We start from the raw sequence: 115,343 nt of genomic DNA on the forward strand, positions 1-115,343 counted from the left end.
TGATGGTGTTTTTAGGCACTACCGTGCTGATTGGAGCCTCCATGCAAATGATGGCGGCCCCGCTAACCATGGCCTATGTGGGGGCGGCCAGTCAGGATAATCTGGCGGCCAAGGAGTTGGCCTATTCGGGCATGAGTGTGGTGGAAGCGGATTTGCAAAGCAAGTACAACACGGGGGTGGCCATCACCACCGCCTACACCTACCCCGTAACGGCCATGAGCATGCCCCAAAGCCCGGATGCTTTGGGGGGTGCCACGTCTACAGTGGGCAGTTATTCCGGGGCGCTGGCCTATGTAAACGGGCATACGGCGCTGGCCCAAGTCACCGCCACGGTGGGGGTTGGCACTTACACTTACAGCAAGCTGATTATGCTAACCCAAAGCATTTACCCGCTGGATAACGCCACCGGGGCCACGGTGGCTTACGGCCTTCGAAAACTCCGCAGCGCCTACGCAGGGTCCGCCATTCGGGTGCGGCGGGGTAGCGATAACACCGAGCAGGATATTGGCTTTGACAGCGCCGGGGCGCTGGACATGGCCGCCTTGCAGAATTTTCTGGATGGCAGCGCCACCTTCCCCAAACCGCTAGATACCGTGGGCAGCGCCGCTGCCGCCTACAGCCTGAGAAAACTACGCACTGCCTACACCGGCGCCGCCATTCGGGTGCAACGGGTAGCCGATGACGCCCTGCTGGACATTGGTTTTGACAGCAGCGGAAATCTGGATGTGGGCAGCCTGATGAACTTTGTGGGCACCGATACCGGAGTCATTAGGATTTGGTACGATCAAAGTGGCAACGCACGTAACGCTGTAACACCCAATGAATGGAATGCCCCCACCATTGTGAACGCGGGCGCTTTGGTGACTGCCAACGGACGCCCCTCCGCCACTTACGACGGGGTGAATGATTTTATAGGCGTTACTTTTAACATCAGCAATAATTTTTCCATTTTAACCGTGGCCCGACCCACTACCACCCACGAACTGGACGCCAGGGCAATTGCGGGTGTAACCGGCGCTGCGGGTCAGAAATATTTAATCTGGCCCCATTCAGGCAGAACACCGGATTCCGATGCGGGGATTTCTTTAGGGACCAATGGCAGCGCGGTTTATGAGCACAGCAGTGGCTATATGCCCCCCTTAAGCACCGCCCCGCTAACGCTGGGGGCCAACTTAATAATCAATTCCGTGGTGTATGTTAGCAAGCAGCCTTTTTTGTACATCAATTCACAATTAAGCGATGTCGGGCTGACCTCTCCCAAACCCAACGTTTATGCGGGTACTTATATAGGCGGTATCGGTGCTGCCTATGGACTTCATAGCGGGGAAATTTCGGAAGTGATTTTCTACCCCACCTCGTTATCCACCGCCGACCGGCTAGTCGTTGAAAATAATCAGGCCCGCTACTACCAGCTGACTTTAAGCGATGTGGGCTATAGCCTGCCGCTGGATTTAATTGGCACGGTGCCCCAACGGGCTTATGGCTTGCGTAAATTACGCACCGCTTACGCGGGCAGTGCCATTCGGGTACGAAGAAGCAGTGATAACGTTGAGGCCAATATTGGTTTTGATGCCAAAAACAACTTGAATTTGGCGACTTTAATGAATTTTTGTGGCACTGCCAGCTGCTTTGTAACCACCTGGTACGATCAAAGCACCACCGCCGATAACGCCATCATGGCCGACACCAGTTTACAGCCTCGCATTGTGAACGCCGGGGTGCTGGATACTCAAAAAGGGCGCCCCGCCCTTAAATTTAATAGCAGCGAGCTCACCTATACCGCCCTGTTGCCCCTGGATATCGCCATGGTATCCGGCCTGGCCGACTCTCAGGTCAGACCCCAAATCGCTTGGGGGGCAGGCTCAACCGAGCGAATTGCAGTGAGTAGCACGCAGTTTGTTTATCGAGGAGCCACAGGCAGTATCTTCACCAACAATACGGCTTTAAGCGGAACCAGTCAGGCTTCTGTCACTGTAAATTCAGGCACCAAGGCCGTTAACAGCTGGACCAATGGCCTACCCTCTTCCAGTGGCACTTTAATTGAAACCACCTTAGTGAACGTTAAAAACTTCGGGAATTATAACGGCAGCCGTTATACCGATTACCTATCGGAAGTGATTATGTTTACCGGCAATATTTCCACCACCGAGCGGCTAACACTGGAAAGTAACCAGATAAGTTACTACAACACCATTAGCGACGCTCCCAATACCGGGTTTGTAACCAAGTGGTACGATCAAAGCGGCAACGGGTATGATCTCAGTCAACCCACCACCCTGCAGCAGCCGGTCATTCGTATCGATAACACCACCAACCGGCCCGCCGTTTATTTTGATGGCATTCGCACTTATTTAACCAGTGCCAACACCCTTAGTATTACCAGCTCCCAGTTAACCGCCTTTGCGGTGGCCAACCTAACCAGTACTACCAACATCGCGGGCAGGGTGTTCGGTGGGCGCAACAATAGCACTTCTGATCATAACTCCAACAGTGCCGCAGTGTTTATGTTTTATTATCAAGCGATCAATCAACTGGGCGCTTTCCGAAATGGTGCATATAAATCCGTCAATAGTTTTACTTTGAATCAAACCTTTCAAGGCACTTCTATCTTTGATGGCGTTAACAATACCTTGCGAGTCAATGGGGCCGCTGGCAGCAGTGTGGCCAGTGCAGGCGCATTTAATATTAACCAGATTTGGGCAGGCGCATCACCACACGTCTCAACTAGCGATTACTGGACAGGCAGCATCAGCGAAATGATTGTGTACCCCAGCAACCCCAGCACCGCCCAAATACAAAGCATTGAGCAAGGGCAACGGGAGTTTTACGGAGCGCCCTAAGGCCAAAAGGGCCACAAGGGGTTGCACGGATGCGGGGTTAGTTTTTAAAAAAATAGCCAGCCAAACCCGATGGCATTTGGCAAAATAAACACCAATCAACCCCATTACCGCCGCACCCGCAAACGCTAAAATGCAGTGCAAAGCATTGGCATAATTACCCACCCTGGCAATAGGCATGGCGCTGTAAGGTGCTACCATTTTGGCATCAGGTGAACCGGTTCTGGCATGAGGGAATCGGGGAAATGAAACACGAACGGCAACAGGCCCAAGCCAGGTGGGGGAACGCCACCCGCCACAAGGGGAGCGATTTGCCATATTTTAAAACCAACACCGGAAGCCAGATTTACTACGAGCACCACGGGCGGCAGGGGCCTGCCGTTCTTCTGTTGCACGGGCTGGCCTCTTCCAGTCGCAGCTGGCGAAAACTAAGCAGGGCGCTGCAAGGAGATTATCAGGTTTATGCCCTTGATTTTCCGGGCCATGGTCAATCCGATCGCTGGGAACAGTACACATTTTATGGGCTGTCTGAATTAATTAAAGTATTCATGCGGGCTTGTGGCATTCCAAAGGCCACTTTGGTGGGGGTGTCGCTCAGTTGCTCGGTGGCGCTACTGTTTGCCATTCGCTATCCCCATAAAGTCAGTGGGCTGATACTGGCAGGGCCGCTGGGTGGGTACCTTCCAGCGGGCAATCCTTTCAGCTGGCCGGATCGGCTTGTTTTTAAAATACTGCCCATCGCACTTCAGCTCTCTGTTTTTCTATTGGGTCATCATGCCACCGCCTATTGGTTAAATACCTTTGGGGTCAAACGAAAACGCACCTTCAAATCACTGGAATCCATCCAAAGCCAGGTGGACATGAAAGCGGTGCGTCAGTTGCTGTGGCAAAGCGCAAACTCTCCTTACGTGGGGCATTTGCAGGCGGTGCGGGTGAATGTTTTGATTATCCTGGGCCAACAAGATCCCATGCCCCGACGCTTTGTGCGCTATATCCAAACCCATTTGCCCCATGTCCGCCTGATTGAGATACCAGACAGCCGCCATTTAATCGCCATGGAAAAGCCCACCGAATTCAATCGGCTGGTGCTTGATTTTTTGAGCCAAACCCTAAAAAAGCAGCCTGCAGCATCATTTTAAAGCGATGGCTAAATGAGCGATCCACCCGTTGAAGGATACCGTCCCTGTCAAAAAGATTTACGATCCAGAGACGGGTACATCTACATTTCAACATGCCATTATTTAGGATTTGGATCGTATGTTTGGTCATTTGCCCATCCGAAAATTTTTCTATGCCGCATCCATCCTCAGCGTGTTGGGGATAGAAGGCCTTGGCTACTTTTACCCCCTGGCACGGCTGGCCTATGTGGCAACCCTGCCGGTCATCGCCCTTGGCATTCGGGATGTGCTGCAAACCCGGCATGCCATTCAGCGCAACTTCCCGGTAATTGGCCACTTGCGCTTTTTAATGGAATCCATCCGCCCGGAAATTAACCAGTATTTTGTGGAATCCGATATGGATGGCACCCCCTTTAACCGAGTGAAGCGCTCCAATATTTATCAGCGGGCCAAAAAGGAGTTAAACACCACCCCGTTTGGCACCAAAAAAAATGTGTATGAAACCGGTTACGAGTGGATTAATCACTCCCTCAGCCCGCAAACCCCAAGCGCAGAGGTAACCCGCATTCAAGTGGGCGGCCCCGATTGCAAGCAACCCTACTGGGCTTCCCTTTTTAATATTTCAGCCATGAGTTATGGTTCCCTGAGCCGTAGCGCCATATTGGCCCTGAACAAAGGGGCAAAGGCCGGTGGCTTTGCCCACAACACCGGAGAAGGCGGCTTAAGCCCCTATCATCTGGAAGGGGGCGGGGATGTGATCTGGCAAATTGGCACCGGCTATTTTTGTTGCCGAAATATTGATGGCACCTTTTCGGAAGAATTGTTCGCTCAAAAATCCAATATTGAAACCGTTAAAATGATCGAAATCAAGTTGTCGCAAGGGGCTAAACCCGGCCATGGCGGCATTTTGCCCAAAGAAAAAATAACCCCGGAAATCGCCGAAATCCGACTGGTCAGCATGGATGAAGACGTGGTATCACCGCCTTCTCACAGCGCCTTTAGCACCCCTCGGGGTCTGGTGGAATTTATTGCCCGACTGCGGGAGCTGTCTAATGGAAAGCCCATTGGCATTAAACTTTGCCTGGGAGAAACCTATGAATTTCTGGCCATTTGCAAAGCCATGGTTGAAAGCAAAACTTACCCTGATTTTATTACCATTGATGGCGGGGAAGGCGGAACCGGCGCAGCGCCGCTGGAGTTCTCCGACTCTGTGGGGACGCCCTTAAACGACGCATTGGTTTTTATACACAATGCGCTGACTGGTTTTGCCATTCGGGACAAAATTCGCATTATTGTCAGTGGTAAAATCACCACCGGGTTTGACATGATTTCCAAAATCGCCATGGGGGCCGATATGTGCAATTCCGCCCGAGGAATGATGTTTGCGCTGGGATGCATTCAGGCCCTGCAATGTCACGCCAACACCTGCCCCACCGGAATCGCCACCCAAGACCCGGAACTCATCAAAGGGCTGGATGTGGAGCATAAATGGAAGCGGGTTCAAAATTTCCATGCCGCTACCTTGCATAGCTTTCTGGAGTTGCTGGGCGCGGCGGGCTTCACCAATCCGGGCGAGCTGAAACCCCATCACATTCAACGCAGAATCAGCAGCAGCGAAGTGCGGAATCTCGCCCAGTTGTACCCCTCTCTGGAATGGGGGGCGTTGCTTCAAAACCAGATACCGGCCGCTTTCTCTGAACCCATGAACCGGGCTTGCCCCAGCAGTTTTTCATCAATAACCGAAACCAAAAAAACGTTTATCCTGAATACCAACCTGAAGTTAATCCCGGACACCCACTAAAAAAACGCCTTGAAGAAAAGCGATTAAGGCGCATTCAGCATTTTTTGAAGTCGACCTTCCGCGTTTTGGAGCATTTTTGCCACCAATGCGGTTTCCGGCATGTTTTTCCAGTATTTTTTGGGCATTTGAGACAACATGGCCCTGGTTTTAATGCGGGCCGGGTTAAAGGTATGCTCATAATAGGTCAACCAATAGCCCTCCACCGAATCGCTTTCGGGATACAGTCCACTTGGGGGTGTCTCTGATAATTCGGATAAGGTCAAGGTATTTCTATCCCAATGGGCGCAGCGATACGGGGTTAAAATAGACCAGCGCATGTTTTTAAAACGGGTCTGAAAAAAAGGCAACGCCAATTCCAGCGAATAATGCTCTGGCTCATACCAGCTCACAAAGTGGGCCTCGCCTGCCTGCTCCACTTCCCGAAACCGTAAAAACGCCTTGATTTTGTAAGCGTCACGCTGAACCGCTTTGATCAGTTGATTGAAGTGCATCACGTCATCATCGGTTTGCAACTGCAGCAAATTTTTATTTTCAAACGCCAGACGCCACAACAGTTTGTACAACAAGCCATAACGATTGGGATCCCGGTGGCAGGCAGCAATGGCCGCCTGATTTAAAAACGCTTTGGGTACAAAAACCGGCGACGCTTCACCCGAATCAGAGCCGGGGGCCAACTCAAAATGACGGGGCGCAAACAAGCTGGGTGTTTCAGAGTCTCCAGCAGTCTTCCATGTCACTTGATGCGGGTGGATTTTGTCCTGTAGGCACTTTCGAGCCAAGCAGCGCCATTCCTCAAAACCCGGCAAGGCCTGAATCACTTGCAAGGCCATAGCTAAGCCCTGTCCTGAAACAAGTTTAACTGAACCGGCTTAATCAAACGCTCAGCCAGATTGTGCTGATCTAGCAAAAGGCGATGAGGCCGATAATCAGACACCAGAACAAACGGCTTGATTTTCTCCAAAGACACACGCAGTTTAACCAGATCCGCCCAGCCAACGGGATGATAGCGGCGAATGCCGAGGATTCGGTTCACCGATCGCACCCCAAGACCGGGCACTTTTAATAATAAATGCCGCTCCGCAGTGTTTAAATTTAAGGGAAAGAGATGCCGATTTTTTAAAGCCCACGCCAGTTTGGGATCAAAAGCAAGGCTCAACATGCCATCCCCATCGGTGCTATCCAGCAAATCGCTCAGGCTAAACTCGTAAAACCGCAACAACCAGTCCGCCTGATACAATCGATGCTCCCGAATCAAGGGGGCCGGTATCACCGGCAGCCTGTGGCTGGCATCCGGAATGGGGCTAAAGGCGGAATAATAAACCCGGCGCAACTGGTAACGACGATACAAGTTCACACTGGTGGTTAAAATACCTTGATCGTTGGTACTGTCCGCCCCAATGATCATTTGCGTACTTTGCCCCCCCGGTATGTAGCGTGGCATTTTAATTTCGGAGCGGCCTTCCAAAATTTTGGACTGAAAACGCCCCATGGCATTGGTGATTTCATGCAGCTTTTTTTCGGGGGCGTAAGTGTTTAAAGACTGCTGGGTGGGCATCTCTATATTAATGCTTAAACGATCGGCATACCATCCCGCCTGCGTTTGCAACTCTGGTGAGGCGTTGGGAATGGTTTTCAAGTGAATGTAGCCTTTAAACCCATGCACCTCACGCAGGGATTTCACAATGCGGATTAAAGCCTCCATGGTGTAATCCGGGGTTTGGATGATGCCAGAACTGAGGAAAAGCCCTTCGATGTAATTTCGCTTATAAAAATTCAGGGTTAAATCAATCACCTCCTGCTCGTTAAAGCGGGCCCGCTGCACATTGCTGGACACCCGGTTGATGCAGTAATGGCAATCATAAATACAATAGTTGGTCATTAAAATTTTCAGCAAAGACACACAGCGGCCATCCGGGGTAAAACTGTGACAAATACCCGTGCCTCCGGTGAGAGAGCCTATGCCATCGCCGCCTTTTTTAGCCTCTCGACGCCCCGCCGTGCCAGAAGCGCAGGAGGCGTCATATTTGGCGGCATCCGCTAATATTTCCAGCTTTTTTTGCAGGGGCTCCAACATGATTTGACTTTCAGGTTAATGGCATCCATTACTAAGCATTGAATCGAATTTTCATTCGATTGTCAAGCCTCATCCACAAAACCTTGCGCCGATCAACGTGGTGTCAGCTCAAAAAGCTGGGCCGCATTGCCTTCCCTTTAAAACACAGTCAAATTCAAATCAAAATTTTGATCCGTACAAAAAACAGGCTGCTTGATTAGAAATGATTGACTTCAATTAAAAACAGATTGCCCATTAACCTCATCAGCAAAAATTAATTGAAACAGCTCAGCTTCAAACAGCTTTCAGCAGAATTTACGGTTTTATGATTTTGAGACTGCGCACTTGTTGGCGAACAATCAATACACACACCCATTATTAGCGGCACAAAAAGGGTTAGAGCGAAGCGCCGGAACCCCATTGCTATCAATTACATTTTTATTAGCAGAGATTTGCAATGCCACAATGTCCGATATATTATTCAAGAGAAAACATCATGGAATGGCAGTGAGCGCTTGGAACGGAGCTTGGCAAAAAAATGACAGACACCCACTATTTGCCAACGCTTGCCCATCATGAAGAAAAGCAAAATCCTTCTTTAAAAAAATCAAACAAAAAAATAAAAAAACTGTTTGTCATTAATTCTAATCTGTACGTTCGGAATTATTTACAATCAAACGTTTTGAATCCCCTGGATGATGGCTCATTGTATTTTATAGCCAACCAAAGCATGGTGACCTTGACGGACAGCCTTGAAAGCCTTCCCAATTTTTTAGGTTTTTTTCATTACGATGAACCGCAGAATCAAAAAAATCTGTTATTTTCACTGGTTTTAATGAATCATCACCGGAAACGCTCCCGAACGTTTGATTTCAAGCTGGGCATACAACGCTATAAACTCAGTAAACTCTGGACCACCCGGAAAATAATACGCCGTAAAACGCACCAGCGATTATTCAAGCTGTTCAATCAATTTTTACCCAAAAAAATCGCCCATAGTATGGCCTTGCGAATCAGCAAGCCTCTGCGAATGGTTGGTTGTTTGGCAAGCCCAAAAACCAACCCGGCATTGAAACATCGATTCCTGGCTTTGCCCGTTCTGATTTCTTTTTATCGGTTCTGGTTTGAGCAAAGCACGCCGCCTAATGCGGCACTGGAAAAATTAATTAAAAACCTGAAGCCCGATCTGGTTCTTTTCCCATCCAACGCCATTAATCCTGTGGGAAATGATTTAACCCGACTACAGCGCAAGCACAATTTTAAAACCCTGTTTCTAATTGATAACTGGGATAATCTTTCCAGTAAATCCATTTTTATCAATCAGCCAGACTATCTCACCGTATGGGGCGAGCAAAGCAGGGAACACGCAACTAATATTCATGATATTCCCCCCGAGCGGGTATTTTTATTAGGTACGCCCCGATTTGATCATTATTTTGAAGCCATGAAGCACCCACTGGAAAGCCCTTATTCATGCCCTTACATCCTCTATGTGGGGTGCCAGATTCCCTTTGATGAATTGGGCAGTTTAAGTATTCTGGATGAATCGCTGGAAAATCTCTATCAACAAGGGCTGCTAAGCGAACCCCTTAAAATTGTTTATCGCCCTCACCCCTGGCGACTGCCCCGGAACTGCCCGGATCTACTGGACCCCAAGCGGTTTAAGCATGTCATTGTGGATGAGCAATTAAAGACACACTATTATCAGTACAATCACAAAAAAGATAAAAACATATTCCAGCCCGCCCTGGAATACTACCCCAGATTGCTGAAAAATGCGCAATTTGTGATCGGCCCTCTCACCACCATGTTGCTAGAGGCCAGCCTGTTTCAGAAGCGTGTTCTGGCCCTTGCCTATGATGATGGTATTCACTATACCAACCCCAAAAACGCATTGCGGCATTATCTCCATTTTGAAGGCATTACAGAACTACCCGCCATGACTTTTGCCCATACCCAGGATATGACCCGATCTCATTTTTCAGACCTCATTCTAAAAGAACAGCCCGTTGACTGGCTTTTACACAAACAGAAACTGGACTATTATCTTTTTCAGGATGAACAACCTTATGCAGAACGTCTTAAAACGCTGGTCCATCAAATTAGTGAGGCTTGGCCTGCTGAATGAAACGTATCGATTTTCAAAAACCAAACTCAAAAAAAGGCCACAGGGCATGAGTAAAACGCCCCCTAAAACAGTCCTTTTTTATAGTGTGAACACCCTGATGAACACCCCCAATTTTGCGGCGGAGCTTGAGATCATGGCCAAGCACCACGAGGCCGGAGACGAGGTGAAAGTTCTCCATTGCAAGGGAACTTTAAAATCCTGCCAAACCAACCATGATCATGCGCTCAGCACCTGTTTTCGATGTAAATCGCTTTTTGAGGATGGCATTCGTAAAATCGGGCTGCCCGCATCGGCGTTAATGACACTGCCTGGCACCCATGGTCCCACGCTTTATCTCCCCGAACACTTTGCCGATTTGGAAACCTTAAAAGCCTTTGCCATAGATGATGTTGATGTGGGGGCTTCCGTCTCTTCATCATTAATTTCCAAGGTTAAAAATCACAAACTGAATCCGGCCCATTACCAGTCGCTCATTCAAAGCAAACTGCGAATGGCGTTGCATGTGTATGAGGCGGTTAATCAGGTTCTGGATGACGTTCAGCCCGATTTGGTTTATTTTTTCAATGGCCGTCTGGCGGAATCCCGCCCAGTGTTGCGAAGCTGCCAAAAACGGAATATCGCCTGTTTTTCAATTGATCGGGCCGGAGAGTTTGGCAAATATAATCTGTTTGAAAATACCTTGCCGCATGATCTGGCCTTGAACAAGAAAAAAATGGCGGCCTTATGGCAGCAAGCCGATCTCAAAATAAGAAACGCGAAAGGCGCACAGTGGTTTGAGCATCGACGTCTGGGTAAAGATCAGGGAAAGCGATCTTTTACAAAAAATCAAACTCAAACCCTATTGCCAGAAGGCTTTGACCCCACCCTCCGCAATATCGCCATTTACAACTCCTCGGAATATGAGTATGCCACCATTAAAGGCTGGAAAATGCCCATTTACGCCGATCAGAATGACGCTATTCTAAAGCTGGCACAAAGCCTGCTGGAGACAGATCCCACTATTTTTCTGTGGGTGCGCGTTCATCCCAATTTAAGCAAGGGCACCAATGTACAAATGCAGGAACTCCGGCATTTGCAGGCGTTAAATCTGCCCAACCTGGGCATTATTTTCCCGGAAAGCCGGGTAGATAGCTACGCCTTGATGGACGCTTGCGAAAAAGTGATCAGTTTTAGTTCCACCATGGGCGTAGAGGCTGGATACTGGGGGAAACCATCCATTTTAATTGGCCATGCTTTTTATGAGGATTTAGGATGCTGCTATCAAACTCACAGTCATGAGGAAACGCTGGCCCTGATCCGGAATTCCGACTTGCCCAGCAAACCCCGAGAGGCGGCGATTCAATACGGGTATTATCAACATGCCAATGGCTATTCCTATAAACGCTTTGAACAAACCGGTTTCCACGAAGGCTTGCTGGATGGAAAGCCTTTACTATCGGCAGACAAAACGCCAGCAGGGTACCTGTATTTTAAAGCCTTAAAACGAATAGACCAATTACGCAGTCGAATCGCAAGCCTTTAGCCCAAAAAATAAAAAAGCAAGAGATAGAGGTTCAAAAAATCATAAAATCAATTGGCCATTGGCTTCAAACGTTTACCTGGCATCAGCAATGCTGACACTTTTTTCTGTCACAAAACTTTGAAGTGTGTGCCATCAAACCTTTTCCCTTAAAACGCACAGCAATGAAAAAGTACTTTTAAAGAATGTTTATGTTAGCTTAACTACTCGTATTGACTCTGGTTGAATGAGATCGGTTGATGTTTAAAGTTCGGGTTTCTACCTGAGTAACAAGGATTGCCACATGAAAAAAAGAGAGTTCGTCATTGGTTCTAAAGTCGTAAATGATGCCAGCGAGTGCTTTGTGATTGCCGAAGTCGGCCACAATCACCAGGGCAGCGTTGAAATGTGCAAGGAAATTTTTAAAGCCGCAAGAACCAGTGGGGCCAGTGCGGTCAAGCTTCAGAAGCGGGATAATAAAAGCCTTTATACCGCCAGTTTTTATGACACCCCCTACAATTCTGAAAACGCCTATGGGCCCACCTATGGTCTGCATCGCGAGGCACTGGAGTTTGGGGAAGCTGAATTTCGTGAGTTAAAACAGTACGCAGAAGAACTGGGGCTTGTCTTTTTTTCCACGGCCTTTGATTTTAAGAGCGCCGATTTTTTGGCCAATCTTGATATTCCTTGCTACAAACTGGCTTCCGGGGATATTACCAATATTCCCTTGCTACAGTATGTGGCTAAAATCGGAAAACCCATGATCATCAGCACCGGCGCTTCCACCATGGAAGATGTACAACGGGCTCATGACGCCATTATGCCCATTAACCCGCAACTGGCCATTTTGCAATGTACCGCCAGTTACCCTTGTGGCTTTGGTGAAATGGATTTGAACGTGATTAAAAGCTACCGGGACGCTTTTTTAGAGGCCACCATTGGTTTGTCCTCACACGATAACGGCATTGCCATGGCGGTAGCCGCTTATGTACTGGGCGCCCGTGTGATTGAAAAACATTTCACCCTCAATCGGGCCATGAAAGGCACCGATCACGCTTTTTCCCTGGAACCCCAAGGCATGAGCAAGATGGTTCGGGATTTAAGCCGGTTGCGCACAGCGTTGGGCAGTTCCGAAAAACAGATGTTTGATTCTGAAAAAGCGGCCCGTGGCAAAATGGGCAAGAAAATTGTGGCCGCTCGCCCTTTACCGGCTGGACATTTGCTTCAGGAAGGCGATTTGGCTTTTAAATCCCCCGGAGACGGACTGGCACCGTATTACGCCTTTGAACTCTACGGCAAAGTGCTAAAAACGTCGTTGCAGGAAGATGAAGAAGTTTATTTCGAGCATGTAGAAGCCAGATCCTCTGAGCTGGTGGCCGGATAGGTCATTTTTCCGACAAATCACAAGTCCCCGAAGGAGAGCCGACATGACCCTGTTGTCGTTACATAGCCCTGACCTGTCAGCCGCTAGCGTGGCGTTGGTGGTGTTCGATTTTGATGGCGTTTTTACCGACAATACCGTGTGGGTCACCGAAGACGGCAAGGAGTCTGTGCGGTGTTGGCGTAGCGATGGCTTAGGGCTGGAAAAGCTACGGTTGAGCGGATTGCCGGTGTGGGTACTCAGCACCGAAGTCAACCCAGCCGTAGCTCACCGCTGCAAAAAGCTGGGGCTGCCTGTGCAACATGGGCTGGCCAATAAACAGGAAGCCCTGATAGCGCTGACCCAAAAGCTGGGTGTGCCCTTGCTAAATACGGTTTATGTAGGCAACGACATTAATGACCGGGGATGTCTTGAAATAGCGGGCTTGCCCGTTGTGGTTCAGGACGCGCACCCGGATGTTCTGCCGCTGGCCAAATACCAAACGCAGCGAGCGGGGGGATTTGGCGCGGTTCGAGAGGTTTGCGACTGGTTGATGGCCAATCGGACGGAAGGCCCTGTCACTTTAGCATCCTGTCCGGTGGGGTCCTAAGCCATGAGCGAGGTATTGGCGCAGTTTCAACTAAAGGAAGAACTTGCGGTTGTCACGGGCGGTTTTGGCAAACTGGGCGCTATCTGGACCCAGACGCTACTGGAAGCGGGGGCTGTGGTGGCCGTTCTGGATCGACCCGGCGTGACGCCTTCCGGTTCGCAACAAGCCCTGCAAACCCGGTTTGGCGCTTCAATACTTCGCTTTTACGAGGCGGATGTGACCGATAAGGCGTCTCTCAAAAACGTTCGGGGGCAAATTGAATCGGATTTTAATCGTCTAGCAGGCATTCTGATCAACAACGCCGGAATCGATCAGCCCCCCCAGGCGGGAAAAACAGCCTACCTGCAAGACATCCCCGCCGAGGCGTTCGCCAGAGTTCTGGAGGTCAATATCACCGGGGCTTTTTTGTGTATGCAAGTGTTTGGGGGAGCCATGCTGAAGCGGGGTGGTGGGGCCATTGTGAATATCGGCTCTCTCTATGCCTCGGTGTCCCCGGATGCCCGGTTTTACGATCATTTGTCCAGTGATGCTGAGCCGCCCTTTATCAAGCCTCCGGCATACGGGGCTTCCAAAGCGGCGTTGGTGAATTTGACCCGGTACTTTGCCACCCATTGGGGCCCTCAGGGGATTCGAGTCAACGCCTTATCCCCCGGTGGGGTGGAAGGCGGACAGGATGCGGCCTTCCAACAAAAATTTAACCACCGTGTTCCGCTGGGGCGAATGGCCAACGCAGCAGATTTAAGCGGCCCCTTCCTGTTTTTGGCCAGCAAGGCCTCGCAGTATGTAACGGGCATTGAATTAAAAGTTGATGGAGGATTTACAGCATGGTAAGCAGCCAGGCGATGCCCATACTGCAGGATTTCAGTTTTGATTTCCCCAGACAGTGCCTGCATTGGATTCACAATGCTGAAGTGCCTTCGGAATTGTTGGTGGATAAATACAATCCCGCCTCTGGCTTGGTTCTTACCCAGCTGGCCCGTGGCAGCCGGGTGGAAGCAAACCTTGCCATTGAAGCCGCTGAACAGGCTTGGGAAAACTGGAGCCAAACCCCGGTCATTTCCCGAGCCAACCTGCTGCGGGAAGCCACTTTGCTCATGACAGATCGCCAGAACGAAATCGCTCAAATTATCGCGCTGGAAACAGGTCGTTCCCTCAAAGACGCCCTGGGCGAAGTAGGAGCGGCTATTGAGCAGGGCTTTTTTATGTCCGGTGAAGGGCGTCGATATTTTGGACGAACCACCACCAGCGCCATGCCCAATCGTTCGGCCATGACCCTGCGCCAGCCAGTTGGGGTTTGCGCCCTGATTGTGGCCGCCAATACCCCCATTGCCAACGTCACCTGGAAAGCGTTTCCGGCCCTTTTGTGTGGCAACACGGTGGTGATGAAAGCCTCCGAAGACACCCCGTATACCCCCGTATGGTTTGCCCGGATTTTAAAAGAAGTGGGTTTGCCAGCAGGCGTATTTAACGTGGTTCAAGGGCTGGGAGAAGAAGCGGGCGCCCCGCTGGTAGAAGATGAGCGGGTTGATTTGGTGAGCTTTACGGGCTCTGTAAGCGTGGGCCGATGGATTCAAAAAACAGCCGGAGAACGACTGGCCAAGGTGTGCCTGGAACTGGGCGGCAAAAACGCCATGGTGGTTTGTGAAGACGCAGATCTGGAAAATGCGGCCCAAATGGCGTTGCTGTCCGCCTTTTCCAATGCGGGGCAACGCTGCGCTTCGGGCAGTCGCATCGTGGTACTGGACAGCGTTTACGAGGCGTTTAAAACCCGTCTGCTTGAAAAAACCAAAGCCTTTCGCATGGGCGTATCCGAAAGCGATGACGCCGGCCCGGTGATTAACGAAGCCCAACTCAACCATATGCTACAAGCCGTGCAGCAGGCCAAGGCCGAAGGGGCCACCGTGTTAATTGGCGGAGAACGCATGCGGGATGAGGCCCATGGCGGGGGGTATTATATGGCCCCCACCATTTTGGAAAATGTATCCCCGGATGCGGCCATTTCCATGGAAGAACTGTTTGGGCCGATTACCACCCTGTACCGGGTGAGTAGCTTTGCGGAAGCCGTTGCCCTGAATAATCGCTCTAATATGGGTTTAACGGCCGCCATCCACACCGCCAACATGCACCGGGTGCAGCGATTTATTGAGTTAAGCCGCACCGGGGTGGTTTCCGTTAACGGCCCCACCTACGGCAGCGAACCGCACATGCCTTTTGGCGGTTTGAAAAATTCCGGCAACGGTTGGCGAGAGCCGGGACCTGAGGCGCTGGATGTGTATTCCGAGGTGAAAACCGTTTATATCAAATACGATCCCGCCCTAGTGTAAGTGTAAGAGGAGACAGGCATGCCACAGACCGTTTGCCAGCCGCTGGAATGTCTGGCCCTGATCCCGGCTCGGGGAGGCTCCAAGCGCATTCCCAATAAAAATATCAAGCCATTGGCAGGGCATCCTTTGTTTGCTTATACCATTGGGGCGGCGCTGGATTCGGGTGTTTTCAAGCGGGTGATTGTCTCCACCGAAAGCCCTGAAATTGCCGCTATCGCCAAACAGTACGGGGCAGAAGTCCCCTATCTTCGACCGGCTTTGCTGGCCAGCGATCAATCCCCCGATATTGAATGGATTCAGGAATTGCTCAGCCAATTGCAGGCGCAAGGCGAAGGCGCGCCCTGTTTTTCCATTCTGCGGCCGACCAGTCCCTTTCGCACCCCGCAAACCATTCGCCGGGCCTGGGAAGCCTTTACCGCCGATGGCCAGGCCGATTCACTGCGAGCGGTGGAACCCTGCAATGAGCATCCGGCCAAAATGTGGCAAATGGCAGGCAACCGCATCACCCCCGTGATCCGTAACCCCGATCCCACAGGCACTCCTTGGCACAGTACACCCTATCAGGCACTCCCCCCCATCTTTGTTCAAAATGCCAGCCTTGAAATCGCCTGGACACGGGTGGTGCTGGAAGAAGGCTCCATTGCGGGCCAAACCATTATGCCCTTTTTCAGCGAAGGCCACGAAGGCTTTGACATCAATCAGCCCAAAGACTGGGTGGTTGCTGAATACCTGCTGAGTCAACATCAAGTTTCACTGCCCAATGTAAGGATTTGCGTATGAACCCGCTGACCTATATTCCCGTTTCCGAAATTCGCCGAGTCCGGCAAGCACTGAGCCAGACTTCACCCCAAGAAGCCTGCGCCATTCTGAGCGACCTGTTTCGTATTAATACGCTTTACATGATTGCTCGTGCAGGGTCTGGACACATCGGCTCCAGCTTCAGTTGTCTGGATATTTTAACCTGGCTGTGGCAGCAGGAAATGAACGATCCCAACCAGCGGGCATCGGGGGATCTGTGCTTTTCTTCCAAGGGTCATGATGCGCCGGGACTGTATGCCCTGATGATCGGCATGGAAAAGCTGGATTCCAAATACCTGCATTTGCTGCGTCAACTGGGCGGACTGCCCGGACATCCCGATGTTAAAACCCCCTATATCGTCACCAACACAGGCTCTTTGGGCATGGGCATTTCCAAGGCACGAGGGATGGTGACTGCCGATCGGCTCAACGGCGTTAAACGCCAGATTTATGTGATTACCGGCGACGGCGAATTGCAAGAGGGTCAATTCTGGGAGTCTCTGCAACCCACCGCCAACGGCCACTTTTCCGAAATCACGGTGATTGTGGATCACAACAAAATTCAATCGGATTTATGGGTGAAAAACGTCAGTGATTTAGGCCATCTGGAAGAGAAACTGCGGGCCTTCAATTGGGAAGTGCGCCGGTGTGATGGCCACGATTTTGAGGCACTGGGGCAGGCCTTCTCCCATTTCAAAACCATTCAGGATCGCCCTCAAATTTTGATTGCGGACACCCTGAAAGGCAAAGGCGTTTCCTTTATGGAGCCTCATCAACTGGGCGAGTTCGACTTGTACGGGTTCCACAGCGGCGCTCCCAGCGTTTCCGACTACGAAAACGCATTGGCCGAATTGCTGCAACGGGTCAACCAGCGCCTGCAAGCAGCCCATATTGATGCCGTACAAGTAGAAACTGTGGAGCGTCCGGTGCGATTGGCCCCCCAGTCCCCTCAAAAACTGGTAAAGGCGTACGGGGAAGCGCTGGTTGAGCTGGCCCGCGAGAACCCTGATATTGTGGCTTTGGACGGGGATTTGATGCTGGATACGGGATTAATTCCGTTTAAAAACGAGTTTCCGCAACGGTTTGTGGAATGCGGCATCGCGGAACAAGATATGGTGTCCATGGCTGGAGGGCTGGCCTTACAGGGGAAAATTCCGGTGGTGCATTCCTTTGCTTGCTTCCTGTCCACCCGGCCCAACGAGCAAATTTACAACAACGCCACAGAGCATACCAAAATCATCTACGCCGGCTCACTGGCTGGCGTAGTGCCTTCCGGCCCCGGACACTCCCACCAGTCGGTGCGGGATATCTCCATTCTGGGATCGATTCCGGGACTGACCCTGATAGAGCCTGCCAACGAACAGGAATCAAAAATGAGCATTCGTTGGGCGGTGGCAGAAAACACCCACAGCACCTATATTCGTCTGGTTTCCATTCCGGTGGATACCAACTTTGAGTTGCCAGCGGATTACCGACTCACGCAAGGGCAGGGCGTGGCGTTGTGTGAAGGGAATGATGCCGTATTGTTTGCCTACGGCCCCGTGATGTTGACAGAAGCCCTCAAAGCCTCTCAACAACTCAAAGCGGAAGGCATCAGCCTGAAAGTGGTCAACCTGCCCTGGCTGAATACAGTCGACCCCGATTGGCTGCAAGCCATGGTGCAACCGGTGCGCATGATTTTTACGCTGGACAATCATTACCGCACCTTTGGACAAGGCATGGTGATCGGGGCCAGCCTCATGCGGCACAGTAGCCACAAGCCAGTGATCTCCTTTGGACTGGATCAGGTACCGGCCTGCGGACTCAACCACGAAGTGCTGGCTCATCATGAACTGGACGCCAATGGCTTGACCCGAACCATCCACCAGCACCTGGCCAGCGTACTGACAGCCCCAGCCTGACTTTAAGCAGCCCCCCCTTTCAGGAGCGCACCTACCGCCCGAGCATGAACGTTTGATGAGAGAGCGTGTGAACAAGATGTCGACCCATTTATTACCCAACCTATCCTCCAATTCGCTGAATGAGCTGGAATCGGAAGCCATTGAAATTTTTCGGGAAGGGGCTGCCACCGGCATCAACCCGGTGCTGATGTATTCGATTGGCAAGGATTCCTCGGTGTTGCTGCACTTGGCCCGAAAGGCGTTTTATCCAGCCCCGCCGCCATTTCCCTTGCTGCATGTGGATACCACCTGGAAATTTCGGGAAATGTATGAGCATCGTGAGCGGGTGGCCGCCGAAAGCGGTTTAAGACTGATTGTGCATGTGAATGAAGAAGGGGTATCCAGAAACATCAACCCCTTTACACACGGCTCATCCTACTATACGGATGTGATGAAAACCGAAGGGCTAAAGCAGGCTTTAAACCAGCATGGCTTTGACATCGTGTTCGGGGGCGCTCGGCGGGATGAGGAAAAATCACGGGCCAAAGAGCGCATATTCTCGTTTCGATCAGCGGGCCACCGATGGGATCCCAAAATGCAGCGCCCCGAACTGTGGACGCTTTACAATACACGCTTGCGAGCGGGTGAGAGCTTGCGGGTGTTTCCGCTCTCCAATTGGACTGAGCTGGATATCTGGCAATATATTTACCGGGAAAATATTGCCATTGTGCCTTTGTATCTGGCCCAAAAGCGTCCGGTGGTGCGGCGGGGCAACCTGCTGATTATGGCGGACGATGATCGCTTGCCTCTGGAATCTGGTGAAACCCCGGAAATGCGAATGGTTCGATTTAGAACCCTGGGTTGCTATCCACTGACCGCAGCCGTGGAAAGCACGGCCACCACACTGGAAGCGGTTATTGCCGAAACGCTGGGCGCCCGTTCCTCAGAGCGACAAGGCCGGTTGATTGATCACGATCAGGCTGGCTCCATGGAGAAAAAAAAGCAGGAGGGCTATTTCTAATGGCCATGATCTCGTCTGAAACCAAAACACCGGAACTTCCCGAAACCCTGATGAATCCTCACCCCCCGCAATCCTTATTGCGTTTCATCACCTGCGGCAGTGTGGATGATGGCAAATCCACCCTGATTGGACGGCTTTTGTATGACGCCAAAGGCATTTTTGATGACCAGCTGAAGGCCTTGGAAAGCGATTCCCGGCAGTTTGGCACTCAGGGCCAAACCATGGATTTGGCGTTACTGGTGGACGGCTTACAGGCCGAACGAGAGCAAGGCATTACCATTGATGTGGCCTACCGTTTTTTCGCCACCGAGCAGCGCCGTTTTATTGTGGCCGACACACCGGGGCATGAGCAATACACCCGCAATATGGCCACCGGAGCCTCCACCGCTTCTCTGGCCATTATTCTGGTGGATGCCCGCAAAGGGGTACTGACTCAAACCAAGCGCCATTCCCGAATTGTCTCCATGATGGGCATTCAACACGTGGTGCTGGCGGTTAACAAAATGGATCTCATGCACTTTGATCCCACCGTTTTTGAAACCATCGTGGCGGATTATCAGCGCTTTGCCAGCGCCCATTGCGCGTTTCAATCCATTCAGGCCATCCCCATTTCCGCGCTAACCGGCGATCTGGTGATGACCCACAGCGCACAGATGCCCTGGTACTCAGGGCCGAGCCTCATGCGTTATCTGGAAACGGTAGAGGTAACCCCCACCGCTACCCAAACGCCTTTTTGCATGCCGGTGCAACTGGTGAACCGGCCCCACCTGAATTTTCGGGGATTTTGCGGGCGTATCGCTTCCGGTAGCGTCCGTCCGGGCGATGCGGTTAGAGTACTGCCCTCCGGGCGTGAAACCCGCATTGCGGAAATTGTGGACTGGCCCCACAACCGGGACGAAGCCCATCGAGGAGATTCGGTAACCTTAACCCTGAGCGATGAAGTGGATGTCAGTCGGGGGGATGTGATTGTTGCCAGCGAGCATCTGCCGCAAGTGGCCGATCAGTTTGAGGTGCGCTTAATCTGGATGTCGGAAACCCCCATGTTGCCGGGGCGGAGCTATCTGGCCAAAATTCATTGCAAGGAAGTCACCGCCACCATTACCGAAATCAAGTATTTGGAAGATATCAACACCGGGGCGCATTTGGCGGCCAAACAGTTGGGGCTGAACGAAATTGCGCTGGTCAACATCAGCTTTAACCAAGCTGTCCCCTTTGAACCCTACGCCGTGAACCGCACCCTCGGCTCCCTTATTCTGATTGATCGCCTGAGCTTTGAAACGCTGGGGGTGGGCATGATCGATTTTGCCCTGCGGCGGGCTTCCAATATTCACTGGCAGGCGCTGGAAATTAACAAGCAGGCCCGAGCGGCCCTGAAAGCCCAACGGCCCCGATGCGTCTGGTTTACCGGGCTTTCTGGTTCTGGCAAGTCAACGCTGGCCAATCTGGTCGAAAAACGACTGCATGCCGATGGCAGGCACACCTATATTTTGGATGGTGATAACATTCGCCACGGCCTGAACCGGGATCTGGGCTTTACGGCTGGCGATCGGGTAGAAAATATTCGGCGGGTGGCGGAAGTCTCCAAGCTGCTGGTGGATGCCGGACTGATTGTGCTGGTGGCCTTCATTTCCCCTTATCAGGCGGAACGCAGGCTGGCCCGAGAATTATTTGAACCCGGTGAGTTTGTGGAAGTGTTCGTGGATACCCCGCTGGAAGAGTGTGAGCGCAGAGACACCAAGGGGTTGTATTCCAAAGCACGGCGTGGCGAGTTGAAAAATTTTACCGGCATTGACAGCCCCTACGAGTCTCCCCAAATCCCGGATGTGCATGTTTATAACACCGCTGGCTCCGTTGAGTTATGCGTACAGCAAATTATGGATACCCTGCATTAATTACGCTATTCGCTGAATGACGCCACTCGCTTAGCGTAGGAACGCGTTGCGAAGTACCTGCGTTCCCTTAAAAATAGCGACCGTTTTTTTAAATCCGGCATTTTGATAAGGCGCCAGCTTCCATTCATAATTCTTATAAAAAAAGCCCCAATGGGCTATAAACGCTTTGCTGCTTTTTATCCTGTTAGGTATACAATGAGCCCACTATTAAATGCTTAAATAAAGCGAATGCTTGATTTAAGAAAGGGCAAAGTGACAAAAACCACCACCGCAGAACAAAACTCAGCACTGTCCACAGCGAACAAAAAGCATCAGCACGGTGGCTTGGGGGTTATCCCTTCCATCAACCAAACTGAAAAACCGGTGATCCCGACCTTTCGCCAACCAACCCGAGTCATGGGAGGGCTGGTTACCGCGATTGGACTGGTCGGCGCTTTGGGATATTTTGTGGAACTCCCCTGGCTGCAAGCCCTCTACGAGTTTAGTGCGTATGAACCATCCCTGATTACGGTTGGCTTATTATTTCTGGGCGTAGCCATGCTACTAAGCACCGGAAGTGATCCACAAACGTCTCCAGAATCCCGATGGTTGAAACTTGTTCGTAACGTTTCCTTGTTGATTGCAGGGGGCATTGGATTTTATTTTGTACTACTGGATCTGGCCAGTGAACATTTTAATTTATTAAACCTATTTGCCCGAAACACACCGGATACCACAAGTTCTCCTTCATTTATTTCGGCGTTATGCCTGCTAATAAGCGCTGGCGTTATTTATGCCTTCAAGCGCTATTGGCGTTCGCAAATTACCGTGGTGTACCTGGTGGGTTTACCGGCGCTTTTTGTATGGAACCTGAGTTTAATAGGCATTTTTAGCTATTATTACGACTTACCGGTGCTATATAACTTTAATATGACCTTGCCCGATACGGTGGTTTATTTTCTAGTCAGCATTTTCACTTTAATCAGCACAATCCCGTATCAGGGCATACTGCACCCCATCATTTCTCCCATTCCCAAAGTACGCTGGATTGTGTATGCGGCCATTGCCATTGGTTTATTCATACTGGCCTATGGCATTAATAGCATTGCGCAACTAATTGAACCTCGCAGGCTTTTAGAGGAACTGGCCTACAGGCGCTCTTATGTCAGCTTTATTCTGGCAACCATTACGGTTGCCATCCTCACCAAAGCGCTGGCCTTGCGGGCCGCCCAGTACTTTAATCAGGCGGCGTGCCAAGGGCTGCAACAGTCACAAGGCATCGAGCGGGAACGGGTCATCCAGCAAATCCTCCAGGCCGTGCGAAGTTCGCTGAACTTGGTAGAAATTTTTGAAAAAATTGTGAATGAGCTGGGCATCAATCTCGAAGCGGATCGGTGCTTCATTACCCGTTATCAATTCGATTCAAAACAATTATCCCCTCCCAGCCGAGAGTATCTTTCCTCTGATGATTTGCCTTCCATGATTGGCACCCAGCAACAATTATCCAAAGCACCAGAGTGGTTAGAACAACTGGTGGCCCAAGCCAAACCCATTGATTTTGATCCAGACACCCCCGGCTTTTACCCGGAAATTACAGCCTACCTGAAAACCATTCAGGTTCAATCCGGGGTGGGGTGCGCCATCACCTATCAGGGAGAAGTGCTGGCCATTCTATTTTTGCACCAGTGCCATCAAAAACGTAGCTGGACCACCGAGGAGAAAAAATTAATTCAAACCGCGGCGGGACAACTTGGGGTTGCCATTCACCAGGCCAACCGTTATGAGGTATCCAGGGTTCAAGCCAATCAGCAAAAAGGGGTAGCCGAACTGAGCCAAAGAGGACTGCTGGGTGTGGATTTAATCATCCTCATTGATCAGGCCGTCGAACTCGTGGCAGAAATATTAAAAATGGAATACTGCAACGTTTTAGAATACCGGCCGGAACAAAAAAACTTTAAGCTGGCATCCGGGCATGGCCTGCAACACGGGCTAACACGGCATGCCACTGTAGATGCCAACCTGGAGTCGCAAGCGGGCTATACGCTGGCTTCTCATAAAGCGGTTGTGGTCAATAATTTTGAGTCAGAAACCCGCTTTACCGGCATGCCATTTTTACAGGATCATCGCGTAATGAGTGGCATGACCGTTACCATTTATGGCTACGCCCATGAGAAACCGTATGGCCTTCTGGCGGTTCATGCCAAAGAACCCCGTTGGTTCTCTCAGGATGACATCCACTTTGTGGAAGCCATTGCCAACGTATTGGGGATGGCCATTAAACGAAAACAGACCGAAAGCAATCTTCAAAGCTCCAGAGAAACCGCCAAATCCGCCCAAGTGGAGGCGGAATCTTCCAGAGAAGCCGCCAAATCCGCCCAAGTAGAGGCGGAATCTTCCAGAGAAGCTGCTAAAGTTGCCCAGATAAAAGCGGAATTATCCAAAGAAGAGGCTGAAGCCGCTCAAGCCATTGCCGAAGCAGCTCAAGGTATTGCGGAAGCGGCGCAGGCAGACACAAAAACCATCAATGAGGCTTTGGCCGCTAGCGAAAATATGTTAAAAAAATATGCCGCTGACCTGGAACAAAGTAATCTGGATCTGCATCAATTTGCCACCATTGCCTCCCACGATTTGCAGGCCCCACTGCGTAAGGTGAGAATATTCATTGATCAACTCAAGCAAAACGAAGCGGAAATATTAAAAGCAGAAAGCCAGGATCTGATCAACCGGATTCAAAAATCAGTAGAGTCCATGCAGGATTTAATCAATGACTTGCTGGCCTTGTCTCAAATCGCCAAAGGCAAAAAAGCTTTTGCGCCGGTGGAGCTGAACAACGTGCTGCTGGAAGTCAAGGCCGATTTATCGGGGTTGATTCAGGATAAAAAAGCACAAGTTAAAATAAGCCCTATGTGCATGGTGCAAGGCGACGCCGACCAGTTACGACAGTTGTTCCACAACCTGATTGAGAACGCGCTGAAATTTCAGCCAGAGGGCAACCTGCCAAGAATCAGTGTTACAGCCAACCTCAGTGAGGAGGATTGCGAGATTCAAGTCAAGGACAATGGCATTGGATTTGATCAAAAGCAGGCAAACCGGGTTTTCAATATTTTTGAACGTTTGCACTCCAAAAGTGTTTATCCAGGAACGGGCGTAGGCTTAGCCATTTGCAAACGCATTGTGGAGCGTCATCACGGCAGCATTGAGGCCACCAGTGAGCCTGGAAAAGGCACCACTTTTCTGGTTAAACTACCCTTGTCTATTGCCTAGCACCGTTCAGGCGCCACTCTAAAAAAATCACCTTGGCGGCCCACCCAAAGGGATTGATTGATGGCACAATGGCGCATACTAAGTGTTTGATGATCCAGAAGTGATCCACAGCTCAGCAGCCCCTGCAAAAATTTTCCCAATAAAAAAGGGCCGAAGCCCTTTCAAAATTTTTGGAGGCGGCACCCAGATTCGAACTGGGGGTGAGAGTTTTGCAGACTCCTGCCTTACCACTTGGCCATGCCGCCGTTCTTCCGTTAACAATAGGCTGAATCGGCCCAAAAATCAAGTGTAGAGACGGAAAATTTCAAACGTGCCGCTCAGCCACTCAAACAGATGTATTAAAAATAAAACATCAAAATATTGCCCATGGAAAACTTGAAATAAAAAAACAAACAGACTGGCATTGATTGCCAGCCTGCTTGAGCCTAAAGGCGGAAAAGTTTTAATGGAAAGGTATTTAATGCACCGGGGCCGTGGCCTCATCCAGCACAGCGATACCTGGCAGGGTTTTCCCTTCCAGAAACTCCAGACTGGCGCCGCCGCCGGTACTCACATGGGTATAGCGTTTGGGATCGATGCCAAACTGCTCAATGGCCGCCACCGTATCGCCGCCCCCCAAAATGCTGCGGGTTTTTCCCGATTCGGTGCAAACAGCAAGCGTTTCAGCCACTTGGCGGGTTCCTTGCTCAAAAGCCGGGAACTCAAACACCCCCAAGGGGCCATTCCACAGCACCACCGGGCTTTCGCTCAAAATATCGGTTAAGCGCTGAATGGATTTAGGGCCAATATCCAGCCCCATCCAGCCATCGGGAATAGCGTCGGCAGAAACCACCTGATGCTTGGCATCCGCCTTAAATCCGTCGGCCACCACAATATCTTCAGCCAGTACAATTTTGGAGCCGCCTTTGGTCAACAGGGTTTTGGCCATCGCCACATAGTCATCCTCTACCAAAGAGTTTCCCACCGGCTTGCCCTGAGCCTTTAAAAAGGTAAACAGCATGCCGCCACCAATCACCAAATGGGTCACTTTATCCAGCAAATTTTCCAGCACGGTAATTTTGGTGGAAATTTTACTGCCCCCAATCACAGCGGTTAAGGGTTCAGAACTGCTCAGGGTTTCCGATAAGGCCTTGATTTCCCGCTCCATGAGCAAGCCAGCCACTTTGGGTTTCAGATGATGGGCAACTCCTTCGGTGGAGGCATGCGCCCGGTGAGCGGTGCCAAAGGCGTCATTGACGTACACGTCCCCAAAACGGGCCAGCTTTTGGGCCAGTTCAGGATCATTCTTCTCTTCTCCCGGCTCAAAGCGCATATTTTCCAGCAGTAAAATGCTGCCATTGGGCATGGCCTCAATGGCTTGGGCAATCTGCTCAAATTCTTCAGAAACAGACTGGGTATTGGCCACAATTTTTGTTTCGGGCAATAGTTCCTGCAAGCGCTTGGCCACCGGCCCTAGTGAAAACTCGGCGGAAGGCTTGCCTTTGGGACGGCCCAAATGACTCATGATTACCACCTTTGCCCCCCGGCTGGTCAAATAGTCCAGGGTGGGCAACGCTTCCCGAATCCGGGTGTCATCCGTAATGTCCAAACTGTCGTTCAGCGGAACGTTAAAATCTTCACGCACTAAGGCCCGTTTTCCGGCCCAATCCTGAATATCCTGAATGGTTAATTTTTTCATGGGTAATATCCACCTTCCAGGCCATTGTTATAAATGACCCCGTTTTACAAACACTGAGAGAGATTGAATCGCAAGGCCAACTAGCCCAACATTTCCTTCAGCAACTGGTTCACCAGTTCCGGGTTGGCGGAGCCTTTGCTTTCCTTCATGACCTGGCCCACAAAAAAGCCAAACAACTTGTCCTTGCCCGCCCGATAAGCTTCTACATTGGCAGGATTGCCATCAATCACCTTCTGAATCAGGCCCCTTAAAGCGCCTTCATCCGAAATTTGAGCCAGACCTTTTTGCTGAATCAGGGCCTCAGGCTCACCACCCAGCTCTAGCAATTCAGGCATTAATTTTTTGGCCATGGCGGAACTAATCACGCTTTTGTCCACAAAATGAACCAGGTCGGCCAACGCCTTGGGAGACAGCTTGGTTTCAAAAATGGAAACTTTGTTATTTTTAAGATAGGCGGTGATGTCGCCCTGAATCCAGTTGGAAATGGCCTTGTAATTATCCGTATGCTCAGCGGCCAACTCAAAAAAGTCGCCCATTTCCTTAAATTCAACCATCACCCCGGCGTCATAATCGCTCAGACCAAAGCCGCTGATCATGCGGGCATAACGCTGGTGGGGCAACTCTGGCAGGGTTTGACGCAAATGCTCAACGTACTCATCGGCAATGGCCAACGGGCGCAAGTCGGGATCGGGGAAATAACGGTAATCATGCGCTTCTTCCTTGCTGCGCATGGTTTTTGTGGACTGAGTGGCTTCATCCCACAAACGGGATTCCTGGGTAATTCTACCGCCCGATTCAATAATCTCGGTCTGCCGGGCCACTTCAGACTCAATGGCCCGCTGCACCGAGCGAAAGCTGTTCATGTTTTTAATTTCGGTTTTGGTGCCATATTCCGTAGCCCCATAGGGACGAATGCTCACGTTGGCGTCACACCGCATGGAGCCTTCTTCCAGGTTGCCGTCGCACACATCCAGATAGCGCACAATGTTGCGAATTTGCTGCATGTATTCACGAGCCTCTTCCGCCGAGCGGATATCCGGCTCTGACACCACTTCCACCAGCGGACAGCCCGCCCGATTCAGGTCCACCAAACTATAATCGGAATTCGCCAGGCCCATGGCACCGGCATGCACCAGCTTTCCGGCGTCTTCTTCCAGATGCGCTCTCAACACACGCACTTTTCGCCCGTTGGAAAGGGTAATGGTGCCGTGTTCACAAATGGGGAAATCGTACTGGGAAATCTGGTAACCCTTGGGCAAATCCGGGTAAAAGTACTGCTTGCGGTCAAACTTGGTAACTTTGGCGATGGTGCAATCCAGCGCCAGCCCCAATTTAATGGCGTATTCCACGGCCCGCTCGTTTAACACCGGCAAGGCTCCCGGCAAGCCCAAACAAGGGGTGTCAATGTTAATATTGGGCTGATCTCCGAAGGCATTGGGACTCGCGTCGAAAAGCTTGGAGTCGGTTTTTAGCTGGACGTGTACTTCCAGACCGATCACGGTTTCGTATTTAGCGGGTGCTTGAATGGCCATTCGGGATGGTGCCTCCTATTTAACAGGTTGTAAGGCCCCATTATACCGGGGACACAAACCGGAGTCCAAGCCCGGTTTCTGCCGGAGATAGGGCCAGGCAATCTGGCCCCTTTAAATATCTAAAAATCATGATATTATGATAGTAAGATATTTAAAGAGGCTTTCCCACTCATGGATATGAGCAAAATCGAACAAGCCACCCAGTGCCTGAAGGCCCTCTCCAACCCGGTGAGGCTGGCCATTTTGTGTGTGCTTAAAGACGGTGAACAATCGGTTCAGGCGCTGGAACTGGCGGTAGGCACCTCCCAGTCCAATATGTCCACCCACTTAGGCAACATGCGGGACAAAGGGGTCTTAGTGGCCCGACGGGAAGGCACACAAGTGTTTTACCGGGTGAAAGATGAACGCATGTTCCAGCTTTTGCAATTACTGCAAGATATTTACTGTCCCGATTATGAAGTCAAGGAGTCCTAACCATGCCCAGTATTGTGGAACCCCAAGCGGTTCAGCCTCAGGATATCGCCGCCATTATTGACGTGCGCGCCGTGGACGAGTTTAGGCAGGAGCATATTCCAGGCTCTCAAAATATTCCGTTAAACCAGTTGGCCAATGCGTTGGAGCGGCTAAAGTCTCAGCCCAAAGTCATCGTCAGTTGCCGCAGTGGCAACCGGGCCAGTCAGGCTTGCCAGCAACTGGAACAATGGGGACTCCCCAATGTGCAACTGCTGGCCGGAGGCCTGATGGGCTGGAAAAAAGCGCAACGGGAAACACAGCGCATGAACACTGGATTTAGTATTATGCAGCAAGTACAAATCATAGTGGGCGTTATGGTATTGAGTGGCCTGCTTTATAAGCCCGTGGCCTTTCTAGCCCTGATTGCGGGCTTGGGCATGCTGGTGGCCGGATTCACCAACACCTGCCTCATGGCAAGTCTGCTGGGAAAGTTGCCCTGGAATCGTCCTGCCGCTCAACCGAACCCGGAAGGCAATCCTTCTTGTAATCTGCCCTTGTAACTGATATTCATTTTTTTGGGAATGAGGAAAGGATTTTTATGATCAGTGTTCAAACGCCAGTTAGCCCCAGTGTTTCACCCTATATCGCCTTGCACTACCAGCATTTCCCGGTGGAAATTTTTACCGACCAGAACGCCGATATGGTTCCCTTCTGGAGCGGGGAGGGAAACCTCTCTTATCTGGTGGTCAACCGGGATTCCAGAGAAGCGTTTTTAATTGACCCGGATCTGGAAATTCTGGGCTCCTATCTGTTAACCCTGAATCGGGAAGCCCTACGGCTGGTAGCAGTGATCGACACCCACACCCATGCCGAGCATGCCACGGCAGGGCCTGTTTTGAATCAACTATTCAAAATCCCCTACCTCATGCATCACAAGGCCCCGGCCAGTGCGGTCACCGAACGGATTTTAGAGGATTCGGAAAGAACCATCGCCGGAATTCAAGTTGGCATGATGCACACCCCCGGACACACCCCGGATCTGATGACCCTGCAAATTGGCGAACACCTGTTTACGGGAGACAGTTTATTTAACCAAAGCAGTGGACGCACCGATTTACCGGGCGGAAATGCCCATCAGCAGTATCAGTCCATCCACAAAATCGCGGAATTCCCGGCACACTTCCGGTTGCATCCGGGGCATGATTACAACCACCAGCTCAGCCTGAGCATTGCCGAAGTCAGGGCTCAAAATTCTCGCTTGGGTATTGCTGAGCCAGACGCCTTTGCGGCCTTAATGAAAACCCATTACGCCTCTCAGGAAAAGCCCGATGATTTGGCCTATTACCTGAACGTAAACACCCAATGATCTGGCTAAGCGCCCTGGGCTGGGGGCTGATGATTGGGGCAGTACTGGGCTTGCTAGGCGGGGGTGGGGCCTTAATCAGCATTCCCATTTTGTTGTACGTTTTTCACTTTTCATTTGCCATGGCGGTGGGCACCAGCTTACTGCTGGTGTTGGTGGGGGCCTTGCCCAGTTTGGTTTTATACGCCATTAAGCGGCAGGTGGATTGGCAATCCGCTTTCTGGATGGGGGCGTCTGGGAGCTTGGGGGCCGCCGTGGGCAGCCAGTTTTCGGCCAGTGTGCCACCCGGCGTTCTGCTGTATCTATTGATTGCCTTAATTCTGATTTCGGTGTGGCGCTTGCTTCAACCCGGCATATCCGCCAGTTCGGCCACCCTGCCAGATGGCCCCATGCCACCCACTGTGCTTCAACGCCTGGCACTGGTGGGCACCGGCTTGGCCATTGGGGTGTTAACCGGCCTGGTAGGCGTGGGGGGCGGTTTTTTAATTGTGCCCGCCCTCATTATGGTTCGCCAACTGGAGCCCCGCAAAGCCATCGCCACCTCGTTGCTCATTATTACCATCAACGCCTCTGCGGGCATGTTGGGTTACTGGCAACAATTGCCCTTAACCCAACCGGTGGTCGGCGTGCTGATCGGGGCCACGTTGCTGGGCAGCCTGCTGGGTTTTCAGCTCAGCTTTAAAATCAGTCAAGCCAAACTGAAGCAAGGATTTGCGCTGCTGCTACTGCTCATTGCGGTCCTGCTTTTCTTCAACCCACCCATTCATTAATTGTTTCTCAATAAATCTTCCAAAAACCAGACTTTCTTCTTCACCAAAGGCGCATTTCCTGTTTTTAAAGCCGATTTTTTCTGGGCCAGATTGGCTTCCTGAAAATAGTCAGCGGCCTGCTTGGCGGCCTTCTCTTCAGGCGTGGCTTCCCTGTGGATTTTTATTGGCTTCTGCCTGTTTAAATCCGATCGATAAGAATCTCTGGGCCAGCTGGTTTTGGAGTGATGAGGCTGTTTTACTTTGTCCTCTTTGGTCAAAATATTTTGGCAAAGGCCCGGCTTGAAAAACCGGATCAGTTCTTTTCCAATCATGATGATATTCCCTTCCTACCTTAACAACCTCATCCAGTAACAAGTTTCCGCCCTGAACAGTATTAAGTTAACCGTGAGATACCGCCAGTTTTTCTTCGGGCAGCACCCGGTTTTCCGTAGCCAGCGAACCCTGCTCAAAATCCTGAATATTCTTCAGGGTAGTATGGGCAATATGGGCAATGGCTTCATGGGTAAAAAACGCTTGATGCCCGGTGATAATCACATTGGGGAAAGTCAGCAGCCGCAGAAACAAGTCATCCTGAATGACTCGGTTCGACAAGTCCTCAAAAAACAGATCCGCTTCTTCTTCATACACATCCAGCCCCAGATACCCGATTTTTCCAGACTTCAATCCGGCAATAACCGCAGAGGTATCCACCACCGCCCCTCGGCTGGTGTTAATCAGCATCACAGAATCCTTCATCTGGGCAATGGCCTGATCATCGATGAGATGCCTGCTATCCGGGGTTAACGGGCAATGTAAGGTAATAATATCGGCGTCCTTATAAAGGGTTTCCAAGCTGGTATAGCGTACGCCCAAGGCAATGCAGTCTGAATTGGGGTAGGGATCGTAAGCCAGCAATTGGCAACCAAAGCCTTTGAGAATATTGGCCACAATGGCCCCAATTTTGCCGGTGCCCACAATGCCCACCGTTTTGCCATTCATGTCAAAACCCATTAAGCCATCCAGGCTAAAATTGCCTTCTCTCACCCGGTTGTAGGCCCGGTGAATATTGCGGTTTAAATCCAGCATCAAACCCACCGTATGCTCGGCAATGGCGTAGGGAGAATAGGCAGGCACCCGAGCCACAGTCAGGCCATTGGCTTCCGCCGCTTTCAGGTCCACATGATTAAACCCCGCACTGCGCAAGGCCAGCAAGCGGGTACCATTCTGGGCCAAGGTTTTTAAAATAGGGGCATCCAGCTGATCGTTCACAAAAGGGCAAACCGCCTCAAACCCACTGGCCAAGGAAACCGTCTCGGCACTAAGGCGAGCCTCGAAAAAAGTCAGCTCATGCTGAAAAGGCTCATTCATTTTCTCCAGATACTCTTTGTCGTAGGGTTTCACACTAAATATGGCAACACGCATGGCGGTCCTCCTATGGGTGATCATACCCGGATGGGTGATTTCAGGCTGCCCTGAAAAGACCATAATAACTTTTTATGCAGGCACCTGTATCTTCTCAAATCTGGCCTTGGTTAACCTTACCATTTTCAAACTCAACCCTTTGCCTAAACAGCAAGGCCATACAACCCGCTACCATCATTCAGGATTGTGTGAGCATAATGGAACCGTTTAAGGCTATCACGAGGGCAAGTTCCATTGAAGATCGTCAACCATAAAACGTTTTACCGCTTGAATGAAAATCCAACGCTTGCTGGCCAGCTGAACCTCGACCCGGCGATGGCTACAAATCAAAATTATTTTTTTTTAGTGAGCGGAATGGTGGTGTTCACCATTGGGGCGGCTAGCCTCATTGGCATAGAATGGAATATTCCTCTCCTCAAAAGCTTTACCCTCACCCCTTACAAAGACATCTCCTTTCACGCCGCCATCTGCTTTTTGTGCATGGGGGCCAGCATGATGCTGGACTCCAGGGCCGCAGTGCTTAAAAACGGGGAAACCCGGAAAAACCGGATTTTGTTTCAACTCAGCATCGGGTTACTCGTAGTCACCCTGAGCATCGCGCTTTCCAATATGGTGCATTATTTCTACTTGTCTCGCTTTCAAATACTGCAACCCCTGGTTCAAGATTTCCCGCAAATCCCCATGGCATTTTTAACCGCCATTCAGCTCTTACTGGCCTCTATGGGCCTTCTGCTTTTACAACGCTTTCCACAAAGCTGGTGGTGCACTGGCCTTGCCGAACTGGCCGGACTTTTCATTTTGGAATCCACCATCTTCGCCTTCATTGGGCACTGGTTCAAAGTGCCCGTTCTGTTTAGTTTCATTCAAGCATTGCCCACCGGTGTTGCTTTGATCGGTGTCAGTTCAGCCTTGTTGCAATACTCAATAGCAAGTGGCGGTGTACTGTCTCCTTTATTTTCTCCGGCGCTAAAAATCAAAGGCTTATCCTGGATAGGCTTGGCCGCTGGTCTTTTAATCGCCCTGGCCGGACTGAGCACGATCAATCTGTTTCAAGCCTTCATGCCTCAAAACATGTACACCGCTGAATTGGTTATGGGCTTTGAGTTTTCAACCATTGCGCTTTCCATTCTGGTGATTGGCCTGTCTTTAAAATTGGCCCATTTTTTTGAAAACAGCTTGCAAGCTGAAACACTGGCCAAAATTAGCGAAACCCGATTTCGCCTGCTGGTTTCCGCCGTTCAGGATTACGCCATTTACATGCTGGACCCCCACGGAATCATTACCACCTGGAATGAAGGCGGAGAAAGAATTCAAGGCTATTCGGCCTCTGAAATTATGGGACAGCACTTTTCCGTGTTTTACACCGACAGTGAGAAAGCCTGTGATCTTCCCACACAACACTTGAAAGCAGCGCTGGAACAGAAAAATCTGGAACTGAACCATTGGAGCCTTCGAAAAAATGGCACTCTGTTTTGGGCCAAATGTACCATCACAGCACTGTTTAGTCCGGAAGGGACATTCATCGGCTTTTCCAAAGTCATTCAGGATTTGACCCGGCAAAAAAACATGGAAGAATCACTACGAGCCTCCATTCTGGAGCTCACCCACATTCGGCAAGCGCTGGATGCGGCTTCTATTGTAGTAACCACCGATAACAAAGGGGTCATTACCAATGTCAATCAGGCATTTTGCACCATCTCCCTCTACAGCAAGGAAGAACTGATTGGCCAAACCCACCAACTGGTCAATTCGGGCTATCACCCCCCATCCTTTTTTCAAGGGGTCTGGCAAACCATTAACCAGGGCAAAATATGGAAAGGGGAATTTAAAAACCGGGCCAAAAACGGCAGCTTTTACTGGGTTGATAGCACCATTTACCCCTTTATGGATGAAAACAACGTTCCGGTTCGATATATCGCCATTCATCATGATATTACCCCGCTAAAAACAGCTCAGGAAAGCTTAAAAGCCAACGCCTACCGTCAAAAAATACTTTCGCATTTAAGCCAGCATGCCCTCAGCGGCATTGAAATCGATCCACTACTGGCCCATGCCACCACACTAACCGCACAAGCACTTGAAACGCAGTTATGCACCGTTTTGGCGTTACAACCATCGGGTCAGGAATTTTTGCTGAAGGCCGGATGGGGCTGGAAGAAGGATCTGGTGGGACAGGCCCTGATACCGGCAGGTCTTGATTCACAAGCCGGGTTTGCCTTGCTGATGGATGAGCCGGTTATTGTGGAAGACATTCGCACCGAAACCCGATTTAAGGCCCCCGATTTATTGCTGGCCCATCAGGCTGTCAGCGGCGTCAGCGTCATCATTCACGGCGAGGCGCCCGAAAAGCCTTACGGCGTTTTAAGTGTTCACACCACCCAGCCGCGTCATTTTGAAACGGAAGAAGTCACCTTTTTGCAAGCCGTTTCCAATATTATTGCCATTGCGATTGAGCGTAAAAATGCGGAAATGATGCTGCGCCAGTTCAATGAGATGCTTGAAAAGCGTGTGGCTGAAAGAACACAGGAGCTGGAAGCGACCAAGCGTGAAGCGGAAGAAGCCAACCGGCTCAAATCAGAAGTGCTGGCCTTTGTGGCCCATGATTTCAAAAATCCATTGTCGGCCATGGCACGCTTTATCCAGATTTTAAGCCAACAGGCCAAGCACCTCACACCCAATCAACAACAAATGCTCAATTACATCTCGGAAGGCACTGCTCAACTTCGGGCCATGGTCACCGACATTCTGGACAAAGCCAGAATGGATGCCGGACAACTGATTTTAAACCTGGAATGGATTGCTATTCAAAACTTACTGGATGGACTCATGCCGGTTATCCAGGTGCTGGCTGAGGATAAAGGCATTACCGTAGACTATGACATTCAGCCCGATCTACTGGGCATTGAGGCCGATCCTCGATTCTTGCCACAAATCATCCTGAATCTGGTCAGCAACGCCATCAAATACAACAAAAAAGAAGGGCAAGTGTGGCTACGCATTCAGGAGGCCTCGAACTCCCAGTTTGTTAAAATTGAAGTGCAAGATACGGGGGTGGGCATTCCTGCCGAAAAAATCCCTGAAATTTTCGAGCAATATTTCAGAGGAGGAACCGCCAGTTATGATCATGTGGAAGGCACAGGGCTGGGGCTGGCCTACACCAAAAAACTGATCGACATGCATGGGGGCCAACTGGAGGTCCGCTCTGAGGTGGGGGTGGGTTCCACCTTTGTGGTGCTGCTTCCAAATTCCATTCCAGTGGCCTTGCGCGCAACCCTAAATCAGTTCAGCGCCAAGCACCTCAAGCAGGAATAAACGCCTTCTTTTCCTTACGACTTTATGACAAGAATTCATTTAATTGATGCGGCAAAAAGCCACCGAAGCCTTTGTGGCCAGAGCTGGCAAAAACACGCCAACCATTCATCAGTCAAGCGAGAAGAAGAACAATCACAACCAACTGGATCATTGCCTCACAGGGTGTAAATTTCAACAAACTCTCTTTTGGCGATCAATATCTTGCAAAGAAAAAATTTTTGAAAACTAAGGCGCGTCCACATCCAGGGAAACTTCTTCCTCAAGGACCTGAATGGCTTCCCGAAGAACAGCAGGCCCAAATTCATCAATGGCCTTCCAGGCCCTAAGGCGCTCCACGGAAAGGTGCACATGGGAGGATTTTCCAAGCCGATCCAGCATATCATCCGAAAGACAACGGGACGCGCGCTTGTAAGCACGATACTGAGCAGGATCGATGCCTGCTTCAAGCAAAATACGGTGTTTTTTTAGCCCTGTGCGTTGCTCCATTTCCAGAAACAGCGATTCAAGCCTATCAAACATAGACATAAGTAAAACAAAGACCTTTATTCAATATCTCTCAGTTTACAGACATTATTGCCTGCAAGTCCGTGAAAAGCGAGGTCTGCACTAGACAGGATAACGATAACCTTTTATAATGCAGGGACGCTTTGAACGGGCCACACTTGTCCTTGACAAGAACTCTGGGGAAAAGTAACTGACAGTTCAGTAAACAGTAAAACCTGAATTTGAGTGTAGTTTGACTGGGTATTAATTAACCTGAGAAAATTAAAAGTATTCAAAGGGTTACATACTATACTATACACTTTTAATAACTGAAATAAAGTACCTGCATGGTTAAAATGCCGATTTTTTTCAATCTGGCACCGTAAACGAGACAAGCCCCCCTGCAAGCATGCGGCCCGAAAGGCCCTATTATTTAATGTGTACCCGCTCTTCTTCAACAGCGCAAAGTAATCTATGACACTTTGCTCCAGCCCCCCCTCCTTGCCCAGCAATCAAACCTGTACAGAACCGGAACGGAGCAAAACCTGTTTCGTTTATCCTTGTGGTTCAGTGCTTAAAAAGAAACCCGGTTGTTGGGATTGCTACGGCATAGCGGCTAACGCATTCAGCCTCTTCAGAACCACGTCGCTGGCTTTTAAGCGACCATCCGCAATTGGCAATTGGAGCGATGGAGTATACCCAGAGTGCCAGAGCTTTTCGGGATGTGTAAACCAGACAGGGGATACCCGTTAGTCCCATTCCATGGTTTGCTATTGATTGGGGATTAAAGAAAGAAATGAGATGGCCGAAAGGACTTATTGAAGAGGTCCTTTCAACTGGAGTGCTTTAATGAACAACCGCCAAAGCGCAACCGCCGGTTTTTTTCTGATGGTGTTGACCGCCACACTCACCGCTATCCAGCAGCAAATACCCGCCAACGCCCAGGATGTAAACCCTCAGTTGAGCGAAGCGACCCTGTTTTTTAACCGGCTGGCCAGTGAAAGCCACAATCCACTCATCGCCAACCTGGCCCGTGAAAGCCTGTATAAACTGAAAAACAATGCACCTGTGCGGCAAGTGATTGTGCCACTGCTAGAGCAGGCTGATACCAGCCTGGTGGTACCCACCTTGATTGAAGGCAAAGTGATGGCCAGCTTTCTGGTGGATACAGGTTCCAGCTATACCGTCATCACCCCTCGACTGGCCCAAAAGCTGGGCGTGGTTATTAGTAAAGACACCCCCAAAGTCCCTTTAATAACCGCCAATGGCCCCATTACCGCCCCGCTGATCACGTTGAAAAATATCAGCATCGGTCAGGTGAATGTGCCTGAAGTCAGCGTTGTGGTTCAGGAATTGGGTAATGGTGACGACATGGTGCTCAGCGGCCTACTGGGGATGAATTTTTTCCAGGGCATGGACATTACCCTGAAGGAAGATCAATTAATACTGGGGATTCGGGAAAATCCACGCACCTCCATGAAGTAGACAACGCGGGTTGGCTTCTGGCAAGACCAGTTCTTCAGCGCTGTTTTTTCAGCAGATCCCGAATTTCGGTTAATAACAGCACATCTTCAGCCGTAGGCTCTGGCTCTGGAACGACTTCAACTTCGGGTGGGGCAGAGCGGCGTAACTGGTTCATGGTCTTAATCACCAAAAATATACTCAAGGCCACCAGCAAAAAATCAACGCTGTGCTGAATAAAGCTGCCGTAGTTCCAGGTCAATGGTTCTATGGTTTTTCCATTCACGCCCACTCCGGCGTTGCGTAATACCAGTTTCATATCCTCAAAATTAATGCCCCCGGTAATCAGGCCTAAAGGCGGCATAATGATGTCGGACACCAGGGAGGTCACAATCTTGCCAAAGGCCCCCCCAATAATCACACCCACCGCCAGATCCACCATATTTCCTTTCACGGCGAACGCTTTGAATTCCTGAATAAAGCCCATGGTCTTCCTTTCTCATTACCTTACTCACAGAGTATAACCCGTTTCTGCTGGCCCAAAGCCATTACAGCGGCAAACCCGGTGTTTTTTAATACCCGGCCCTGCCCCCCGGCATCATGATTTGCACAGGAACCTGATTGGTATAAGGCGCCGGTTCAAAAAGGGAAGCAAACCAACCACGCTTTTTCTTTTTGCCAGACGTTTCAGAGCTAAAACCACCGGGGTGGCCACCGGCCCACTGGATCACATCGGGCGAACCCATGGCCAGCCTCTGATTCAACCAGCTTAAGGTATCCTGAATACCTTTGGCATTTTCAGGGGTCATGGGGGTATGGGGCAACCTTTGAGAGAGTAACTGATACGCGCTGCGGTACTTTTGCTCAGCCAGCTGGCTGTTGCCGTAAGATTTTTCGTCTCGCTGTCCCGAAAGAATGAAGGAAGAGCCCGCCATTCTCAGGGCTTCTCCCTGATAGGTTCCTGGCTGGTTGGCTGCGGCCATCAAATAAGGAGCCGCCTGATCGTACTGATTTAGCTTCCAGGCCGCCATGCCGGTCCAAAACCGAATTTCGGATTCTTGCCCGTAAAGGGACAAAGCCCGCTGAAACTGGTTCAAAGCAACCGTATAATCCCCTCGATTATAAGCGCTGGAAGCGTTCACCCGCAAATCCACATACTGACTGAAGGGAACCAGATGAATACCGGGCGGGTTGGTGATTTCAGCCGGTAAATCATACAGTTTGTGGGCGGTGATAATGTCACGTTCGGTTAAATGCTTGCGTCGCCCGTCCTCGTACAGGTTGCTGCTAAAAAGGGCATCGCCGGGGGTGGGGCTATGGCCATTCAATAGCCCGATGGCATGGCCGATTTCATGCAAAAGCGTATTGTAGATCACATCATCGGAATAAGCTTTGCCATCGGTATGGTGAGTCACGATAGAGATATCGTCTTTGAACAAAAGCTGATTCATCACCTGGGTTCTGCACAGCCCGTTCCGCAGTTCGGCATGACCGCTGGCTTGTTGCTCCGCAGTATTTTCCATGGGCAGGTTCACCCAATTCACCTGAATATCAGCCAACTGGGGATTGTCGGTGAATTCAAAGCGCAACCGAACGCCCATGGCCTGTTGCCACTCCATAAAAGCGCTTTGAGCCAAGGCCTGATTCGAGGCCCGCCAGTCGGGCAGGCTGGCCCCATCGGCAATGTAAATCACAATGGGCTGATTCGGGTGACTCCAGCGGGTGACGTGGGCGCTCACCGCACTCAGGTAGTCCGGGCCTGCGTCAATATGCTCGATATCTTGTAATACCTTTTGAATCTCCTGAACTCGGGTTGTATCGGCCAGGGCCTGAGCCTCGGGGAGCGCCAGGCGATAATAAGTTTGCGCCTCCTGAAAGCGACCGTCAAACATGGCCATCTGGCCCAGCATGGTATAAGCGTATGTTAAAAAGCGGGTCCGTTCGCCGCTATTTTCGGGGCGTTTGTAAATGGCGATGGCCTGCTTCAATGAAGCGGCGGAGGCCGGGTATTGCTTTAATTTCATCTGCACCAGCCCCAAAAGATTGTGGATGATGGCCATATTTTTATGATGCGGCGGCATGACCGCAGCGCCCAAAGCCAGTGATTTTTTCAGGTCCGCTTCGGCCTGCTTGTAATGTCCGGCTTCATAGGCGGCTTTGCCGGTGTTGATGTATTGAATGAACGCATTGGGATTGGGGGCAGCCGCTTTCACGGGTGATCTGGCTACTCCCGCTTTCGGAACAGGGCGAGCAGTGGCGGGCCGGTGGGCAGCAACAGGTTTAGAAACCGGCTTTCGGGCCGGGGCCGCCGCAGGTGTGATGGCCATGAAGCCGGTTAATCCCGCCAAAAATACTGTCAAACAAATCCTGACAGCAACCATACGACTATTAAACACCACGAAATGAACTCCCATTTTAGGCAAAGCAGAATGATTGAAGAGAACGCAAGGAAAGAAACCGGTGAAACCCGATACAGAATGAAAGCACTGCTTGAAAACACATCCTGAAAATAATGTAACGATTCGACCCGCCCAATATATTACAAACGTATTAAACCTGACAAGGTTATCCTGATGCGCCGTTTAAAAACCCCGTTGAAAACCCGTTTGACCAACTGTGCTGAAGAGGCTGTTTGAGGCAAAATAATTACTTGTGGATAGAGAGGAAAGAAAGGATAGCCCCGCCCCATGTCCAATCGCACCATTCAGGTGGATGATCGCCTGTACGAGTACATTTTGAACCATTCCCTGCGGGAAGCCGATATTTTGCGGCAACTGCGCCAGGAAACCGCCTCGCTGGGCGATATTAAACGCATGCAAATTTCCCCGGAACAAGGGCAGTTTATGGCCTTGCTGGCTGAATTAACCGGCGCCCGTCAACTGCTGGAAGTAGGCACCTTTACCGGTTATAGCACCCTGGTTTGCGCGCTGGCCATGCCCCCCGATGCCGAGATTGTGGCCTGTGACCTTAGCCAAGAATGGACCCAAATGGCCCAACGCTATTGGCAGACAGCCGGTGTCGCTCATAAAATCACGCTGAAGCTAGGGGCAGCGACCCACACCTTACAGGACTTGCTGGCTTCAGGCCACGCCAACCGCTTTGACCTGATGTTTATTGACGCAGATAAAAGCGGGTATGACACCTACTACGAACTGGGACTGAAACTGGTTCGCCCCGGTGGGTTAATTTTGATTGACAACGTACTGTGGAGCGGAGATGTAGCCGACCCCGCCATTCAGGATCGGGATACCGTGGCCATTCGCCAGCTGAACGCAAAGCTGGCAACCGATGATCGGATTAGCTTAAGCATGCTGCCGGTGGGCGATGGCCTGACCCTGGCCCGTCGCAGGCTGTAAAGCAGCAACTCACAGCCGTTTGCGCCATAAAAAAGCGCTAGCGGTGGAACAGGCTCAGAAAAATTTCAATCGCAATCAAAATAATAATAATCAGCTCCAGGGTTTGAGCCTGAGAGCTGTTGACCCGATCGGTCAAAATCTGGTACAGGTTGCCAATAATATCCAGCTTGCGAGAAATGGAAGCATCCCAGGTGGGCATGTAAAACTGCTCGGAGGCCGCCGAATACACTCGAGCCAGATACAAATCCCCAATCAGCTTCAGGCAGTTATCCACCCGCTCGGCCAAAACGGAGGATTCAATGCGCAATTCCGCCAACTCGTTAATGGACTGGCGATAAGGAATGGACAAGGGCAACGACCACGCCGCCTGCTTCTGGCTTAGTTTTTCATAGTTTTTAATGCGCTTGTCCAACTGGGCATCCATATAGCGGGCTTCCAGCAGTTCCACGTTTAATAATTCCAAAACGTTCAGGGTATCCACATAATCTGAATCGTAGACAATGGAAGCGTTCCAGTCGATCAGCACCAAATCCCGCTCATAGTAGGAAATGGCCTTGGACAAGGCATCATTTCGCTGAGATCGGCTGAGTTCATCGGTATCAAACTGAAGGATCTGGGCCAGGGTGTCTGAATGGCCGTTTAACAACTCATCGGCCTTCATGGGCGTTTCAAAACGCTCCAGCACAAATACGTAATAATCCTCTACCAGCGCTGATAATTCGGGGCGGGTAATGGCCGGACGAATTCGGGCCATTAACGATTCCACCTGCTTGCGGGCGTGATCTTCCAGATTGAAATCAAAAATCCGCTGGCTAATGCCGGGCAAATCATCCAGGGTTAATTTGGCCTCAGCATCGGCCAGCGACCAGTGATAAGAAATACTGACCGCCCCAAAATCAAAAATAGTGGCCAAAATATCCCCACGCAAACCGCCAAAGGCCTCAATTTCGCCCAAAGGCAAAACTTGGGGGCGATAAGTGTATTGCAAATAATTGGGGGTCTGTTTTTTACGGCTCAACGGCTGTACCGGGCTGGAGGTCAAAATGGTGCCCACCTGCTCCAAAGCCACTTCATAGCCAATATCGAACGCAAAAAAGGCCACCACCCGCCCCTGCTGAATAACCGGAGATAAACGCTCGGTCAGGGAAATTTCACTCATCGTAACCAGAACACTCGCTTTCCATGTTTCCCGAAAATAGCCATCTACTCCTATCTTAACAGATTCCAAGGCAAGCTCGGCCCCTCCCACAAGCAACCCGTCCATTTTGCCAGCCATCGGCCACCGTTTGGGGCAAAACAATCCGTCATGCCACGCCCCAAAAACCACAAATGGGACAAAACCCCTATCACAATAAGTGGTCTTTCCCAGTCCGTTCAAACCCAAAAGCGACTTTCTACTCCCACAAGCAGCGGTAGCCATCCCTTAAAGTCAGGAGCGAAAATTCATGAGCAGTCCACTGGGCGCGCGGCCCCATTTCAACCTTGCCACCCCGGTTGGGCTCGATAGCCATCAGCCTGTCCCCCCACCGTATGATCCAGAAATCCTGTGGCCCTTACCGGACTCCCTCCCGGATGCCTTCAGCCCACCAGACCAAGGGGGCGACGGGACTGCGTCTTCAAAAGCCCCTTTCTCTGCCCCCTGGCTAAACGGGCCATTGGGACAGGTGCTGGACGCTTGTTTTGACCTTAAAAAGCTGAGTCGGGAAGCCACTCAGGCCCTGTTGCGGCCCCCGGAATCTATTGGGGGAGAGAATCCTATCCAGAGCGGATTAAAACATTGGCTCAACAACCCCCAAAGCGTGGAAACCTTGGCCTCTGACGATGAATTTACCGGGCTGGCCACCTTATTGGCCGCTCAAAAAGCACCACTGGCCCTAAAAACCGCACAGTCTCAAGCGTTCTCACAAGGTACCCCGGTAGAAAAAGCCGCGCTGATGCTGAGCCATGCCGGTGTGGGTCCCGGCAAACTGTTTCAGATTCTGGCCGATGATCCCAGAGTGCCGCAGGCCCAAAGGGCCATATTTCGGCAATTGCAGAGCAAAGGCGCTGTAACCCGCACTTTGGCGGAAACCCAAGCCCTGATTAATCAACTGTACCAGCCCGGAACCTATCAACTCATCAAGCCACTGGGGGTGGGCACCATTGGGGAAGTCTATCTGGCCCAACAGGGGGATCAACCCGTGGTGATCAAAGTACTAAAACAAGGGGTGGATGCTGACAGCATGGCTCAGGAAAAAAAGTTGGCCAAAACCTTGCTGAAAAGCGTTTTTCCCAATCCCAAAAAGCAGGCCTACCATCTCAAACGGGCCGACAATTTATACAAGCAGTGGGAACAGGAACTGGATTTTGCCCAGGAGGCCCAAAACGCAAAGGGCATCGCCAAGGGCGCAACTCGTTATCAAGTGGCTCAAAGCAAGGCGTGTGGCTATGCCTCAGGCACCGGGAAAGCCATATCGCTGGTTCAGGAAATGGCGCCGGGAATCGAACTGAAGAAACTAACAGAGCTGTTGGCACTGCACGACGCCCAACCCGCAAAATATCGGGAACAGGTAGCGCCGTATTTAAACCAGTCTCCCTGGCTTGAAGATCCCAACCCCTGGAAACGCAAACTGCCGAATGCCTTTTTAAAAGCCTATAACCAGCAAGCGTTACTGCGCATCAAACCCAACGAAACGTTCTTAACCCACGGCGATCCGCATCCTGGTAATATTTTTATCAACGTCAATCCAAACCGTCATGAAGTGGAAACCACGTTTATTGACGCTGGGCTGGCCATTCCCCAAACCAGTAAAAAAGTGGCAGCCCAACTGGGCCTGCTGTTGGGCAGTATTTCCGGCAACAGTAAAAAACTGAGCCAGTACATTCTGTCCAACGCCGACTTACCAGCCGATGTATCCCCCACCCAACTGGGCGCCCAGCTGCGGCAAGCACTGGATGAAAAACTGTTTAAAGCCAACGTGAACCTGACCGATTGCCAGCATAACCAGCAATTCATGGAAGCCTTGCTGGAGAAGCATTGTCTGGTGTTGCCTGAATCGGAAACCACCACCTTCAAGGCCCAACTGCAAGCCATTAGAACCTACGATGAAATTTCCAAAGCGGTGGGTCAGCCCCAAAACAGCTACCTGCGGGATTCTCTGCCCGATTTGTATCAGGGCATTAAAAAACTGCTGTGGGCGCAACCCGTTGCCGCCAGCCGGGAGCTGCTTCCAGCAGGCTTGCACTACTGCCGGGAAGGCAATAACGCCGTGCGGAATACCCTGCAATTTTTAGTACCCAAACCCACCCCACAGCCGGAAAGCGTCCACATTGAGGAAATAGACTAAGCACCCTCGCTTCAAAAACCAAAAAGCAATAAACGTGAAAAAAAGCGGTGGCTATGAACCACCGCTTTTTTTTCGGCATTAAACAGGCTGCTGTTGGGCCTCAGCCAGCAAAGCGGGAACCGCTTCCGGCATACGGGCCAAATCCGCTTTCAGCTGGGTGGCCATATCGATCATATGGCGATAGTGCGCCCACACATCCCGCTCCACGTTTTTGGTCAAGGGATTGCCCACGTTCAAGGCCTTCAGGTATTCATCATGGAAGCCCCGCCCGGAGACGTTTTCCATATCCACCTGACAGGATTTGATCAGGCTGTCCAGCAAGCGATCCATATCCAGCAAGCCAGCCGGACGATAGGTGCGCGCAAAGTTGGTTAAAAAGCTGACCTTCATCGTGGAAAAATTGTCCAAAACCTTAAAAGTATGCAAAAAGGCCCGCAAAATGGCCAACTTGTTAGGCTGCTGCCACACATCATCACGGGCGTGTAAATTCACTTCATTATGAGAGGCTTGAGGCACCGTATGAATGATTTCCTGATACATGCCTTCTGGCAATTTCTGATCCAGTTTTAGCAGATTGACATAACGCTCTACAAAAACCTCGTGAAGCTGAACCACCACTTCATCATCATTATCCTGAGATTTGAAGGCGGTTTGCAGCTTCCGTTCATTCAGCCGGTTTTTCAACAGCGCCAAATCAGACACCGTAAGGTGATGCTCGCCCAGCGCCGGAATGTACTCCAGCCGGTTATGCTCAGCCGGGGTATACTGCGGAGAAAAGGTCAAATCAACCTCGTAGTCCTCCAGAGAGGGAAACTTTTCCTGAAAAAAGCCAGCCAGATTGGTGGCCGGATAGCCGTAACGGTCGTTGATATAAATCAACACCTGCTCCAGCAGCACTCTGGGGGCGCATAAATCTTTTTTTAGTAATTCATAAACCAGTTCGGTATAAGCCATGGGAAATAACCTCCTCCGCCTGAATGCGGGCTAACGGCTTGCTAGCACTATAATGCAATCTGGTGGCTTTGGCTATTGCTCTGGTTGCTAACCTGAAAAGATCAAGCTCAATTTTCCAGCTCGTTCAGGGTTTCCAACGCCTGACGGGCCGCCTGTTGCTGGGCCTCTTTTTTAGATTTGCCGCTGCCCATGCCCATCATTTCCCCGTTGATGGAGACTTCCACATGAAAAACCCGTTTATGAGAAGGGCCGCTTTCCTGTACCGTGCGGTAAATGGGCAGGGTGCCCCCGTCCGTTTGGGTCAGTTCCTGCAAAGCGGCCTTGTAATTGTCCTTAATCTTGCTCAAGTCCAGCTCGGTCACCATGGATTCCAGCAAATTGCGAATCAAGTCGTTGGCCTCATCCATTTTGCCATCCAGATACAAAGCCCCCAGCAAGGCTTCAAACGCACAAGCCAGATTGGACACCTTGCGAGGCCCTCCGCTGCGGGCCTCACTGGCCCCAAAAATAATGTAGTCGCCCAGTTTCATGGTTTGGGCCAGCTCGGCCAGTTTGGCATCACTGACCACCACCGCCCGAATTTTGGTCAGCTCCCCTTCCCGGTGTTCGGGAAAACGTTCAAACAAATACTGGCTTACCAATAGCTTCAGTACCGCATCGCCCAAATATTCCAGCCGCTCGTAGTTATCAATGGTGGATAACTTGTTTTCGTAAGTAAACGAACTGTGGGTCAAGGCCCGATCATACAACTCGTAGTGTTTGGGGCGCTTGATGCACAAGGATTTCAGCAGCGTTAAAAGTTGCTGCTTGCGGGCTTTGTCAACGCCCATGGCCTGATTATCAGAGGAAGTGGAAGCCATAAAAACCAAATACCCTTGCGGTTGAAAAAGGCGGGTAGAAACGACTGAGCGATAGCGCCCATCCGGCCTCAAGCCACTGGAATGAAACGATTGACCGAGGCGCCCAGGTGCTGAAACCACTGGATGACCTCGGGGGCCAAGCCCTGAGAAAGCATCACCCAGTAAATATAATAGTAACAAACAATGCCCGAAAAAACATAACTATCAGCACGGTCTAAAAAACCGCCGTGGCTGGCCAACAAGGCCCCGGAATCCTTCAAACCCACTTCCCGTTTCATCATGGATTCGGTCAAATCACCCAGCTGCCCCACCACCACCAGCAAGGCGCTCAAAATCAGGGTATGTCCCAGGGGCAGTTGCCATAAAAACGCATTCAACACCCCCAGAAAAAGCCCGCCCAACAAGCCCCCTACTGCGCCTTCTCTGGTTTTTTTAGGGCTGATTTCCGGGTACAGCAAATGCTTGCCAAAGGCTCTTCCTACATAGTAAGCCGCAATATCGGAAGCGCTGATCACCGACAACAACAGGCACAAGTACTGCAAGCCCGGTTGCTGCCAGGCGGGCAAGGTTTCGCCCCCGCCCAGATGGCGCAGCAAAATGAAATGCACCGGCAGAAAAATGATGTAAAACACCACAATCAAGGTGCCGCCAATGTCCCCGATTTTGGCCCGAGGACTGCGAAACAGCAGCCTGAAAAAACTGGCGATGACCGCCAGGGTTAGCACCGGAGAAATAAACTGGGGCTTGTTCAATGAAGCGGAAAGCACCATCAACACCGCAGTTGAAAAAACAATAATGCGAGACGGCTTAACCCCGATGTTGCCCATCAGGGCTTCCAGTTCCTGTTGCCCAAAGTAGATAGAGGCCAGCACCAACGCCGACCACCACCAGCCACCCAAAAAGGCGCAACCAAAAAAGACCACAGCGATAATTAAGCCCATTTGCACCCTGGACAATCGTCGCAAGGGCTTTTCAAGCAAAAGATCCGCCTCTTCGGTATGGGAAGCTTTGTTGCCAGAAGACACTAAACCTCCATGACCTCTTTCTCTTTTTCGCCAACCACCTGCTCCAGTTGTTGAATGTATTTATCGGTCAGCTTCTGAATTTTTTCCAAACGCAGCTTCAGTTCATCTTCTGGCAAGTTGTCGCTTTTTTTCAGCTTTTCCACATCACCGGTGGCGTCCCGGCGAATGTTGCGAATGGCCACTTTGCTTTCTTCGCCGATTTTTTTAACCATTTTCACCAGTTCACGACGACGTTCTTCGTTCAAGGGCGGCACATTCAAGCGCAGCACCTGCCCATCGTTGTTCACCGGCAAGTTGATATCCGATTTGGAAATGGCTTTTTCAATTTCCATCATGGAACTTTTATCGTAGGGCTGGATGACCAGGGTTTGCCCTTCCTGAACCGACACGTTGGCCATTTGCCGAACGGCGGTGGGAGTTCCGTAGTAATCCACCACTACCCGGTCCAGAATCAGCGGATTGGCTCGTCCGGTGCGGATGGCGCCCATTTCATACTGCGCGGAACCAATGGCTTTCTTCATTTTTTCCTCAGCCAAAGCGTGAATATCGTCAGCCGACATTTCGGTTATCCCCAAGTTAACGAGTAAACATTGCTGACATCTTACCGTTAAGTGTCCCTGACAGGCAATAAGAGGGGCTTAAATTGCCTCAAACAACAATCAGGGAGCTTGTAACAAGCTCCCTGAAATCAGAATAAAAATTAATAATTAAAAAGAATGTCAGTTCAACTGCAAGGACTCACTTAAGCCCACCATGCCTTTTTTCTCAGGATCGCCAAAGCCTTTGGGGAAAACAGTGTCCACACCGTATCTGGCCCCCACAAAGCAAGTGCCGTCAGTCTTGGCGGCGGTCAAGTTGGCCCCCACCAAATCCACCCCGGTAAAGTCGGCATGACTGATATCCGCGCCAGACAGATTGGCGTGCGTGAGGATGGCGCCCCATAAAATAGAGCCGCACAGTTTGGCCCCACTTAAGTTGGCGCCCCGAAAATTACTCCAGCGCAAATCGGCATTAGACAGACAAGCACTTGGCAGATCCGATCCAGGCCCCAGCCGGTAGTGCAAAAAATCGGGATTGCCCGCGTATTTGGGTGGTACGCTTGCGTATTGTCCCAATTTGGAGACAGGGAAACCGAATTCCGGCTGTCTTGCCTTTAACGGTCTGTACTTTCTGGGTTGTGCTGGTGTCTGTAACATGCCCAAGGTCCCTCAGTTTATATGGTCGTAAATTTGCCTCTTATATCGCTTTCTTAAATATCACTTCTCAATCGCTCGGAAATCCGAGTGCCTCTTCTCTTTGACCAATGAATCAGTTTTCCCCGATGAATTGGATTCCCTTGACCCGATTTTCCAAGCTTGTTTTTTACGAGATTTGTAAAAGCGCTGTTTTTAAAAGGCGAAGATTATCTTACGCTTCGCATAAATAGAATTTTAACTATTATATTTTTAAAAACAAGGTATTGTCATTCCCCCAATCGGGTAATTCGATTTTCCTGCTTCCAGAACGGGCGAGTTGGTGGTAAACTCCCAGCCATGCGACAGCTTCTTACGGTTTTAATGAATGGTTTCGTGATCGGCTCACGGAACTTTACGCTTGTTTACATATTTCTTTTAAGTCTGCTCCTGTTTGAAAGCCTGCTGAGGCTAGGAGGAATGCCCGCCCTGGAATGGCGCTGGGCTCTTTTTGGCCTGATACTGCTGTTAATTTTCGCGGCAGTCATGGCCGGTTGGTTCAATATGGTGGCTCAGGCTTGCGTTCGGTTCCTAAGCGTGCCCAAAACCGAAGCGCTCAAGCAAAACCACGTTAAAGACTCCCTGGTTCTGTTTAAAGAATTTTTTCCGGGCATTGGCCAGTATTTTGGGCCAGTGGCTTTGGCTTACAGTATTCATGCAGGGCTTTTGCTGGCCTTTGGCTGGGTGGTTCGGGATTTGTGGGCCAAAAATCAGGCATTAGTGATACAAATGGCCACTCTCCCACTGGAGCAGCGTGAAAGCTTTATCAAAAACATGACCCTTTCCCAGCAAACCAGCCTGGCAGAATTCTCCTTTGTGATTTTGGCGGGAGTGGGCCTTTACGCCTGCTTTTATTTGCTCACCATGTTGTGGCCCACTTACATTATTTTCTACAATAAAAACGGATGGCAAGCCTGTCTCAGCAGCGCAGCCCAGTTTTTCCGGGATCCCTTACGGCTGATAAGCCTAACCTCCATTATCGGCCTGATTTGGGTGCCCCTGTTTTTGCTGGGAGGACTGGCCGGGGCCAGCAATTTATTAGTGGGCGTTGTATTTCAGTTTTTAAACCTGTTGGCGCAAGTCTTTTTCACGGTCATTTTGTTTGTGTATGCCTATCAGTTTATTGGCAAACCCCTTCCCCCGGTAGAAGCTGATGACCCGTCCGAAGCATCCGCTGAAAAACCGCCTTTACCATAAACGCATGTCATCCCATTCACTGGAATCCAAGCCTCGGGTCATTGCGATTGTAGGCCCTACCGCCACCGGAAAAACCGCTTTATCGGTAGCGCTTGCCCAATGGCTCAACACCGAAATCATCTCCGCCGATTCCCAGATTATTTACCGGGAACTGAATGTAGGCACCGCCAAACCGAGTGAGCTGGAAAAACAGGGGGTGCCTCACCACATGATTGATGTGGCCAATCCCCCCGAAATTTTTAGCGCAGCCAGCTATCAGCAACAGGCCAGCCAACACTTGCAGAGTATTCATGAGTCGGGAAAAATCCCGCTGGTGGTGGGAGGAACCGGATTTTATCTGCGGGCCTTGCTGCAAGCCGAATTTATTCCCCCGGTGCCGCCCAATGAACCCTTCCGGGAAGGCATGCGAGCACTGGCCCAGCAGCAAGGCTCCCAGCACTTGCACCGTTTGTTATCGCTCAAGGATCCCGTTCGGGCCAGTGCGTTGCACCCCAACGATCAGGTACGACTGATTCGGGCGCTGGAAATTATAGAGGCCACCGGCTTGCCGGTTCCCAACCAGCTCATCGAAAAATCGCTGAACGTGCTTTGGCTGGGGCTAACCTATGAAAACCGGGATTTACTGCGAAGCCGCATTGATGAGCGCATTGAGCAGATGATGGCCGCAGGCTGGCTGAGCGAGGTAGAAGATTTAATAAAGAGATATGGCCCGGAAGCCCATGCCCTGGGCGTGGCCCACGGCTACCCGGAACTGGTGGCCGTGGCACAGGGGAAGCAACCCCTTGCCGAGGCGATGGCCCAAATCCGGCTGAACATTCACCAGTACTCACGCCGCCAGATGACCTGGTTTCGAAGAAACCCCGAAATTAACTGGTGGGTGTGCGATACCAGTAGTCCCCTGCAAGCACTGGACTGGGCCAAAGCCCAGGTTAAAGCCTGGATGGAGCAGGCCTGATTTTTGCCAAAAAAGCTTGCCGCTTTATTGTTAAGCGAACATCCGCGTTTTTTTAACAGTGCTTTTCAATCGTGTTTTTTAACAAAGTCGCAACTTTTTGCCCTGTTTTCCGTTACTTTGATTGTTCAACCCATTTGGTTCTCCCCCACACACAAATTCCCCTTTCAACTCACTTTTAGAAGGACGCCCCCCAATGAGCAACGGCATTTTAAACATCGTAATTGATGAGCGCAAGCAACTTTCTAACCTGAATGAAACGGCGTTAATGCAAGCCAGCCAAAAATTTGTGGCAGGCCAACATCCGTCTAGCTCGGTGTTCAAAGACTATATCTTGTCTTCTGAAGTGTTTTACGTGGACATTACCCACTAAAAAAATCGGCCTACTCCACCGGTGAAAAGCCTGCCGGAACCGGGCAATTGCTGGGAGACACACAGGCGCTGGCATGATGAAAAATCATGACCCGCTGAATGGTAAGGGGCAAAGGGGTGCTGTCATAAGGGGTGGGCGCCCCCGCTTTAAAATAGCCGGACTTAAAATCGTTTCCATGGGTAAAGCGCAATTTCGTGGCTTTATGCACTTTAATTCTTCCCAAATTAAAAGTGGCGCTTCCATAAATTAATTTTTTACCCGCCCGACTGGTTAAAATCTGTCCGCTGCCAACCGGGGTGGCTGCCTGAATGAGATCATAGCAATTACGAGAATTACAAGCCTCCACCACATACCCTTGCTGGGCCTCAGCGGGCTGCTCTACATACAAATCGGTGCCAAGGCCATTCACCAGCGGAAACGCCAAATCCAGGGTGCGTGAATAACTGGCCAGCGTTACCCCATCGGGTAAAATCTCAATGGGGCCTGTAAAAGCGGTGGGTTCATACTTAACGGCCCTGGCCGTGGCGGTGGCGTTGACCTGGATGTTCTGAATGCCAATGGGGGTCAATAAAGCGGTGGGCAAGGTGGCCCTGCTGGTAACCGACACACTGTCGTTGCTGTCATTGCTGGTAATCCGAATGACACGAGCCCCAAAACCACCCACGGAAGATCGTCGCATAACCCCTTGAAAAATGTTTCTGGCGTCATTTTTTGCGCTGCTGGCGCTGGGCAGCGGCTTTCCAAAAGTTCCCACGTTGCTGTAATAGCCAGCAGCGCCCACCATGGCCGCATTCATGCTGACCCGCTGTAAATCCCCTTCCACAAACGCCTGCAAGCCAGTATAGATACAAAGCCCCATAAAGCCGATAATGAGTACGGCCAACCCGCAAAACAAAACCAGAATGCCGCCTTTACAGCGAGTACGGATACTCCCCTTTGGGGTTGTGGGGGCCGGTTGAGCCATGAGGGATGCTCCTCTTATGGTTTGGGGTTGCATCATACGCATCACCACTCTTCTTATTCCGGTTCTTCCGGGGCACCTTCCGGCGTCCAGGGGGGCGGTTGCATGCGATTACCACCCGGAACCCACGGAGTGGCCAACGGGCGAAGTCGGGCATTTCCTTCGGAAATAGACTTTAGCAAACTGGGATTGATGGCCTGCCCCACCGAAATGGTAAATCCGGGAACAAAGCTGGCCAAAGGCGTAAAATTCTTTCGGGCAATCAAAAGACGGCCATTAACCACAGTCAGTTCATCCACCAGCTTTCCGGCGCTCAAATTGCCCTTCAGCCCACCGCTGTTTATATAGCCCTGAAGTTTTCCGCTGCTAATCTTGCCCGGCGCATCGGCCAGTTCAACGCTTTTCAGCATGGCCAACTGAACGGCGTCTGAAGTCATGTGGGCCTGATAGGTTCCCAGACCAAAGCTGAAGGCCCCCACCAGAATCAGCACCATCACCGGGGCCAGAAAAATAAATTCCACCAACGATTGCCCGGTCCGCGCCGGGGAAAAGGCGTTAGTTTGCTTTAACAGAATTGTAGTGTGGGGCATCATATCCGCATCAGCCAGGGTTAAGGGTACAAGGCATCGGGAGAGGGCGATGGCCGTCGGCCTCCCTTACGGCTGGCATCCCCGGCATAAAACAATCCGCCACCCGCCGAGGCCACAGCGCCGCCTGCGCCATCTTTTAAACCGGCAAATCCGGCAAAGGCGGCAAATCCATTGCTGGCATCACCATAAGCCCCATCGGCCAACCCCTGGGTTTTAAAGGTTCGACCCTGCAGGCTGGCCTTGGTTCTGCCACTGGCTGAAAGATAATACTCAGCCATAATGCCCGTGGCGTCACTGACCGTGACTAACAGACCGGCTGACAACAGGATGACTCCCGCCGGTAAAGCGTATTCCATCAAAGCGTTGCCCCGTTGCCGGGAGGCGGCCTGATTGGTAATGATTGTCATCCAGCCCATTGATACCTTCATTTCAGCGTCTGTCATTCAGTATTCGCCCCGTTCGGGACATCACCCGGTTTACACCGGGGAGATACTAAAGACTTCGGCCACCCAGGCCAAATCTGAAATGTCAGGACGTATTTGATTTAAAAAACTTAACAAATTATAAAAAAATGAACAGCAAAAGATCACCGGCATTCTACTGGCGTGGGGCAAACGCTGGCCTACCGCTTACCGAAAGCCGCTGCGCACGTCCTCAATCTCAATATCCGGCCCGGCGTCCCGCAGCTCGGGACGAAACACCGCGCTGGCCCCGCTAATTCGGGTTCCCTGCAACTCAAAAACGGCATAATTGACCCGAACCACTTTCCCTTTGCGGATTACTTCTTCCCGACGCAGGTTTTTGCCGTACAAGGAATCCCCTTGCACGGTCAAAGTCACCAGCTCGGAGCGATTGACCCGATCCGTGACACCAGCCCGGTGAAAGGTGGCCGTATCGCCATTAACCGCATCCACATTAATGGCCGCCGAAGCCCCATTGGTGGGATTGGTAATGGTGACCGCATCCCCTTCCCGTTGCAACACCCAAATATCATTGGCCACCGGGATCAAATCCGCGATGTTGGTTTCCCGAACGGTTCCGGTAACCGTCCATTGCCCGTACATGGCGGGCGGGAGATAAAGCGTTCTGGAAACGCTGGCGGTTAAGGGCTTAAATCCGGCAGGAATTTTCACAGTATCCGGGTTGGGGGAGGCCGCCGATGGGGATGGGGTACCCAGCACCTTCTTTCTGGCAGCCTGAACCGGGGAAACTTTCAATAGCTCATCCGTATCCAGTTGCTGGGCAAAGGCTGAGCCTGACAGCCCATCCATCACCAAGGCCACAGAGATTAGGAACCCTGCCAGACGCCTCACCCCTGTGGAGGCCCCTTTTAATTTGCATTGGGTCATATCAGCATCCACTTCAATATCCACACTCATGGGTTAGCCTTCACTTTCGAATTTCAAAGGTTTGAATGGATTCTCCCAGTAAGGGTTCCAGAATGGCTTGATCCTCAACAACCACCTGTGCCACCACCGCACCGGGCGGCCCCTGACGCAACCAGTCCATTAAAGCCATCACTTGGGAAGCCTCCCCCTGAAAACTGGCTTCCACCTCCCCGCTGGCCAAATTTCGGCACCAGCCCTGAATATTTAGGGAACGGGCCAGCTCGGCCAGGGCATAACGAAAGCCAACCCCCTGCACTTTACCGGAAATTAAAACCCGCTTGGCGGCCATAGAGTGAGTGGTTCTGGATGACGGCATAACGCCTCCCGGTTTGAATCCTGACGAACGACTGGCCTAAAGCGCCCCCAAACCAGAATCACGGCTGGAATCGGAGCTTCCTCCCTTGCCGGGAGGATGACGATCGCTGCATCATGTGACACCCTATTGTAAGGAGGGTCGTTGCCAATTGTAAAGAAATTGCCCTGACGCTTCCACTGATTGGCGAAACGGGCTGACACTTTCAAACAACGGATTACACTGCCAAATCAGTACCGCTTCCCTCACCCGGCAAATAGGAGTGTTTGTATGCGTGATTGGATCTCTGGCCTCAAGGGCTTCTGTATGTTCACCGTAATCAGCTGCCTGTGTGGGGCAGGCTTCACCGAGGCCGCACCACCCGTCAAACAGGGCAAGGCAAAACAGGCCCCCACGGCCAAATCTGGTAAGCCCTTTGTCATTCAGGAAACTTACCGGGAAGCCTTACCGGGCACTTCAGAAAAAGGGGTGGTGGGGCTGGATATGTTGATTGAGCCGAATCACTACCCGGTGATTCAAAAAGTGTTTAAAGGTACCCCCGCCCAATTGCAGGGCATACGGGTGGGCGATACCATTTTGGCCATTAACGGAGTTCGGGCGGTTCAAAAAACCCTGAGCGAAGTCGATCGGCTGATTTCCGATATTCCGGGCGATGTGGTCAATCTGGTGATTTTAAGGGATGGCAAACCCAAAAAATACAGCCTCACAGTGATGTCCCTGGGCCAGACAGACCCCACCGTGCGCCAGAGCTTTGCGGGCTTAACCCCTTAAAAGGGCGTTCAGCGGATAGCCCCGCCCGCAAAAAGCGCCCAGGGCTTATCCGCTTTTTGGAACCTCGTTGCCAGCCCTTAAACCAGCGCTGCCCGCTCCAGGTGTTGTCCACGCCCGTAGTGATACTCTCGGGACTGCGCCTCCTCAATGCGATTCAGGGCCAGTCTCTGGGCAGCGTTCCAGGGCAATAAATGGGCTTTCCGGGACAATTCAAAAACCCGGCGGGTGGTTTCATAAATGCCCAGTGTTTTTTCTCGGGCCGCCGCAAAGGGCAACTGCTCAATTTCGCAAGCCACCATGATCACCCCGCCCGCGTTAATCACAAAATCCGGGGCGTACAAAATGCCCCGTTCGTGCAAAATTTGGGCCGCCTTTTGACCAGACAGCGGATTGTTTGCTCCCCCCGCCACGATTTTGGCCTTCAGCCCGTGGGCAATGTCATTGGTAATCACACCCCCAATGGCGTTGGGCGAAAACACGTCCACTTCCTGCTCGAACAAAGCCTGCCCATCGCAGGTAAGTAGCCCTGGGTAATGTTCACGGGCATTGGCGAGCGCTTTCAGGTCAGGATCTGAAATATAGACCCGGCAACCGGCGTTCAACAAATGTTCCACCAGATGAAAGCCCACTTTTCCAGCGCCTTGCACCGCAATTTTCAAGCCGTCCAAATCGTGCCGACCCAGCTTTTCCAGCACGGCGGCCTGAATACCCTGAAATACCCCCAGGGCGGTTAAAATGGAAGAATCACCCAACCCGCCATCCGCTTTGGCCAAGCCCGTAATAAACGGGGAAACCTGGCGCATCAGCCGCAAATCATGGGTATCGGAACCCACATCGCCCGCCCCGATATAATGGCCCTTTAGCAAATTAATCCGCTCGGCAAACGCTTTTAAAAGGGCCGGTGTTTTTTGCTCAGGCCGCTCCAGAATGACCACCGACTTGCCGCCTCCCAAGTTCAAGCCCGCCACCGCCGATTTATAGGTCATGGCCCGAGACAAACGCAGCACATCGCTCAGCGCATCGGCTTCACAGGCGTAAGCTTTCATGCGGCAACCACCCAGAGCTGGCCCCAGCGTGGTGTCGTGAATGGCAATCATCCCCCTCAATCCAGACTCTGGATCCGCGCAAAAGAAAACCCCCTCGTGCCCATGATGATTCAACATCTCGAAATAAGACATGGCTAATTCCCCCCTTGAATATCAATTCAAACGCATCTTAAAATCGCAATTAGTCCGCAACCCCTCTAGCGGATAAAATAGACAGAACTTAGTGGCGATGCCACATAAAGCCGGGTTAATGAAAGAACCAGACTCAAGTTGTCCGTATTATCAGCAGCCCGAAACAACTCGTCAATCTTCGTGTAAGGATGACCGTAAGCGACGCTTTGCAGGGTACCTGATACACGATCCTCCGGGATGCCAGCCATCGCCATGGGGGCCACTCCCCCCGGAACTGAGCTGGCTGACTGCAGGGACTTCAATTCTTCCAGTTCCAGTTTCATGGCTTTCAAGCGAGAAACTTCCGCTTTCATGGCATAAAATTTTTCTTTGCAGTTTTTGGCCCAGCCTTCAAAAGCGCAACCGGGGGCCATTACCACAAAAGGGGTATCCGGGTAATCCCGGCAAAACTGAGGACGATCCTCCCAAACCCCGCAACGGTTATCGGCAGTTTGGTAGCGGCAACTGTAAAAAACCACATCTTCGGGGGAGGCAAAAGCCTCCTGCTTTTCAGCCGCCAGCAAGGTGCGCTCCACAATGCCTTTTACAATTTTTTCAGCATCGGCGTGAGAAGCGTAAGGCACCATGATGGAAAAAAATCCTCGGGCAAAATCATCGCCCTGCACCGCCCGTTTTAAAAGTTGGTGGTAGGGCGTACTGGGAGAGGCCCCTTTGCAACAGGACCCCAAATTACAACAAAGGGGAAGCGGTTCTCCCAGCTCCTTGGCGTAAACATTGCTCATGCCGGTTCAGGTGTGTTCCTTTCACCTTGACCCTGTGACCTGCTACCAGCATGACCCGGTTTGCCCTTTCTGGCATCCTGCGTATGGGCCAATTGATGCCAGCGCGAAATGTTGCGCAACCCAAAAGTCAAAGCAAAATCCACCAACTAGACCCCAAAAACAGCACGGGCATTTCAAGAGGAGGGGGCGGGAAGTCCTCAGGAGGTTAGTAAGTGATAATCGTTGACCCGGTTGCCGAACACCTGGCCAAGCAATTGAAAACGCTTTATTTCCAGGCTTCTCAAGCGTTCCATCACCGCTGCTTCCTCATCCATAGAAGTGCTGGAGGATTGAATCTGTGCCGAGCAGCTGGCCAGTTCCAGCTCTGTTTTCTGAAATTCCTCAATCAGCTCGGTGGACCAATCCTGACCCCGAACGTACCCCATCAGCGCCAAACGCTTTTCCATGGCATTCACCGCTTTTCGGGTGGGCTTGCCCGATTTGTTTTTACGGCTGCCTACAGCCGCTACCGGGTCGGTGGTTTTTTTACGCATGGCGATATGCCTCTCAGGTATAGTCAAGCAATTCATAAAATCTCTTCATTTAAAATAAAAACAAACATTAGATACAAATTGCCCACACCGGATATGCATGGCGCCAAAAGGTTGGCCTGAAATTCATTCAAACGGTTGAAATTCATGGGGCAAGGGCTTGGAAAGGATTGAGTTCCCTTCCTGCTGCGGGGTATAATTCAAACATTCAAGGGTTTTCGGTAAACATGTCGTTATTTGACTCATTTTCGGATGCGATATTCCGCTCAAGTCACGGTAGGGAACGCAGTGAGTGATAACCAGTGGGTGATTCCAGGTGGACAGCAGAAACTGTGTTTTGCGAAATATTCAGTATAATAATAAATACAAACAAAAGATGCTGTAACGCCTTTGTAAATTTTGATGAGTAGGGATTAAAGATTTGAAACCAGATTGCCGAACACCTCCAAGTGAGCCTAAACTACGAGGGGAAAGTCCGAGATGACTGACTTTAAAGGTTTTAACCCAGATAAAAACCTGGGCGCTAACTTTCAACCAAACCGACAAGCAAAGTCCCAGAAGGCTGAAACCAACTTGCCAGCCGAAGAAAGCCAGACACCAGTTGATCCCTACGCCGATTTGAAGATGGATCCATCGCGCATGATGGACTTATTAGCCGCACAGGGCAAGCCCAATCAAATTCAAGTGGCCGGGGCCGGGGCAGCGCATCATATTGAAATGGCCATGGAGTCGTTTTCCAGCCAGATCAGCCCAGAGCGCCACAGTTTAACCAGCCGCCTGCTGGAGCAGACTTACCAGCATGAATTTGGAGCAAAACCAGCTGCCGGGATTTTACAGGATATTCTGGATGACTATCTAATTGGTCAGCCGGTGATTCAAACCAGCTAACGCTGTATTCAGCCCTGGAAAAACAAAAGCCCGAAAACAAAAGCCCGGTTGATTGCAATCGGGCTTTTCTACATTTGTACACAGGGGGGCGAAACGCACGAAACACGACTGGCTAAAAACCACCAGCGCTTTGCGGGGAAAAAAGCCCAACCTTACCCCCCGCTCAGGGCTTAACCCGCTTGCCTGTTTGGTGAAATAGTGCGATTATAACTTTACGGAGGCGGGCGACTTTAGTATGATGACAGTCGTGTGATGAAATGAGAGACAGCAGTCGGCGAGAGCGTGGGTCCAGGTGAAAACAGGTTTTTGTCGCCTTTTTCCAGCTTCCGTACCCGTTAAACAGCATCATCTTACATTCCAAGTTTTATCTATATCAGAAATGGCGAGAGGTTTATCCCATTGAGTGCTACATCTGAAAAAGAGTCTGTCAGCAGCCAAAAGGCAGGCGGTCGCCCCGATAAAATCCTGATCGTCGATGATGAGGCCAGTATTCGCCGTATTCTGGAAACCCGCTTCAAAATGCTGGGCTTTGATTCCGCAACCGCTGCGGATGGCGAGGAAGCCCTGGAAATTTTCAACAAGTTTAACCCCGACATCGTGGTTTTGGACATTATGATGCCCAAAATGGATGGCTACGGCGTTACCAAGGAAATCCGCAAGCAGGCGGATACCCCCATTATAATCCTGACCGCCTTGGGCGATGTGGCCGAGCGCATTACCGGGCTGGAGCTGGGCGCTGATGATTATGTGGTCAAACCCTTCAGCCCCAAAGAGCTGGAAGCCCGGGTTAAATGCATTTTGCGCCGCACCATTAGTAAATCCGGGGCCAATCCGGCGGCCAACAAAGAAACCAACAACGTGGTGATGGTTGGCCACTTGAAAGTGGATTTAAACAAACGTCAGGTTTTCAAAAAGAACGAACGGGTTCGCCTGACCGGGATGGAATTCAGCTTGTTGGAATTGCTGGTAAATCACTCTGGCAAGCCCTTTTCGCGTGGTGAGATTTTGCAGCACGTTTGGTCTTACCCACCCGATCATCGCATTGATACCCGTGTGGTGGATGTACATATCAGCCGCCTGCGCTCCAAGCTGGAAACGGATATCAGCAATCCCGAACTGATTTTGACCGCCAGAGGCATTGGCTACATGTTTCAAAAAATCGACTAGCAATCGAACCTGTATTGCCAGCTTTCATTGAGCATGACAATTTCAAACAGCGGGGGCAACGGTTTTAAAGGCGTGATTTGAGTTACAATAAATTCAGACAGGTGCTTTTACCGCTGCCTAGCTGATAGGCAATAGGGAACTAAAGCTTTCGGGGCAAGTATGACGTTTTCAGTCTTTCAGGCAGTCACCAATCAGTCAAAAGGCAAATGGGCCTTCCTGTTAGGCTTGTCCTTTGCACTGATAACCCTGGGCGGTTGCCGCAGCGATCAGGTGTCGGTGGACCCCAAAGATCCCAACGGGCCACAGTTCACCTACCGCAAAGATGAATTGGCCTTGCTGCAAATGAGCGCCGATGACATTCAGGAACTGGAGCGAAACAAGCGCTACGGAACCATTTATGATGACTACGCCAGTGAGAGCTTTAAAAAAGGGGTGGGGCGTCGTCAGTTTATGATTATGTCCAATTGCGTGGAAAGCTTTTTAGGGGATCTGCAAGAGTATGATCGAAATGACATTGGCTTTCGACGAGAATTTTTAAAGACGAACACCCAGGGCAAACCCAAGGCGGACAACCCATACATGGATGTACTGAACCGAAAGGTTCAGCGGGCCTTGGGCAGTATTGAAGAACAACTGGTATTTGTACCCAATGGCCTGAGTTTTCAGCTAAACGGCCTGTACTGGATTGCCAAGGATAAATCTTTTTTGCAGTGCATGGCCCAAAGCGGAGAACTGGACCGGGCAACCGCGCCTGCTGGAGAAGAACCGCTTGCGGAAAAGAGCGAAACACCATCAGCCAGCGAGGCCACTCAGCCCAAAACCACCACCGCTGCGGGAACCGAAACGGAAACCACCCGCCAGCCGTCTCAAACGGGCGGCGAGCAACCGCTGATAAACACAGAATCCCCAACCAGTGCCGCCCCCGTACCCACGGACGGAGCCAGCAGCCTGGAAGCCAAACCCGTTCAAAAAATGAAACCCGCTGAAATTGACAAAGCCCCCCTCAAAGCACGACCCGCCGGGGCTGGAGCGGTGGTGGATCAACGCCCCGTTTCCGCAAAAGCCAAAGAAGCGCAACGAGCAAAAGAAGAAAATGAAAAGCGCCGGATTGAATTAGAAGCCCCCGGTGAGAACCAGGTCACCGTCCCCTTGCCCACCGCCCCCGGTTCAGACGATTAATAAACACGCCCAGGCTCACATCAATTCACCACTCCAGCGCCAATAATGTCAGAGTCCCTGATTAAGGGGCTTTATAATGGCATTCTATTAAACGGCCAAGGCACAAGCGCTATAGACCACCGGGCGATGCGATACTCAGGTGAATGAGGCTAGAATGGGATACGATTGACAGAGGGGAAACAAGATGGAAATTAACAATTTATTGTTGTCCAAATTAAAACTGGCCCAACGGGTTTTAAACGAATTAATTCAGGATTACACCAAACTCAATGACACTCAGCGTATGGAAAAATCCAATACCATTATGGATGAGGTCAATAGTTATTTGCAAATCAAAGGCAATTTGTTATTTCCCTTTATGCGAAAAAAAGGCCTGCACGAGGATTTAATTGCGCGCTCCTCGCAGGTGGATACCGAAATCAAGGAAATTACAGAACTCTCCATTATGATGCACGTGGATGAACCCAGTGGAGAGTACTATCACAACATGGTAACCTTGCTGGGATTGCTGGAGAAGGTGGAGCGGGTCGATTCCGAAAGTATTTTTTCCTGGGTGCAACAGTACCTGGATGAAGAGGATCAACATTACATTGCCACTCACCTTAAAAACCAGATGACGCATGAATCCCTGCCCTCATCGGGCATGACCGTTTACTAAGAACGGTTGGAAATTGAAAGTTTAACAATCCGGCTTTGCGTTGCAATCCGCAATAGGCCATAGCAACTTTTCAAGGGCTTGGACTTTATTAAGCTGAGAATACTTTTCGCTATTTTTTGCTGTTTAGTGATTCAGCTTTTACCACCCCCCAAGAGAGCTTGCCATGATTTTTCCCCACGCTAACCAGTCGACACTGAATAGATTTCATAAACTTCCCATTGAATTACGAGAGCATATCTTGTTGAGTGGTTCATTGCATAAAGCGATCACCAGCGATGTTTATGAGCAATTAGCAGAACTTCCACCCGTAGGCCCCCTGAGCCCCCAGGAAAAACAAATCCATACGCTCGCCAACTCGCTTACGGGGGAAAACTTTTCAAACCTTCTGTTCAAAAGCTACCGAGACTGGCATGCCCCTTTGTTTGAGGCATTGATGAAAAGAATTCACACCGTTGAAAACAATCGAATCCAAAATATTGCAGGGGCAGAAAAGGCGATATTAACGCCCCAAGGTCAAACAGACACTTTATCCAAACTATTGGAAATGGATATGTTAAGCGATCGTCTAGGGGTTTTACACAACCGAACCGGGGCTTATTCCAAATTGATGGCCATCGCCCAAAACGCTCAAATTCCGCTGAATGAAAACGTATTTCAAAAAGCCGCCGATTGCGGGAAGCCCCATAAGCTACGGAACATGCTTGAAACCTTAGCCCATTCATTGAATGATCAGCAAAAAAATCAACTTCAGGATCTGGCCCTTGCTCAAGAAAACCGGGTGAATCAAGTCAGTCAATTGCCTGTTGCGGAACGACAAGAACACTTACAGCGCCTGGTAAACAGTGAGCTTGAATCCCCTGAAACAGAAGCCGCAAAAAAGCGGGAGCTGCTGGCGCTGGCACAAACCCCTGATATTAACCTTAATATTGACGAACCTGAGGGGGTTACCCTGCTACAAAAAGCCTGCGCAGACGATGGGCATATCGATTTGGCAACCGCATTGAGCTACATACCAGAGGTTGATATCAATTTAGAAGGATGGTTCGGACTGAATGGCCCCCCACTTCATATAGCAGCAGCAAATGGAAAAATGGAAATTTTAGATGCCTTGCTTCGCACACCCGGTATTGAAATCAACCAGGCTTCCCCTACGCTTGGTACCGCACTCAATATGGCAGCTATGTGCGGACGTAGGGACATTATCAGGCGGTTGCTGAAAGAAAAAGAACTGAACGTCAATTCGCTCAGCTCTCATGGCAGAACTCCGCTTCATGACGTCGTAACATTAGGAATCACCGAAGTCAGCGCGGTCGATTGCGTCAAAGAACTGATTCAAGCACCTCAAACTAACCTGAATCAGGGTGATATGTATGGCAATACACCACTGCACGACGCTATCACAGAAGAAGCAGCCGATTGTGTGAAAGTACTGACTGAAGCCCCCCGAATTAACCTGAACCAGACCAATAATTCAGGCGATACACCACTGCATGTTGCCGTTGAAACAGGCAATATGGACATCATTAAGCATCTGCTAAATCGAGCGGAAAGCATCAATTTCGCCCAGGCCAATCATTCAGGCGATACACCCGTTTTAACCGCCATCGACTTAAGAAATACGCCCGCTGCCCTTGCCATCATTCAAGCCGCTGTTACTCATAACAAACCTATTAGCACGGATATCAGGACCCTGCTTCGAGCTGCCCGCAATCAGAACCTCCCCCAGGTATTAGACGCCTTGAATGATCTACCCCGTGCTGGTGGTTAGCCATTCAACATAAATAACAGGACTTTATTAAAGGTTTTCTTGTTCCAATTGAGCCGCCAGCCTGTCCTTGGCGGTTAAAGGGTCATTAAAATGATCTGCGTTGTTATATTGAATCTAGCGCGTTTCGGTTTAATTTGAAAGGCCTGGGTAACCACATTTTCCCATTGCTAAAAATACACCATCAGGATTTGGCCAAGGGATACACTGCGCAAATTTTATTGACAGACTTTTGTAACTTTTGAAATAAAACGCCTGTTTCAAGGCTGTATTTTTTGGGCCAAATTTTGAATTTTGTTAAAAATTAAATTGTTTGTAACCAACTGAAACAGAAGCAAGCTTTATATCAGGGCAAAAACAATCACAAACCACGTTCCTGTAAAACAGGCTATCAGCGGCTCAAAGAAACTATCAATCCGCAACACGGCTAAATAAGGTTCTATTCCATAGACGTTTGGCTAATTGAAAGAAACCTTCAAAAAAACTTCAATGGGTTATGCAATCCTGCAACAATTTTTATGTTTTTCGGGGGGAGAGTTAAACAATGGCCCAGCCAGTTACACCGGTGAAACGGACGCAAGGCGCAGCCATTACTGTGGCAAGCAAAAACGGCCTGCCATACCCCATCACTCATACACCCTTTTTGTTTGCGTTCAACCTGAATGATTGGCCAGACTCACAGGCCCATCAGGCCTGCCATACGGGCAGAAATCAGGATTGAATTCATTCACCACAGTTTTCTTTTGGGGATCTTATCGAGCCGGTTTCCGGCTCTTTTTTTTGGAATATCTGGAATACGGATTGAAGTAATCAACCGACCAAAACAATTTGATTTTAAATGAATGAGGGGTATGGGTGTGGATACAAATCGCTCTAAAAATCCAACTCAGCATTACACGATCAGCTAATGACCTCAGCTTTGAACTGTTCTATAATCGGCCCTGAGCTTGAATGACTGGCCCCAAATTTGCGGCAATACCGCTTTTATCCGCCCAGTCTGTCCATAAGCGCCCTATTTTCAATTCAAGAGGAGCCGCCATTATGGCCCATTCCAGCCTTAGCCAACAAAAACAGAATGCCACGCTCACCTCAAACGCATCGCACCCGTTTGGCCCGCACATTCTTCCCAACGGAGAAGGGGTCCAGTTTCGGCTTTGGGCACCTTCTGCCCAAACCGTTGATTTGATGTTACTGAATGCAAGCGGCAAACACACCATTATCCCCATGCAAGCAGAACCCAACGGATGGTACACCGTAGAAGCCGCCGAAGCAGGTCATGGAAGCCGTTATCAATTCAGAATCAACGACACCCTCAATGTGCCGGATCCGGCCTCTCGGTATCAACCCGAGGATGTTCATGGACCCAGTGAAGTGGTGGATTTAAAACAACTTTCTCAAAAAGACATCCACTGGAAAGGGCGCCCGTGGGAAGAAGTGGTTTTATACGAATTGCACGTAGGAACCTTCACCCCCGAGGGTACTTATCAGGGAGTTAAAAACAAACTGAATTACCTGCTGGAACTGGGGGTAACCGCCATTGAACTGATGCCAGTGGCAGACTTTCCGGGACAAAGAAACTGGGGCTATGATGGCGTTTTACCCTTTGCCCCCGACAGCGCTTACGGAACCCCACAGGATTTGAAAGATTTAATTGAAGCCGCGCATGACAAAGGCTTAATGGTTTTTCTGGACGTGGTTTACAACCATTTTGGCCCAGATGGAAACTACCTGCACGTTTACGCCCAACCCTTTTTCACTGGGCGTTACCAAACCCCGTGGGGCGCCGCCTTGAACTTTGAAGGCCCCACGGAAGTTCGCCAGCTTTTTGTGCAAAACGCTTTTTACTGGCTCAATGAATACCGCTTTGACGGGCTGCGCTTTGACGCCGTACACGCCGTTTACGACAATTCAAAAATCCATTTTTTGCAGGATCTGGTCAACGTCATTCGCCAGCAAATTGAGCCGGATCGGCACGTGCATCTGGTGTTGGAAAATGACGATAACGCTTCCCCGTTTTTAAGCGGAAAAAAGGAAGAAGGTTATAACGCCCAATGGAACGATGATTTTCATCATGCCGCCCATGTGATCGCCACCGGCGAAGAAGGCGGGTATTATCAGGATTACGCCTTACCCACCAGCGGCCATTCACCGATCACCCATTTGGCCCGCTGTCTGGCCCAGGGGTTTGCCTATCAGGGAGAACCCTCCTCTTATCGGGGAAACAAACGCCGGGGCGAAAAAAGCGCCCATTTGCCGCCCAGCGCTTTTGTTAATTTTTTGCAAAATCACGATCAAATCGGCAATCGGGCCTTTGGCGATCGCCTGAACCAGAGCGCCGACCCACAGGCTTTAAAAGCCTTGCTGTCTTGCTTACTGTTGTCTCCCAGCATTCCCATGCTTTATATGGGACAGGAATGGGAAACCGAAAAACCGTTTCAATTCTTTTGCGATTTTGAAGAAGATTTGGCAGGCAAAGTGCGGGAAGGACGCCGTGAGGAGTTTGCTCAATTCCCCGAATTTGCCCTGCCCGAAAACCGGGAACGCATCCCGGATCCGTCCGCCATTAGTACCTTTGAGCACTCCAAACTGGACTGGCGGGAACTGGATCAGCCCAAACACGCCAACTGGCTGAAATTCTACCAGCGCTTGCTCGCCATTCGCAAAACCACAATCGTGCCGCTCATTCCGGCCATGGTTCACGGAGATGCCAACGCCCATGGATATGAAGTTTTTGAAACATCCGGCATGCAGGTGAGATGGCGTCTTTGCGATGGTCGTTACTTACAGTTAACCGCCAATCTTGGCCAACAGGCATTGACAGCGCCGCCGGAGATTCTCGATAATCTAAACTCCGAACGGTTTGAGCTGATTGATAGCAGCGCACCATTCCCCCTTAAAAATTTAGAAACCGACAATCAGCTTTTAGCCTGGCTTGTCGTTTGGCAAATAGGATAGACACAGATGGAAACCATGATTCAAGAAAGTAACATTCGCAATCTGGCACAGGCCTATGGCATCCAGATGGAGTGGCGAGATATCTGGGGAAACGTTCACCCGGTTACTGATGAAATGTGTCAGGCCTTGCTCATGGCCATGGAAGTGTCTACGGACAGTCAGGCAGCCATCGATCAAGCCTTTGAGCAATTGCAGTATGCAACCGTAGCCCGTTGGCTGGATCATGTAAAAGTGGTAAGCGAGAGCCACGCCACCATTGTGATTGTGATCAATGTGCCGGTCAGCAAAACCGATCAGCCTTTCCACTGGACCTTGAAACAAGAAAACGGGGAAATCCTGGAAGGCGAATTCTTCCCAAACCAGTTGCATCACCTTGGGGATACCGAGCTGGCCGTTCACCACGAAAAAATTGCCCGCTACGAATTTCATTTAACCGGCAACCTGCCCATGGGCTACCATCACTTTTGCCTGCGGGAAAAGCAATCGCCCGACGTGGTTGAAATGCTGCTGGTGATTACCCCCGATCAGTGCTATTTACCACCTGTACTCAAAGATGAACCCGATCAATCTTTGAAAAAAGTGTGGGGGCCAGCGGTTCAGCTGTATGCCGTCAACTCTCGCCGCAATTGGGGGGTGGGTGATTTTGGGGATTTAACCCGCATTGTGGACTGGTGTAAGGATCAAGGCGCTTCCATGGTGGGCTTGAACCCCTTGCATGCCCTGTATCCGCACAACCCTTCGCATTGCAGCCCTTATTCCCCGTCTAGCCGCCTGTTTTTCAATGTTACCCTGCTGAATGTTGAAGGCATTGCTGATTTCGATGAATCCAGCGAAGCCAAGCAGATGGTATTGAACCCTGAATTTCAAGCCACCCTGGAACGGCTACGCAATGAGCCCATGGTGCCTTACGCGGAAGTGGGACATCATAAACTGGAAGCCTTAAAGCTGCTGTATCAAAACTTCCGGGAAAACCACTGGGCCAAAAAAACGCAACGGGCCAAGGCGTTTGAATCCTACACCCAATCGCAAGGCAAATTGTTAGAAAAATTTGCTCTGTTTCACGCCTTACAGGAACGTTTCCATCAGGAAGACGCCTCCATCTGGGGCTGGCCGGTGTGGCCAGAAGCCTATCGCAATCCAGACAGCCCGGTGGTTCAGGAATATCTGGAAAGCAACCGGGAGCAAGTGGCGTTCTATCAGTACTTGCAATGGCAAATTGATGAGCAATTGCATGAAGCCGGAAAACGCTGCCTGGAAAACAACCTGGGCGTGGGGCTGTATATGGATATGGCAGTTGGGGTTGACCGGGGTGGCGCCGATGTTTGGGCCAACCAGCACCTGTTTGCTCAAACCAGCGCGGTTGGAGCGCCCCCGGATGAGTACAACCAAAAAGGACAGGACTGGGGCCTGCCCCCCATGATTCCCGAAAAAATGCGGGAAGAGGCCTATGAATCGTTCATTGGCATGTTGCGCCAGAATATGAAGCACTCCGGGGCGCTCAGAATTGATCATGTGATGGGTCTGATGCGCCTGTTCCTGATTCCGCCCGGACTGCCACCCTCTCAGGGCGCTTACATTCACTACCCGGTGGATGAGTTGTTCGGCATTTTAGCGCTGGAAAGTCAGCGCAACCGCTGCATGGTGATCGGGGAAGACATGGGCACCGTACCCGATATCGTGCGGGATCGCATGAACCATTGGGGCATTTTTTCTTACAAAGTATTTTATTTTGAAAAAGAAAACGAAAGCTACAAAGCGCCAGAAGCGTATCAACCCACTGCCGCAGTGGCGGTTAGCACCCACGACTTGCCGACCCTCAGCGGATTCTGGCAAGGTCAGGACATTGCGGTTAGAACCGATTTGGACTTATACCCCAATGCCGAACTGCGGGAACGCCAGATTAAAGACCGGGTGATGGAGCGTATGGCCATTTTGGGCTTGCTGGAGCAACGGGGCTTACTGCCCGAAAGCGTAAACGCCGGTCCGCTTTCCACACCCACCATGACCCCTGAACTGTCTACCGCCATCCACCGACTGGTATCTCAAACCAGCGCCAAGGTGTTTATGGTGCAGTTTGAGGACATGTTGCAACAGGTAGACCAGATTAACCTGCCCGGAACCACCGACCCGACCTACCCATGCTGGAAGCGTAAAATTACCATTCCGCTGGAAGAGTACGGGACAGATAGCCGCATACTGGCCGTTTGTCAGGCGGTGGCCGCAGAGCGCCCTCATGTCAACCCGTCCGAGCAGGACCAGCCTGAATTGAAAAAAAAAAGCAGCTAAACTCAGCCTTAAGCATTCCCAACGCCACTTATCGCTTTCAGTTTAACCGCCAGTTTAAATTCCGGGATGCCTTGCCCCTGATCCCCTATCTCAAGCAACTGGGCATTAGCCACTGCTATGCTTCTCCGTTGCTGCAAGCCAGAGAAAACAGCCCGCATGGCTATGACATCAGCGATCATAAACAGCTAAATGTGGAAATTGGCAGCCGAGAGGATTTTATAGCGCTGGCCTCTGCCCTGAAGGCAGAAGGCATGGGCCTGATTCTGGATATTGTGCCCAACCATATGGGCGCAGGTAAGGATAACCCGTGGTGGATGGATTTGCTGGAAAACGGGACCTCGTCTCTGTATTCCGATTATTTTGACATTGACTGGCACCCGCTGGCCGATGATCTCAAAAACCGCATTTTGCTGCCCATTTTGGGAGATTCTTACGGCAATATCCTCAAAAACGGTGAAATCAAGCTGCGCTTTGATGAGCCGACCGCCCACTTCTGGCTGGATTATTACGAAAACGCCATCCCGGTCAACCCCATTTCCTATCCGCTGATTCTGGGATATCGGCTGGAGGTGCTGGAAGCCCGCCTGGGCAAAACCCATATGGCCTTTCTGGAATACCAGAGCATTATGAGCGCCTTTGAACGGCTCCCGGTAGAAACGGAAGGCAACTGGGCCAAAAAAGAAGAGCGCATTCGGGAGCGTACCATTGCCCTGAGCCGACTGACCACGTTGGGCGAGCAAACGCCCGACATTTTCAGCTTTATTCAGGAAAACGTGCGCGATTTTATTCCCCTGCCCGAAGATCCCACCAACCAGAGCCGCTTGCACCGATTGCTGGAAATGCAGGTGTATCGCCTCTCCAACTGGCGGGTGGCCAGTGATGAGATTAACTACCGCCGCTTTTTCGACATTAACGACCTGGTGGCCTTGCGGGTAGAAGATCAGCGGGTGTTTGCCGATACCCATGAGCTGATTATGGAGCTGTTTCAGGAAGGCTGGATTACGGGGCTACGCATCGATCACCCCGATGGGCTTTACAATCCGGCGGCCTATTTCCGGCAACTCCAAGAGGAGGCCGCCAAGCGACGCGCTTTGCCGGTTCGGGAAGACTGGCAGCTGGGGGATGAAAGCTTGCCCCTGTACGTTTTGATTGAGAAAATTCTGGCCCCCTTTGAACAACTACCCAAAGACTGGACGGTGCAAGGCACCACCGGCTACGAGTTTGCCAACGCCGTCAACGGGGTACTCGTCAATCAGGATAACGAGAAAGAATTTACCCGCATTTACGACAAACTGATGGGCGAACGGGTGAATTTTGAGGAGCTGGTTCACGAGTGCAAAAAGCTGATTATGCGCACCACTCTCAACAGTGAACTGGGGGTACTCACCCAGCAGCTCTACCGCCTTTGCAAGCAAAACTGGAGTTGTCGTGACTTTACGCTGCACAACCTGCGTAGCGCCCTGATGGAAATTGCGGCCTGCTTTCCAGTCTATCGCACCTATGTCACCCCGGAGGAGATTAGCAAGAAAGACAGAGAATATATTGACTGGGCCATTAATTTGGCCAAACGCAGAAGCACCGCCGTGGACAGCAGTATTTATGATTTTGTGCGATCGGTTCTGTTGCTGGAAGCCCAGGCTGAAACCATTCGGGATACCATTGTCCCGGCCTTTGAGGCGCAACCCGCCGACAAACTGCCCACCGAGCTGGATGAGCAAAAACAGTTCAAGGCGGCGGTCTTCCACTTTGCCATGAAATTTCAGCAGTACAGCGGCCCGGTCATGGCAAAAGGTCTGGAAGACACCTCTTTTTACCGTTACAACCGTTTAATTTCCCTGAATGAAGTGGGCGGGGAGCCCAAGATGTTTGGCATTTCAACCGCCACCTTCCATCACCGCAATCAGCAGCGCCTGAAGCGGACCCCCCACACCATGCTATCCACCTCCACCCACGATACCAAGCGTTCCGAAGACGTGCGGGCCAGAATCACCGTGCTATCAGAAGTGCCGGATGAGTGGCAAAAACACTTAACCTATTGGCGTCGGATACACCGGCACCTGAGGCGTGATATCGGGGGCGCGGAACCAGCGCCTTCGACCAATGACGAATACCTGTTCTATCAAACCTTACTGGGGGTTTGGCCCTTTGAAAACCCCAATGAGAAAGAGCGGGAAGTGCTGGCCCAGCGGATGGAAGCCTACATGCTCAAGGCGGCCCGAGAAGCCAAAAGCCATACCAGCTGGATTAATTCCAACACGGATTACGAAGAGGCTCTGTGCCAATACATTCGGGGCATTTTGCTAAAGCCGTCCCAGCTGTTTATGAAGGATTTTCTGCCTTTCCAGCGCATGATTTCCCGCTTTGGCATTTTTAACGCCCTGTCCCAAACCCTTCTCAAACTAACTTGCCCAGGGGTACCGGATATTTATCAAGGCACCGAGCTGTGGGATCTCAGTATGGTGGACCCGGACAACCGGCGACCGGTGAGTTACCAGGATCGGCAACAGCAATTTGAAAGCTTGAGTCCCTTGCTGGCTTCCAGCGCCCCTCGCACCCTTCAAAAATTGCTGGGAGAGTTAACCCGAGACATGACCAATGGACGCATCAAGCAATATTTAATGGCCACGGTGCTGAACTACCGCAACCAATACCCGGAACTCTTCAAGGCAGGGGCCTACTTGCCGCTGGAGGTCAACGGGGCCTGTAGCGAACATGTGATTGCCTTTGCCAGAGTTCATGAGGATCAGGCGGTGATTGTGGTTACCCCTCGGCTTAACTACACGCTGGGCTTGCGAAAAACCGGGCTGCCCTGCGGCAAGAGGCTATGGAAGGATACCACCATTGTTTTGCCAGAAAGCCTGCAGGGTCAATTATTTGAAAACCGGCTGACCCGAGAGTTTATTTTGCAAGCCGAGAGTCATCCGGCTGAAATTGAAGTTTCGGAAATTCTGAAAGATCTGCCCGTGGGTTTATTAACGCTGATGCCCGGAAACCCAAGCCAGCGTTAAAAAGCCACTCATCAAAGTCGGCCTGTTTTTTCTCAGGGTTCCATAAGGTTCTGTTGATTCCGCAGCAGGACCTTATGAGCTGGCTTTCTTCCCGGCTAGGGGCTTTCCGTTCAACTTTTGAAACTCCTCCAGTGACAACCCAGCGCTTTGGGCCTGCTTTTTTTGAGCCATCAGCACCTGGGCTTGTCCCATTAAAGCCTGGGCTTGTGAGGCCACCGCGCAATCCTGCCCGGAAGGATCGCCGGGAGCAAGCGCCGCCCGACGCACCGTGCTGTAGTTGTTGTAAGAATTTTCCGGGTTTTGGGGGTCCAGCCCTGGAATGGCGATGGGGACGTGCCCGGAAACCGCCACCCCGTTGCCGTCAAACTGAATATGCACCCCACCCCCCAAACTGCCCGCCGCCGATTGATGGGCCTGCTCGTGAGACAGAATATCGGCGTACTGGCGGGATTTAAAACGCTCAAACTCGGCAGCAGGGTTACCGCCTTGGACCATAATATTTTTATGATTGAAATCGAGGCCATGCGAGCCGCCGCAGCAGCCAACAGCGGCATAATCGGGAACGGCGGCGGCGCTTGCTGGCGCATCCGGCGGGCTGGATGGCGTTGCGTTGCGATTGGCCTTTCCCAAAAAAGGCTGCGTAGAAAAAAGGCCGCCGGAGAATGAAATTCCCAAAATAACCACCCCTTCCCGTTCATTTCACACAGATACAGTCGTTAGACTTAGAACATCATAAACGCTTAAACAGTTGAAGTTATTATAAAACCTAAAGCCACTACGATTCAAACAAATTTTTAAAACACCTTTTTTTAAAACACCTTATGGATTTGTTACACCACACTCCCCTAAGAAACCCCTTTGAAGAGGCCGCTACCGGCATTGCTTTTGTTGCCCAAAATGGCTATTTTCAGCAGGACCATCCCTAAAAACTAATGGGAACGGGTGGGTTTCATGGCCTCAGCGGCCCATTCAGTCAGAACCATCACCTCATCCGGCTCAGCGCCCAGTAAACGGATCAAACGCTTTTGAACGAGTTCCTGGACCTGAACACTGAGGGTTTCCGGTTCCATATACTCCATTTGTTCGGTCAATTCGTGGCGAGACAGGTAGCCTCGCTGGCTAATCAGCCGTAACATACCAAGGTGACTGGGCTGCAAGGTTAACAAAACCTGAGCCACCGACTCTGATGGCACCATCAGCGGGGAAGCAGTAACAGCGGCAGGCCCCAATGTAGAACGGCCTGTAGCTTTCTGAGCAGCACCAGCAGCCACAACAGGCCTGGAAGCCGGTTGAACACCAACCAGCTTTGTTTCCGGTGATTTGGGCGGCAAAACAGGGCCACTGGCCAGAACGGCTTTTTCTGGCTTTGGGGTTGATTTGGCAATGCTTACGGGCGATTCAGGCACCAACAACGTGGTTTGCGAAGGGCTTTTGGGTGATTCTGAAGCCAATGGAAGCACGGGTGCTTTCGCATCAATACCGCTTGCCGTTTGCAAGGTCCCGGAGGGGGCAGACACCGGCTCACTCAGTGGTTCGCTCACGGGTTCACTCACGGATTCACCGTCCAAATACTGGGGGTAACTGGCTTGAATGGCCTCGTGAATGTAGGTCAAACGCTCTGTTCCACCGGGATGACTGGCGAAAAAGTTGGCAACCGGCCCAGAATCCCCAGCCAGCTTGCCCATTAACGTTTCCATGGCCAAAGGGCTATAACCGGCCTTCACCATGTAATCCAGCCCCACCAGATCCGCTTCCCGCTCATAGGGGCGAGACAGGGGATCAGTAAACCCAATGCCCACCTGATTCATTTTGCGGATGCCTGCCACGCCCAATAGAACGAAAGGGCCAGCCAAACCGCCAGTGGCCAGGGTGGCGGCGGTGCCTCCCACGGTGTACGCTGACCAAAGCGCCGTTTTTGCCGCCCATTTGCGAGGAACCACTTTCCCGGTGTGTCGCTTGGTGATGTGCGCGATTTCATGCGACAAAACCGCCGCCAACTCATCGTCGCTATCCATCACATCCAGCAAATCCTTGTAGATTACAATTTGATTGGGGCCCCCAAAGCGGCTGGACGTGGCATTCCGAACATCACGGGTAACGCTGTGAAACTGAATTCGCTCGGTAATGCCGTTGGCGGCCAAAATACGATGCCCCACTTTAAGTACTTTTTTCTCAAAAGAAGGGCGGTTCCACAAGGGATCTTCCTCCCCTTCCGCCCAGCCGGACAGGGAAAGGCCTACCGTGGCCTGAAACCCAATGAAAAACAACAAGGCCCAACAGCGAGAACGGCTCAAACCAAACATTTTAAAAAAGTCCTTACAAGTTTAAATGGTTAATTTAAAACTTACTTTAACCAAATAGCCGCGCTTGGTAAACCACTCTATGTTCGGTTTTACAAAATAAGCAGCGCAACAAACCCTCAGCGCTACCCCAAACGCCCTTAATCCACACGGTCCCCTGAGTAAGGTGCCAGCGACTCCGCCGCTATTTCATCGCCATTGGCCAAGCGCTTACCATCCCGAATAATAATTTTACCGGGAAGGCCCACCACCGTGCAGTCCGCCGGAATATCCTTGACCACCACGGAACCTGATCCAATTTGAGAACGTGGGCCAATGGTAATGTTACCTAACACTTTGGCCCCCGCCCCAATCACCACCCCATTTTCAATGGTCGGGTGGCGCTTGCCTTTTTTCTTGCCGGTTCCGCCCAGCGTTACATGCTGGTACACGGTCACATCATCCCCAATCACGGTGGTTTCACCAATCACCACCCCCAAGCCGTGATCGATAAAAAACCGGCGGCCAATTTGAGCGGCCGGATGAATTTCAATCCCCGTTAAAAACCGAACCCAATGCGCGCCAAAACGGGCCAGGGTGGTACAGCCCAACCGCCAAATCTGGTGATTGAGGCGATGCAACCAAACCGCATGCAAACCCGGATAACAAAGCAGCACCTCAATCCAGGTGCGGGCTGCCGGATCTCGCGCCAGTACGGTTTCAATGTCTTCCCGAATGGACATAAATCCCTTCCCGCCAAAGCGGTAAACCGGTTCAAACAAAAGCCCGAAACAAGCTTCAGGCGCTAGTGGTATCTTAAGCCAAGAACTAACAATTGACAAAAGGATTCGATTTTTGTCTACTATAACAAAGTCAATTCTGAGGAAGTTTTTGCCTTGTCTCTGATTAGTCAAAGCAATCATAATAATAACCGACGGAACCGCCGAACCTTTGGGTCCGGTGAGACTTCTGACTGAATTGGCCACAGCTTAAACGCTTAACCATCCAACCAGAATGAATCCCCGTGACCCTCGCCCAGAGACTGTACCGGGGATTCATTTTTGAGGGCCAACCAGTCATTCTTGCAATCTCCTTTCAATCTCTTTCCAATCATCTTTGCAAAGCACGCACAAAATCGGGTTGATTGGACTTAAATAAACATCAAGTCAACAGGAAGCCGTTAAACCCATGAGCCTAAAGCCGTCACCACAACCGAAACAGGAGCCTCAGGCACTCGCCCTGGGTTCTTATCGGAATGACGTGGCTTATACCGGTGCCCTGAAATCCATTCAGGCTTTGCCTTTGGGCAGCTACCGGCAAGACGTGGCCTATACCGCCGCCTTAAAGTCCAGCCAACAGCATGCCCTGGGGAACTACCGGCAAGATGTGGCCTATGCCGCCGCTCTGAAATCCGGCCAGTTCTCCGGCGCTACCCCTCAAGGGGGCATCAGCTTCGGGGTTTTAACCATTGAATTTTCTATAACGGGTGCTAAGCATGACTTGGCACCCGTTAGCTTTGGAATGGAAAACGAGCCAGTCAACACCGTGAGGGCCGCCACATGGTAGGCTTTAACGGCAATTTGCTGTTTAACAAGCAATTCAATGGCTTCCTGACCAAAATGGATGACAGCACCTCCATGGTGTCTCTCGCCTTGCGGGATGGGGTGGAGAGCAGCGGCAGAACCGTGATGGAATACAAACGGGACAAACACGGTGGCCGGGAGCGCTTGATTGAAGAAGGCGCCACCATGCTGATCTGGGCCTTTGGCATCAACTGGATGAAAAACCTGTATGACTGGGGCGCCAAAGACATACTGAAAAAAATTGATTTGCCGGATTTAAACACGGCCCTGTTAAAAGCCCCGCAGGACCCCGGTAAACAAACCGGCATCAAAGCGTTTTGGGAATTGTTAAACCCGCCTTCCGCCCAAACCCTGGTGCAGGGCAGCGGCGAGGCATTAAGCGACAACACCCAAAAATTCACCAAACAATTCACCAACGTAGAAGCCTACCAAAAGTTGAGCAACATTGCGGCCAGCCAAGGCAAAAAATACGCCAAATCCAATATGGGCAAATTTCTGTTTGCCACCGGCATTCCAGTGGCCGCCATCGCCTTTGGCATTCCTTCCTTTAACCAGTGGTTCACCCGTAAAAAACTGGAGCAGGAACCAAAAGGCCACACCGCACACAACCACCCCGCCCCCTTGCCCACTGCGGGTGGACCGAAACCCAAAACCGGATCGCCCTTTGCCGGGCGCACCCCGATGCCGGTGAGCGGGTTTAGCGCATTTCCAACGCAGGCTCCCAGCCCTTACGCCTTTTCCGCTGGCCCCAGCAATCCCTTTGCCCCCCGGCCTTTGGGCGCTCCGCTGAAAATGGGAACGGGCGCCAACGTACAGTTTAGCGGAAACCCCTTGGCCGATGGCGCTGCCGCCTTGCTGCAAAATGAGCGCATGAACACCTTGCTGGTGGATGGCGTGATTAGCGGGGGCCGGATTGCCAAAGCCCGTAACGGACAGGAAAAAGTGGAAATCATGTTCCGGGAAGGCAGCATTATCGCCTTTTTGTATTTTGGGCAAAGAATGATGCAAAATTTTATGACCCAAAAACTCAAGGGCGGTAGCGAGCTGAACTTTGACACCACCCGGTTTTTAAACAGCACCTATGTCAAAACCGGCGATCAGGCCAAATTTTTCGAGCATTTTAAAACAGATCGCGAAAACCTGGAATCCTTACTGAAAACCGACTTAAACCAGTTGACCCAAGCCCAATCTGAAAAAGAGGGTTTAAAATTCTGGCAAAACCTGTTCACTCAGAATGGACGGAAAAAAATAGGGGTGGCAAACAAAAGCGCTTACCAGATTGAGAAAAAACTGGTAGAGCAAATTCAGGAATACTTTTTGCACAATCCGGGCAACCCCAAAAACCCAAACCTGATTTTTGAAACCGCCAAGGAATGCGGCTGGATTCCTACCTTTGATGGCAAGGAAACCGCCCCCAAAACCATGGGAGAAACGGTTTCCCATGCCCTCAAAAATACGGGCTCCTCTTTTAAAAATAAGTTTCAGTTTTTAACCAGTTCCGGTGAAGAGGCGGTAAAAACCGGCGCGGATCGTTATCTCAGTCCCAGTGCGGCGGGCAAGGCGCTGAACATCACCAAAAAAATAGATACCGAAGCCATTTTGAGTTTCGCCAAACATATGAACGATGTGATTGAGCATGACGCCAAAAGCAAAGCCCCCCAGGCCCTGGAAAAACTGATGAAGCAGGCCGTAAACAGAAGAGGCTTGGCCTGGTTGCTTTCCAACGGTATTTGTACCGTATTCCTCTCCTATATTATCCCAAAGGGCCAGCACTACCTGACCTACAAAATGACCGGCAAAGATTACTTCCCCGGTATCCAGAAATAACCCGATTAGATCTCACCCAAAATAGATTTACTCCTAAAACAGACTGATTCCTAATTAAGAATCAGTCTGTTTTAAATTTTTGAATGAATTTGAATTAAACCGGCACGGCTTCCATGGCCATGGCTTCCTGACGGTATTCATCAAACAGGGCCGATGACAGGTAACGCTCTCCGAAACTGGGCAAAATCACCACAATCAGCTTGCCCGCATTTTCAGGGCGCTTGGCGATTTCCAAAGCGGCAAACACAGCAGCCCCGGATGAAAAACCCACCAACAGCCCTTCTTCCTGGGCCATGCGGCGGGCCATTTGCATGGATTGCTCGCCACTCACCTGAAAAATTTCATCCAGCAAACCAGTCTTTAAAATAGAGGGTACAAAACCGGCCCCAATGCCCTGTATTTTGTGCGGTCCAGGCTCCCCGCCAGAAAGCACGTGGCTTTCCACCGGCTCTACGGCCACCAGCTTGAACCCTGGCTTTTTGGGCTTAATATAGTCGCCACAACCGGTGATGGTGCCGCCGGTTCCCACGCCCGCTACCAAAATATCAATCTGGCCATCGGTGTCTTCCCACAGCTCGGGGCCGGTGCTTTCAAAATGCACCTTGGGGTTATCCGGGTTGTCAAACTGCTGCAAAATAACCGAGTTGGGGGTTTTGGCCATCAGTTCATTGGCTTTGGCAATGGCCCCTTTCATGCCCGAAGCGCCGGGGGTCAGCACCACTTCAGCGCCAAACGCCCTGAGCAAAACACGCCGTTCCATACTCATGGTATCCGGCATGGTTAAAATCAGTTTATAGCCTTTTACGGCGGCCACAAAAGCCAGGGCGATGCCGGTATTGCCACTGGTGGGTTCAATCAGCACCGTTTTTCCGGGGGTAATATCCCCCCGACGCTCAGCGCCTTCAATCATGCTTTTGCCAATGCGATCTTTAACGCTGCTGCAAGGCTCCATGCTTTCCAGCTTGCAAACCACCCTGGCCACGCAACCTTCGGTCACCCGGTTCAATTGAACCAGTGGTGTTTTCCCAATCAGCTCGGTTACATCGCTGGCAATTTTCATGCGGTTCTCCTCTGTCCCAACGTTCAAACATTAGCATAGTTATAAAATTAGCGACGCCTGCGGTCAATGCCCGGTTTTGAATCGCCCGGCGACTAACCCTGTCCAGTGGGCACATCAACCCCAATCGGCTATAAAATGCGAAACCTCCGGTCAGGCAAGCGTATTAACCCTCGCATGACGCGCTAAATGAAAGGATCCCGAACAAACAGAAGCGTTTGGGGGCATTGACAGCCATCCTGCCCAAAGTTCAGCCCCGGTAAAGCCGCAAATCATGGAGAATTTGGGCCAAAAACAGAACGATTGCTTTTCACACCCTTTTCACCCTTCAAAAACAATCGGGTTAAACGGTCCTGTTTCAGGTAAAATGCGTATCCGCCGGAATCTCTGAACGCTTTGCCTAGCGTGGATTTTTTATCTGGATTAAGATGTGTAACTAATTAGGCAAGATCCCCCCGTTCCCCACTTTTGTTCAAACAGTGTTATATGATATGTTTCAGAGCTATCCCTACCCATAGGCACCTTCAATGAGCATGACGCACACCGAGATCTTTCCTCGCCCCGAAATTGCCATCGCCACCCAGTCGCCCCCGGTTGATTCCCCCTCGCAGGAAAAAGGGACCCTGTTCTGCGAAAACATCGCCCCGCTGCCCTTAAATGCTTTTCAGGCCGCCGATCGCCACTTGATGGAAATGATGGAAGCCCTCCGCACCGAATCGGTCGATAGCTTTAACGCCAGCAAGCGTCAGCTGGTTTCTCTGCTTAAAAAATACGGGGAACCCATTACCCAGTGGAACCCGCTGTTACTGGAATTCACCGACTCCCAGTGCCTGCAAGGCAAGCAATTTCCCAATATCAACCTAGAAATGGTCAGCCTGCGCTCTACCGAAGGGCCTATTTCACTGGCGGGAAGCTGCCTGCAAGGGGCTTCCATGTTGTGCGCCAATCTGGATCAGGCCATTTTGACTGGAACAGAACTCAGTGGCGTGGATATGCGCTTTGTCAGCCTGATGGACGGCAATTTGAAAGAAGCGGTACTGATTGAAACCAATTTGGGTTACGCCAACCTGTGCGGCGCCGATTTGGAACGGGCCAACCTGTATCGGGCCCGCATGAAAGGGGCCACCCTCAAGCAGGCCAATTTTCAGGAAGCCAACTTACGCAAAGCCGATTTGCGAAACACCGATTGTTATCAAGCCGATTTTCGCACCGCCCGTTTGCAGTACGCCGACTTGCGGGAAGCCAACTTGTTTATGGCCGATTTGGCCGGCGCCCGCCTGCGCTATAGCGACCTGAGAAGCGCCAATCTGGGTTTTTCAAGACTATCGGAAGCCCGTTTACAGCATGCTCGCCTTTGTGATGCCAACATGAGCAGCGCCGATTTGACCCGCGCCGATTTACGCAACTGCCGCCTGAATGGGGTGGATTTAAGCCGTGCCTTGGTGAAAGACGCCAACCTCGCGGCTACCCAATTGGCTGAAAGCGACTTGGCCGATTGTCAGGCACTGGAAAGCGCCAACCTGCAAAACGCTATTTTTGATGATCAAACCCACTTCCCCCAGGATTTTCAACCCCAAAAACACGGCCTGAACTACTTGCAACTGGTTTTGTTCCGCAAGGTCAGTCGATTCATCAACGCCCTGCTCGGCTAATCAAACGGAACGCTCAGTCAGTGAAATGCGAAATGAAGGCGCTTAGGCCTTTGGCTTGGCTTGTCAAAATCAACGGCCTAAGTCGCTTAAAGCCCTTGGCTTTCGGGATGAAGTAGGGCCAAAATGCCTTTGGCCACGTTTTGGGCCGCCCCACCGGTATTCAATTCCTGGCGAATTTTGGCAAAGCCGTTACGCTGGCGCAGGGTTTGAACCGAACCGGGTTCTAACAAAGGCAAAACCGCCTGGGCAATGGCGCTGGGCTGAACCTGCGTTTGCCACAGTTCCGGCACAATGGGGTGATTGACATCGGTTAAAATATTGGGCAAGCCCATACAAGGCAAATAAATCAAGCGCAACACCACCTGATACACCAACGGGTGCAGCTTGTACATCAACACCATGGGCGTATCATACAAAGCACCTTCCAGGGTTACGGTGCCAGAAGCGGCAATCATCACATCAGCCACCCCTAAAAGGGCGTGATTCCGGTTTTTAAGAACCAGCGGAGCAGCCCCGGCCGGTTTGGAAGGGCTGTTGTCCGCCACGGTTTTCCAAAGGGCCTGAAACCGGGGCAGAAAATAATCATCGCTTAATGAACCCGCCTGAGCCAACACAAATTGAGCTTGCGGATAATGATGCCGAATTAAAGGAATGCTGCCCAAAATAGCTTTAAGCAAATAGTCAATTTCCAGCTTTCGGGAACCGGGCATCAGGGCCACAATGGGGCGCTCAGGGTCCAGCCCCAGCTCCCGGCAAAAGGTTTCTCGCTGGGGGGCTGGCGGCAGCTCGCCAATCAGCGGATGCCCCACATAAGTGACCGGCACCCCACAGGATTCGTACAGCGGTTTTTCAAATGGAAAAATGCAAAACACATGATCCACGTTGGCCCTGATTTTTTGAAGCCGCCCCTTGCGACTGGCCCACACCTGAGGCGGAATAAAATAAAACACCCGAATGCCCCGCCGCTTTAACTGAGCGGCCATATACAGGTTAAAACCGCCGTAATCAATCAGCAACACCGCGTCAGGCTTAAAACGGTCCAGAAATTTCAGGATTTTTTGACCCAGCCGGTAATGGTACCAAGCCCCCAGCACCGCCCCAAAACCCACCCGCCCCATCTGGGACTGATCGCTCAACATCTCCACTTGGAGGGCTTTCAGGTGATTGCCACCCACGGCGGCCAGCTGGATGTCGGGTTGAAGCGCTCGCAAGGCGTTGACAACCTTGGCGGCATGCATATCGCCGGAGTAATCACCCGCCAAGAGAAACAGCCGATTAGCCCGCATAAATGCGACCGCTTACCGCAGGATCCTGAGTGGACACTACAATCATTTTGTGGCGATTGGCAAAATGGGTCATCTCCTCCGGCTCCAGATAGAGGGTTTGGTTGGCCTCGGTGACCAACATATGCAAGCCTGCCCGGTGCATGGTTTTTAAGGTGCGCAACCCCACCGTGGGAATGTCAAAGCGTTGATCCTGATCGGGTTTGGCCACTTTAACCACCACCCCGCCCTTGCGCCCGGAAACCTTTCCGGCTCTTTTCAGGCATTCATCGGTGCCTTCAATGGCCTCTACCGCCAAAATCATGCCCGAGTGGGCCACGATACTTTGCCCAATATCCAGACGGCCCATTTCCTTGGCCATTTCAAAGCCGTAGCGGGCGTCTCGAAGTTCCTCAGCGTTCGGCGCCCGAGCGCTCAGCAATTTTTCGGGCAAAAACAACTCCCGTAAAAAATCGGCTTGCGGCAAAATACGAATGCCGCGCTGCTCCAGCTGTCCAATAATCCACAACATAATGGCATCATCATTCAGTCGGGCAAACTGACGAAGGGCTTCCACCGCAATGGCATCAATGCGAGGATCTTTCAGCAATAGCCACTTATCCACTTTACCGGCAAATACCAGATGGGTGATGCGCTCCTGAAGCATTAAATCCAGTGTGCGGCCAACCAGTCCGGGGATAATGCGGTGACCCTTGAGCCTGCAAAGTTCTCGCAGCTTGGGATTATCCTTGCCCACAATAAATGGCACGACCTCAATGCCCTGAATACGGGCATTTTTGGCCACATGCAAAGGCAACAAACCTTCACCGGCAATCAATCCGATGCGGGTGACCTGGGTAAAATCAATTTTATGCTTGATTTCCATAGGGCGGGTGGGGGTGCCAATCATGCCGGAACTCGATTTCCCTGAATCTCAACGCCACCCGATGAGTCACGCAGGTGATCATCAAAAAGCGGAGTTTCCATTATACCCGCAAAATAGGCGATTAGGCCAATGGAAAGGGCCAAAAACCCGCTTGGTTGAGACTCAACCGGAAGCTGCTATAATACTTTGTTAACAGACCGATCCAACTTCGCAAATCGATATTTTTACACGATCGCTTTATTCAGGACACGTTGCCATGCTCGTTAAAACCACCGCTCATGAGACTTTTGGAGCCTTGATTCAATATTTGAAAGTGGAGGCGCTGTTCTCTCTGGCCTACGCCAGTTTAATTTATTACTTGTATGAGCATCGAAATCTGGAGTTTTTGGCATCCTTCAGCTTCATCCCGGTCAGTTTTTTCGGGGCCATTCTCTCGGTTTTTCTGGCCTTTCGCAACAACAACGCCTATGGCCGTTGGTGGGAAGGCCGCCAGTTGTGGGGCGATATGGTAAACGCCAGCCGCATGATGGGTTTGCAAACCATGACCCTGGTGGCTTCCAAAGACCCCAATTATTCCAGTGAGCGGGAACAAGAGAAAATCACGGCCCTGCACAGCGAGCTGATTTACCGCCATGTGGCCTACATCAATCTGGTGCGCATGCAGTTGCGAGAAGACATTCATCTGAGTCAGGTTCAACGCTATCTGGGAGAAGCGGATCGCCACCGCATGACCCAATCCATCAACCCGGCCACCCAACTGCTCCTGTCTCAGGGAGAAGCCTTGAAAGAGGCAGCTAATGAAGGCTTGCTGACGGATTACCAATTGATTGCCATGATGGATACCCTGGCCCGCTTTTACAACATTCAAGGCGCTTGCGAGCGGATTAAAAACACCCCGTTTCCTCGGGAATACGACGGGTTTATTCGCTACCTGCTGTGGATTTTGCTCAGTATTATCCCCATTTATTTCCTGGGTATCTTTTCCGATGACTTATCCAAAGCGTTAATTATTCCCATTACCGTGGCCGTTACCCTGGTACTGGGATTTGCCAACAAAGCCGGTGAAATTATGGAAGATCCCTTTGAGAACCGGGTGCATGACATTCCCATGACCGCTTTGTGTAACACCATTGAGCGGGATATGCTCCAACAGCTTAATAACGCTTGCCCCATTCCCGAAAAAATAAAACCGCACGAAAACATCGTTTGGTAAGAAAGTCAGTCCGTTTAAAGCGCTTAAAACCTGGGTGATTCTCCGCCCGATCAAAAATTGCTATCAAAGCGATGGCGGCTACCCCTGAAAGCGCTTGAGCCTCAGGGAATTCAATACCACGCTAATGGAACTGAGCGCCATAGCCCCCGCTGCGACCATGGGGTGAAGATACCCCAGCGCCGCCGCTGGAATGGCAATCAGGTTATAGAAAAAAGCCCAGAACAGATTTTGCCGAATCACCCGTAAAATGGCCCGACTGAGGGCAATGGCTTCCACAATTTTAAGCAAATCGCCTTTCATAATGGTCATTTGGGCGGTACTCATGGCCACATCGGTGCCGGTACCCATGGCAATGCTAACATCCGCCTGAGCCAAGGCCGGGGCGTCATTCACGCCGTCTCCCACCATGCCCACCACTGTTTTTGCAGCCGGTTTGGCAGGATCGACTGAAGCCGTTTGCAAGCGCTGCACAAAGGCTTGTTTATCGGCGGGCGATACGCCGCCCTCAATTTCTGAAGCGGCCAAACCCGCTTGCTGACCAATCCATAAAGCGGTTTCAGGCCGATCGCCACTCAGCATGCGGGGCGAAATGCCCAACTGGCGCAGAGCCTGAATGGCTTTGGCCGCATCGGGCTTTAAAGGGTCCGCAATCAGAAAGACGCCCACCAAGGCTTGATCAACGGCGTAAAATACGGCGGTTTGCCCATGCTCAGCCGCCGTTTGCGCTTCTCGGGATAACTTGGCGGTTAAAACCCCTTGCCGCACCAAAAAACTGGAATTGCCCAACGCCAGCCGATGGCCTTCACACACCCCGCTCACCCCGCCGCCGGGTTCGCTCTGGAAATCGGTGACGGGCGTATCAACAGACTGACTGCCCCCGGTTTGCTGAGCGTAGCTCGCAATGGATTGGGCCAAAGGATGCTCGGAATGGCTTTCCACGGCGCTGGCCCAGCGCATCAAACAAGCTGCTTCCCACTCTGATACCATTTTAAAGCGAACCACCTGAGGCTTGCCCTCGGTGAGGGTGCCGGTTTTATCCAGCACCAGCAGGTTTAAGCGATGGGCCAGATCCAGCCCGTCGGTATCCCGAATTAAGATGCCACTGGCCGCAGCCCGCCCCAACCCCACCTGAATGGCCGTGGGGGTAGCCAAGCCCAGCGCGCAGGGGCAGGCAATTACCAGCACCGCAATAGCCGCCTTCAGGGCCAAGCTCCAGCCATAGCCCAAGCCCAGCCAGCCCAGCAACGTGAGCAAGGCCAATCCCAACACCACCGGCACAAAAATACCCGCCACCCGATCCGCCAGTTTCTGAATAGGCGGCTTCCCACTCTGGGCCTTTTCCACCAAGGCCGCCATACGGGCCAACAGCCCGGAATCTCCAGCGTGAGTAACCTCAATGGTCAAACTGCCCGTCTCATTCAGGGTACCCCCAATCACGGCATCCCCCACCTGTTTGGCAACCGGCAGGCTTTCCCCGGTTAGCAGGGATTCATTCACCGAAGAAGCCCCGGCCAGCACCTGACCATCTAGCGGGACTTGAGTCCCCGGACGAATCAGCACCCGCTGGCCGGGCCGTACCTCGTAGGCTGGGACTTCTTGCCAATGGCCATCACGCTGAATCAGAGCGGTTTGCGGTTGCAGGTTCATCAAGGCCCGAATGGCCTCACCCGCTCGCCCTTTGGCTTTGGCCTCCAAAAACCGCCCCAGCAGAATCAGAGTCACTATCATGCCAGCCGTCTCAAAATAAAGCGGCTCAGTGCTCCCAGCCAGCAGCAAAAAGAGACTATACCCCCAAGCCGTCCCGGCCCCCAAGGCAATCAGGGTGTTCATATCCGTTTGAAAGCGCTGGGCCTGTTGGACGGCGCTTTTAAAAATATCCAGCCCGCACCCAAACAGCACCGGCGTAATCAGGGCCAGTTGCAACCAGCCCGATCCCGCAAAATGCAGGCCCAGCATATGCATGGCAAACACCGGAACGGTCAGCCCAACGGCCCAAATCAACCGACGGGAAGGAGCCATCTCCTGCCTTGCTGAGGCAGAGGGCCTTAGAGGCATCGACATCGGTGCCTCTAACAGCGTGCCGGAATACCCGATGGCCGACAACGCCGCCACCACGGCTTGCGGATCGCTATCCCCAATCACGGTGGCCTTTCCAGTGGCCAGGTTCACACGCACTTCCTGCAATTGCGGCAACGCTTTTTTTAAGCCGGTTTCAATGCGGGCCACACAAGAGCCGCAGTGCATGCCCTCCACCTGAAAAACCCGCTCTGCCTGATTGTTTTTGGAAATCTGGCTCATAACGTCCCCTGTGGGTGGATGCCTGCACCCTGCCTTATACAGTGCCTGTTTATCATACGCAATCCATTCCCGGTTGGCGATGTTTGGTTTTAAGGCTTGTTCTGAGCGGTCATTTGCAATTACTATAAGAAGGTGGCTGTTTGCAAGCGCGTTTCTTTTCCAAACGCCAAGTCGAATAAACCCTGAAAAGGGCCATACCCGCCACACACTATATCAGTAAGATGAAGCTTGAAAAGGATCTTACCTTGAGCGAAACCACGCTGGAAGCCGTAAAGCCGGATGACATCATTATTGTTCTGGACACCGAAACCACCGGTCTGGATCACAAATGCGAAAAGCTGATTGAAATTGCCGCTGTTAAAATGCGGGGAACCGAGGTCATTGAAACCTTTACCTCGCTGGTAAACCCTCAAAAACCCATTCGGTATTCCAGCTTTCTCATTCACAACATTTCGGAAGAAATGGTGCAAGACGCCCCCAACATTGAAGACGTTTTGCCTTCCTTTTTAGAATTTGTAGGCGATTACCCCTTTGTGGCCCACAACGCCATTTTTGATTACAGCTTTATTAACGAGGCCATGAAAGCCACCTACGGCAAACGATTCCAGAACAACCGCATTGATACCTTTGAAATGTATCGCTCTGTGTTCCCGGATGAGGCCTCTCACGGACTGAACGCCTTGCTGCGTCGCTTTGGTTTTGATGAGGACGTGGTTCACCGGGCTTTGGATGACGCCATGTGTCTGGCCAAAGTGTACCCTCGCTTGCGCTCTCTGTATGAGCAAAAATTCAACTGGCAGTTATCGCAACTTAAAAATGTGCCTTACCTGCTGGAGCGCTACATTCGGGTGCAAAAAGCCAGCCAGTGCCTACAGGCTGAAATGAGCGATCTAAAAGATATTTTCAAACTGTATTTTCAAAACGGCGGCGGCTCGGTAGAAGCCTCCACCGGTGAGGTGATGGTGTTCAACTATCGCCGTTCCTACAGTTACGACGAGAAAAAGATTTGGGAAATCGCCACTCGGGCAGGGGTTTGCGAGAAAATTTTCAAGCTAAACCCACGGGCACTGGATAAACTGATTGACAAAGCCGACCTGGAAGAAAGCATCAAGGAAGAATTCAGAGAGTGCCGACTGTCCATGCACGAGGCCCGCAATATTAACTTCCTGAAACCTCAGGTGGTGACTATAGAGCCCGCTGAAGATTCTGAAGAATCGTCGTCTTAGCGGCGTCCTGATAGCCAAATCGATAGTTTTTTCCGTTGTAAATCAGCACAGAGCGCCCCTTGTTCACAAAAAATACCTGGGGCGGCTCTTCTTGTGGCATCGCCAAACCCAGGCCTTGGGCCTGCTTGGGAGCCGCTGCGGAATCCACGTCAATTTCGGAAACGGAAATATTATTCTGAGAGGCGATGTCTCGCACCAAAGGAACCACTTCCCGGCAACTGGCGCACCAATTGGCCGTAAAAACAACCATGCCTGGCCGACTGGCGGCCCAGCCCGCCAAAAGACCTTTGGAAACCGATATTCCCACCACAGACAAGACCAGCAGGGCAATTAAACACTTTTTTTTCATCTTCATCAGGGTCTTTCGCTTTTCTTAACAACTGTTCCCTCAACAGGGACGCTTTTTAATCATAAAAGTTTCTTTGCAGGTTTGTCGAGTCCAAGGCCTCCTGAATTTTGCGGCGTGTCTATTTTTATTTTATTTTATTGAGCCGCAAGGCTTGAGCGCTGACAGGCTTGGGTTAAAATAAAGGCTTATTAACGTTCGGCCCCACCAACAGGAGAGAGATAACTGTGTCCAATCCCCCAAAAACGCTATACCAGAAAATTTGGGACGCCCATGTGGTGGAGCAGGCCGAAGGGTTTCCAACCATTTTATACATCGATCGCCACTTGATCCATGAAGTGACCTCCCCCCAAGCGTTTCAGGGGATGCGGGATAAAAACCTGAAGCTGCGTCGGCCCGATAAAACCTTTGGCACCGTGGATCACAGCATTCCAACCACCGATCGCAAGCTGCCCATTCAAGATCCAGAAGCGGCAGGCCAAATTAAAACCTTTGAGCAAAATTGCCGGGAGCAAGGCATTTCCTTTTTCGGGGTGGACAGCGATCAGCAGGGCATTATTCATGTCATCGGGCCTGAGCAAGGCTTAACCCTTCCCGGCATGACCATTGTGTGCGGAGACAGTCACACCTCTACCCACGGAGCCTTTGGGGCGCTGGCTTTTGGCATTGGCACCAGTGAAATCGAACAGGTGTTTGCCACCCAGTGCCTGTTGCAACAACCCTCTAAAACCATGGAAATTCGGGTGGAAGGCAAACTATCCCCGCTAGTGACCGCCAAAGATATTATTCTGGCCATTATCGCCCAAATCGGTGTGGGAGGCGGCACCGGCTATGTGCTGGAATACACCGGTAGCGCCATCCGGGCGCTTTCCATGGAAGGGCGCATGACCCTTTGCAATATGTCCATTGAAGCGGGCGCCCGGGCAGGCATGGTAGCGCCTGATGCGGTCACTTTTGAGTACCTGAAAGGCCGCCCCTACGCACCGCAAGGGGAAGCGTTCAATGAGGCGGTGGCCCAATGGCAAACCTTACGCACCGATGAAAACGCTACCTATGACGCCACCATTACCTTACAGGCGGAAACCATTGAACCCATGGTGACCTACGGCACCAACCCCGGCATGGCCATGGGCATTAGCCAAACCGTGCCAACCGCCGCCAACTTCCAAACCGAGGATGACAAAGCCGAACTGGCGGACAGCCTTGCCTACATGGCCTTAAAATCCGGCCAACCCATTGCAGGCACCCCCATTGACGTGGTATTCATCGGCAGCTGCACCAATTCACGGATTGAAGACTTGCGAGAGGCGGCCCAGGTGGCCAAAGGGCATCAGGTTGCCGCCGGAGTACGTGCCTTGGTGGTTCCCGGCTCCTATCCCGTCAAACGTCAGGCGGAAGCGGAAGGACTGCACACCATTTTTCAGGCAGCCGGGTTTGAATGGCGAGAGCCGGGGTGCAGCATGTGCATTGCCATGAACGGTGATCAAATTGAAGCCGGACAAGCTTGCGCCAGCACCAGCAACCGCAATTTCAAGGGGCGACAAGGCAAAGGGGGACGCACCTTTCTGGTCAGTCCGCCCATGGCTGTGGCCGCCGCCATCCGAGGCCAGCTGGTGGATATTCGCCAATTCACCCTGAATTAAGCATTCAAGCACAGGAATTTAATGATCATGACTCAAAAAATAACCCGCCTGCAAAGCACCTGCGTTCCGCTGAACCAAAACAATGTGGACACCGACCAGATTATTCCGGCCCGCTTTTTAAAAGGCACCACCAAAACCGGGCTGGGGCAAAAACTGTTTTACGATTTGCGCTATCTGGAAAACGGCGCGCCCAACCCCGATTTTGTGCTGAACAATCCCAAATTTAGCGGTAGTGTGCTGGTGGCCGCCCACAATTTTGGCTGCGGCAGCTCCAGAGAACACGCCCCCTGGGCACTGAAAGATTATGGGTTTCAGGCCATTTTGGCCGTATCGTTTGCCGATATATTTTGTAACAATAGCTTGAAGAATCAGGTGTTGACCATAGCATTGCCCGAACCGATCATTATGCGCTTGCTGGAATCCATAGAGGCCGATCCCTCGCTGAGCGTTGGCATTGATCTGGCCCTTCAAACGGTTCAGATACCGGGGCAAGCCGATCAGGGCTTTGAGATTGACCCTTACCGCAAGCAATGTTTGCTGGAAGGGCTGGATGACATTGGCTATACCCTGTCTCGCCAAACGGCCATTGAAGTATTTGAACGCACCCACGCTTAGGAGCAGCATTTAACCATGATTACCACCACAGATGTGATCAGCCTGATTCAGGCCCAGTACCCGGATGCCAAGGTTAATATTCTGGATAAAACCGGCATGAGCGATCATTTTATTGTACGAGTCGTCACCCCGGCCTTTGAAGGGGTGGGTGTTATGGATCGGCACAGACTGGTGATGAAATGTCTGGAAACCGCCATGCAGGACGGGCGCTTACATGCCGTAGAAATTCAAACCGCAACGGCTTAATTGGTTCACCCGCAGGATTCTGGCTTTGCAAACAGCCATTCGCTTTTCGCTGTCCATTTTGATATTCAAAGCATCAAATAAGGCCTTGCGCCATGGGCGGGGATTCTGCACATGCGCCAAAAAACTCACTCACTAAACTAACATCAGAAAGTTCAAGGCTAAGTAGTGAAGCTAAGCTTCAAACAACTGGGCCAGAGACTTCAGATAGTCAGGGCGGGCAATGCCTTTTTCGGTGATGATGCCCGAAATATATTTGGCGGGGGTCACATCAAAGGCAGGATTGTAAAACTGAACGCCTTGGGCGCAAATCAATTCCCCGTTCATGGTGGAAATTTCAGTGGCATCCCGCTCTTCAATGGGAATTTCATCGCCAGAGCGCATACTGCGATCAATGGTGGACAGCGGGGCGGCCACGTAAAAGGGAACCCCGTGGGCATGGGCGATCAAGGCCAGGTTATAGGTACCAATTTTATTCGCGGTATCGCCATTGGCTGTAATGCGATCGGCGCCCACCACCACCATATCAATTTTCCCGGCTCGCATTAAGCTGCCAGACATATTATCAGAAATCAAGGTGACCGGAATACCGTCTTCCAGCAATTCCCAAGTGGTTAGCCGTGCGCCTTGCAAGCGGGGACGTGTTTCATCGGCGTAAACCCGAATGCTGGCATCGTTGGCAAACGCGGAACGAATGACCCCCAAAGCGGTTCCATAGCCCCCGGTCGCCAAAGCCCCGGCATTGCAATGGGTAATAATACCAGCGCCTTGCGGTACCAAGGCAGCCCCAAAATCACCCATACGATGACAAGCGTCCCAATCTTCCTGATGAATCTGGCGGGCCTTCTCAGTCAGCAAATCCAGCAGCTGCGCCGCCGATTCCACCGGCTCCCCCAGAATTTTTTTCATCTCATCCAAAGCCCAAAACAGATTCACCGCCGTAGGCCGAGTTTGAGACAAGGCCTCCACGTCAGCCAGCACTGTTTTTCTAAAATCCTCCAGACACAAATCGGAGGCAAAGGCTTCACGAGCGCTAAGCACGGTACCGTAAGCGCCTGCGATGCCAATGGCCGGAGCGCCTCTGACCAGCATGGTGACAATGGCGTTGGCCATTTCCCCAGCGGTGCGAATGGTTAAATAGCGCACCTCGTTTGGCAAAGCAACCTGATCCAACAGTTTGACCCCATCGGCATGCAGGGTTAAAGCCTGAACTTTGGAGCTAAAGCCTTTCAGAATGGGAGGCGTTACGGTGTCCACGTTATCAGCCCTGTCTTCCTACTTCTTAGGACGCAGGAAGTCTGGTAAATCCAGCAAGCGACGAGCCGCTTCGGTCATGGAATTACTAGAGCGGGGTGCGGGGGCTTTCCAACCGGGCGTTTCTTCCAGCTTGGGTGGCAACATGGAACCCGGAACCTGAGCGCCAGGCACTGTGGACGTCATTGGCTTCATCCCCGAGGGTTGACCGGGGCTGGACACCATGGGACGTCCCAGGCTTTCCAACGGGTTTTTAATGGCATTATCGCTGAACTGCGGCCCAAGCTGGTGTGCTTTCAACTCAAAACCGGTGGCAATCACCGTAATTTGAATTTCGCCCTGAATGCGCTCATCAATCACGGAGCCAAAAATAATGTTGGCATCTTTATCAACCGATTGATAAATAATCTCAGCCGCTTCGTTGACTTCGTGCAAGGTCATGTCCGGTCCGCCGGTCACGTTGAAGATAACGCCACTGGCCCCTTCAATAGAAGTTTCCAGCAAGGGGGAATTAACAGCCATGCGGGCGGCTTCCAGAGCGCGACCTTCGCCAGACCCTTTGCCAATACCCATAATGGCGGAACCCGACAGGCTCATAATGGCTTTTACATCAGCAAAGTCCACGTTAATCAAGCCGGGTACGGTAATGATATCGGAGATACCCTGAACGCCTCGCAGCAGAACTTCATCGGCAATGCGGAACGCTTCCTGCATGGAGGTACGACGCTCGACCACTTCCAGCAACTTGTCGTTGGGAATGACAATCAGAGTGTCTACATTTTCACGAAGGCTTTCCAGGCCTTGAATGGCTTGCTGTTGACGACGACGGCCTTCAAACGTAAATGGCCGGGTGACCACAGCCACGGTTAAAGCGCCGATTTCACGGGCAATGCCAGCCACCACAGCGGCGGCTCCGGTGCCAGTACCACCGCCCATACCGGCGGTAATAAACACCATATCGGCGCCTTCCATAGCGGAAATAATGTCATCACGGCTTTCTTCAGCCGCTTTCATCCCAATGGCGGGGTTACCACCGGCACCCAAACCACGGGTAATTTTCTGGCCCAACTGCAAACGCTTATCGGTGCCAGCCATTTCCACCACTTGGGCATCGGTGTTCATCACCCAGAACTCAACACCGCTCATCCCGCTCTGAATCATGCGGTTCACGGCATTGCTACCGCCACCGCCAACCCCAATCACCTTAATGCTGGCCTTCAGCCGGGGCGGGGGATTATGAGCCGAGAACAGGGAAGGCTCCCCTTGATGATGATGATGACCGTGATCCATAAATTCCATAAGCCTGTCCCCTAAAAGTAAAATACTAAAAAAATCTAACTCGGTTGCAAAGCCGCCGTTGCGCACTTTTCTGATGATCAGTTTCGGGCGAGGGGGGCGAGCAATATGCAAGACCGCGCAAATCTGCTGTAACTATTATTTCTGAACCTGCCACATTTGGAAAGAAAGTTTGAGAAATGTAAGCAAGTTTCCGGTTTTGGAGCGCATCAACCATGAGGTCATCATGAACGCATTGCGCTTCGAACCACCCGAGCACACGCTCCTGCCAGCGGGGTCTTATTATATACGCTCCATGCCCGATTGGATAGTAAAGTTTCCCCGCCAAAAACCAAACCTGAAATGAAGAATAAGCGGGTTCCGCCAAACAGGGGAGATCCCGAAGGGCAAGCACTCAAATCGCTCATTCAGCGATAAACTATTAGTTAAGGTTCAAGGATTGTTCGATTCAAAACAAAGGTTTCCCATGCCTAAAGTAACCCTGCAGGAAATTATCAGCAAGGTCGATCAGCTGCCCCAGCTGCCACAAGTGGCCCTGAGAGTCAGCCGGATGATGGAAGAAAGCAATTCCAACGCCGAAAAACTATCCGATGTCATTCGCCTTGATCCCAGCTTTACCAGCCAGGTTTTAAGACTTTGCAATTCCGCGGCTTACGGCTTTTCCCGACGCATTTCCACCGTAAAAGAGGCGGTGGCCATTCTGGGTCATTCCACCTTAAAGAGCATGGTCTACACCATTATTGCCAAAGTGGCCCTGGATCGCCCGGTACCCGGATACTCTCTCTCTGAAGGCGATTTATGGTACAACTCACTCACTTGTGCGGTATACGCCAAGCATATTGGCCAAAAGGAACGCCTTCCCGATCCTGAGCTGGCCTTTACCGGCGGCCTACTGAGAGATATCGGCAAAATTGTGCTGGGTGATTTTGTGGGGGCCAACTACGCCGAAATTGAAGCCCTGACCGTGAAAGAAAAAATTGATTTTCTGGATGCCGAAGAACGGGTGATTGGCTTTAACCATAGTATTGTAGGCACCCGAGTGGCCGAAAAATGGAACTTGCCACCGGTTCTGGTCAATGTAATACGGCATCATCACAAACCCAGTAAACTACCACCCACCATTCCGCCGGTGGAATCCAAAATGATTAGCATTGTGCATTTGGCCGATGGCTTAACCCGCATGATTGGTCAGGGTGCTGGCAACGATGGGCTGATGTACTGTCTGGACACAGACGCGTTGACCCGAGCAGGCATTAACGTACAGGGCGACTATCTGGAACGTTTGTTGGGCGAGCTGGTGGATCTCAATCCCATCATCAAAGATCTGGCCGATTCGATGAGCGGAAAGGAAGATTAGCCAGATGTCGATGCAACGCACCGAACAAGTTGAGCTGGGCGAAATTAAAGTCAGCGATCAGAAAACCATGATGTTTGTGTTGCCCAACATTGGCACAGGCATTGCGGTTACTATTTTTGACCTGCAAAATAAAGTGGGCGGAGTGGCCCATATTGTGCTGCCAGAAAGTTCACTGGGAACCCCCGGCAATGATTTACTGCCCGGCAAATACGCCAATTTGGCGGTGCCTAAACTGCTGGCCGATTTTGCTGAACTGGGCGGACAAAAGGAAAATAGCGTGGTTCGCCTGGTAGGCGGCGCCCAACTGTTTAATTTTGGCGGCGGCGGGGGCAATATCCTCAATATTGGCGCCCGAAACGCCACAGCCATCCGGGCGGCCATGTCCAAGCAGGGTTTGGCCATTGGAAAAGCGGATACCGGCGGCAACAAAGGAAAATCCTTGCGCTTTGTGCTGGCCACCGGCCAAATGTTTGTACGCCTGATCGGCGGCGACGAGTACCTGGTTTAAAAAACAATTAATCAACCCGAAAACTGTTATACTTAAAACTGGTGAGTTGTGTGGGATTCAACGCCCCAAGCCGCATGCGGGCTGGGGCAAGTGAAAGTTTAAAATGGGAGTGAGTGTTGTCATGGAAAACCGTATTGCAAGTACCACTTTGAGCGTGGCCAAAACCAGCGCCCCTTGGGCAGCCCTTTATCTGGCCGCTTCGTTGGGGTTACTGTTAGGAGCCTTCAATAGCGGCTTTGCGGAACCAGGCAACCTGTCTTTTGTAATCGAGGAAATCGCCACCCAGCCGGAAACCATTAACCCATCCACCGCCCCACTCAACGTGGAGCAAACCGCCCCCCTTCCCGCATCGACCATTGCTGGAACCCAATCCGCCGTGCTGACCGTAAGCCGGGAAATCCACACCACAGCGCCCATTATGAACTCAGCGCCCAAAGGGGTCAGTAGCCAAAAATCACCGGGCAACACCGGCGCTTACCAGCGAATTGTACCCACCAAGCCCGAATCCAGATACTATTTACAACTGCCAGAGCCGAAGACCGCCCTTCAGCCATCCGCAAGCAGTTTGACAGATAACATGCCAACCACGGCCACCAGCGTTCCGGTAGCGCCTGTTTCCCCCCAACTGCTATCTGTTCCCACAGAAGAGGCTGAAACGGGCACCAGCCCCAGGGCATTGCCCGATCCTGAAAACCAGCCCTTAAACCTGAATACCGAACAGGCAACCGTTTCCGGGGCCGCCACCAATGCGCTGATTCGGGTGACGCTGGGCTTAATGGTAGTACTGGGATTGTTACTGCTGTTTGCCAAACGGGTACTGCCCCGCTTAATGGCTCGCCATCCAGAATTTTTTGAACGCTTGAAGCAAAAGAACGCCCCTGCCAATGCGCTTACCCCCGATACGTCCGTCAGTTATTCAGCCCCGTTGGATATTCCACAAAGCGTACTGGCAAAACAGACCTCGAAAAAAGAGTCGCTGAAACAAAACTGGTTGGGGCGTTGGAAGCAACCCCAATTAGCAACCGCAAAAGCGCCGGGTTCAGCACTGGAATCCCTTGAAATTCAAGGCAAACAGTTCAACCTGCTTAGCTCCACCGCATTGGGTAAGGATAAAGAGTTGCATTTGGTAGGAATTATGGGGCGGCAACTGGTGGTAGCTACCACGCCTTATACGGTCAGCCTGATTCAGGACCTGACCGAAACGCCACAAGCAGAAACCCGGCCCATCCCCAATAACCTGAACATAGAAATGGCTGAAGCAGACAGCGCCGCAGCGGAGGCATTGGGCAGCCAGCTACAGTTGCTAGGGCCAAATGGCGTTGAATGTTTAACCACCGACGAAACCACCGCTACCGAGCCAATCCCTTTGGAGCCGGAGCCAATTGAAGCCACCCATGTTGATGAGGCTGACCACACTTTCTCTCCAGAAGTCACTTCAGAGCTGACCTCAGAACTTATTTCAGAATCAACTTCAGAATTGACGACAGAAATAACATCAGAATTAACACATGAGCCGGAAGCGGTGATTATCGCTCAGGATTTGGACGATCAACCGCCACCAGCATCCAAAGCCGAATTTATTCGGGCCAAAAGCAACCCTTATAACAGCGTTCCCCGATTTTCCGAATTGCGCTACCTGACCATCGAAACCACCGAAGTGACGCCCATGCCCGCCGAGGAAGAAGTGCCGTTGCCGGAAACCGTCCAGGCCCTCATTGCGGAAGCCTTGCAGCAAGCCCAGGCCCAGCGTAGCGAAATCGAGCCTTCAACCGAGTCCCCCCAGCCACCCAAAACCTCCCCAGCGCTAAGGCCAGAGCTGGAAAGCATTGTGGTACTGGCTGACTACGATGACGTTTACGGGTATTAAACCCGCCCTGTATCAATTTCACCCCATTAAAAAGGGCGTCCCATGTTAACCATGAGGATGCCCTTTTTTGGCTGGGCTGGCCAGAACTTTCTCGTGCAAAACGCAAGCCCGTATTAGAATAGATATATGGCCAAGAACAAAACAACTTACCTGTGCACCGAATGCGGCTATTCCGCCCCTTCCTATCTGGGGCGCTGTCCCGAGTGCCAAAGCTGGAACTCCTTCAGCGAGCAGGTCAGCGTCAAGCCCAAAACGGATACGTTACGAACCCGTGGCCTGACCAGCGCCTCGGAAGGCAACGCCGAAAGCCGCATTATTCGGCTATCAGATGTGGCCATGGACAACGCCGCGCAGTACAGTTCAGGCTTCCCGGAGCTGGATCGGGTTTTGGGCGGGGGCATTATGCCCGGTGGATACATTCTGGTAGGCGGCGATCCGGGTATTGGAAAATCCACGCTGATGCTGCAAATGGCCGCCAAAGTGGGCCAGCAGGGAAAGTTTGTACTGTACGTGGCCGGGGAAGAGTCCCCCTATCAAATTAAAATGCGGGCCGAACGACTGGCGTTGGCCGCCGATCAGATTTCCGTACTGCCGGTCACCAACATTCAGCAGGTGTTGGAATCCATTCGATCCGCTCAGCCCGACCTGGTGGTGATTGATAGTATTCAGGCCATGTACTGCGCCGATGTCAGCGGTACCCCCGGCAGTGTGAGCCAGATTAAAGAGTGCGCCGCCATTTTGATGGAAGCGGCCAAAACCCTCAATATCCCCATTTTCCTCATTGGGCATGTGACCAAGGAAGGGGTGGTTTCCGGCCCCAAGCTACTCGAGCATACCGTGGACGCCGTGCTTTACTTTGAGGGCGATAAATACCAGAATTTGCGAATTTTACGCACCGTTAAAAACCGCTTTGGCAGCACCCAGGAAATCGGGGTGTTTGAAATGGCCGAAATGGGCCTGCGAGAAATCGCCAACCCCAGCGAACTGTTTTTGTCTCAAAGCATGCTGGGCAGCGCCGGTAATCATCCCGGCAGCGTGGTGGCGGCCACCATTGAAGGCAGTCGTCCCATTCTGGTGGAAATTCAGGCGCTGGTGGGACAATCCACTTACCCTTCTCCCCGTCGGGTTGGCAATGGTATTGACGCCAACCGGCTGCACCAGATTATCGCTGTGCTGGAGCGCCGCTTGGGGCTGGATTTCTCCAGACAGGATGTTTACGTTAACGTGGTGGGCGGCTTACGCATTGATGAACCCGCCGCCGATTTGGCCGTGGCGGTGGCCATTATCAGCAGCGCCCGCAACTTATCGGTCATCACCGGCACCGTGGTTACCGGGGAAATTGGACTGACTGGCGAAATCCGCCCGGTGCGCCAATGCCAGAACCGCTTGCAGGAAGTGGCCCGCATCGGGTTTCAACGCATGCTGATTCCTCGCATGGAATTACCGCCCAATGGCATTCCAGAAAAACTCCAACTGCTCCAGGTGGCCACCATCGGAGATACCATCAAAGCCTGCTTCTCGCCCCGCAGACCGGGCCATACAGAGTCTGAACACCGAGGCCCGGATCTCACCCGGCATGCCCCGATTCCTTTTAATGAAGTGCCTGAAGCGTTTGCCACCCATGAATTTTCCGCTGAAGAGTTTACCGAGGACTTTGCCTGATGAGCCCTACCCCCCCCATTACCGAAACCATGAGCATTCCTGAAATTGTAGAGAAATACCCGGCCACCCAAGCCGTATTTTCTCGCTATGGGCTGCATGTGGCGGGTTATAAGGCCCTGGCCCATGAGAATCTGTTTGCCACCAGCCGGGTGCATCAAATTGATTTGCAGGCCATTTTAAACGATTTGAATCAGCAAGCCACGGACCATTAAACGCCCTGTGACCCTCCCGGTTTATATCCTGCTTTTAAACTACCGGGGTGCCGATGATACACTGGCCTGTCTGGATTCCCTGAAACTGCTGGATTATCCCAACTACCGCATTGTGGTGGTGGATAACGATTCTCCCGACAATTCGGTGGATCGCCTGAAAAGCAGACTGGCCAGCCAGCCCGGAAGCTTTCGGCTCATTGAGGCGCCTCGCAACGGCGGGTTCAGTTATGGCAACAATCTGGGCATTCAGGCCGTATTGGCGGAGGTGGGCGATCGGGCGCATGGGTATATCTGGCTGCTGAACAACGACACCACCGTGGAGCCGGACAGCTTAAGCGCTTTGGTAGAAGAAGCTCGCCGCACCGGCGGGGTGGCCGGATCGCTGATGCTATACCCCGATGGCAGCTACCAACAGGCTGGCACCCGCTTTAACCTGTGGACAGGCCGCACCCGAGGCTACCCGGAACAAGGCGTTAAGGACGGCATGCCGGTTGAAACCCTGACCGGGGCCAGTATGTTGATTCCCTTTCAGGCCTTTCGGGCGGCGGGCTTGCTGGATGAACGGTTTTTTCTGTACTTTGAAGACGGGGAAGCCTCTTTTCGCTTTGCCCAACATGGCTTTCGGCTAACCCTCAGCACAAAATCGATTGTTTACCATAAAGAAGGGGCCACCACCGGCAAAAAAAGCAGGCTCACCCAGTATTACTTTCACCGCAACCGGCTTCGGCTTTTATTTCAAAGGGCCAATGCCCTGCAAAAGTTAACCATTGCCCTGTACACCGCTTTCCGTCTGTTGCGATCCGTTGTAAAATCCGGGTTCAGCAACAAGGCGGAGCGTCGGGTATCCACCCGCATTGAAGTAATGGCCCTGTATGACTTCTGGAAAGGGATCCACGGACCATGTCCCCACAACCTGGACAATCTGCAATGAAAGCCCTGATTCTGGCAGGCGGAAAAGGAACCCGCCTGCGCCCGCTGACTTATGCAATGGCCAAACAACTGGTGCCAGTGGCCAACAAGCCTATTTTATATTACGCCATGGATAGCCTGTATCAGGCGGGCATCCGGGATTTTGGGGTTATTATCAGCCCGGAAACCGGCAAAGACGTTGAAGAGTCCCTACAAGTATGGCTGAAGCCGGATACCCGTATTACCTACATCCTGCAAATCGAGCCAGCGGGCTTGGCCCATGCGGTTAAAATCGCCCGGCACTATCTGGGAGACGATGATTTTATTATGTACCTGGGCGATAACCTGATCAACGCCGATTTAGGCAGTCATATCGCCGATTTTAAAAAAGCGGGCTACCATGCCTCCATTTTGCTCAAGCAGGTTTCCAACCCCTCATCCTTTGGGGTGGCCGAGCTAGACGCCTGCGGGCAGGTTCGGCAACTGGTGGAAAAGCCCAAAGTGCCGAAATCGGATTTGGCGCTGGTGGGGGTGTACTTGTTTACCCATCATATTTTTGAGGCCATTGCCAACATTCAGCCCAGCTGGCGGGGCGAACTGGAGATTACAGACGCCATTCAGCGCATGATTGAAGACGGTCGAATGGTGCATTCTCGGGTGCATGAAGGCTGGTGGCTGGACACCGGCAAAAAAGATGACCTGCTGGCGGCCAATACCGTGGTATTGGGAGAATACGCCCAAGCCCGCATTCAGGGAGAGGTGGACGCCGCTTCCAGCTTGCGGGGGGCCGTGCAAGTTGGTGCCGGGTCTGTTTTAAAAAATGTACAGGTCAGCGGGCCTGCCATGATTGGGGAAAACTGCTATCTGGAAAACACCCAAATTGGCCCCTATACCAGCCTGGGCAATGGATGCCGGTTGATTGACTGCCGGGTGGAGAACAGCGTGTTGCTGGAAGAATGCGTGATTGAATCGGTACCCGGCAAAATTGAGCAAAGCTTGCTGGGCAAGGGATGTCGCATTATCAAGTCTCCGCTCAGTCAGCAAAGCCACAAGTATTTACTGGCCGATCACTCTGAAATTGAAGTGCTGTAGCCGCTCATTTTAAATTTATAAAACAAACATTGTTAAAAATAGTTAACAATAACGGCCAAAATCCCGATTCATTGTTTTCATGCAAACAGAACAGGATGGGCTGTCGTAGGGGATGGGTTTATAAGGGAAACAGGCAGGTTGTAGGGATTCTGAAAACCGAATATTATTTTTAGCATTTTAAATTCAGAAACGATGTATTTATGGGGGGATTTTAATATGGCATTTGCAGCAGTAGGCAAATTATTGGGTTCAGGGGCCAGCAAAGCGGCTTCAAAAGGCGCAACCAGCACCGCGGCCAAACAAGGGGCCGGTCAGTCCGCTAAAAGTGCGGCCAGCAAAACGGTTAAACCAAAAGACCCAGTGGATATCAGCGCGGGCAGCAAACTGGGCCTGAATTCGGCCAGCAACACCACCCAGCAAGCAGCTCAAAAAACATCTCAGGAAGCTGCAAAAGAAGCCGCCGAAAAAACCGCGAAGGAAGCTTCTGAAAAGGCAGCCAAAGAAGCGGCAGCAAAAACCACCACAGAAGCCTCCGAGAAAGCGGCCAAAGAAGCGGCCGAAAAAGCAAAACCTAGTTTAGATGAACTGACCAAATTGGGCCTCTCAAAAAAGCAGGCAGAAAACTTTCAAAAAAGTGGTTTTACCTTGGAAGAAACAAAGAAAATAGTAACATCGGGAATAAAGCTTGCGCCTAAAACATTTAAGGAAATAATGACAAGCCCCACTACTTTGGTGAACGCTGGGATTAGCATAGGTTTGGGGGGTGCGGTAGCTTACTTCGGGGCCAAGGCTGGTGAAAAATCCGCCCAAAGTGAAGCCGCAGGGGGTAGTAGTGCGGCAAGCAGCCCTGCCAATATAGACCCGGCAGCCTATAGCAATAGCACTTATGGTGTTCCGGGTTCCATGACTGGTTTTTAAGCGATTTCCCAATCCAACGCACTTATAAAACTCCCCGGCATTGCGGGGAGTTTTTGTTTTTAATTAATCTTTTAATTAAAAAAAGTTTAAAGTTTGAATCAACCAGCGCCTAGCGAATAGCGACTCGCCAAGCCTCAATTTAATTATTAAATTTAAATACAATAATGGAACCAATTCAGTCAATTCTGTTTTTATGCAAACAGGGACACTCAAGTAAAATCAGCGAAATTTAGTACCAACAATTAATAGTAATCATGGGGGCAATCACATGCAAGTATCCAACGGGAACCAAGCTATTCACAAAACCGGTCAAGCCGCTAAAAAACCGGCCATCAAAAACGCGGAACACCAAAAACCGCCCATTCAGCTCAACCCCACCACTGGCCCTCAAAAACCCAGTATTTCCGGGTTAAATCTATCCGCGTAACCCCCCTATCGTTTTCATCAATACCGCTTCAAAGCCTCTCCGTTGTTTCGGAGGGGCTTTTTGGGCAAGTTGGGCAAGAAGGAAAAGGAGGTTCCCCGAGTTAGCGTCCGCTGAGAACTTGCGGGATAGTGGCATTTATTAGAAGATAGTGTGTGGACAAATCGTCACGCTGCTCACTTCATTCGCGGAGGAAATCCCCATGGCCCCAGCACTGGTTGAAGACTACATCACTCGCCCGTCCAACCCCCTGAGCCGTTTCTATCACAAAATTCTGGAAGGGGAACGCATTACCCGTGAAGAAGCGATTGAGATTTACCATTGTGAAGATCTGCTTTCCATTGGCATTTTGGCGGATACCGCCCGTGTGACCCGAACCCCTGCCGATGTGCGGGACTACGTTTACTGGGTGCATAATTTCCACATTAACCCCACCAATATTTGCGAGGCCAACTGCCGGTTCTGCTCGTTTAAAAAAGGACCCAAATCCCCTTTTGCGTATGTAATGAGCGTGGATGACGTGGTGGAAATGGTCAACAAGTACCCCATGAAAGACACCTTGACCGAGTTTCACGTGGTGTCTGGCCTCTATGATCAACAGGGCCTGAGCTACTACCGGGATTTGTTTGTGGCCTTAAAAAAACACTTTCCGCATGTCCACATTAAAGGTCTAACTGCGGTGGAACTGGACTACATCGCCAAGCTGGAAGGCATTCCAGTGGAAGAAGTGCTGGTCATTTTAAAAGAAGCGGGCCTGGGGTCCTTACCCGGTGGTGGCGCGGAAGTGTTTGCCGAGCGGGTTCGGGAACTGGTTTGCGTGGACAAAATTCCCGCTTCAGAATGGTTGCGGATTCACGGATTGGCCCACCAAATGGGCATGCAAAGCAACGCCACCCTGCTGGCGGGCCTGGGTGAAACCCCCGAAGAGCGCATTGACCACATACTGGCCATTCGGGAGCAACAGGATAAAACAGGCGGTTTCATGACCTTTATTCCCCTGAACTGCTACTACGACAACAATGCGGTTGATGCCGACAACGCCCTGACCGGGGTAGAAAACCTCAAAAACTTTGCCATCAGCCGGATTTTGCTGGACAACGTGCCTCACATCAAGTCTTTCTGGATTCATATCGGCGAAAAACTCTCCCAAGTCAGCCTGAGCTTTGGGGTGGATGATATTGACGGCACCGTGGTGCAGGAAAAAATCGCTCATGCGGCGGGTACAGATACGTCTCAAGCCCTGACCCAGGCCGAGTTGGTGAATATGATTCGCAAGGCGGGCAAAATCCCGGTGGAACGAGACACTGTGTATAACATCATTCGTGTGTATGACGAACATACCGTATAACGTCAGCAGCCAACCCATCCGGTTGGGGGCCATTTCATTCGTCAATACCATTCCCATTTACGCTAATTTTTGCCCCAACAACGATGTGACGCTGGTTTATGAAGTACCGGCACGGCTAAACGCCATGATGCGCACCGGAACGCTGGATATTTCGCCAGTGTCCAGCGCCTACTATTTGCGAAATCAGGAGCAACTGGTTTTGTTGGACGATTTATCGGTCAGCTCGCCTGGGGCGGTGGAAAGCGTGCTGTTTTTATCCCGAACCTCCTTGGGGCCGGAGCTGCTGGCGTTGGACTCCATTCAGGTGCCTAACGATTCTGAAACCTCTGTTATGCTGCTGGCCTACCTGTTGCAAGCAGCCACCGGCCACGATTTGCGTTCCCGGTTTCAAGTGTATGAAGCCGCCCACTACCCGGAAACGTTGCGCCAAACCGGAAACGCCCTGATTATCGGGGACAATGCCCTGATGATGAAGGCCAGCCTCAGCCAGCAGACTCAGCCATACTACTGCTACGATTTATCCACCCTGTGGCGGGAAAAAACGGGCCTCCCTTTTGTGTTTGCGGTATGGGTGGCCAACCGAACCTGGGCAGAAGCCAACCCCGAAAGGCTGCAAGCAATCAACACCGACCTGCAAGCAGCCCGAGACGAATTTTTCAGGGACCCCGACATCTTCAATCAGGGCCTGCAAACCGCTCAAGCCAGCAGCGGACTGACTGAAGAAACCTTAAGGCGTTACTACACCCAATGCCTCACTTACGGGCTTTCTAGCCAGCATTTGGCCAGCCTGAACCGTTTTGAATCGATCATACAAACCTTTGAGCCAGTGGAGGCGCTGCCCCTTGACCGCTGAACACCCCTTGACCGGACGCTTGCGAAAGTATCACTCCAACTTCTACTATGTGGAAGCCGAAGGGGTTCTGTATGAGTGCGCCTTGCGGGGCATCATCAAAAAAGAAGGCACTGAACCTCTGGTGGGAGACTTTGTGGAGCTGGATAGCGTTCATTTACCCAGTAAAACGGCCCGCATTAACCGGGTGCTGGCCCGTAAAAACGCCATTACCCGCCCCAAGCTGGCCAACGTGGATCAGGTGATTGTGGTTTACTCCCTGAAAGAGCCGGAATTTGACCCCCACCAGATGGACCGCTATCTGACCCATATTGAACTGGCCGGTCTGACGCCCATTCTGTGCATCAGCAAAGCCGATTTGGCCCAAACAGAAACGGATTTAGCCAACATCCAGACCCTGTACGCCGATGGGCTGGGCTATCAGGTCTTCTTCACCTCGGTGAAAAAGCCGGAATCGCTGGATGCGCTTCGGGCCTTGACCAAACATAAAATCAGTGTGCTGGCTGGCCCCAGCGGCAGCGGAAAATCATCGCTTTTAAACACCCTCAATCAGCATCTTCGGCTGCGGGTGGGGGAAGTCTCCGAGAAAATATCCCGTGGCCAGCATACCACCCGCCATGTGGAGTTATTGACCCTGTTTGAAGAAGAGCCGGACACCCTGATTGCTGATACGCCGGGCTTTAGCAACCTCAAATTCAACTATGTACTGCCCGATCGCCTGCAGGAAGTGTTTCGGGACTTTGCCGAGTTACGCCCGCATTGCAGCTTTTCCGATTGCTTGCATGTAGACGAGGAAGGTTGCGCGGTGCGGGCCGATGAGGCCGTAATCAACGGAACCCGCTATCAAAGTTACCTGAACATGCTGGCCGAATCCCGCCTGTATAAGGAAGCCGCCAGCGTGAGCAGCCAAAAGGAAGAATTTGGCTACAAGCAACTGGATCGCAAGGGCAAGGACGCCCTTCGTATTTTACGCCTGAAAGAAAAAAACCGGGACGCTTCCCGCCGTACCGTGCGCCAACAGGTCAGCTTGCTGGAGCAGCACGATCAGGCGGAGGAATCTCTTGAAGAAGAAGTACAGGAGTCAGAAACCGATTAAGCGGTAAAATGTTTTTTATAAATCCCGTTCCGCTCATCATTTGGTTTCGCTAAAATCATGCAAATGCCGCTATCTCAGCCTCAGTCTCAGCCCCCGTCTCCTCCCGCAGAGCCAGACAACAGTTATGAAGCGCTGTTTGCAAGCTCGATTCTGCGGGTTAATCAATCGTTGGAGCGTTTTTTAGACAAACAGGCCTATGATCCCTCCCCACAAGCCAACGGCCTATGGGAAGCCATGCGTTATGGCACCCTGGATGGCGGAAAGCGGATTCGCTCGGTGCTAGCCATGGAAGTGTGCAAAGCATGTGGGGGCCAGGAAAACACCGTACTGCCCACCGCCTGCGCCATTGAATTGATTCACGCCCAAAGCCTGATTCATGACGATTTACCCTGCATGGATAATGATGACATGCGGCGTGGCAAGCCCAGTGTGCATAAGGCCTTTGGGGAATCTACCGCCGTTTTGGCCGGAGACGCCTTGATTGCGCTAGCCTTTGGCATCATTTCCAAGGAAACCCCGCTGGATGGATCAGTTAGCCCCCAGCGCCTGCTTTCTGTGATTGGTGATTTTTCGGATGTAACCAGCATCCGAGGGCTGGTAAACGGGCAATTCGTCGACATTTTGTATGAAGGTCAGCCCTTCAATCAGGAAATTCTGGAATACATCCATGTGTATAAAACCGGCGCCCTGTTCCGGTTTAGCATGGGGGCCGGGGCCAAACTGGCCGGAGCGCCAGACTTTGTGGTGGACCGTTTTGTTACTTTGGGTCAAAAATTAGGCTTGGCTTTCCAGATTGTGGATGACTTGCTGGATATTGCCTCTTCCTCAGAAGCACTGGGCAAGACGGCGGGTAAAGATCAACTTCAGGAAAAAGCAACCTACCCTGCATTTTTCGGGGTGGAAGCCTCTCGAAAACAGGTGGATCAGCTGTCTCAGGAAGCCTTCACGTTACTGGAGGAGACAGCCGGGATGCCATCAGGGTATGATAGTAAAGCTTTAAAAACGCTGGTGGGCTTTATCGCCAACCGCATTCATTAAAAGATCCCGGAACATCCCCCAAAAACTATGTATCGATCAACCCATGGATTAGAGCGCGTGATGGTAAAACAATCGGTTGGGACACCCCTTCAATGAGTATCGCTGGCACCAGTTTAGAAGTGATGGCCGTGGCCGTAACGGCTGCCTTGGGGGCTCAGCTGCTCAAGTGCGGGGTCAATCTGGTCTTTCAAAAGCCGGTCGATTTTCGCCTGCTGGTACATACGGGTGGTATGCCCAGCTCGCACAGCGCACTGGTGGCCAGTGTTGCCACCAGCGTCGGCTTAATCGACGGTTATCGCTCCACCACCTTTGCGGTAGCCTTCGCCTTGGCCGCCATTGTAATGTATGACGCCGCCGGATTGCGGCGGGCCGCCGGTAAAATGGCAGGCATTCTCAACCGTATTACCGAAGATTTATATATTCACCGCCCGGATCATGTGCCGGATCGCCTGCGGGAGCTGCTGGGACACACCCCGGTGGAAGTCATTGCCGGGGCCGTTTTTGGAGTGCTGATTGCTTACGCTTACCACATCCAGCTCAGCGGTTCATGAGGTTAGGCCCCATGAAGCCGATCCTGCTTATTTTCGGGTTTTCGGCCCTGTTTCTGCTGCTGGGGTGGACCTGGTCGGAGTTACCCAAATCCATGACGATATTTGCGCCCATCTGGAGCAATAGCTACCGGCTTTACGGCCAACCGCATGCCATTTGGCTGGATCAATACAAACAGGTGGGGGCCAATGTACCCCTGTTGACCAAAACCCTGAAAGCAGCGGCCAATGCCCGGCAAATCCCGGAACTGGTGGTTTACGCCATTCCCCTGCGGGACTTGGGGCAAGCCTCGGAAGGTGGGTTTAAATCCTATGCGGACTATTTGGCCGACAACCGCCTAAACGCGCGTTTAATTCAGCAATTCCACCAAAGTAGCGGCATCCACCCGGTGGTTTATCTGGAACCCGATAGCATTCCGCTGGCGGTTCAATACCGGCGAGATCAAAACAACAGCGAGGAAGCCCAGCGCATTTACGCTGATCGCATTCGGGTCATCAAGGAATTAATCAAGCTGTATCAACAGGCCGGGGCCAGGGTTTATCTGGAAGCGGGCCATAGTGGCTGGTTTGACTACGGTGAGAAAGACTTGAACCGCATTGCCACCGCCCTGAATGAAGCCCATATCGAAGCGGTAGACGGCTTGGCCACCAATGTTTCCAACCGCCAGCCGGTGGTGGCCTTCGCTCCCAATGGGCAAGCGGAAGCGCACTATTTACGGGGACTGCTTCCCTTGTTAAAAAACCGGAAACTAGATATCCGGGTAGACACCAGCCGCAACGGTGGCACCACACAGACTCGGCAATACTATTTACACCCCACAGGCTTGCTCATTGATAATGAAACCCCACTGGGCCGATGGGTGGGAAGCTGGCAAGCAACCCCTCAGGGCGATATACAGTTTACGCCTTTTTTCGGGAAAACCAGAAGTTTATCCCGACTAACGGGTAAGGAAAAGTATCATTACGATTCCACCAAAAACGTGTTGATAGCCCCGGCCTGGCTGGATGCGGTGGGCGATGTGCAACTTGGCCCCACGCCCACGGATAAACCGCCGGTGGGGGTGTCTGATGTCATTCAGCATTACCGCTACATTAAACCGCCTGATGACTGCGATGGCGCTCTGAACTGCCCACCGGGCGCTTCCAAGCAAGCCATTAATCAGGATACCCAAAACCGCCAGCAATCCAAAAGCTGGACATTACCGGCAGAGATTTGGAACCGTGACCATTTGTCTTATTAACTTGATGGCTGGTTTATCAATTTGGGAGTTGGCTTTTTGATGGGGTTCAAGGGCCTTGCACACGTTAAAGCACATTAATAGGAAGCACTGTGCGCTATGCAAAAGCTTTGTGCAAATGGGCTATGTCTACCGGGCATTGAGAGCGGATTAAGAGGCGTCAAAGGCTACCGGGCAACGATACCCTTGCGGGTTTCTTGCAATTGCTGAGCGGCAATTTTGCGTTCGGCAACGATACTAGATTCTGGGCTGGTTTCTGTGCCGTTCAACTTGTTCAGGCAGGTCACCAATTCGCTGATATCATTTTTAAAATACTGGCGAACCACTTTTTTCAAAGCCAAAATGCCCGCTTCATCCCGATTAACCACGGAACGGTATAAGTACTTCTTCCCATCCTTTTCACGAATGGCGATCTCTTTATCCACCAAGCGATCCAGCACCGTTTTCACCGTGGTGTACGCCCATTTTTTGCTGGGGGATTTAATTTTTTCCTGAATATCGCCTACGAAAATATGGTCGTTCCCATCACCCTCTAAATCCCAGAGCGCATTAAGAATGATATTTTCCAGATCACCCTGCTTCAAGTCCATCCCTTCAGTATTCCTCCGAAAACATCCATATCTATACTGAATTTAAATCAGCCGCGCCAATAGCGATGATTCATTGCCTGTCTCATACGACTTGCCATGGTGCCTGAGTTGACATAACCCCTGCCATCGGTCGTTTCAAGCGCTGAAACCAGAAAACCACTTTAATAACCAACCAATCATATTTTAATAATTGAATGATCCGTTCAAAAGCCTCGGTTTGTCAGGGCAGTTAAGTTAGTATAGTGAAATGAAGGCCGAAAAATCAATGACTTTGTAGATTCGATTTAGTAACTTTTCATTAATGGCCGGGTTTTTGGTATTTGACAAAGCCAAATTAATCTATAAAACCATTTCCGGTACCTCGGCCCCAATCACCAAATCGGCCTCGGTCAGCCGCTGAATTTCCGCCACCGAAACGCCGGGGGCCCGCTCCAGCAAATGAAAGCGCCCGTCTACCAGCTCCAGAACGGCCAAATCGGTAACCACTGTTTTGACGCAGCGCACCCCGGTAACCGGTAAGGCGCAGCGTTTCAAAATTTTGGATTCTCCGGCCTTGTTGGCATGGGCCATTGCCACAATAATGTTTTCGGCCCCGGCCACCAGATCCATGGCCCCGCCCATGCCTTTTACCAGCTTGCCGGGAATCATCCAGGAGGCCAGACTTCCGGCCTGATCCACCTCAAAAGCGCCCAGCACGGTTAAATCCACATGCCCGCCCCGAATCATGGCAAAACTTTCAGCCGATGAAAAGTAACAGGCCCCCGTCACCGCAGTGACCGTTTGCTTGCCCGCGTTAATCAAATCCGGGTCTACCTCAGCTTCAGTCGGAAATTCTCCCATGCCCAGCAATCCGTTTTCAGACTGAAACAGCACTTCAATGCCTGGGGGAATATAGTTGGCCACCAAAGTGGGAATGCCAATGCCCAGATTGACATAGTAGCCATCTCGCAACTCCTGGGCGATGCGCTGGGCAATTTGCTCTCGGGTCAGTGCCATGGAATCTCAAACCTCATTCATTCACGGTGATTTTTAATGGGATTTTAACGGGATTTAACGGGCTTATGAAGGGGCAATACCAGCGTAATGGCGGGCAAAGGACAGTTCATCCCGGCCAACGCCTGTCGTTTCAGCTAGTTACGAACCGTACGCTGCTCGATGCGCTTCTCAAACGAACCCTGAATCACCCGATCCACATAAATGCCGGGGGTGTGAATCTGGTTGGGGTCCAGCGTTCCGGGCGGCACAATCTCTTCCACCTCGGCCACTGTAATGTTTCCGGCGGTGGCCATCATAGGGTTAAAGTTCATGGCCGTTTTGCGGTAAATTAAATTGCCCATGGTATCCGCTTTCCAAGCCTTCACCAGCGAAAAGTCAGCTTTTAAGGCCGGTTCCAAAACGTACAGGCGTCCCTCGAACTCACGGGTGTCCTTGCCTTCCGCAATCAGGGTACCAGCCCCGGTGGCGGTGTAAAAGGCCGGAATGCCCGCCCCACCCGCCCGAATTTTTTCAGCCAGTGTGCCTTGCGGGGTTAAAATCACCTTCATTTCCCCCGACAGGTACAACTGTTCAAACAAAGCGTTTTCGCCCACATAAGAGGCAATCATGGTGGCAATCTGGCGTTTTTCCAGCCACAAACCCAGCCCAAAGCCATCCACCCCGGCGTTGTTGGAAATACAGGTCAGCCCCTTCACCTTCAAATCGCAAACGGCCTGAATCAAGCCTTCCGGGATGCCACACAGGCCAAACCCGCCCACCATGACCGTTAGGTCATCCTGAAAGCCCTGTAGCGCCTCCTCATAAGACTGCACCACTTTATTAAAGCCTTTCCCGGCCACGGGTTTTGATAATGCTGCCATCAGCGCCTCCCTCCAACACGTTAAACCACGGTTTTGTCAGGCCAACCATCGGTTGGCACCCCTTGATTGCTATTTTAGGCAAAGCCACCTAAAAAGGCCAGCCTTCCATAAAACCCTCTGGCTCAAGGCATTTAATCCATCAACTGAACCCGTAAAGCGCCATCATATAACACTTCCATAGATACGGTTTCCCCTTTTTTCACCGGGCGGGGGGCGGGCAGGGTGTAAATCAGGTGCGTCCAATGGGTGGGCGGCGCCCAGGGGGAATTGGTAAGCATGGTTTCTTCATCCAGATGCGCTTTAAAGTAGCCGCAAAAGCTGGTAATTTGCCCATCTTCCAGGGCCACCAACTCAAAGCGGTTGGCAAAGGCGGTTTCATTCAGGGTCATAAAATCCAGCGATTTTACCAGCACCGGCTGGCTCATGGTTTTATGCACCATGGGGCTGTAGCGATCCATGCGGGTGGTGGCTTTGCTGCAAAGCACTTGCCCCAACAGTCTGAAATCAAAGCCGTACAAGTCCTTGAACTCGTCCACTTCCTCTTTACGGCTTTGAATAAGCCCGGTATCAAAGGCAAAAAAGTAAATATCCAGTTGAGCCGGGATCATTTTGGCCCCCGGGGCTAAAAAGCGACGACGGGCATCCAGCGTAAACTCCAGCACGTTCTCTTCCAGAATGCCGTTGCCCAGAATTTCGGCCACCAGCAAGTTTGGCTTGGGCGATAAGCGTTCTTCCTTAATATGACTGGAGGCCCCTTCCAGAAACTCGATTTGAGCATCCAGCCCATTGGCCTTGGCCAGCTCCGAGGCCAAATAGATAATATCGGATCGGCGTTCAATGGCGTACACTTTTTGAGCGCCCGCCTTGGCGGTAAAGAAAGACAAAATCCCTGACCCGCACCCCAAATCCAGGGCAATGGTTTGAGGGGTCACCGCCCGTTCAATGGCCCTGCGATAAGCGGCCATCCGTACATAATCACGCAGCATGGCGTGGTGATTTTCTACGTTAATATGGATGGATTTACCCAAGTTCTCTGACAGCCCGCTTTCAGGCACCGTGGCCGATTCGGCCTCACTGGTAATCACAATACGGCTGTCGTACAGCATATCCAGATGGGCCAGAATTTTTTGCTGATCATCCGGCGGCCAAGGCTCCAGCAGTTCATTCACCGTTTTCCAGTGAATCAATTCGTACAGAATGAGCATAATGTCATACTTAATGCTCAGCCCTTCTTCCGAGTAGATGTTTTTCAGCAGAATTTTTTCTCCCCCGTCGTACTTGAAGTAGGTTTCGGGGTTCAGCTTTATGCGGGTATTCAAATCCTGAAATTGAGACATGGCAGGCCTTTCTAGCACCATTTGCCCGGCTGAAAGGCAAGCAGCTTCTCACGGGTCAAGTAAACGTGGGGGTAATTGTCAATTTCTTTAAAGCCCATGCGCCGATACATTTTAATGGCCCGGATATTGTCGGTATCGGTGGTGGCATTCACTTTTAAAATGGAATTGTGGCCCGCCACCATCTCTGCAATGGTACGGCTCAAACAGTCTTTTAACAGGGCATTACCCAGGTTCTGGCGCTTTTCATCCGGGTGCAGGCCAATTAAAGGAATATGGGCCTGCATCAGGGAATCTTCAATTAAAAAGCAAAACCCCACGGGCTGATTGTTTTTAAGCAGAATACTGGTGCAGGCCGGTAAAAACTGGCCCATGCCATCGGCAGTAATCAATCCAACCACCTGGCGGGTGCCGGTTAAAGATTTGAAGCGAGGGTCCCAAAGCCCATCGGTGGCCTTTTCAAAAGCGGCATGGATACATTCAGCCACCGCGCCCGCGTATTGCGGTTGCCAGCAATCCAGGGTGTATTCTGCTCCGGGCAGCGCAAATTGCTGCTGCTGAAAAATCTGAATGCTGATGGCATCGGTTAAATCCATATTTAAAACCGCTTGACCCACCGGCTTAAAGCCATACCAGGTAATGGTGCGAATCAACGCCGCCTGCCGTCCCAGCATGGCGTAGCTCACCACCTCCCAACCGGGCCGCTCCCGATTGTCTTCTATAAACATGCGCATCAGCCGATCCAGCACCGTTTTGAGATCATCGATTTCCACATGAATCACGTTAATTTCCAACGCCCGATGCGCTTCCTGACGGTAAAGCATCAGGGCAATTGGCTCTGTCACAGCCGTATCTTCCACCCAGTAGCCAAACAGCACCCGTTCCGCAATGGCCAGTCCCAAGTCCTCAAAACCCACCGGTTCACGTGCCCATTGATACTCAGGCACCGCCTTTTCACAAAAACGGCCGTAAATACCTCTCAGGGCTTCCAAATTGTCACGGGTGATGCGATGCGCCTTGATCATAAACCCTTTGGGGGGAATTCCCGGCTCACTCTCTGTATCCTCAATCGGCCCGCTCACAGGGCCGCCTTTATTGGGGCTTCCTGTATGGGGACCGCCTCTATTTTAACGTCTTTTCCAGAAAGGAGGAAGGCAGCCCCCCAGCGGCCTCATTCACCCGCAGGAGAAAAAGAGCGTCGCCTCATGAAAAGCTCATGTCTGAGCGGCGCAAGACAAGGCCTTCCAAAAGTGCTATCTTAGCAAAGCGAACATTTTTTCGAGTTGTGATTCGAGTTTTTAAATGCCCCTGTTAGAGAGTGTCCCGGTCCCCCCTCATGAACATTCTGGATAAATATTTCGAGATTTTGCGGCAATTCAGCAACTATGAACCCCGCAAAGCCCAGGAACTGATGGTTTCCAGGGTGGCGCAAAGCATCGCTTTAAAGCAAACCCTGGTGGTGGAAGCGGGAACCGGCTCGGGCAAGTCCTTTGGCTATCTCATCCCGGCTCTGTTTCAGGATCGGCTGGATGCCGAGGGCAAAAAAAAGCCGGTGGCCATTTCCACGGCTACCATTGCCTTGCAGGAGCAACTGCTGCAAAAAGACATTCCCTTTCTGGCCAAAGCCGCCGGACTGGAAAACCTGAACGTCAAGCTGGTAAAAGGGCGGGGCAACTACCTGTGCATTCAAAAGCTAACCGAGCTGGAACGACAGGTAAAAAGCAATTCCTCCGAGTTTTTGCACATCAACTACCTCAAATCGGAGCTACAAGGCGGCTGGAACGGGGATATCGCAGACTTGGAGTTTTCCATTCCGCCCGAACTGTGGAAGGAAATTCGATCCGATTCGGAAGATTGCCTGGGCAGGCGTTGCCGGTTTTATGATCAAAACCCCTATCGCCAAGCCCGAGAGGATTTGGATCAGGCGGATGTGCTGATTGCCAACCATGCCCTGTATTTGCAGGATTTATCGGCGGCCCAAAGCCTTCTGCCGCCTCATGATGTGGTCATTTTTGATGAGGCCCACCAGCTGAAGCATTACGCCTTGGGGGCCTTTACGGTTCGCATTGGCAAGTTCGCCACCCAAAAGCTGTTGCAAAAAATTCACCGGCGCTTACAACCCCTGCCCGAGCATTTTCATCACCAAATCGTAGAGTCGGAATCGGCCATTTTTGAATGGCTGTTTCGTTCCGAAAACAGCGTGTTTCGGCTTTACCCGGATGATCTGTTTCTGTACATCGTGAAAAAACACATTTTTGTGCTGCAGGAGCTGGAACAGTGGCTGGTAGGCATGGACGTCAAGCAACTCACCATCATCCGCCCGGATCTGTTTGAATCGGAACTGGATATGGACAAGGCCAAGGTTCAGCGGGAAAAGCTGATTAAACAGCTGCAAGGGCTGATTGCCCGCTGGGAATATTTTTTAGAGGAAGATCCCTTCTCCAAGCAACGGGTCAATTGGGTGGAGGTGGATAAGGATCGCCTTTACTACGAGTTGAAATCCACCCCGCTGAATATTTCAGAAATTATGGGAACCCAGCTTTGGCAGGAAAAAACGGGCATTTTAACCAGCGCCACACTTGCGGTGAATAACAACCTGGCCTTTATTCGCAAGGATTTGGGCATTGAGGAATCGGAAGACATGGTGTTGCCCAGCCCGTTTAACTACGAAGATCAATGCGTGTTGTACCTGCCTTCTCACCTGCCAGACCCCAATAGCGACCTGTTCAACATTGCCATTACTGAGGAAATCGCCGACATTTTGCACCTCTCACAAGGCCGAGCCTTTGTGTTGTTTACCAGCAATCAGGCCATGCGGCGGGTGAGTGACGCCCTGATTCCCCGCTTGCCGTTTCCCTGCAAGGTGCAAGGCGAAATGCCCCGAAACCGCTTGATTGAGTGGTTCAAGGAAACCCCCAACAGCGTCATCTTCGCCACCTCCACCTTTTGGGAGGGCATTGATGTACCCGGTGAATCCTTAAGCTGTGTAATTATGGATAAAATCCCCTTCTCCCCGCCCGGAGATCCGGTCAATCAGGCGGTGGTGGATTACATTAAGGCCCGAGGCGACGACTGGTTTGGGCAATATGTACTGCCTCAGGCGGTCATTAAGCTCAAGCAGGGCTTTGGCCGACTCATCCGAACGGGTCATGATAAAGGACTGGTGGCCATTCTGGATCCCCGGGTTCGCCAAAAAGGGTACGGTAAAATCATTCAGCGCAGCCTGCCTGCCGTGCAAACCGTGCAACGCTTAAGTGATGTCCCGTTCTGGTTGTTCGCCCCGCTGGAGCCGGTTACCGAAGAGACCGCCCAGCTTGATTCCCCCACCCCCTTGCCCAAAGCCATTTAGGCGGGCTGATTGAATCGTTCAAACGAGTTTCAAGGCGTTTGAATTTGTTTCAACGCGCCTCCATTCAATGCCCCTCCATTCTCCAGCTCGGGGCTTTGCGGCTTCTGACGGGATGCTCATCCACGTTGGCGATTTGCGCCTGTTTCGCAATATAGGGCCTTGTTTGGCGGCTTTTGTGTTAGACTTTCCCATGACCTAAAATGAGCTTCAAAATAAGCTGACCTCAGGCAAGGTTCAAGCAAGCGCTCAGCCACTCAGCTGATTGGGCGTACTTCCCTTAGAAAACCATCCACACCATAAAACACACAGTTAAAAAAGGAATCAGTTCAAATGATTGAAAACGGACGTGCTACCGAAAACGGTAACTACAGTGAAACCGATATTATCGAAACCACTGATGAAGACGGACAAGTTCATGTCTTTGAAAAAGTCAGCGAACTGGAAGTAGATGGCCAGGAGTACGCTCTACTGATCTACAAGGGCAACCAGCCCGATGAGGCCGACGAAGCTGAAGAGGGCGCTGAAAAAGACGCCGTCGAGGGTGAAGAGAGCGAAGAAGAAGAAGTGGTGGTCATGCGCATCACTTACGAAGATGGCCAGGAAGTGTATGAAGCCATTGAAGATGAAGAAGAGTTTGAAAAAGTGGTTGCCTTCATCGACAACATGGATGATGAAGAAGCCGGGGTTATGATTGACCTGAGCGAGTTTACCGAAGAGGAAAAAGACGAGAAGTAATTCCCTCGTCTTTTCTCATTCTTTAACTTTTGAGTTTGAGCATTGTCTGAAAGTCATCCTCACGGATTGACTTTCAGGCGTTCAGTTTTGTTTTCCCTTTAGAGAGAGGTTTACCCATGAAGATCCATGAGTATCAGGCCAAAGAGCTGTTTCGCAAGTACAACATTCCCGTTCCCGACGGCCAAGTGGCTTTTAATGCCGATGAAGCCGTTCAGGTGGCACAAATTTTAAAAACCAAAGACAACCGCTATGTAGTGAAAGCCCAAATTCACGCCGGTGGACGGGGCAAGGGCGGCGGCGTCAAAGTAGTGGATTCTCTGGATGGGGTACGCGAAGCGGCCAAGCAAATTATCGGCATGCAACTCATCACTCATCAAACTGGCCCGGAAGGCAAAAAAGTGAAATCCGTGCTGGTGGAAGAAGCCTCTTCCATTGCCCGTGAGTTGTACATCAGCATCGTGCTGGATCGGGCCACCGCTCGCCCGGTGATTATGGCCTCTCAGGACGGCGGCATGGATATTGAGGAAGTGGCCGAAAAAACGCCAGAGCGAATCATCAAGGAGTTCATCCATCCGGTGATCGGCTTGCAGGCTTATCAGGCCCGCAAAATCGCCTACGCCCTGGATATTCCACAAGAAGGCATGAAAGACGCCCTGAAGCTAATCATGAACCTGTACAAAGTGTTTATGGAAGCCGATTGCGCCATGGTGGAAATCAACCCACTGGTAGTGACCACCGACAACCGGGTGTTTGCCCTGGATGCCAAAGTGGACTTTGATTCCAACGCCCTGTTCCGCCATGCCGACATTGTGTCCTACCGGGATTTGGATGAGGAAGATCCGCTGGAAGTGGAAGCCTCTCGCTATAACCTGAACTACATCAAGCTGGAAGGCAACGTGGGCTGTCTGGTGAACGGCGCCGGTCTGGCGATGGCCACCATGGACATCATTAAGCAATACGGCGCCGCACCGGCCAACTTTTTGGATGTGGGCGGCAGCGCCACCGATGAAGCGCTGGAAAAC

General features: G+C 51.4%; 99 protein-coding genes and 1 tRNA gene (2 of these 100 cut by a window edge). 61 read left to right on the forward strand and 39 right to left on the reverse strand.

The genetic code is table 11. The features are described from left to right. From ACEW81_RS11995 to ACEW81_RS12005, 3 genes are all read left to right on the forward strand, one after another. Positions 1-2,840, forward strand: partial view of an arabinofuranosidase catalytic domain-containing protein gene (locus ACEW81_RS11995; protein ID WP_373533225.1) — the 3' portion only. 58 nt of this gene lie to the left of the window's left edge; the window shows 2,840 of its 2,898 coding nt (coding positions 59-2,898); its start codon lies beyond the left edge, outside the window; it ends in the stop codon at positions 2,838-2,840. Between the two features lie 242 nt (positions 2,841-3,082). Beyond that, positions 3,083-3,976, forward strand: a complete 894-nt coding sequence (locus tag ACEW81_RS12000; RefSeq protein ID WP_373533226.1) for an alpha/beta fold hydrolase — start codon at positions 3,083-3,085, stop codon at positions 3,974-3,976. Positions 3,977-4,094: 118 nt separating this feature from the next. Further along, on the forward strand, positions 4,095-5,756 hold the full coding sequence (locus ACEW81_RS12005) for an FMN-binding glutamate synthase family protein (protein ID WP_373533227.1): 1,662 nt from the start codon (positions 4,095-4,097) through the stop codon (positions 5,754-5,756). Between the two features lie 23 nt (positions 5,757-5,779). Here the strand turns inward: ACEW81_RS12005 and ACEW81_RS12010 are convergent, their stop codons facing one another. Together ACEW81_RS12010 and ACEW81_RS12015 are read right to left on the reverse strand one after the other, a co-directional pair. Continuing rightward, the gene (locus ACEW81_RS12010; protein WP_373533228.1) at positions 5,780-6,586 is read right to left on the reverse strand and encodes a TIGR03915 family putative DNA repair protein; all 807 of its coding nucleotides are present in this window, start codon (positions 6,584-6,586) and stop codon (positions 5,780-5,782) included. Positions 6,587-6,588: 2 nt separating this feature from the next. Continuing rightward, positions 6,589-7,830, reverse strand: coding sequence for a putative DNA modification/repair radical SAM protein (locus ACEW81_RS12015; protein ID WP_373533229.1), 1,242 nt, complete (start codon positions 7,828-7,830; stop codon positions 6,589-6,591). 718 nt (positions 7,831-8,548) lie between these two features. Here ACEW81_RS12015 and ACEW81_RS12020 point away from each other — a divergent pair. The 11 genes from ACEW81_RS12020 (at position 8,549) to ACEW81_RS12070 (ending at position 24,563) form a co-directional block, all read left to right on the forward strand. Beyond that, positions 8,549-9,937, forward strand: coding sequence for a hypothetical protein (locus tag ACEW81_RS12020; RefSeq protein WP_373533230.1), 1,389 nt, complete (start codon positions 8,549-8,551; stop codon positions 9,935-9,937). Positions 9,938-9,983: 46 nt separating this feature from the next. Beyond that, positions 9,984-11,459: a capsular polysaccharide export protein, LipB/KpsS family gene (locus tag ACEW81_RS12025; protein ID WP_373533231.1), complete on the forward strand. Its 1,476-nt coding sequence runs from the start codon at positions 9,984-9,986 to the stop codon at positions 11,457-11,459. Between the two features lie 280 nt (positions 11,460-11,739). Then, positions 11,740-12,819, forward strand: a complete 1,080-nt coding sequence (locus ACEW81_RS12030) for an N-acetylneuraminate synthase family protein (protein WP_373533232.1) — start codon at positions 11,740-11,742, stop codon at positions 12,817-12,819. A 43-nt stretch (positions 12,820-12,862) separates the two neighbouring features. After that, positions 12,863-13,405, forward strand: coding sequence for a KdsC family phosphatase (locus ACEW81_RS12035; RefSeq protein ID WP_373533233.1), 543 nt, complete (start codon positions 12,863-12,865; stop codon positions 13,403-13,405). A 3-nt stretch (positions 13,406-13,408) separates the two neighbouring features. After that, on the forward strand, positions 13,409-14,236 hold the full coding sequence (locus ACEW81_RS12040) for an SDR family oxidoreductase (protein ID WP_373533234.1): 828 nt from the start codon (positions 13,409-13,411) through the stop codon (positions 14,234-14,236). Continuing rightward, positions 14,230-15,729 carry an aldehyde dehydrogenase family protein gene (locus tag ACEW81_RS12045; RefSeq protein ID WP_373533235.1) on the forward strand — a complete coding sequence of 500 codons (1,500 nt, stop codon included), beginning with the start codon at positions 14,230-14,232 and terminating at the stop codon, positions 15,727-15,729. Before ACEW81_RS12040 ends, ACEW81_RS12045 begins: the two co-directional genes overlap by 7 nt. An 18-nt stretch (positions 15,730-15,747) precedes the next feature. Next, positions 15,748-16,509, forward strand: coding sequence for an acylneuraminate cytidylyltransferase family protein (locus ACEW81_RS12050; RefSeq protein WP_373533236.1), 762 nt, complete (start codon positions 15,748-15,750; stop codon positions 16,507-16,509). Next, entirely contained in the window at positions 16,506-18,428 is a 1,923-nt protein-coding gene (locus ACEW81_RS12055) for a transketolase family protein (RefSeq protein WP_373533237.1), read from the forward strand. The genes ACEW81_RS12050 and ACEW81_RS12055 overlap by 4 nt, the downstream gene beginning before the upstream one ends. Before the next feature lie 76 nt (positions 18,429-18,504). Then, the gene (gene cysD / locus ACEW81_RS12060; protein ID WP_373533238.1) at positions 18,505-19,428 is read left to right on the forward strand and encodes a sulfate adenylyltransferase subunit CysD; all 924 of its coding nucleotides are present in this window, start codon (positions 18,505-18,507) and stop codon (positions 19,426-19,428) included. After that, positions 19,428-21,320, forward strand: a complete 1,893-nt coding sequence (gene cysN, locus ACEW81_RS12065) for a sulfate adenylyltransferase subunit CysN (protein ID WP_373533239.1) — start codon at positions 19,428-19,430, stop codon at positions 21,318-21,320. Before cysD ends, cysN begins: the two co-directional genes overlap by 1 nt. Positions 21,321-21,572: 252 nt before the next feature. Beyond that, a complete protein-coding gene (locus tag ACEW81_RS12070; RefSeq protein WP_373533240.1) occupies positions 21,573-24,563 on the forward strand; it encodes a GAF domain-containing sensor histidine kinase in 2,991 nt (996 codons plus the stop codon). Positions 24,564-24,734: 171 nt separating this feature from the next. On the opposite strand, the gene ACEW81_RS12075 is transcribed toward ACEW81_RS12070, so the two are convergent. The 3 genes from ACEW81_RS12075 to gatB form a co-directional block, all read right to left on the reverse strand. Further along, positions 24,735-24,808: transfer RNA gene (locus ACEW81_RS12075), tRNA-Cys, on the reverse strand. A gap of 212 nt (positions 24,809-25,020) precedes the next feature. Continuing rightward, positions 25,021-26,241 (reverse strand): phosphoglycerate kinase, encoded by a 1,221-nt coding sequence (locus ACEW81_RS12080; protein ID WP_373533241.1) that lies wholly within the window; start codon positions 26,239-26,241, stop codon positions 25,021-25,023. An 80-nt stretch (positions 26,242-26,321) separates the two neighbouring features. Further along, a complete protein-coding gene (gene gatB, locus ACEW81_RS12085) occupies positions 26,322-27,773 on the reverse strand; it encodes an Asp-tRNA(Asn)/Glu-tRNA(Gln) amidotransferase subunit GatB (RefSeq protein ID WP_373533242.1) in 1,452 nt (483 codons plus the stop codon). A 171-nt stretch (positions 27,774-27,944) separates the two neighbouring features. Here gatB and ACEW81_RS12090 point away from each other — a divergent pair, with 171 nt between their 5' ends. From ACEW81_RS12090 to ACEW81_RS12105, 4 genes are read left to right on the forward strand one after another with little or no spacing between them, the layout of a single operon-like run. Then, entirely contained in the window at positions 27,945-28,247 is a 303-nt protein-coding gene (locus ACEW81_RS12090; protein WP_373533243.1) for an ArsR/SmtB family transcription factor, read from the forward strand. Between the two features lie 2 nt (positions 28,248-28,249). Further along, complete coding sequence (locus ACEW81_RS12095; protein WP_373533244.1) at positions 28,250-28,786, forward strand: rhodanese-like domain-containing protein; 537 nt, start codon at positions 28,250-28,252, stop codon at positions 28,784-28,786. Positions 28,787-28,824: 38 nt separating this feature from the next. Continuing rightward, positions 28,825-29,592, forward strand: a complete 768-nt coding sequence (locus ACEW81_RS12100) for an MBL fold metallo-hydrolase (protein WP_373533245.1) — start codon at positions 28,825-28,827, stop codon at positions 29,590-29,592. After that, a complete protein-coding gene (locus ACEW81_RS12105) occupies positions 29,589-30,359 on the forward strand; it encodes a sulfite exporter TauE/SafE family protein (protein WP_373533246.1) in 771 nt (256 codons plus the stop codon). Before ACEW81_RS12100 ends, ACEW81_RS12105 begins: the two co-directional genes overlap by 4 nt. Here ACEW81_RS12105 and ACEW81_RS12110 read toward each other — a convergent pair. Further along, positions 30,356-30,670 (reverse strand): hypothetical protein, encoded by a 315-nt coding sequence (locus ACEW81_RS12110; RefSeq protein WP_373533247.1) that lies wholly within the window; start codon positions 30,668-30,670, stop codon positions 30,356-30,358. The genes ACEW81_RS12105 and ACEW81_RS12110 overlap by 4 nt on opposite strands. A gap of 67 nt (positions 30,671-30,737) precedes the next feature. After that, entirely contained in the window at positions 30,738-31,760 is a 1,023-nt protein-coding gene (locus ACEW81_RS12115; protein WP_373533248.1) for a 2-hydroxyacid dehydrogenase, read from the reverse strand. 354 nt (positions 31,761-32,114) lie between these two features. Between ACEW81_RS12115 and ACEW81_RS12120 the strand changes: the two genes are divergently transcribed. Then, positions 32,115-35,072, forward strand: a complete 2,958-nt coding sequence (locus ACEW81_RS12120; protein ID WP_373533249.1) for a PAS domain S-box protein — start codon at positions 32,115-32,117, stop codon at positions 35,070-35,072. Between the two features lie 225 nt (positions 35,073-35,297). On the opposite strand, the gene ACEW81_RS12125 is transcribed toward ACEW81_RS12120, so the two are convergent. After that, positions 35,298-35,597: a hypothetical protein gene (locus tag ACEW81_RS12125; protein WP_373533250.1), complete on the reverse strand. Its 300-nt coding sequence runs from the start codon at positions 35,595-35,597 to the stop codon at positions 35,298-35,300. 807 nt (positions 35,598-36,404) lie between these two features. Between ACEW81_RS12125 and ACEW81_RS12130 the strand changes: the two genes are divergently transcribed. After that, positions 36,405-37,040, forward strand: a complete 636-nt coding sequence (locus tag ACEW81_RS12130) for a retropepsin-like aspartic protease family protein (protein ID WP_373533251.1) — start codon at positions 36,405-36,407, stop codon at positions 37,038-37,040. Between the two features lie 34 nt (positions 37,041-37,074). Here ACEW81_RS12130 and mscL read toward each other — a convergent pair whose 3' ends face one another. After that, the gene (mscL, locus tag ACEW81_RS12135; protein ID WP_373533252.1) at positions 37,075-37,503 is read right to left on the reverse strand and encodes a large-conductance mechanosensitive channel protein MscL; all 429 of its coding nucleotides are present in this window, start codon (positions 37,501-37,503) and stop codon (positions 37,075-37,077) included. Positions 37,504-37,588: 85 nt separating this feature from the next. Continuing rightward, positions 37,589-39,343 (reverse strand): tetratricopeptide repeat protein, encoded by a 1,755-nt coding sequence (locus ACEW81_RS12140; RefSeq protein ID WP_373533253.1) that lies wholly within the window; start codon positions 39,341-39,343, stop codon positions 37,589-37,591. 360 nt (positions 39,344-39,703) lie between these two features. Between ACEW81_RS12140 and ACEW81_RS12145 the strand changes: the two genes are divergently transcribed. Continuing rightward, positions 39,704-40,372, forward strand: a complete 669-nt coding sequence (locus ACEW81_RS12145) for a class I SAM-dependent methyltransferase (RefSeq protein ID WP_373533254.1) — start codon at positions 39,704-39,706, stop codon at positions 40,370-40,372. Positions 40,373-40,409: 37 nt separating this feature from the next. Here the strand turns inward: ACEW81_RS12145 and ACEW81_RS12150 are convergent, their stop codons facing one another. Beyond that, entirely contained in the window at positions 40,410-41,531 is a 1,122-nt protein-coding gene (locus tag ACEW81_RS12150; RefSeq protein WP_373533255.1) for a hypothetical protein, read from the reverse strand. A 286-nt stretch (positions 41,532-41,817) separates the two neighbouring features. On the opposite strand from ACEW81_RS12150, the gene ACEW81_RS12155 reads away from it, so the two are divergent. After that, complete coding sequence (locus ACEW81_RS12155; RefSeq protein WP_373533256.1) at positions 41,818-43,698, forward strand: AarF/UbiB family protein; 1,881 nt, start codon at positions 41,818-41,820, stop codon at positions 43,696-43,698. Positions 43,699-43,776: 78 nt separating this feature from the next. On the opposite strand, the gene ACEW81_RS12160 is transcribed toward ACEW81_RS12155, so the two are convergent. The 5 genes from ACEW81_RS12160 to ACEW81_RS12180 all read right to left on the reverse strand — a co-directional run bounded on the left by ACEW81_RS12160 (position 43,777) and on the right by ACEW81_RS12180 (position 47,733). After that, entirely contained in the window at positions 43,777-44,652 is an 876-nt protein-coding gene (locus ACEW81_RS12160; protein ID WP_373533257.1) for a hypothetical protein, read from the reverse strand. A 107-nt stretch (positions 44,653-44,759) separates the two neighbouring features. Next, positions 44,760-45,512, reverse strand: coding sequence for a ribonuclease III (gene rnc, locus ACEW81_RS12165; protein WP_373533258.1), 753 nt, complete (start codon positions 45,510-45,512; stop codon positions 44,760-44,762). Positions 45,513-45,580: 68 nt separating this feature from the next. Beyond that, entirely contained in the window at positions 45,581-46,537 is a 957-nt protein-coding gene (locus ACEW81_RS12170) for a phosphatidate cytidylyltransferase (protein WP_373533259.1), read from the reverse strand. Further along, positions 46,537-47,097, reverse strand: coding sequence for a ribosome recycling factor (frr, locus tag ACEW81_RS12175; protein WP_373533260.1), 561 nt, complete (start codon positions 47,095-47,097; stop codon positions 46,537-46,539). Before frr ends, ACEW81_RS12170 begins: the two co-directional genes overlap by 1 nt. A 159-nt stretch (positions 47,098-47,256) precedes the next feature. Further along, positions 47,257-47,733: a pentapeptide repeat-containing protein gene (locus tag ACEW81_RS12180; RefSeq protein WP_373533261.1), complete on the reverse strand. Its 477-nt coding sequence runs from the start codon at positions 47,731-47,733 to the stop codon at positions 47,257-47,259. Between the two features lie 456 nt (positions 47,734-48,189). On the opposite strand from ACEW81_RS12180, the gene ACEW81_RS12185 reads away from it, so the two are divergent. The 3 genes from ACEW81_RS12185 (at position 48,190) to ACEW81_RS12195 (ending at position 50,291) form a co-directional block, all read left to right on the forward strand. Next, a complete protein-coding gene (locus ACEW81_RS12185) occupies positions 48,190-48,966 on the forward strand; it encodes a hypothetical protein (RefSeq protein ID WP_373533262.1) in 777 nt (258 codons plus the stop codon). Beyond that, the gene (miaA, locus tag ACEW81_RS12190) at positions 48,923-49,921 is read left to right on the forward strand and encodes a tRNA (adenosine(37)-N6)-dimethylallyltransferase MiaA (RefSeq protein WP_373533263.1); all 999 of its coding nucleotides are present in this window, start codon (positions 48,923-48,925) and stop codon (positions 49,919-49,921) included. The genes ACEW81_RS12185 and miaA overlap by 44 nt, the downstream gene beginning before the upstream one ends. A 193-nt stretch (positions 49,922-50,114) precedes the next feature. Next, a complete protein-coding gene (locus ACEW81_RS12195; RefSeq protein ID WP_373533264.1) occupies positions 50,115-50,291 on the forward strand; it encodes a hypothetical protein in 177 nt (58 codons plus the stop codon). 10 nt (positions 50,292-50,301) lie between these two features. On the opposite strand, the gene ACEW81_RS12200 is transcribed toward ACEW81_RS12195, so the two are convergent. The 5 genes from ACEW81_RS12200 to ACEW81_RS12220 all read right to left on the reverse strand — a co-directional run bounded on the left by ACEW81_RS12200 (position 50,302) and on the right by ACEW81_RS12220 (position 53,546). Continuing rightward, positions 50,302-51,255, reverse strand: coding sequence for a hypothetical protein (locus ACEW81_RS12200; RefSeq protein ID WP_373533265.1), 954 nt, complete (start codon positions 51,253-51,255; stop codon positions 50,302-50,304). Between the two features lie 53 nt (positions 51,256-51,308). Beyond that, a complete protein-coding gene (locus tag ACEW81_RS12205; RefSeq protein ID WP_373533266.1) occupies positions 51,309-51,845 on the reverse strand; it encodes a TadE family protein in 537 nt (178 codons plus the stop codon). Positions 51,846-51,862: 17 nt separating this feature from the next. Further along, a complete protein-coding gene (locus ACEW81_RS12210; RefSeq protein WP_373533267.1) occupies positions 51,863-52,285 on the reverse strand; it encodes a hypothetical protein in 423 nt (140 codons plus the stop codon). Positions 52,286-52,471: 186 nt separating this feature from the next. After that, complete coding sequence (locus ACEW81_RS12215) at positions 52,472-53,221, reverse strand: hypothetical protein (RefSeq protein WP_373533268.1); 750 nt, start codon at positions 53,219-53,221, stop codon at positions 52,472-52,474. A gap of 10 nt (positions 53,222-53,231) precedes the next feature. Then, positions 53,232-53,546 (reverse strand): acylphosphatase, encoded by a 315-nt coding sequence (locus ACEW81_RS12220; RefSeq protein WP_373533269.1) that lies wholly within the window; start codon positions 53,544-53,546, stop codon positions 53,232-53,234. Positions 53,547-53,813: 267 nt separating this feature from the next. On the opposite strand from ACEW81_RS12220, the gene ACEW81_RS12225 reads away from it, so the two are divergent. Then, entirely contained in the window at positions 53,814-54,314 is a 501-nt protein-coding gene (locus ACEW81_RS12225; protein ID WP_373533270.1) for a PDZ domain-containing protein, read from the forward strand. A gap of 77 nt (positions 54,315-54,391) precedes the next feature. Here the strand turns inward: ACEW81_RS12225 and ACEW81_RS12230 are convergent, their stop codons facing one another. The 3 genes from ACEW81_RS12230 to ACEW81_RS12240 form a co-directional block, all read right to left on the reverse strand. Further along, positions 54,392-55,492: a Glu/Leu/Phe/Val family dehydrogenase gene (locus tag ACEW81_RS12230; protein ID WP_373533271.1), complete on the reverse strand. Its 1,101-nt coding sequence runs from the start codon at positions 55,490-55,492 to the stop codon at positions 54,392-54,394. Between the two features lie 65 nt (positions 55,493-55,557). After that, on the reverse strand, positions 55,558-56,274 hold the full coding sequence (locus ACEW81_RS12235; protein WP_373533272.1) for a YkgJ family cysteine cluster protein: 717 nt from the start codon (positions 56,272-56,274) through the stop codon (positions 55,558-55,560). A gap of 197 nt (positions 56,275-56,471) precedes the next feature. Next, positions 56,472-56,807, reverse strand: coding sequence for a hypothetical protein (locus ACEW81_RS12240; protein WP_373533273.1), 336 nt, complete (start codon positions 56,805-56,807; stop codon positions 56,472-56,474). A 477-nt stretch (positions 56,808-57,284) separates the two neighbouring features. Here ACEW81_RS12240 and ACEW81_RS12245 point away from each other — a divergent pair, with 477 nt between their 5' ends. From ACEW81_RS12245 to treY, 9 genes are all read left to right on the forward strand, one after another. Continuing rightward, on the forward strand, positions 57,285-57,692 hold the full coding sequence (locus tag ACEW81_RS12245) for a hypothetical protein (RefSeq protein ID WP_373533274.1): 408 nt from the start codon (positions 57,285-57,287) through the stop codon (positions 57,690-57,692). A gap of 399 nt (positions 57,693-58,091) precedes the next feature. Next, positions 58,092-58,859 carry a response regulator transcription factor RpaB gene (rpaB, locus tag ACEW81_RS12250; protein WP_373533275.1) on the forward strand — a complete coding sequence of 256 codons (768 nt, stop codon included), beginning with the start codon at positions 58,092-58,094 and terminating at the stop codon, positions 58,857-58,859. A 159-nt stretch (positions 58,860-59,018) separates the two neighbouring features. Beyond that, the gene (locus tag ACEW81_RS12255) at positions 59,019-60,038 is read left to right on the forward strand and encodes a hypothetical protein (protein WP_373533276.1); all 1,020 of its coding nucleotides are present in this window, start codon (positions 59,019-59,021) and stop codon (positions 60,036-60,038) included. A gap of 184 nt (positions 60,039-60,222) precedes the next feature. Next, on the forward strand, positions 60,223-60,696 hold the full coding sequence (locus tag ACEW81_RS12260) for a hypothetical protein (protein ID WP_373533277.1): 474 nt from the start codon (positions 60,223-60,225) through the stop codon (positions 60,694-60,696). 163 nt (positions 60,697-60,859) lie between these two features. Then, a complete protein-coding gene (locus tag ACEW81_RS12265; protein ID WP_373533278.1) occupies positions 60,860-62,464 on the forward strand; it encodes an ankyrin repeat domain-containing protein in 1,605 nt (534 codons plus the stop codon). Positions 62,465-63,005: 541 nt separating this feature from the next. After that, positions 63,006-63,182, forward strand: a complete 177-nt coding sequence (locus ACEW81_RS12270) for a hypothetical protein (protein WP_373533279.1) — start codon at positions 63,006-63,008, stop codon at positions 63,180-63,182. Positions 63,183-63,502: 320 nt separating this feature from the next. Beyond that, complete coding sequence (gene treZ / locus ACEW81_RS12275; protein ID WP_373533280.1) at positions 63,503-65,416, forward strand: malto-oligosyltrehalose trehalohydrolase; 1,914 nt, start codon at positions 63,503-63,505, stop codon at positions 65,414-65,416. Between the two features lie 6 nt (positions 65,417-65,422). Further along, on the forward strand, positions 65,423-67,702 hold the full coding sequence (gene malQ, locus ACEW81_RS12280; RefSeq protein ID WP_373533281.1) for a 4-alpha-glucanotransferase: 2,280 nt from the start codon (positions 65,423-65,425) through the stop codon (positions 67,700-67,702). 14 nt (positions 67,703-67,716) lie between these two features. Further along, positions 67,717-70,710, forward strand: coding sequence for a malto-oligosyltrehalose synthase (gene treY / locus ACEW81_RS12285; protein ID WP_373533369.1), 2,994 nt, complete (start codon positions 67,717-67,719; stop codon positions 70,708-70,710). Between the two features lie 72 nt (positions 70,711-70,782). On the opposite strand, the gene ACEW81_RS12290 is transcribed toward treY, so the two are convergent. The 3 genes from ACEW81_RS12290 to cysE form a co-directional block, all read right to left on the reverse strand. Beyond that, positions 70,783-71,385, reverse strand: a complete 603-nt coding sequence (locus ACEW81_RS12290; protein WP_373533282.1) for a putative metalloprotease CJM1_0395 family protein — start codon at positions 71,383-71,385, stop codon at positions 70,783-70,785. 254 nt (positions 71,386-71,639) lie between these two features. Next, on the reverse strand, positions 71,640-73,013 hold the full coding sequence (locus ACEW81_RS12295) for a M48 family metalloprotease (protein ID WP_373533283.1): 1,374 nt from the start codon (positions 73,011-73,013) through the stop codon (positions 71,640-71,642). A gap of 137 nt (positions 73,014-73,150) precedes the next feature. Continuing rightward, on the reverse strand, positions 73,151-73,912 hold the full coding sequence (cysE, locus tag ACEW81_RS12300; RefSeq protein ID WP_373533284.1) for a serine O-acetyltransferase: 762 nt from the start codon (positions 73,910-73,912) through the stop codon (positions 73,151-73,153). Positions 73,913-74,177: 265 nt separating this feature from the next. Here cysE and ACEW81_RS12305 point away from each other — a divergent pair, with 265 nt between their 5' ends. Beyond that, complete coding sequence (locus tag ACEW81_RS12305; protein WP_373533285.1) at positions 74,178-74,555, forward strand: hypothetical protein; 378 nt, start codon at positions 74,178-74,180, stop codon at positions 74,553-74,555. Beyond that, positions 74,549-76,399, forward strand: coding sequence for a hypothetical protein (locus ACEW81_RS12310; protein ID WP_373533286.1), 1,851 nt, complete (start codon positions 74,549-74,551; stop codon positions 76,397-76,399). Before ACEW81_RS12305 ends, ACEW81_RS12310 begins: the two co-directional genes overlap by 7 nt. A gap of 94 nt (positions 76,400-76,493) precedes the next feature. Here ACEW81_RS12310 and cysK read toward each other — a convergent pair whose 3' ends face one another. Further along, on the reverse strand, positions 76,494-77,459 hold the full coding sequence (gene cysK, locus ACEW81_RS12315) for a cysteine synthase A (RefSeq protein ID WP_373533287.1): 966 nt from the start codon (positions 77,457-77,459) through the stop codon (positions 76,494-76,496). A 524-nt stretch (positions 77,460-77,983) separates the two neighbouring features. On the opposite strand from cysK, the gene ACEW81_RS12320 reads away from it, so the two are divergent. Continuing rightward, on the forward strand, positions 77,984-79,108 hold the full coding sequence (locus tag ACEW81_RS12320) for a pentapeptide repeat-containing protein (protein WP_373533288.1): 1,125 nt from the start codon (positions 77,984-77,986) through the stop codon (positions 79,106-79,108). Positions 79,109-79,194: 86 nt separating this feature from the next. Here the strand turns inward: ACEW81_RS12320 and lpxB are convergent, their stop codons facing one another. Next, entirely contained in the window at positions 79,195-80,394 is a 1,200-nt protein-coding gene (lpxB, locus tag ACEW81_RS12325; RefSeq protein ID WP_373533289.1) for a lipid-A-disaccharide synthase, read from the reverse strand. Next, entirely contained in the window at positions 80,384-81,280 is an 897-nt protein-coding gene (locus ACEW81_RS12330; RefSeq protein ID WP_373533290.1) for an LpxI family protein, read from the reverse strand. Before ACEW81_RS12330 ends, lpxB begins: the two co-directional genes overlap by 11 nt. A 232-nt stretch (positions 81,281-81,512) precedes the next feature. Between ACEW81_RS12330 and ACEW81_RS12335 the strand changes: the two genes are divergently transcribed. Further along, positions 81,513-82,469 carry a bestrophin family protein gene (locus ACEW81_RS12335; protein ID WP_373533291.1) on the forward strand — a complete coding sequence of 319 codons (957 nt, stop codon included), beginning with the start codon at positions 81,513-81,515 and terminating at the stop codon, positions 82,467-82,469. A 78-nt stretch (positions 82,470-82,547) separates the two neighbouring features. On the opposite strand, the gene ACEW81_RS12340 is transcribed toward ACEW81_RS12335, so the two are convergent. Further along, the gene (locus tag ACEW81_RS12340) at positions 82,548-84,767 is read right to left on the reverse strand and encodes a heavy metal translocating P-type ATPase (protein ID WP_373533292.1); all 2,220 of its coding nucleotides are present in this window, start codon (positions 84,765-84,767) and stop codon (positions 82,548-82,550) included. A 245-nt stretch (positions 84,768-85,012) separates the two neighbouring features. On the opposite strand from ACEW81_RS12340, the gene ACEW81_RS12345 reads away from it, so the two are divergent. Beyond that, on the forward strand, positions 85,013-85,993 hold the full coding sequence (locus ACEW81_RS12345) for a 3'-5' exonuclease (RefSeq protein ID WP_373533293.1): 981 nt from the start codon (positions 85,013-85,015) through the stop codon (positions 85,991-85,993). On the opposite strand, the gene ACEW81_RS12350 is transcribed toward ACEW81_RS12345, so the two are convergent. Beyond that, positions 85,953-86,342 carry a thioredoxin family protein gene (locus ACEW81_RS12350; RefSeq protein ID WP_373533294.1) on the reverse strand — a complete coding sequence of 130 codons (390 nt, stop codon included), beginning with the start codon at positions 86,340-86,342 and terminating at the stop codon, positions 85,953-85,955. The genes ACEW81_RS12345 and ACEW81_RS12350 overlap by 41 nt on opposite strands. 218 nt (positions 86,343-86,560) lie before the next feature. Between ACEW81_RS12350 and leuC the strand changes: the two genes are divergently transcribed. The 3 genes from leuC to ACEW81_RS12365 are packed head-to-tail and all read left to right on the forward strand — an operon-like array spanning position 86,561 to position 88,843. Further along, on the forward strand, positions 86,561-87,982 hold the full coding sequence (leuC, locus tag ACEW81_RS12355; protein WP_373533370.1) for a 3-isopropylmalate dehydratase large subunit: 1,422 nt from the start codon (positions 86,561-86,563) through the stop codon (positions 87,980-87,982). Between the two features lie 27 nt (positions 87,983-88,009). Continuing rightward, the gene (gene leuD / locus ACEW81_RS12360) at positions 88,010-88,597 is read left to right on the forward strand and encodes a 3-isopropylmalate dehydratase small subunit (protein WP_373533295.1); all 588 of its coding nucleotides are present in this window, start codon (positions 88,010-88,012) and stop codon (positions 88,595-88,597) included. Positions 88,598-88,612: 15 nt separating this feature from the next. Continuing rightward, entirely contained in the window at positions 88,613-88,843 is a 231-nt protein-coding gene (locus ACEW81_RS12365; protein WP_373533296.1) for a BolA/IbaG family iron-sulfur metabolism protein, read from the forward strand. Between the two features lie 171 nt (positions 88,844-89,014). Here ACEW81_RS12365 and mtnA read toward each other — a convergent pair whose 3' ends face one another. Then, positions 89,015-90,097 (reverse strand): S-methyl-5-thioribose-1-phosphate isomerase, encoded by a 1,083-nt coding sequence (gene mtnA, locus ACEW81_RS12370; protein WP_373533297.1) that lies wholly within the window; start codon positions 90,095-90,097, stop codon positions 89,015-89,017. Positions 90,098-90,115: 18 nt separating this feature from the next. Continuing rightward, positions 90,116-91,393 (reverse strand): cell division protein FtsZ, encoded by a 1,278-nt coding sequence (gene ftsZ / locus ACEW81_RS12375; RefSeq protein WP_373533298.1) that lies wholly within the window; start codon positions 91,391-91,393, stop codon positions 90,116-90,118. Positions 91,394-91,856: 463 nt separating this feature from the next. Between ftsZ and ACEW81_RS12380 the strand changes: the two genes are divergently transcribed. The 15 genes from ACEW81_RS12380 (at position 91,857) to ACEW81_RS12450 (ending at position 106,460) form a co-directional block, all read left to right on the forward strand. Continuing rightward, positions 91,857-92,747, forward strand: coding sequence for an HDOD domain-containing protein (locus ACEW81_RS12380; RefSeq protein WP_373533299.1), 891 nt, complete (start codon positions 91,857-91,859; stop codon positions 92,745-92,747). Between the two features lie 4 nt (positions 92,748-92,751). Beyond that, a complete protein-coding gene (locus tag ACEW81_RS12385) occupies positions 92,752-93,255 on the forward strand; it encodes a chemotaxis protein CheD (protein ID WP_373533300.1) in 504 nt (167 codons plus the stop codon). A 121-nt stretch (positions 93,256-93,376) separates the two neighbouring features. Beyond that, positions 93,377-95,122: a flagellar biosynthetic protein FliO gene (locus tag ACEW81_RS12390; protein WP_373533301.1), complete on the forward strand. Its 1,746-nt coding sequence runs from the start codon at positions 93,377-93,379 to the stop codon at positions 95,120-95,122. 126 nt (positions 95,123-95,248) lie between these two features. Beyond that, positions 95,249-96,784, forward strand: coding sequence for a DNA repair protein RadA (gene radA, locus ACEW81_RS12395; protein WP_373533302.1), 1,536 nt, complete (start codon positions 95,249-95,251; stop codon positions 96,782-96,784). Beyond that, positions 96,784-96,996, forward strand: coding sequence for a disulfide oxidoreductase (locus ACEW81_RS12400; protein ID WP_373533303.1), 213 nt, complete (start codon positions 96,784-96,786; stop codon positions 96,994-96,996). Before radA ends, ACEW81_RS12400 begins: the two co-directional genes overlap by 1 nt. 7 nt (positions 96,997-97,003) lie before the next feature. Further along, on the forward strand, positions 97,004-97,927 hold the full coding sequence (locus ACEW81_RS12405) for a glycosyltransferase family 2 protein (protein ID WP_373533304.1): 924 nt from the start codon (positions 97,004-97,006) through the stop codon (positions 97,925-97,927). After that, entirely contained in the window at positions 97,924-98,997 is a 1,074-nt protein-coding gene (locus ACEW81_RS12410; RefSeq protein ID WP_373533371.1) for a glucose-1-phosphate thymidylyltransferase, read from the forward strand. The genes ACEW81_RS12405 and ACEW81_RS12410 overlap by 4 nt, the downstream gene beginning before the upstream one ends. 216 nt (positions 98,998-99,213) lie before the next feature. Continuing rightward, positions 99,214-99,915, forward strand: coding sequence for a hypothetical protein (locus tag ACEW81_RS12415; protein WP_373533305.1), 702 nt, complete (start codon positions 99,214-99,216; stop codon positions 99,913-99,915). Positions 99,916-100,183: 268 nt separating this feature from the next. Continuing rightward, the gene (locus ACEW81_RS12420; protein WP_373533306.1) at positions 100,184-100,342 is read left to right on the forward strand and encodes a hypothetical protein; all 159 of its coding nucleotides are present in this window, start codon (positions 100,184-100,186) and stop codon (positions 100,340-100,342) included. A gap of 199 nt (positions 100,343-100,541) precedes the next feature. Further along, entirely contained in the window at positions 100,542-101,687 is a 1,146-nt protein-coding gene (locus tag ACEW81_RS12425; RefSeq protein WP_373533307.1) for a CofH family radical SAM protein, read from the forward strand. Then, complete coding sequence (locus ACEW81_RS12430) at positions 101,668-102,540, forward strand: menaquinone biosynthesis protein (protein WP_373533308.1); 873 nt, start codon at positions 101,668-101,670, stop codon at positions 102,538-102,540. Before ACEW81_RS12425 ends, ACEW81_RS12430 begins: the two co-directional genes overlap by 20 nt. Then, a complete protein-coding gene (rsgA, locus tag ACEW81_RS12435) occupies positions 102,530-103,633 on the forward strand; it encodes a ribosome small subunit-dependent GTPase A (RefSeq protein WP_373533309.1) in 1,104 nt (367 codons plus the stop codon). The genes ACEW81_RS12430 and rsgA overlap by 11 nt, the downstream gene beginning before the upstream one ends. Before the next feature lie 57 nt (positions 103,634-103,690). Beyond that, entirely contained in the window at positions 103,691-104,671 is a 981-nt protein-coding gene (locus tag ACEW81_RS12440; RefSeq protein ID WP_373533310.1) for a polyprenyl synthetase family protein, read from the forward strand. 92 nt (positions 104,672-104,763) lie between these two features. Beyond that, positions 104,764-105,222 carry a divergent PAP2 family protein gene (locus ACEW81_RS12445; protein WP_373533311.1) on the forward strand — a complete coding sequence of 153 codons (459 nt, stop codon included), beginning with the start codon at positions 104,764-104,766 and terminating at the stop codon, positions 105,220-105,222. Between the two features lie 11 nt (positions 105,223-105,233). Beyond that, positions 105,234-106,460: a glycoside hydrolase family 6 protein gene (locus ACEW81_RS12450; protein ID WP_373533312.1), complete on the forward strand. Its 1,227-nt coding sequence runs from the start codon at positions 105,234-105,236 to the stop codon at positions 106,458-106,460. A gap of 164 nt (positions 106,461-106,624) precedes the next feature. Here the strand turns inward: ACEW81_RS12450 and ACEW81_RS12455 are convergent, their stop codons facing one another. The 5 genes from ACEW81_RS12455 to ACEW81_RS12475 all read right to left on the reverse strand — a co-directional run bounded on the left by ACEW81_RS12455 (position 106,625) and on the right by ACEW81_RS12475 (position 111,319). After that, on the reverse strand, positions 106,625-107,047 hold the full coding sequence (locus tag ACEW81_RS12455; RefSeq protein WP_373533313.1) for a BlaI/MecI/CopY family transcriptional regulator: 423 nt from the start codon (positions 107,045-107,047) through the stop codon (positions 106,625-106,627). 339 nt (positions 107,048-107,386) lie between these two features. Further along, a complete protein-coding gene (locus tag ACEW81_RS12460; protein WP_373533314.1) occupies positions 107,387-108,043 on the reverse strand; it encodes a CoA transferase subunit B in 657 nt (218 codons plus the stop codon). A 134-nt stretch (positions 108,044-108,177) separates the two neighbouring features. Then, positions 108,178-108,903, reverse strand: coding sequence for a CoA transferase subunit A (locus ACEW81_RS12465; protein ID WP_373533315.1), 726 nt, complete (start codon positions 108,901-108,903; stop codon positions 108,178-108,180). A 131-nt stretch (positions 108,904-109,034) separates the two neighbouring features. Further along, complete coding sequence (locus tag ACEW81_RS12470; RefSeq protein WP_373533316.1) at positions 109,035-110,240, reverse strand: 50S ribosomal protein L11 methyltransferase; 1,206 nt, start codon at positions 110,238-110,240, stop codon at positions 109,035-109,037. Between the two features lie 11 nt (positions 110,241-110,251). Continuing rightward, positions 110,252-111,319, reverse strand: a complete 1,068-nt coding sequence (locus ACEW81_RS12475) for a GNAT family N-acetyltransferase (RefSeq protein ID WP_373533317.1) — start codon at positions 111,317-111,319, stop codon at positions 110,252-110,254. Between the two features lie 254 nt (positions 111,320-111,573). On the opposite strand from ACEW81_RS12475, the gene ACEW81_RS12480 reads away from it, so the two are divergent. The 3 genes from ACEW81_RS12480 to sucC all read left to right on the forward strand — a co-directional run. After that, positions 111,574-113,586, forward strand: a complete 2,013-nt coding sequence (locus ACEW81_RS12480; protein ID WP_373533318.1) for an ATP-dependent DNA helicase — start codon at positions 111,574-111,576, stop codon at positions 113,584-113,586. 330 nt (positions 113,587-113,916) lie between these two features. Next, entirely contained in the window at positions 113,917-114,321 is a 405-nt protein-coding gene (locus ACEW81_RS12485) for a DUF1292 domain-containing protein (RefSeq protein WP_373533319.1), read from the forward strand. Between the two features lie 116 nt (positions 114,322-114,437). After that, positions 114,438-115,343 carry the 5' portion of an ADP-forming succinate--CoA ligase subunit beta gene (gene sucC / locus ACEW81_RS12490; RefSeq protein ID WP_373533320.1) on the forward strand. Its footprint extends 273 nt past the window's final position, so only the first 906 of its 1,179 coding nucleotides appear in the window; its start codon is at positions 114,438-114,440; the stop codon falls past the right edge of the window.

The sequence above is a fragment of the Vampirovibrio sp. genome (assembly GCF_041737375.1).
Classification (GTDB): domain Bacteria; phylum Cyanobacteriota; class Vampirovibrionia; order Vampirovibrionales; family Vampirovibrionaceae; genus Vampirovibrio.

Bases quoted from the DNA above. Each gene is read 5' to 3' on its own strand.
- ACEW81_RS12110 (WP_373533247.1), bottom strand. From the start codon at position 30,670: ATGATTGGAAAAGAACTGATCCGGTTTTTCAAGCCGGGCCTTTGCCAA.
- mscL (WP_373533252.1), bottom strand. From the start codon at position 37,503: ATGGGCTTTATTCAGGAATTCAAAGCGTTCGCCGTGAAAGGAAATATG.
- cysE (WP_373533284.1), bottom strand. From the start codon at position 73,912: ATGATTGCTTTGACTAATCAGAGACAAGGCAAAAACTTCCTCAGAATT.
- ACEW81_RS12220 (WP_373533269.1), bottom strand. From the start codon at position 53,546: ATGCCGTCATCCAGAACCACTCACTCTATGGCCGCCAAGCGGGTTTTA.
- ACEW81_RS12045 (WP_373533235.1), top strand. From the start codon at position 14,230: ATGGTAAGCAGCCAGGCGATGCCCATACTGCAGGATTTCAGTTTTGAT.
- ACEW81_RS12225 (WP_373533270.1), top strand. From the start codon at position 53,814: ATGCGTGATTGGATCTCTGGCCTCAAGGGCTTCTGTATGTTCACCGTA.
- ACEW81_RS12340 (WP_373533292.1), bottom strand. From the start codon at position 84,767: ATGAGCCAGATTTCCAAAAACAATCAGGCAGAGCGGGTTTTTCAGGTG.
- ACEW81_RS12425 (WP_373533307.1), top strand. From the start codon at position 100,542: ATGGCCCCAGCACTGGTTGAAGACTACATCACTCGCCCGTCCAACCCC.
- ACEW81_RS12005 (WP_373533227.1), top strand. From the start codon at position 4,095: ATGTTTGGTCATTTGCCCATCCGAAAATTTTTCTATGCCGCATCCATC.
- ACEW81_RS12260 (WP_373533277.1), top strand. From the start codon at position 60,223: ATGGAAATTAACAATTTATTGTTGTCCAAATTAAAACTGGCCCAACGG.
- ACEW81_RS12195 (WP_373533264.1), top strand. From the start codon at position 50,115: ATGAGCAACGGCATTTTAAACATCGTAATTGATGAGCGCAAGCAACTT.
- ACEW81_RS12445 (WP_373533311.1), top strand. From the start codon at position 104,764: ATGAGTATCGCTGGCACCAGTTTAGAAGTGATGGCCGTGGCCGTAACG.
- ACEW81_RS12485 (WP_373533319.1), top strand. From the start codon at position 113,917: ATGATTGAAAACGGACGTGCTACCGAAAACGGTAACTACAGTGAAACC.
- ACEW81_RS12200 (WP_373533265.1), bottom strand. From the start codon at position 51,255: ATGGCTCAACCGGCCCCCACAACCCCAAAGGGGAGTATCCGTACTCGC.
- ACEW81_RS12015 (WP_373533229.1), bottom strand. From the start codon at position 7,830: ATGTTGGAGCCCCTGCAAAAAAAGCTGGAAATATTAGCGGATGCCGCC.
- ACEW81_RS12025 (WP_373533231.1), top strand. From the start codon at position 9,984: ATGAGTAAAACGCCCCCTAAAACAGTCCTTTTTTATAGTGTGAACACC.
- miaA (WP_373533263.1), top strand. From the start codon at position 48,923: ATGACCCGTCCGAAGCATCCGCTGAAAAACCGCCTTTACCATAAACGC.
- ACEW81_RS12465 (WP_373533315.1), bottom strand. From the start codon at position 108,903: ATGGCAGCATTATCAAAACCCGTGGCCGGGAAAGGCTTTAATAAAGTG.
- ACEW81_RS12390 (WP_373533301.1), top strand. From the start codon at position 93,377: ATGGAAAACCGTATTGCAAGTACCACTTTGAGCGTGGCCAAAACCAGC.
- ACEW81_RS12230 (WP_373533271.1), bottom strand. From the start codon at position 55,492: ATGTCTTATTTCGAGATGTTGAATCATCATGGGCACGAGGGGGTTTTC.
- leuD (WP_373533295.1), top strand. From the start codon at position 88,010: ATGACTCAAAAAATAACCCGCCTGCAAAGCACCTGCGTTCCGCTGAAC.
- ACEW81_RS12455 (WP_373533313.1), bottom strand. From the start codon at position 107,047: ATGGACTTGAAGCAGGGTGATCTGGAAAATATCATTCTTAATGCGCTC.
- ACEW81_RS12295 (WP_373533283.1), bottom strand. From the start codon at position 73,013: ATGTTTGGTTTGAGCCGTTCTCGCTGTTGGGCCTTGTTGTTTTTCATT.
- ACEW81_RS12335 (WP_373533291.1), top strand. From the start codon at position 81,513: ATGCTCGTTAAAACCACCGCTCATGAGACTTTTGGAGCCTTGATTCAA.
- ACEW81_RS12105 (WP_373533246.1), top strand. From the start codon at position 29,589: ATGATCTGGCTAAGCGCCCTGGGCTGGGGGCTGATGATTGGGGCAGTA.
- ACEW81_RS12155 (WP_373533256.1), top strand. From the start codon at position 41,818: ATGAGCAGTCCACTGGGCGCGCGGCCCCATTTCAACCTTGCCACCCCG.
- ACEW81_RS12180 (WP_373533261.1), bottom strand. From the start codon at position 47,733: ATGTTACAGACACCAGCACAACCCAGAAAGTACAGACCGTTAAAGGCA.
- ACEW81_RS12380 (WP_373533299.1), top strand. From the start codon at position 91,857: ATGCCTAAAGTAACCCTGCAGGAAATTATCAGCAAGGTCGATCAGCTG.
- gatB (WP_373533242.1), bottom strand. From the start codon at position 27,773: ATGGCCATTCAAGCACCCGCTAAATACGAAACCGTGATCGGTCTGGAA.
- ACEW81_RS12305 (WP_373533285.1), top strand. From the start codon at position 74,178: ATGAGCCTAAAGCCGTCACCACAACCGAAACAGGAGCCTCAGGCACTC.
- ACEW81_RS12055 (WP_373533237.1), top strand. From the start codon at position 16,506: ATGAACCCGCTGACCTATATTCCCGTTTCCGAAATTCGCCGAGTCCGG.
- ACEW81_RS12350 (WP_373533294.1), bottom strand. From the start codon at position 86,342: ATGAAAAAAAAGTGTTTAATTGCCCTGCTGGTCTTGTCTGTGGTGGGA.
- ACEW81_RS12330 (WP_373533290.1), bottom strand. From the start codon at position 81,280: ATGATTGGCACCCCCACCCGCCCTATGGAAATCAAGCATAAAATTGAT.
- ACEW81_RS12270 (WP_373533279.1), top strand. From the start codon at position 63,006: ATGGCCCAGCCAGTTACACCGGTGAAACGGACGCAAGGCGCAGCCATT.
- ACEW81_RS12000 (WP_373533226.1), top strand. From the start codon at position 3,083: ATGAAACACGAACGGCAACAGGCCCAAGCCAGGTGGGGGAACGCCACC.
- ACEW81_RS12365 (WP_373533296.1), top strand. From the start codon at position 88,613: ATGATTACCACCACAGATGTGATCAGCCTGATTCAGGCCCAGTACCCG.
- ACEW81_RS12185 (WP_373533262.1), top strand. From the start codon at position 48,190: ATGCCCGCCCTGGAATGGCGCTGGGCTCTTTTTGGCCTGATACTGCTG.
- ACEW81_RS12030 (WP_373533232.1), top strand. From the start codon at position 11,740: ATGAAAAAAAGAGAGTTCGTCATTGGTTCTAAAGTCGTAAATGATGCC.
- ACEW81_RS12205 (WP_373533266.1), bottom strand. From the start codon at position 51,845: ATGATGCCCCACACTACAATTCTGTTAAAGCAAACTAACGCCTTTTCC.
- ACEW81_RS12090 (WP_373533243.1), top strand. From the start codon at position 27,945: ATGGATATGAGCAAAATCGAACAAGCCACCCAGTGCCTGAAGGCCCTC.
- lpxB (WP_373533289.1), bottom strand. From the start codon at position 80,394: ATGCGGGCTAATCGGCTGTTTCTCTTGGCGGGTGATTACTCCGGCGAT.
- ACEW81_RS12215 (WP_373533268.1), bottom strand. From the start codon at position 53,221: ATGAGTGTGGATATTGAAGTGGATGCTGATATGACCCAATGCAAATTA.
- ACEW81_RS12310 (WP_373533286.1), top strand. From the start codon at position 74,549: ATGGTAGGCTTTAACGGCAATTTGCTGTTTAACAAGCAATTCAATGGC.
- cysK (WP_373533287.1), bottom strand. From the start codon at position 77,459: ATGAAAATTGCCAGCGATGTAACCGAGCTGATTGGGAAAACACCACTG.
- ACEW81_RS12115 (WP_373533248.1), bottom strand. From the start codon at position 31,760: ATGCGTGTTGCCATATTTAGTGTGAAACCCTACGACAAAGAGTATCTG.
- ACEW81_RS12160 (WP_373533257.1), bottom strand. From the start codon at position 44,652: ATGGCTTATACCGAACTGGTTTATGAATTACTAAAAAAAGATTTATGC.
- ACEW81_RS12255 (WP_373533276.1), top strand. From the start codon at position 59,019: ATGACGTTTTCAGTCTTTCAGGCAGTCACCAATCAGTCAAAAGGCAAA.
- ACEW81_RS12385 (WP_373533300.1), top strand. From the start codon at position 92,752: ATGTCGATGCAACGCACCGAACAAGTTGAGCTGGGCGAAATTAAAGTC.
- cysN (WP_373533239.1), top strand. From the start codon at position 19,428: ATGGCCATGATCTCGTCTGAAACCAAAACACCGGAACTTCCCGAAACC.
- ACEW81_RS12145 (WP_373533254.1), top strand. From the start codon at position 39,704: ATGTCCAATCGCACCATTCAGGTGGATGATCGCCTGTACGAGTACATT.
- ACEW81_RS12140 (WP_373533253.1), bottom strand. From the start codon at position 39,343: ATGGCCATCACACCTGCGGCGGCCCCGGCCCGAAAGCCGGTTTCTAAA.
- ACEW81_RS12410 (WP_373533371.1), top strand. From the start codon at position 97,924: ATGAAAGCCCTGATTCTGGCAGGCGGAAAAGGAACCCGCCTGCGCCCG.
- ACEW81_RS12430 (WP_373533308.1), top strand. From the start codon at position 101,668: ATGACGAACATACCGTATAACGTCAGCAGCCAACCCATCCGGTTGGGG.
- ACEW81_RS12210 (WP_373533267.1), bottom strand. From the start codon at position 52,285: ATGACAGACGCTGAAATGAAGGTATCAATGGGCTGGATGACAATCATT.
- ACEW81_RS12095 (WP_373533244.1), top strand. From the start codon at position 28,250: ATGCCCAGTATTGTGGAACCCCAAGCGGTTCAGCCTCAGGATATCGCC.
- ACEW81_RS12245 (WP_373533274.1), top strand. From the start codon at position 57,285: ATGACTGACTTTAAAGGTTTTAACCCAGATAAAAACCTGGGCGCTAAC.
- ACEW81_RS12470 (WP_373533316.1), bottom strand. From the start codon at position 110,240: ATGTCTCAATTTCAGGATTTGAATACCCGCATAAAGCTGAACCCCGAA.
- malQ (WP_373533281.1), top strand. From the start codon at position 65,423: ATGGAAACCATGATTCAAGAAAGTAACATTCGCAATCTGGCACAGGCC.
- ACEW81_RS12100 (WP_373533245.1), top strand. From the start codon at position 28,825: ATGATCAGTGTTCAAACGCCAGTTAGCCCCAGTGTTTCACCCTATATC.
- cysD (WP_373533238.1), top strand. From the start codon at position 18,505: ATGTCGACCCATTTATTACCCAACCTATCCTCCAATTCGCTGAATGAG.
- ACEW81_RS12050 (WP_373533236.1), top strand. From the start codon at position 15,748: ATGCCACAGACCGTTTGCCAGCCGCTGGAATGTCTGGCCCTGATCCCG.
- ACEW81_RS12420 (WP_373533306.1), top strand. From the start codon at position 100,184: ATGCAAGTATCCAACGGGAACCAAGCTATTCACAAAACCGGTCAAGCC.
- ACEW81_RS12240 (WP_373533273.1), bottom strand. From the start codon at position 56,807: ATGCGTAAAAAAACCACCGACCCGGTAGCGGCTGTAGGCAGCCGTAAA.
- ACEW81_RS12080 (WP_373533241.1), bottom strand. From the start codon at position 26,241: ATGAAAAAATTAACCATTCAGGATATTCAGGATTGGGCCGGAAAACGG.
- ACEW81_RS12235 (WP_373533272.1), bottom strand. From the start codon at position 56,274: ATGAGCAATGTTTACGCCAAGGAGCTGGGAGAACCGCTTCCCCTTTGT.
- ACEW81_RS12265 (WP_373533278.1), top strand. From the start codon at position 60,860: ATGATTTTTCCCCACGCTAACCAGTCGACACTGAATAGATTTCATAAA.
- ACEW81_RS12035 (WP_373533233.1), top strand. From the start codon at position 12,863: ATGACCCTGTTGTCGTTACATAGCCCTGACCTGTCAGCCGCTAGCGTG.
- ACEW81_RS12480 (WP_373533318.1), top strand. From the start codon at position 111,574: ATGAACATTCTGGATAAATATTTCGAGATTTTGCGGCAATTCAGCAAC.
- ACEW81_RS12120 (WP_373533249.1), top strand. From the start codon at position 32,115: ATGGTGGTGTTCACCATTGGGGCGGCTAGCCTCATTGGCATAGAATGG.
- radA (WP_373533302.1), top strand. From the start codon at position 95,249: ATGGCCAAGAACAAAACAACTTACCTGTGCACCGAATGCGGCTATTCC.
- ACEW81_RS12320 (WP_373533288.1), top strand. From the start codon at position 77,984: ATGAGCATGACGCACACCGAGATCTTTCCTCGCCCCGAAATTGCCATC.
- treZ (WP_373533280.1), top strand. From the start codon at position 63,503: ATGGCCCATTCCAGCCTTAGCCAACAAAAACAGAATGCCACGCTCACC.
- ACEW81_RS12450 (WP_373533312.1), top strand. From the start codon at position 105,234: ATGAAGCCGATCCTGCTTATTTTCGGGTTTTCGGCCCTGTTTCTGCTG.
- ACEW81_RS12460 (WP_373533314.1), bottom strand. From the start codon at position 108,043: ATGGCACTGACCCGAGAGCAAATTGCCCAGCGCATCGCCCAGGAGTTG.
- ftsZ (WP_373533298.1), bottom strand. From the start codon at position 91,393: ATGGAATTTATGGATCACGGTCATCATCATCATCAAGGGGAGCCTTCC.
- ACEW81_RS12415 (WP_373533305.1), top strand. From the start codon at position 99,214: ATGGCATTTGCAGCAGTAGGCAAATTATTGGGTTCAGGGGCCAGCAAA.
- ACEW81_RS12010 (WP_373533228.1), bottom strand. From the start codon at position 6,586: ATGGCCTTGCAAGTGATTCAGGCCTTGCCGGGTTTTGAGGAATGGCGC.
- rnc (WP_373533258.1), bottom strand. From the start codon at position 45,512: ATGGCTTCCACTTCCTCTGATAATCAGGCCATGGGCGTTGACAAAGCC.
- ACEW81_RS12150 (WP_373533255.1), bottom strand. From the start codon at position 41,531: ATGAGTGAAATTTCCCTGACCGAGCGTTTATCTCCGGTTATTCAGCAG.
- ACEW81_RS12400 (WP_373533303.1), top strand. From the start codon at position 96,784: ATGAGCCCTACCCCCCCCATTACCGAAACCATGAGCATTCCTGAAATT.
- frr (WP_373533260.1), bottom strand. From the start codon at position 47,097: ATGTCGGCTGACGATATTCACGCTTTGGCTGAGGAAAAAATGAAGAAA.
- ACEW81_RS12130 (WP_373533251.1), top strand. From the start codon at position 36,405: ATGAACAACCGCCAAAGCGCAACCGCCGGTTTTTTTCTGATGGTGTTG.
- ACEW81_RS12440 (WP_373533310.1), top strand. From the start codon at position 103,691: ATGCAAATGCCGCTATCTCAGCCTCAGTCTCAGCCCCCGTCTCCTCCC.
- ACEW81_RS12125 (WP_373533250.1), bottom strand. From the start codon at position 35,597: ATGTCTATGTTTGATAGGCTTGAATCGCTGTTTCTGGAAATGGAGCAA.
- ACEW81_RS12040 (WP_373533234.1), top strand. From the start codon at position 13,409: ATGAGCGAGGTATTGGCGCAGTTTCAACTAAAGGAAGAACTTGCGGTT.